This is a genomic window from Kitasatospora sp. SC0581 (assembly GCF_048159585.1).
Classification (GTDB): domain Bacteria; phylum Actinomycetota; class Actinomycetes; order Streptomycetales; family Streptomycetaceae; genus Kitasatospora.
Map to the genome: position 1 here is coordinate 625898 of NZ_JBLRWA010000001.1, position 115343 is coordinate 741240.

A 115343-nucleotide genomic window follows, 5' to 3' on the forward strand; every position below is an offset into this window, starting at 1 on the left:
TCCGGTCAGGGAGGAAGAGCCGAAAGATTGCGGACACCTGCCGAAGCACCCGTACTCCGAAGCGGAGGAGTTCCGTCATGCTTCGTACCCGCCGCGACCACTGCCTGCGGACACTGGTCCGAGCGCCCGCGGCCACGGCACGGCTGGTCTGCCTCCCGCACTCCGGCGGCAGCGCGGCCGGCTACGGCCCGTGGTCCACCGCCCTCCCCCCGACCGTCGAGCTACTGGCGGTGCAGTACCCGGGGCACGGCGACCGCTTCGGCGAACCGCCGTCCACCGACGTGCGCGCGCTGAGCGCGGAGCTGGCCTCCGAACTCCTGCGCCTGCCACCGCTGCCCACCGTGCTGTTCGGGCACAGCCTCGGGGCCCTCGTCGGCTACGAGACCGCCGTCACCCTCGGCACCCTGGGGCGCCCGCCGGCCGGCCTGCTGGCCTCCAGCTGCCCGCCGCCCGGCCGGGCCGGACGGATCCGGGCCGGCGGACTGTCCGACGAGGTCCTGTGGTCCCTGATCCGCTCCCTGGGCGGCATCGACCCGGACCTCCCCGAGGAGCCGGAGGTCGCGGAGGCCGTCCTGCCCGTCCTGCGCGCGGACCTCACCGCGCACGAGCAGTACCGGGTGGAGCCGCGGACCGCGCCGCTGGCCTGCCCGGTCCGCTGCCACCACGGCACCCTGGACCCGCTGGTCGACCGCGCCCTGGTCGCCGAGTGGGCGGCCGTCACCACCGGGCCGTTCAGCCTCCTCGAACGCGAGGGCCACCACTTCCACCTGTTCCAGCACCCCGAGGGCGTCCTCGCCGACCTCGCCGCCTTCCTCGACGCGGTGACCGTCGACGCGGTGACCGTCGACGCGGCGGCCACCGGCGCGACGGCCGCCCCGGCACCGCGCCTCCCCGCCCCGAGCACCGCCGTCCCGAGCACCGCCGTCCCGAGCACCGCCGACCCGGGCGACTCCACCCCGGGCGACTCCACCCCGCGCCCGGCGCGGGCCCTCTGATGCGGAGCTGACCATGACCGAAGCCGTCACCGAGACGATCACCGACCTGACCTACTCCACCTACCTCCAGATGGACACCCTGCTCTCGCTCCAGCAGACCCGCTTCCCCGAGTCCACCGACCGGAGCGTCGCCCTGGCCGAGCACTTCTTCATCGTCGCCCACCAGTCCTGCGAGCTGTGGCTCAAACAGATCGTGGCCGACCTCCGGCTGGCCCGGGACCTCCTGAACGCCCCCGGCGACCCGGCCGGCGGAGCCGAGGACGGGGTCGAACTCCTCCAGCGGGCCGCCGAGTTGCTCCGCGTCCTGCACGAGCAGGTGATCGTCCTGGAACGCCTCCCGCTGCGGCACTTCGTCCGGTTCCGGCCCTACCTCGGCACCGCCAGCGGCGCCCAGTCGCAGCAGTTCCGGGTGCTCGGCCGGCTGCTGGAGGACGGCACCGAGACGAGCGAGCTGTACCGGGCCTTCCTGGCCGACGCCCACCGGCAGGGCCTGAGCGCCGCCGACGTCTGCCGCCTCGGCGTCGCCTGCGGCGGCCCGCACCGGGTCGCCGAGGCGCTGCTCGACGTGGGCAACGGCTACTGGCGCTGGAAGGTGGCCCACCTGGGCCTGGTGACCAAGATGGTCGGCGGGCAGCAGGGCACCGGCGGCACCTCCGGGGAGGACTACCTGCTGCGCCGGATCACCCTCCCGTTCCGCGACCTGCGGCAGCTGCGCGGCAACCCGCACACCGAGGTGCTCGCCACCAGCCCGGTGTAGGGCCCCTGCCTCCCCATCGTCCGAAGCCCGAAGCCCGAAGTCCGTAGGAGCGACCGAGCCATGCTGCACGTCGACGTGGCATCCATGACCGCCCGCCAGCGCCAGCGCCTGCTGCTGTGGAGCGTGGTCCCCCGGCCGATCGCCATGGTGAGCACGGTCTCCCCCGGCGGGGCCGTCAACCTGGCGCCCTTCTCGTACTACACGGCCGTGGGCTACTCCCCGATGGCGCTGCTCTTCTGCGCCAGCCGGCGGGCCGACGGCACCGAGAAGGACTCCTGCCGCAACGCCCGCCTCCCCGCCGAGGGCGGCACCGGGGAGTTCACCGTCAACGTCCTGATCGAGAAGCACGCCGAGGCCGCCACCACCACGGCGAAGCCGCTCCCGTACGGCGAGTCGGAGTACGAGCTGGCCGGGCTGCGCGCCCTGCCCGGGCACGCCGTCCGCTCGCCGCGCATCGACGGCTCGCCGCTCGCCTTCGAGTGCCGCACCTCCTCGGTCGTGCCGGTCGGCGACCACTCCGTGGTCATCGGCGAGGTCGTCCACGTCGTCGCGGAGGAGGGACTGGTCGACGAGACCGGCTTCCACCTCGACCTGGACCGGCTGGGGTCGGTCGGCCGGATGGGCGCCGCCGAGTACGTCCGCACCCTGGACCGCTACGCCGTCGGCGGCTGACACCCGTCCGGCGGGACCTCGGCCCCCGGCCGTCACCTCCTCCGCGCCCGAACCGTTGCAGCAACGGGACGCCCGGCAGTGCCGGACGCGGCCCCGGAACGGTCGGGCGAGGTGTGAGGACACGGCTGGTGGACGTCTACGAGGCTGTCGAGACCCGTCGGGCGGTGCGGGGGTTCACCGACCAACCGGTGCCGAGGGAGGTGCTCGAACGGGTGCTCGCGGCCGCGTCCCGCGCCCCCTCCGGCGCCAACCTCCAGCCCTGGCACACCTACCTGGTCACCGGGGAGCGGCTGGAACGGCTCAAGCGGCTCGCCGTCGCCCGCGCCTCCTCCGGCGACCAGGGCGACGACCCCGAGTTCGAGATGTACCCGCCCGAACTCAAGTCCCCCTACCAGGAACGGCGCCGGGAGGCCGCCGAACAGCGCTACCGCGCCTTCGGCATCCCCCGCGAGGACCGGGACGCCCGGCAGCGGGCCGTCGTCCGGAACTGGGACTGCTTCGGCGCGCCCACCGCGCTGTTCAGCTACATCGACCGGTCGATGGGCCCGGCCCAGTGGGCCGACCTCGGGATGTACCTGCAGACCGTCATGCTGCTGCTGCGCGCCGAAGGGCTGCACAGCTGCCCGCAGATGGCCTGGTCCGTCTACCACCGCACCGTCGCGGACGTCCTGTCGCCGCCCGCCTCCCTCGTGCTCTTCTGCGGCCTCTCCGTGGGCCACCCCGACCCGGCCGCCCCCCGCTACCGGGTGGGCCGGGCTCCGCTCGACCAGACGGTCACCATCCTCGACTGACCGCTCCCGACACCGCCTTGCCCCTTCACCTCCTTGCCCCTTCACCGTCCGACGGCTCCACGTCCGACGGCTCCACCGACGTACCGCGGAGGCGACCTCCCGTGCCCGAGAGCCCGGCCCCGACGCTCATACCCGGCCGCGCCCCCGTCCCCGTCTACCGGGGCATGGACCGCGCGGCCCTCGACCGCCAGTACACCCCCAGCCACCGCGTCCCCGACCTCCGGGCCTACCTGGACCGCTACGCACGGGACAGCGCGAACGCCCGCCGCCGCCACCCCGTCCTCACCGGCCTCCCGTACGGCCCGCACCCGGCCGAGACCCTCGACTACTTCCCCGCCCCCGACGGCCCCGCCGGCCCTGACGGCCCGCCCCCGCTCCTGGTCTTCGTCCACGGCGGCAACTGGCAGGAACTGTCCAAGGACGACTCCGCCTTCCCCGCCCCGCCGCTGCTCCGGGCCGGCGCCGCCGTCGCGGTCGTCGGCTACGGCCTGGCCCCCGCCACCCGGCTGGACGACATGGTCGCCATGGTCCGGCGCGCCGTCCACTGGCTCCACCGCCACGCCGACGCCCTCGGCTTCGCCCCCGACCGCCTCCACCTGGCCGGCCACTCCGCCGGCGCCCACCTCGCCGCCATGGCCCTCCTCCCCCGCGTCCCCGGCACCCCCCACCACGGGCCCGACGTCTCCGCCGCGATCGCCGGCGCCACCCTGCTGAGCGGCATGTACGACCTGGAACCCGTCCGCCTCTGCTACGTCAACGACACGCTCGCCCTCGACCCGGCCGCCGCCCACCGCAACAGCCCACTGCACCACCTCCCGCCGCGCCTGCCCCCGGTCGTCCTCGCCCGCGGCGCCGACGAGACCGCCGAGTACGCCCGCCAACACGCCCTGATGGCCGCCGCCCTACGCCCCCGCACCGCCCTCACCGACCTCGTCGCCCCCGCCCACAACCACTTCTCCCTCCCCTACGCACTCGCCGCCCCCGGCTCCCCCCTCGGCACCGCCGTCCTGACCGCACTCGCCCGCGGCAGGCCCCGGAGCGTTCCGGCCGGCCGTTCCAGTCGGGAGTGAAACCGCAGGCCGGAGGGGGTGGAACCGGTGTCCTTCGCGGTGGACCTCGACGACGACCGGCCGTTCCGCACCGTGGGCGTGCACGACGCGCCGAACTACTTCCCCAACGGCACCTCCTGGGCCCCGGCCCACGCCGGGCAGTAGCCGGGGAGGGCCGGGCGGAGGGACCGGGGCGACTCCGGGTACGGGCGGCGGAGCGGACCGCCCGGCGCCGCCCGCCTCGTGCACCCCGGTGCCCGATGCCGCACCGTCAGGCCAGTCGGCCCGCCGAACGCAGGGCGGCCAGCGCGGTGTTGACCGCCTTCGCGGAGTGGTCCTCGCCGGTCAACCGCTGGTGGTAGCCCAGCCCGCCCGGGTTCTCCAGGTTGACCTCGATCACATACGGGTAGGCGAGGTCCAGCCCGGCCCAGAAGATGCCGTGGTCCATCAGCCGCTTGCCCAGCTTCCGGACGAACTCGTCCTCCTCCGGCGTCAGCCGCAGCGGTTCGTAGCGGGCGCCGACCGTGGCGTTGGCCCGGTTGTCGTTCTCCCGGGGGAAGCGCAGGAAGCCGGACACCGGGGTGTCGCCGGCCACGATGACCCGCTTCTCGTTGCTGCGCACGTTCGGGATGTAGGACTGGAGCACCGCGTGCCGCTTCGTCATTCCGATCACGTCACGGCCGTAACTGACCTGACGGGACTGGGCGTTGCCGGTGGCCGAGGAGAGCAGCGCGGTGCGGTTGCGGTCTCGTTCGTTGACCACGAAGACATCCGCCCCGCACCCCTGGTTGGTCGGCTTGACCACCCAGGAGCGCTCCGGGTCCGCCTCGACCAGCCCGTTGAACACCTCCAGGTCGTTGGAGACGTAGGTGACGGGCAGGTGCTCGCGCGGCACCAGCACGCCCAGGTTGCTCTTCGCGTTGAGGTAGAACAGCGCGGTGGCGTCGTTGACGAACGGCACCCGCTGGTTGAGCTGCCAGAGCAGTTGGACGCAGTCGGTGAGCGCCTCCGGGTGCGTTCCGGCCAGCACCCAGACCAGATCGTACTCCTCGGCCGAGGAGTACGACCGGCGGTGCGCCGGGAAGTCGCCGTCGGCGGCGAACTCCTCACTCAGCCGCACCTGGTCGCACACCACCACCGAATCGTGCACGCCGAGCGAGTCGATGTCCCCCACGTGGACCTCGTGGCCCTCCCGGTACAGCGCGGTCGGGATGATCGACTGGTTGTCGAACATCTTGAACCGGTGCACTTCGGAGATCAGGACCAGGATCTTGTACGGCATCAGCACTCCTCCAGGTTCGCCATCAGCCAGGCCTCGGCCCGCAACAACCGTTCCTCGACCTGCTCCGCGTCGGCACCGGCGACGATCACGAAGCACAGGTGCGAGGCGCTGTAGAGGGTGACCGCCCCGGGCTCCAGTTCCTCGTTCACCTGGTAGTGCCGCACCCACGGGAACGGCGGCCGCCCCGGCGCACGTACCGGCCGCCCCTGCGGCAGGACGGACACCGAGCCGTGAACCTCGGTCGGCGGCGCGGCCGGCGGCGGCTGGACGGGCAGCCCGGCGGACTGGCGCAGCACCGAGGTGTGCAGGTCCACCCCGTAGGTGGCCCGGGTGAGCCACGGAATGCGGTCGCCGCCGACCCGCGAGGCGATCTCGCACATCACCAGCTCGTCGTCCGGTGTGTGGAACACCTCCAGGTGGTAGGCGCTGACCGGCGGGACGTCGAAGGCGGACAGCGTCCGGTCGAGGAACTCCTCCAGCCGCCGGGCCATCCCGCTCTCCGGGTGCAGCTGGACCGAGCCGTTGTTCTGCCCGGTGAAGACCCCGAGGCAGCTGCGCAGGTAGCGGGAGGAGGCGACGAAGCGGTAGCCGTCGCCGAGCACCGCGTCGACGTGGTACATCGGGCCGTCGATGAACTCCTCGGCCATCAGGTCCTCGCGCCAGCGCCGCCGGGCGAAGGCGAGCAGTTCCTCGTCCCCGTGCAGCACCGCGATGTCCCGCGAGCCGCCCTGGCTGACCGGTTTGACGACCACGGGGTAGCCGACCGCCTCGATGAAGCCGGTGAGGTCGACGACCGTGTCGAGCCGGGCCCAGCGGGCGGTCGGCACGGCCCGGCCGGCGACCTCCTTCATCACCGCCTTGTCGCGGAACGACCGGGCGCTGTCCGGGGTCTGGCCGCCCAGGCCGAAGTCCGCGCGCATCCGGGCGGCCCGTTCCAGGTCGTACTCGTTGTCGGTGATGATGTGGGTGAACGGCCGTTGCCGGTGCAGCCGGCGGATCGCCAGCTCCGTGTAGGGGACGGCGTCGGAGTCCGGGACGTACTCGTAGCGGGCCAGCCGCTCGGTGTTCTTGAGCTCGTTCTGGCTGAACACCTGCAGCTTGTCGGCGAGTTCGGGGAACATCCCGGGGTAGTCGTGGCCCTGGCCGTAGTTGAGCACGGCGACGTTGGTCATGATGGGTCGGCCTCACAGTGGACGTGCGGTGCGGGAGGGGTGTCGGTCGGTGCGCCGGTGGGGGTCGGCGCGGGCGGTGCGCGGGGCCACCGGAGCGAACACCGGTGCGGCGACTGCGCCGACGACATCGAGGACCTGATCGCCGACCACCGGGAGACGGTCCAGCGGGCGGCGGCCGGGGCCTGAGGGAGGCGCGGGAGGGCCGGGTCGAGCGCCCGGCCCTCCCGCCATTCAGCGGTGGACACGGTTCGCCAGGAAGGTGCCGGCCGAGGCGAGGACCAGCCCGGCCAGGGTCAGCACGCCGAGCGGCTGGTCGAGCAGCACCGCGGCGAAGGCGGCGGTGCACATCGGGACCAGGTAGAACAGGCTGCTGACCTGGCTCGTGCCGTGCCGCTGCAGCAGGTGGTAGAGCAGGCCCACGCCGACGATCGAGTTGATCAGCGCCGTCCACAGCAGCACCGGCCAGTACGAGGCGGTGAACTCCACGGACCAGCCCTCGACCAGCAGCGCGGGAACCAGCGCCGCCGCCGCGGCGGCCAGCAGCTGCACCGCGTTGCCGCCCACCGGCTCCATCCGCGCGCAATGGCGCTTCTGGTGGACGGTGCCGTATGAGATGCCGAGCAGGCCCAGCAACAGGAAGCCGAGGCCCAGCAGGTAGCCGCCGGACAGGTCGATCCGGTCCGCGACGGCCAGCGCGACGCCGCCCAGCCCGAGCACCAGGCCCAGGCACTGGCCGCGGGTGACCCGCTCACCGAGCAGCGGCACCGCCAGCAGCGATGTGGTCAGCGGGTAGAGCGCGATGACCAGCGCGGCGAGCCCGGAGGACACCCCGAGCTTCATGCCCATGTAGATGCTGGAGAACTGCACGCCCTGGACGAGCACACCCGCCACCGCCAGGTGCAGCAGCAGGCGCCCGCGGGGCAGGCGCTCCCGGCGGATTCCGGCGATCGCCAGCAGTACCAGCCCGGCGATCGCGAACCGCAAGGTCGCGAAGGTGTACGGCGCGGCGTGCCGCAGGCCGAGCTTGCCGGAGATGAATCCGGAGCTCCAGACCACCACGAGCGCCACACGCAGGGCCGCGCCGGTCCCCCGGCCCCGCCGCTCGTCGGTCCCCACGGGCGGGCCTGCGTCCGGGACGGCTTCGCGCGCGGCGCCCTCGAGCGGCGGGGTCGGCATCGTCATCTCCGAGCTCCTCTGGATCTCCTCGATTGTTCGATATAGAGCACCGTAGAGCAGAATATCGCTCACGTCGAGACGGGCAGGCCCTGCGGCGACATCCCGGGACCGAAACGCCGACTGCCCCACGGACCGCTGTCCGTGGGGCAGTTGGCGAGCAGGCGGCGACGCCCGGAAGTCAGTAGAGGCTGGAGAAGAGGACCCCCACCAGCTGGGCCGGCTCGTCCGTCTCGTTGCGGAAGCTGTGCGGATGGCCGGCCGAGAACTGGATGCTGTCGCCGGCTCCCAGCACGTGGTCCACCCCGTTGTAACGGACCACCAGCTCACCCCGGGTGACAGTGATCAGATCGGACCCCTCGTGCTGGAGCTCCTCGCCGAGACCGCTGTGCGGCGCGAAGTCACCGGTGACCACCTGGTAGCCGAGCTCCGGGGAGCGCACCACCCGGTAGACCACCCCCGGGGCCCGCTGGAGCTCCTCCTGCCCCTCCCGGGGGAACAGCGCGGGGGTCGCCCGCCCCCGGGAGAAGCCCAGGAAGGAACCGACGTCGTGGCCGAACACCCGGGCGAGCCGGCCGAGCCGCTCCAGCGCGATGTCGGTCTCCCCGCGCTCCAGCGAAGCCAGGAAGGAGACCGACAGCCCGCACTCGGCGGCCACCTGCCGCAGCGACATGCCGCGCTGGGTGCGCAGCCGCTGCAGCACCTCGCCGGGGCGCGGGAAGCCCAGCTCCGGATCGCGGGGTCCGGGAGCGCCGGTGGAGGGTGCCGAATCAGCCATGATCGCATCCTAGGCGCCGCAGACCTGCCCACCAATGCCCGTGCACGCCCGCTCCCGGGCCTCGCCCGACGCGGCCCCGGAACCCGCCCCCCACGCCTCCCGCGCCTCCCCCGCCGTCCGCGGCTTCGGCGCCCGGGCGGCCGCGTGCCGCACCGTCTCCTGCTGAGGCCGGGCTTCCGCTCCCGACCCCTGGTTTGTGTCAGCATCCTTGACATAACCTCGGGCGCATGACCGACCGCGTAGTCCCCGAGCCGCAACGGCGGCGGCGGCGACCCACCAAGCAGGGTGTGGTGCTTTCCGCCGAGCTGATCGTCGACACCGCGATCCGGCTGATCGGCCGGCACGGCGCCGAGGCGCTCACGGTGCGGCGGCTGGGCGCCGCGCTCGGGGCCGATCCGAGCGCGGTCTACCGCTACTTCCACAGCACCGACGACCTGCTGCTCGCCGTCGCCGACGAGCTGATCGGCCGGGCCCAGCACGACTGGCGGCCCACCGGCGACTGGCGCGCCGACCTGCGCGCCATCGGCCTGCGCATCCACGCCAGTTACCTGGCCCACCCGCAGGCCGCCATCCTCGCCGCCCACCGCACCACCGGCCGCGCCCACGAGATCGCCGCCGTCGAGGCGATCCTCGGCGTCCTGCGCACGGCGGGCTTCCCGGACCCGGAGGCCGTCCGGATCTACCACGCCTTCGTCGACCAGAGCCTCGGCTTCGCCGCCCTGGACGCCGCCACCCTCGCCCTGCCGTCCGCCGCCCAGAACGCCGACCTCGAGGTCTGGCAGGCCTCCTACGCCCGGCTCGACGCCGCCGAGCACCCCCACATCGCGGCCACCGCCCACCTGCTCACCGCCGACATGCGCCGCAGCGGCTACCCGTACGCCCTGGACCTGCTGCTGGACGCCGCCGAGGCCCGGCTGCGGGCCGCCGGGGGCTGAACCCCCGTCCGCCGAACCCCTGCCGGGGAACGCGAGGGCCGCCGGTGGTGGGCCCCCGTGCGCCCACCACCGGCGGCCGGTCCGGCCCCTGCCGCGGTCAGTCCGCCGCGTGCACCAGCTCCCCGCCGACGTAGGTGCGCTCCACCCGCGCCTGCGCGATCTCCTCCGGCGGCCCGGTGAGGATGTCCCGGTCGAGCACCACCAGGTCCGCGAGCCGCCCGACGGCCAGCACCCCGGCGTCGTCGTGCCCGTTGAGGTACGCGCTGCCGGCCGTGTACGCGGCGATGGCCGAGCCCAGGTCGAGCCGCTGCTCGGGCAGGAAGACCCGCCCGTCGGTGGCCTCCGGCTCCATCCGGTTGACCGCCACGTGCAGCCCCGCCAGCGGGTCCGGGCTGCTCACCGGCCAGTCGCTGCCCGCCGCGAGGGTGGCGCCGGCCCGCTGGAGGGAGCCGAACGGGTACTGCCAGGCGGCCCGCTCCGGCCCGAGGAACGGGATGGTCAGCTCGTCCATCTGCGGCTCGTGCGCGGCCCAGAGCGGCTGGATGTTGGCGACGGCGCCGAGCCGGGCGAAGCGCGGGAGGTCGTCCGGGTGGACCACCTGGAGGTGGGCGAGGTGGTGCCGGGCGCCGCGCCGGCCGTTGGCGGTGCGGGCGGCTTCGATCGCGTCCAGCGCCTCGCGCACGGCCCGGTCGCCGAGCGCGTGGAAGTGCACCTGGAAGTCGAGCGCGTCCAGTGCGGTGACGTACCCGCGCAGTGCCTCCGGGTCGACGAAGCTGAGGCCGGAGTTGGCGGTGGCGCAGCCGCAGCCGTCCAGGTACGGGCTGGTCATCGCGGCGGTGAAGTTCTCCGCGATGCCGTCCTGCATGATCTTCACCGAGCCGGCCCGGAACCGTCCGTGGGCCAGGTCCCCGCGCCGCCGCACGAGGTCGGGGATCTGGTCGGCGCCGCGGTCCCGGTCCCACCAGAGCGCGCCGGTCACCCGGGCGGTCAGCGCGCCGGAGCGGGCGGCGGCCAGGTAGGCGTCGGACGGGTCCGGCTGGCCGTTGAACTCGCCGAGCAGCGCGTCCTGCCAGCCGGTGATGCCGAGCGAGTGCAGCAGCCGCTGGGCGCGGAGCAGTCCGGCCAGCCGGTCGGCGGCGGTGGCGGGCGGCAGCAGCCGGGCGACCAGGGCGGTGGCGCCCTCCTGGAGGGTGCCGCCGGGGGTGCCGTCGGCCTCGCGCTCGATCCGCCCGTCGGCCGGGTCGGGGGTGTCGGCGGTGAGCCCGGCGAGTTCCAGCGCCCGGGTGTTGGCCCAGGCGCCGTGGTGGTCCCGGTTGGTGAGGTACACCGGCCGGTCAGGGACGACGGAGTCGAGCAGCTGCCGGGTGGGCAGGCCGCCTTCGAAGCTCTCCATCGACCACCCGCTGCCGGTGATCCACTCCTGGTCCGGGTGGGCCTCGGCGTACGCCCGGATCCGCTCCAGGTAGTCGGCGACGCCGACCGTCCCGGTGAGGTCGCAGGAGGCCAGCTCGGCGCCGCCGAACACGGCGTGGATGTGCGCGTCCTGGAAGCCGGGCAGCAGCAGCTTGCCGGTGAGGTCGACGACCTCGGTCCGCGGCCCGATCAGCTCCCGGACCTCGTCGTGCCCGACGGCGGCGATCCGCTCGCCGACGACCGCCAGCCCGCTCGCCCGGGTGCGGGCCGCGTCGCCGGTGTGGACGGGGCCATGGGTGAAGACCAGATCGGCCTGGGTCATGGGTGGTGCTCCGTTCTCGCGTGGTCGTGCCTGGTCGTGCGTCGTACGGGCGGCTACCCGGCCGCCGCGTCCTCCCGCAGGAAGTACGGCGAGCGCCGCCGCCAGCGGGCCCAGGCCGCCGCCGGCAGCCCGCTGACGATCATCATGATCACCACGGACAGCTCGAACCAACCATTGTCGGCGGCGAGTTCGAAGTGGTCCGTGGAGTCGTAGAAGGTCCAGGCGAGGTAGCCGCCGACGGCGAGCAGCGCCGCCGCGCCCAGCAGCGGCCCGACCACCGCGCGCAGCCCCTCCAGCGGGGCGGTGCGCAGCAGGTGGCGGAACCGGACGGCGGCCGCGACGGCGGTCAGCGCGTAGTAGAGGGCGACGACGATGCCGATCGCGTTGACCGCGGCCGAGATCAGGTCGTTGACGGTCGGGATGGCGATGGAGGCCAGCGCCAGGGCGACGGCGACGCCGGTGATCAGCAGGGTGCCGACGGCGGGCGTGGCGTGCCGGGGGTGCAGGCGGGTCCAGACCGGGCCGAGCACCCGGTCGCGCCCCATCGCGTACATCCCGCGCGCGGTCGGGATCACCGAGGACTGCAGCGAGGCCACCGCGGAGAACATCAGCGCGATCAACGGCAGTGCGGCCAGCGGCTGTTCGGCCAGCTTCGTGCCGAAGTAGGTCAGCCCGTGGGCGCCGTTGTCGGCCAGCTCGTCGATCGGCAGGACCCGCTGGAAGGCGGTGCCGGCGAGCAGGAACAGCGCCAGCATCACCACCAGGGCCAGCAGGCCGCCCCGGGAGGCGTCCCGCGGGTCGCGCACCTCCTCGCCGACGCTGAACACCGACTCGAAGCCCCAGTAGCAGAACACCGCCAGCACCATGCCCTGGGCGACGGCGTCGAAGGAGGGAATGTCGAAGGGGTTGAACCACTGGAGCGAGAATGGCTGGTCGCCGGCGAACAGCCCGTAGCCGCAGAAGCCGAGCAGGACGGCGTACTCGAAGACCAGCAGCGCCTTCTGCAGCCGGGCCGCCAGGTCCAGTCCGCGCACCGCGACCAGCGCGGCGCCCACCAGCACCACCAGGCCGATCAGGGTGCACTGGACGGTGGAGTCGGCGTCGAGCCGCAGCCCGGCCACGCTGCGGACGTGGGCCTGGTCGAGCAGCTGGACGATCGAGGAGCCGGTGACGGTCGTGGTGTACGCCATGAAGACGACGGTCCCCACGGTGTTCACCCACCCGGTGAGGAAGCCCAACCAGGGGCTGAGGGTTCGCCCGACCCACCGGTAGCTGCTGCCCGCGTCCGGCTCGACGGCGTTCAGCCGCCCGTACCCGCCGGCGATGGCGAGCACCGGCAGGAAGGCCAGCAGCATGATCGCCGGAAGGTGCAGGCCGACCACCCCGGCCATCAGCCCCAGGCCGATCCCGATGCTGCTGGTGGCGGCCGTGCTGGAGGCGGCGATCGCCGCCCCGTCCAGCAGACCGAGCGACTTGTGCATCGCGACGTGCGTTCCTGCCGCGTCCGCTCTCGGACCGCCGCCCGTGTCCTTCACCGTCGATGCCAACGGATCACCGCCTTGGTCGTGGGGTGCGCGTGTGGGGGAAGCTCCCGTACCGGTCGTGGGGGGTGACGCGGGCCGGAAGTGCGAGCCATGAAACCGGCGGCGCCGCCACACGTCAATGCCGTTGTCATAAGGCCGCACGCACCGCCGAAAGCGCCACCGCCGGACCCGTGGCGGGTCCGGCGGTGGCGAAGCGGGTGAAGCAGGCGAAGCGGGCGAAGCGCGCGGCGCGCGGGCCGGTCAGAGTTCGTCGAGGGGTTCGTCCAGGACGCCCTGGCGGGCGATGATGTAGCCGAGGTGGCCGCGGCTGCGGCTGCCGAGGAGTTCGCTGGCCTTCTGGATGTGGCTGGACACGGTGCGGGTGCTCATGCCGAGGCGGGAGGCGATGGCCTCGTCGGTGTAGCCGTTGACCATCAGGCGCAGCACGTTCTGCCGGGTGCGGGCGGTCAGCAGCCGGGGGCGGTGGTGGCCCTGCTGGTAGGTGACGGGCTCGGCGCGCTCCCACATCAGCTCGAAGATCTTGAGCAGGTACTCGACCAGCGGCGGGAGTTCGATGAGCATCGCGGCGGCCTGGCGGTCGGCGCCGGCCGGAATGAAGGCGGTGGAGCGGTCGCAGATGATCACCCGGTCGAAGACCTCGTTCAGGGTGCGCACCTGGGCGCCCTGGGCGGTGACCTGCTCGATGTAGGCCAGCGTCGGGCCGTGCGAGCGCACGGTGTGCTGGTAGAGGGTGCGTTGGCGCACGCCGCGGCCGGCCAGGGCGAGGTCGCGCGGGAGCGCGTCGCCCAGTTGCTCGGGGCCGCGGCCGCCGCCCGGCTGGGCGGTGAGCAGTTCCTCGCTGCAGGCGGCGACGGCCTTCTCCAGCGCGGGGTTGATCTCCTCGCCCGCCAGCAGCCGGATCGGCAACTTGGCGCGCCGCATGACGTCGCGGTAGGTGTGCTCGGCGGCGTGGAAGGAGGTGTGCAGCGCGGCGAGCCGCTCCTGGTGGGCCAGTACGGCGAGTTCGAGCGGCCGCGCCAGTCCGGTGGCGGCGATGTCGGGCGGGACGGGGACGAGCCGGTCACCGGAGCCGGGCAGCGGGCGCAGCAGACCCATCGCGAGCAGGCATTCGGGGGCTTCGCCGACCGCCTCCCCCTCGGCCAGCGCCGTGCGGTAGAACTCGATGCCCCGGTCGCAGAGCTGGGGTGTTCCCCTTTCCGCGCAGTTGTCCTGACTTGGGCACATCTGGGCATCCTTCCGGCTTCGGCATTGCGGTTTCACGAATGCCCGTACCGGCTACCGCCAGGCATCCGAACCGGCAAGATGGAAGTGACTGCCGTTCGGAAGCCGCCCCCCGGGCTCCGACAGCCGTGAGTGTACGCCCAAAGGGCGCGGAAATCATCGGCTGACGGTAGTCGGGCGTGCACGCAAACGGGGAGCCGGGGTCACGGTCGTGACCGTACCCGGCAGCGGTGACCGGGGGATTGCCGGCGCATCGCACCTGGCGTTCCGACGGGACGTCCGGAGCGGGCGGTCGGTGCACGGAACGGCCTACAGACGGAAGGCACCCCCAGTTGCGAGCTGATTCCGACCCGGCGGCACCGCCCGCCGCCCTCGCCGGCCTGGTGGACCAGCGCCTGGTGCGGCAGTTGGCGGAGGCCGCCGCCGCGCAGGTCGGCTCCGGCGCGGTCCGGCTGCTGGGCGACGGCGGGATTCTCCAGGCCTTCGCCAAGCAGCTGATCGAGGGCGCCCTGGAGCTCGAACTCCAGGAGCACCTGCGCGGCTCCGGCAACGGCAACAGCAACGGCAGCGGCACCGGCAACGGCTCCGGTCCCGGCGGCAACGGCCGCAACGGCGCCCGGGCCAGACGGCTGCTCACCGAGATCGGCCCGGTCGAGGTGCGGGTGCCCCGGGACCGTGAGGGCAGCTTCACCCCCAAGGCCGTCCTCCCCCGCGCCCGGCGGCTGCCCGGGCTCGACCGGCTGGTGATCTCGCTGACCGCGCGCGGCCTCAGTTCGGGCGAGCTGGTGGCGCACCTGGCCGAGGTGTACGGCGTGGAGCTGAGCCGGGAGACCGTCTCGGCCATCACCGACCAGGTGCTGGACGAGCTCGCCGAGCGGCGCGGGCGGCGGCTCGATCCGGTCTACCCGGTGGTCTTCGTCGACTCGGTGCGCAGCGGCCGCTCGGGCGGGCCGCTGGTGCACCTGGCGCTCGGGGTCTCCACCGAGGGCCGGCGCGAGGTGCTGGGCCTGTGGCCGGCCACGGACGGTGAGCAGTGGCCGCAGGTGCTGGCGGGGCTCGCCGAGCGCGGGGTGCGGGAGGTCTGGGTGCTGGTGGGCGGCACCGGTGCGGTGCTGGCGGAGGCGGCGGCCGAGCAGTGGCCGCGCACGGTGGTGCACGGTTCGGTGGCGCACCTGCTGCACGCGGCGCTGCGGCACGCGCCCGGCGAGGACTGGGGCGCGCTCTCTCGGGCGCTGCGCGAGACCTGTACGGCGCCGACCGAGGCGGCGGCGCTGGAGCGGCTGGCCCAGGCCGAGCGGGAGTGGGGGCCGAGCCACCGCGAGGTGTTCCGGGTGTGGCGGTCGGCCTGGCCGCTGCTGGCCCCCGGTTTCCGCTTCGGCCCGGAGGCGCGGCGGCTGCTGACCGGCGGGGGCGCGCTGGAGCGGCTGCACGCCCGGCTGCGCCGGATCGAGCAGTCCGCGGGGCGGGTGCAGGACGAACGGGCGGCGCTCAAGCGCGCCTACCTGGCGACGCTCGCCCTGGAGTCGCCGACCGGGACGGGCCGGCCGTGGGTCGAGGACTGGCCCGCCGTCCGGGAGGAGTTGCGCCGGGGCTCGCTGCGGCGGGCCGGAGTGCCCGCTTCCGCCCCGCGATGTCCTCCGCGATGTCCCACGCGCCCACGGAGTTCCCACCACTGATCTGACAGACCCAGGTACGACTTGGATCATGTCTGTCTGTTTTTGGCACGATCTGACCGGGCTTCCGGTTCCCGCATTGCGTGTTCACGATCACAGTGAGAGCTTCCAAGCACGTTTGGGGCTTCGGCAGGATGCATTTCAGAGCGAAGAGGGCAGACCGCCCTCCTCAGGAAGAGGAATTCGCGATGCCAAGCCTTGCCGTCCGCGTCCACAAGATGCTCGGGATGCTCGCCGTCCTGCTGGCCGCCGTGGTCGGCCTCCAGCTCCACGCCCAGCCGCACCTGTCCACGGTCTCCGTCACCGCCCACGACGCCCCCAGCGAGGACTCCGGCTGGGGTCCGTGAGCCGCGGCTCCGTTTGATCACATCCGGTCACGTCCGACCACCCTGCTCCTCCCCTTCTCGCACTGCTCTGCACGGCTACGAACCAGATCTGCACAGCTACGAACAGAGAGGAACCGACGATGGCGAACCCGTTCGAGGATGCCGAGGCCAGCTACCTCGTCCTGACGAACGACGAGGGCCAGCACTCGCTGTGGCCGGCCTTCAGCCCGGTGCCCGCCGGTTGGCAGCAGGTGTTCGGTGCCGCCGGACGGCAGGACTGCCTCGACTACGTCGAGCAGAACTGGCAGGACCTGCGGCCGAAGAGCCTCATCGCGCACCTGTCCGAGCACTGACCCCGGCCACCGCCCACCGACCGTCGGACCGCTGAGCACCGCGCGGCCGCCGGACGGGGATCCGCGCCGAACGGCCGCTCACCCGGTCGCACCACCTCGGCGGCGCGGCACCCGGCACAGCACCATCCGGCAGGGCACCACCCGGCAGGGCACCACCTGACAGCGCACCACCTCGGCAACGCACCCGGGGCAGACCGCCGCTCACCCGGCACCGCCCCGCACCCGAGCCGCCCCTCACCAGGCCGCTCGCCCGGTCGTCGGCGCACCGCACCGCCGGAGCCCGCCGACACCGCCCCACCACACCACCGCAGCACCCCGTCACCGCCGCGCGGCCGCACCGTCACGCCGCCGGCGCGGTCCCGTGTCCGACGTCTACGCGCGTGCATCGAACAGCACCGGCGCGCCACCACCCTCCGCACCGCCGCACCGCACCCGTGTGCCGCACGGACGTCACACGAAGCACACCGCAGCACCGCAAGACGACCGCAACATCGCTCCGCCGACCCCCGGGCCGACCGCCCCGGGGTCAACCCAGCTCGCCGCTCCCGCCACCGCGGGAGCCAGCCGCACGAGGGAGAGAGTCACATGTCCGGGGTCCAGCAGACGCACAGATCCGAGCAGCGGCCGGAAGCGGCCGAGGTCCTGTGCCGACTGTTCGCGGAGGTGCTCGGCCGGGAGTCGGTCGACCCCGCGGCGGGCTTCTACGACCTGGGCGGCGACCGGCCCGCCGCCGAGCGGCTGCTGGCCCGCGTGCACGAGGAGTTCGGCGTCCGCCTGGAACCGTCCGTCCTGGCGGACGCCCCCACCCCCGCCGCGCTGGCCGCCCGGCTGGCCCGCCCCGACACCCGCCCGACCCTCACCGAGCTGGTCGACGCCCAGGTCGCCCGCACCCCGGACGCCCCCGCCCTGTACGCCGAGGGCACCACCCTCACGTACGCCGAGCTGGACGCCCGCGCCAACCGGCTGGCCCGGGTGCTGGCCGCCCGCGGCCTGGGCACCGAGGACGTCGTCGCGCTGGCCCTGCCGAAGTCCCCCGAGGCGATCGCCGCGATCCTCGCCGTCGCCAAGACCGGCGCCGCCTGGCTGCCCGCCGACCCGGCCTACCCGGCCGAGCGGCTGCGCCACATGCTGACCGACTCCCGCGCCGCCCTGGTGCTCACCACCGCCGGGGCCGCCGGCCAGCTGCCGGAGACCGGCGCCCCCCGGCTGCTGATCGACTCCGCCGAGCACCTCGCCGACCTGGCCGCGCGCTCCGGGGACCGGTTCACCGCCGCCGAGCGGGTACGGCCGGTGAGCGCGCCGAACACCGCGTACGTCATCTACACCTCCGGCTCCACCGGCGTGCCCAAGGGCGTGGCCGTCACCCACACCGGGCTGCCCAGCATGGTCGGCACCCAGGTCGCCGCCACCGGGGTCGGCCCCGGCAGCCGGGTGCTCCAGGCCTCCTCGCTCAGCTTCGACGTCTCGGTCTCGGACCTGTCCGTGGCGCTCACCACCGGCGCCGCCCTGGTGCTGCCGCGCGAGCAGAGCCAGCTGGTCGGCGAGCCGCTGGCCGCCCTGATCGACCGGTTCGGCGTCACCCACGCCGACGTCGCCACCGCGATGATCTCCACCCTGCCCGACCTGCCGATGCCCTCGCTGCGCACCCTGATCGGCGGCGGCGAGGCGGTCTCCCGCGAGCTGGCCGCCCGCTGCGGCCGCGGCCGGCTGATGCTCAACAGCTACGGGCCGACCGAGGCCACCGTCATCGTCAGCATGAGCGAGCCGCTCACCGGCGAGGAGCTGCCCCCGATCGGCCGGCCCTGCCAGGACGTGCGCATCCACGTGCTGGACGAGCAGCTGCGCCAGGTCGAGCCGGGCAGCGTCGGCGAGCTGTACCTGGCCGGCCCGCACCTGGCCCGCGGCTACCTGAACCGCCCGGGCCTGACCGCCGAGCGCTTCGTGGCCGACCCGTACGGCGAGCCCGGCGACCGGATGTACCGCACCGGGGACCTCGGCAGCTACCGCCCGGACGGCCAGCTGGACTTCCTCGGCCGGGCCGACGACCAGGTGAAGATCCGCGGCTTCCGGGTGGAGCTCGGCGAGATCGAGCAGACCCTCTCCGCCCACCCCGAGGTGCGCCAGGCCGTGGTGCTGGTCCGCGAGGACCGCCCGGGCGAGCGCCGCCTGGTCGGCTACACCGTCGGCGCCGCCGACCCGGCCGAGCTGCGGGCGTACTGCGCCGAGCGGCTGCCCGACCACATGGTGCCCGTCGTCGTGGTGCTCGACCGGCTGCCGCTCACGCCCAACGGCAAGGTGGACAAGCGCGCCCTGCCCGCGCCGGTGTTCGGCGCCGGCGAGGAGGACGGCCGCGCCCCCGCCGGCGAGCTGGAGCACACCCTGGTCCGGCTGTTCGGCGAGGTGCTGGGCCTGCCCCGGGTGGGCGTCACGGACTCCTTCTTCGAGCTCGGCGGCGACTCCATCGTGGCCATCCAGCTGGTCTCCCGGGCCCGGCACGCGGGCCTCCAGCTCACCCCGCGCGAGGTGTTCCTCGCCCCGACCGTCGAGAAGCTGGCGCTGATCGCCCGTCCGCTGGAGGGACCGGTCGTCGTCGAGCCCGCCGGGTCCGGCCTCGGCGAGGTGCCGCCGACGCCCATCGTGCACTGGCTGGCCGCCCAGCACGGCGCGGTGGAGAGCTTCTACCAGTCCACCCTGCTCACCCTGCCCGCCGGCACCACGCGGGAGCACCTGACCACCGCCGTCCAGGCCCTGCTCGACCACCACGACCTGTTCCGCGCCCGCACCTCCCCGCTCGCCGAGCGCCCCTGGACGCTGCACGTGCCCGAGCCCGGCGCCGTCCCCGCCGACGCCGTGCTGCGCCGGGTCGAGGGCCGGGCCGACGCGGACGCGCTGCGCGCCGAGACGGAGGCCGCCCGCGGGCGCCTGTCGCCCGAGGACGGCCGGATGGTCCAGGCCGTGCGCTTCGACGCCGGCCCGGAGCAGCCCTCGCAGCTGCTGCTGGTGATCCACCACCTGGTGGTGGACGGCGTCACCTGGCGCATCGTCGAGGAGGACCTGCTCGGCGCGCTCGCCGCGCTCCGCGAGGACCGCGCCGTCGAGCTCGCCCCGGTGCCCACCTCCTTCCGCCGCTGGGCCCAGCGCCTCACCACCGAGGCCAACACCGACCGCCGGGCCGCCGAACTCCCGCTCTGGCAGGCGGCGTTGGCCACCCCGGACCCGCTGCTCGGCGGCCGCCCGCTGGACCCGGCCCAGGACACCTACGCCACCGAGGGCCTGCTGCGGCTCGTGCTGCCCGCCGCGACCACCCGGGCGCTGCTCACCAAGGTCACCGCCGCCTACCACGCCCAGGTCAACGACGTGCTGCTGACCGGGCTGGCCCTGGCCCTCGGCCACTGGCGCGGCCAGGAGACCACCGGGCCCGACGGCGCCGTGCTGGTCACCGTGGAGGGCCACGGCCGCGAGGAGGTCGTCGACGGCGTCGACCTGCACCGCACCGCCGGCTGGTTCACCTCCGTCTACCCCGTCCGGCTCGCCCCCGGGGCGCTGCCCTGGTCCGAGGTCACCGCGGCCGGCCCCGCACTCGGCCGGGCCCTCGGCCGGGTGAAGGAGCAGCTGCGCGCCGTCCCCGACAACGGCATCGGCTTCGGCCTGCTGCGCCACCTCAACCCGGACACCGCCGCCGCGCTGGCCGGGCACGCCGACCCGCAGATCGAGTTCAACTACCTGGGCCGCTTCGCGCCCGAGGGCGTCACCGCCGAGGACGTGCTCGCCGGCACCGAGGCGATGTCCGAGGGCGCCGCGACCGGCCTCGCCCTCGGCCGGGTGCTCGGCCTGGACGCCACCACCGTGGACACCCCGCAGGGCCCGCTGCTGGTCGCCCAGTGGTCCTACGCCACCGGGCTGCTCTCCGAGGAGCGGGTGCAGGCCTTCGCCAAGGCCTGGTTCGCCGCGCTGGGCGCGCTCGCCGAGCACGCCGAGCGGCCGGACGCGGGCGGGCACACCCCCTCCGACTTCCCGCTGGTCGCCGTCACCCAGGACGAGCTGGACGGGCTCGCCGCCCACCACGCCCCCGCCCGCCTGGTCGACGTCTGGCCGACCTCGCCGCTCCAGCAGGGCATGGCCTTCCACTCGGCGTACGACGCCGACGGCGCGGACGTCTACACCTCGGTCGTCACCTTCGACCTCGACGGCCCGGTGGACGCCGACCGGCTGCGCGCCGCCGCCGAGGCGCTGCTGGTGCGCCAGCCCAACCTCCGGGCCGCCTTCCACCAGCGGCACGACGGCCCGCCGGTGCAGGTCGTCCCGGACGGCGTCGAACTGCCCTTCACCGTCGTGGACCTGAGCGGCCACGCCGAACCGGAGGCGGAGGCCGGGCGGATCGCCGCCGCCGAGTACGGCCGCCGCTTCGACCTCGACCGCCCGCCGCTGCTGCGCTACACCCTGCTCCGGCTCGCCCCCGGGCGCCACCAGCTGATCGCCTCCGCGCACCACATCCTGCTGGACGGCTGGTCGACCCCGCTGTTCGCCGAGGAGCTGTGGGCGCTGTACTTCGAGCAGCCGATGGCCCCGGCCGCCCCGTACCGCGAGTACCTGCGCTGGATCACCCGGCGCGACGGCGACACCGCCCGCGCCGCCTGGGCCCACGCCCTGGCCGGCGCCGACGAGCCCACCCTGCTCGCCCCCGGCCGCTCGGCGGCCGTCCCGCAGCTGCCGCTGCGCCTGCACACCGGGCTCTCCCCGGAGAGCACCGAGGCCCTCGCCCGCACCGCCCGCCGCTACGGCGTCACCCTCAACACCCTGGTCCAGGCGGCCTGGGGCGTGCTACTGGCCCGGCTCACCGGGCGCGAGGACGTGCTGTTCGGCACCACCGTCTCCGGCCGGCCGCACGACCTGCCGGGCGTGGAGCGGATGATGGGCCTGCTCATCAACACCGTGCCGGTGCGGGTGCGCCTGGACCAGGCGGAGAGCTGGGGCCAGCTGCTGCTGCGCCTCCAGCACGAGCAGTCCGCGCTGCTGGACCACCAGCACCTCAGCCTCACCGAGATCCAGCAACTCGCCGGCATGGGAAGCCTGTTCGACACCGTCACGGTGTACGGCAACTACCCGGACCCGTCCGCGCTGGACGACGCCGACCCGAGCGGCGCCACCCGCGTCACCCTGGTCGAGGACGTCGACAGCGCCCACTACCCGCTGGTGCTGGCCCTCACCCCCGGCGACGGCCTCCAGCTGCGGCTGGACCACCAGCCGGACGCCTTCACCACCGGGGAGGCCCGCGCCCTGCTGGACCGCTTCCTCGCCCTGCTCGACCGGATCGTCGCCGACCCGGCCGAACTCGTCGGCACCGTCGAGGTGTTGACCGCGACCGAGCGCGCCGAGCTGGTCACCGAGTGGAGCGGCACCAGCACCCCGCTGCCGGAGGGTTCGCTGCCCGAGCTGTTCGAGGCGCGGGCCGCCGCGACCCCGGACGCGCTCGCGCTCACCGCGGACGACGCCGAGCTGACCTACGCGCAGCTCAACGCCCGGGCCAACGGCCTGGCGCTGCGGCTGGTCGAGGCCGGGGTGGTCCGGGAGACGCCGGTCGCGCTGATGATCGACCGCTCGGCCGCCCAGGTGGTGGCGATCCTGGCCGTGCTCAAGGCCGGCGGCCTGTACGTCCCGCTGGACGACGCCCAGCCCGCCGACCGGCTGCGGACCGTCCTCGACGACGCCGGGGCCGCCCTGGTGCTGGCCGACGCCGCCCACCGCGAGCACCCCGCGCTGGCCGGACTGACGGTGCTCGACCCGCATGCCGAGGAGCACCCCGAGAACCTCGGACTGCCGCAGCGCGCCGACCAGTTGGTGTACGTGATGCACACCTCCGGCTCGACCGGCGTGCCCAAGGGCATCGCCATCACCCACCGCGGTGTGGTGGACCTCGCGCTCGGCGGCCAGTTCACCGGAGGCGGCCACGAGCGGCTGCCGGTGCACGCGCCCTCCGCCTTCGACGCCTCCACCTACGAGATCTGGACCCCGCTGCTCTCCGGCGGCCAGCTGGTGATCGCCCCGGCCGGCCGGCTCGGCATCGCCGAGCTGGCGGCGGTGATCGGCCACGAGCGGACCACCTCCGCCTGGATCAGCGTCGGCCTCTTCAACGTGCTGGCCGCCGAGGCCCCGGAGACCTTCACCGGGCTGCACGAGGTGTGGACGGGCGGCGACATCGCCTCGCCGGTCGCCATGCGGCGGGTGCTGGACAGCTGCCCCGGGCTGCGGCTGATCAACGTCTACGGGCCGACCGAGACGACCACCTTCGCCACGCACTTCCCGATGACCTCGGCCGCCGAGGTGCCGGCCGTCGTGCCGATCGGCCGGCCGCTGCCCAACAACCGGCTGTACGTGCTGGACGCCGGGCTGCGCCCGGTGCCGGTCGGCGTGCCCGGCGAGCTGTACATCGGCGGCTCCGGCCTGGCCCGCGGCTACGTCCGCCGCCCCGGCCTGACCTCCGAGCGCTTCGTGGCCTGCCCGTTCGGCGAGCCCGGCGGCCGGATGTACCGCACCGGAGACGTGGTGCGCTGGACGCCCGCGGGCGAACTGGAGTTCGTCGGTCGAGCGGACGACCAGGTCAAGCTGCGCGGCTTCCGGATCGAACTCGGCGAGGTGGAGGCGGCGTTCACCGCCCACCCGGAGGTCGGCCAGGTCTGCGTGGCGGTCCGCCAGGACCAGCCGGGCGACAAGCGCCTGGTCGCGTACGTCACCGGCGAGGTGCGGGCCGACGCGCTGCGCGACTTCGTCACCGAGCGGCTGCCCGGCTACATGCTGCCCGCCGCGATCGTCGTCCTCGACGAGCTGCCGGTGAACCCCAACGGCAAGGTGGACCGCAAGGCCCTGCCCGCGCCCGACTACAACGGCGCCGACGGCGGGCGCGAGCCGCGCAACGCCACCGAGCAGGCCCTGTGCGCGCTGTTCGCCGAGGTCCTCGGGCTGGCCCGGATCAGCATCGACGACAACTTCTTCGACCGCGGCGGCCACTCGCTGCTCGCCACCAAGCTGGTCAGCCGCATCCGCGCCGGCCTCGGCGCCGAGCTGCCGATCCGCACGCTCTTCGACAACCCGACGGTGGCGCTGCTGGCCGCCGCCCTGCCCGACTCCGCGGCGGCCCGCCCGGCCCTGCGGCCGGCCGAGCGGCCGGAGCGCGTGCCGCTCTCCTCCGCCCAGCAACGCCTGTGGTTCATCGAGCAGTTCGAGGGCCCCAGCGCGCTCTACAACACCCCCGTCGCGGTCCGGCTCACCGGCGCCGTCGACCTGCCCGCCCTGGAGCAGGCCGTCCGGGACGTGGTGGAGCGGCACGAGGTGCTGCGCACCGTCTTCCCGACCGTCGACGGCCAGCCGCACCAACAGGTCGTCGAGGCGGGCGGGTTGTCGCTGCGCCAGGTGCCGGTGGCCGACGAGGGGCAGCTGCGGGCGGCCCTGGTCGCGGCCGGCGAGGAGGTCTTCGACCTCGCCCACGACCTGCCGGTGCGCGCCACCCTGCTGTCGCTGCCGAACGACGAGCACGTCCTGCTGGTGCTGATGCACCACATCGCCAGCGACGGCTGGTCGGTCGGGCCGCTCTTCCGCGACCTCGCCGAGGCCTACCGGGCCCGGACCGCCGGCGCCGCGCCCACCCGCGCGCCGCTGCCGGTGCAGTACGCCGACTACACCCTCTGGCAGCGCGAGCTGCTCGGCACCGACGAGCGGCCCAGCGCCCTGCTGACCGACCAACTCGCCTACTGGCAGCAGGCCCTGGCCGAGGCCCCGGAGGAGCTGGCGCTCCCCTACGACCGTCCGCGCCCGGCCGTGCCGGGGCACCGGGGCGGCCTGGTGGAGGTCACCGTCGACGCCGAACTGCACGGCGCGCTCGGCGAGTTGGCCTCCGGCCGGCACGCCAGCCTGTTCATGGCGCTGCAGGCCGCGGTCGCCACCCTCTACACCCGCCTCGGCGCCGGCACCGACCTGCCGCTCGGCACCCCCGTGGCCGGCCGCACCGACGAGGCCCTGGACGACCTGGTCGGCTTCTTCGTCAACACCCTGCTGCTGCGCACCGACACCAGCGGCGACCCGACCTTCCGCGAGCTGCTCGACCGCGTCCGGCGCGCCGACCTGGACGCCTACGACCACCAGGACATCCCCTTCGAGCGCCTGGTCGAGCACCTCAACCCCACCCGCACCCCCGCCCGCCACCCGCTCTTCCAGACCCTGGTGGCGCTGGAGAGCCGGGTCACGGTGCCGGCCGAGTTCGGCGGCCTGGGCTGCGCGGAGCACCCCTTCGAGCTGGACGTCGCCAAGTTCGACCTGTCCTTCCGCTTCACCGAGCAGGGCCCGCAGGCGGGCCTGACGGTGGCGGTCGAGTACGCGGTCGACCTCTTCGACCACGCCACCGCCACCGCCCTCGGCGAGCGGCTGCTGCGCGTCCTGCGCGCCGCCGCGGCCGCCCCGGACGCGCCGATCGGCGGCATCGGGATCCTCGCCCCGGCCGAGCGCGAGCAGCTGCTCACCGGCTGGAACGACACCGCCGCTCCCGTCCCGGACGCGACCCTGCCGGAGCTGTTCGAGGCGCGGGCCGCCGCCACCCCCGACGCGCCGGCCGTGGTCTTCGGCACCGAGCGGCTGAGCTACGCCGAACTGGACTCCCGGGCCGAGCACCTGGCGGCGCACCTGGCCCGCGCCGGGGTCGGCGCCGAGACGCCGGTGGTCCTGCTGATGGACCGCTCCGCCGACCTGCTGACCGCGATCCTCGCGGTGGCCAAGGCCGGCGGCACCTACGTCCCGCTGGACGACCGGCACCCGGCCGAGCGGCTGCGGCGGATCACCGCCGAGACGGCCGCCGCGCTCGTCCTGGTCGACCCGGCGCACCGCGACCACCCGCTGGCCGCCGACGCCCCCTGCCCCGTCCTGCCGCTCACCGAGGGCTGGTTCGACGGTCCGCGCGAGCGGCGCGCCCACCGGGCCGCGCCCCACCCGGAGCAGCTCGCGTACGTGATGTTCACCTCCGGCTCCACCGGGGAGCCCAAGGGCATCGCGATCAGCCACCGGGACGTGGTGCAGCTCGCCACCGACCCGTGCTGGCGGCACGACGAGGGCCTGCGGGTGCTGTTCCACGCGCCGCACGCCTTCGACGCCTCGACCTACGAGATCTGGGTGCCGCTGCTCTCCGGCGGCCAGGTGGTCGTCGCGCCGCGGGGCGACCTGGACGCGGCCGCCATCCGCGGGCTGGTCCGCGAGCACGCGCTCACCCACGTCCACGTCACCGCCGGTCTGTTCCGGGTCATCGCGGAGGAGGACCCGGGCATCTTCGCCGGTGTGCGCGAGGTGCTGACCGGCGGCGACGTGGTCTCCGCCCCGGCCGTGCGCCGGGTGCTGGAGGCCGTCCCCGGCATCGCGGTGCGGGCCCTGTACGGGCCGACCGAGACCACCCTGTGCGCCACCCAGTACCCGATGCCTGACGCCGCGGCGGTGCCGAACGTGGTGCCGATCGGGCGCCCGCTGGCCAACACCCGGCTGTACGTGCTGGACGCCGCGCTCCAGCCCGTCCCGGCCGGGGTGGCGGGCGAGCTGTACATCGCCGGGGCCGGCCTGGCCCGCGGCTACGTCGGCCGCCCGGCGCTCAGTGCCGAGCGCTTCGTCGCCTGTCCCTTCGACGGGGATGGCGGCCGGATGTACCGCACCGGCGACCTCGCCCGCTGGACGGCGGACGGCGTCCTGGAGTTCCTCGGCCGGGCCGACGACCAGGTCAAGATCCGCGGCTTCCGGATCGAACTCGGCGAGGTGGAGGCGGCGTTCACCGCCCACGAGGGCGTCGGCCAGGCGCTCGCGGTGGTCCGCGAGGACCAGCCGGGCGACAAGCGCCTGGTGGTGTACGCCACCGGCAAGGCCACCGACGGCGAGCTGCGCGCCTTCGTCGCGGACCGCCTCGCCGCCTACATGCTCCCGGCCGCCGTGGTCGTCCTGGACAGCCTGCCGGTCACGGCCAACGGCAAGGTCGACCGCAGGGCCCTGCCCGCGCCCGAGTACGCCGGGGCGGCCGAGGGCCGCGCCCCGCGCACCGAGCGCGAGCGGGAGCTGTGCGCCCTGTTCGCCGAGGTGCTGGGCGTGGAGACGGTCAGCATCGACGACCGGTTCTTCGACCTCGGCGGCCACTCCCTGCTCGCCACCCGGCTGGTCAGCCGGATCCGCGCCACCCTCGGCGCGGAACTGCCGATCCGCACGCTGTTCGACGCGCCAACGGTCGCCGCCCTCGCCGCCGTCCTGCCCGGGGGCGAGGCGGCGCCCGCGCCGAAGAAGGCCCGCCCGGCCCTGCGGCCGATGCGCCGCCCGAGCGGCCAGGCCTGACCCGCGGCAGGACGCGGGCCGCGCCACCGGCACGGCCCGCCCCCGCCGCACGACCGCTCCGCACCACCGGGCACCGCAGCCCCACCAGCCACAGCAGCCGTACGTCGCCAGTCGGAGGCAGACCTTGATCCCGTTGTCGTTCGCCCAGCAGCGGCTCTGGTTCATCGAACAGTTCGAGGGACCGAGCGCCCTCTACAACACTCCGTTCGCCCTCCGGCTGACCGGCGGGCTCGACGCCGCCGCCCTCGAAGGCGCGCTCGGGGACGTGGTGGACCGGCACGAGGTGCTGCGCACCGTCTTCCCCACCACCGACGGCCAGCCCCACCAGCACATCCTCACCGAGGGGCGCCCGACGCTGCACCGGGTGCCGGTGGCCGACGAGGCCGAGCTGCCCGCGCTGCTGCACGAGGCCGCCGGGCAGGTCTTCGACCTCGCCGCCGACCTGCCCGTGCGGGCCTGGCTGTACGCGCTGCCCGCGCCGGACGAGCACGTCCTGCTGCTGCTCACCCACCACATCGCCAGCGACGGCTGGTCGGTCGCCCCGCTCTTCCGCGACCTCGCCGAGGCGTACCGGGCCCGGACCACCGGCACCGAGCCGCGGTGGGAGCCGCTGCCGGTGCAGTACGCCGACTACACCCTCTGGCAGCGCGAGCTGCTCGGCGAGGAGGACGACCCGGAGAGCGTCGTCTCCCTGCAACTCGCCCACTGGCGGCGGGAGTTGTCCGACCTTCCGGAGGAGCTGGCGCTCCCCTACGACCGGCCGCGCCCGGCCCGACCGAGCCGCCGCGGCGGCGCCGCCGACTTCGAGCTGGACGCCGAACTGCACGGCGCGCTCACCGAGTTGGCCTCCGGCCGGCACGCCAGCCTGTTCATGGCGCTGCAGGCCGCGGTCGCCACCCTCTACACCCGCCTCGGCGCCGGCACCGACCTGCCGCTCGGCACCCCCGTGGCCGGCCGCACCGACGAGGCCCTGGACGACCTGGTCGGCTTCTTCGTCAACACCCTGCTGCTGCGCACCGACACCTCCGGCGACCCGAGCTTCCGCGAGCTGCTCGACCGCGTCCGGCGCGCGAACCTGGACGCCTACGACCACCAGGACATCCCCTTCGAGCGCCTGGTCGAGCACCTCAACCCCACCCGCACCCCCGCCCGCCACCCGCTCTTCCAGACCGTCGTCACGCTCAACGCGGAGCAGGCCGGCGACCTCGCCTTCGGCACCGCGACGGGCACCCCGGTCGAGGTCGGCGAGGCGCAGGCCCAGTTCGACCTCAACTTCAACTTCGTCGAGCGGCTCGCGGCCGACGGCACCTGCCTGGGCGTGCGCGCCGCCGTCGACTACGCGGCCGACCTCTTCGACCACGCCACCGCCGTCTCCCTCGCCGAGCGGCTGGTGCGCGTCCTGCGCGCCGCCGTGGCCGCCCCGGACGCCCCGATCGGCGGCATCGAGATCCTCGCCCCGGCCGAGCGCGAGCAGCTGCTCACCGGCTGGAACGGGCCGGCCGCGCCGGTCGCCGAGCAGAGCCTGCCCCGGCTGTTCGAGGCCCAGGCCGCCTCCACCCCCGGGGCCCTCGCCCTGGTCTCCGGCACCGAGCGGCTCGACTACGCGGAGCTGAACGACCGCGCCAACCGGCTCGCCACCCTGCTGCTGGAGCGCGGCCTGACCACCGAGCAGCCGGTCGCGGTGCTGATGGAGCGCTCCGCCGGGCTGCTCACCGCCGTCCTCGCGATCGCCAAGGCGGGCGGCACCTACGTCCCGCTGGACGACCGCTACCCGCTGGACCGGCTCCAGCACATCCTCGCCGACACCCGCACCGCCCTGCTGCTCGTCGACCCGGCCCACCAGGGCCACCCGGTGCTCGCCACCGAGGGCTTCGCCACCGTCGAGGTCACCGACGCGCTGCTCGCCGGGGCCCCCGCGGCGGGCGACCCGGCCGTGCCCGTCCTGCCCGGCCAGCTGGTCTACGTGATGTACACCTCGGGCTCGACCGGGGTGCCCAAGGGCGTCGCCGTCACCCACCGCAACGTGGTGGACCTGCTGGGCAACCCGCACTTCCGGGCCGGCCACCACGAGCGGGTGCTGCTGCACTCGCCCACCGCCTTCGACGCCTCCACCACCGAGATCTGGGCGCCGCTGGTCACCGGCGGGGCGATCGTGCTCGCCGAGCCCGGCGAGCTGGACATCCGCCGCCTCGCCGAGACCATCACCACCCACGAGGTGACCCTGGTCCAGGCCCCGTCCGGCCTGCTGCGGCTGATGGCCGACGAGGACCCGGCCGCCTTCCGCAACGTCCGCCAGGTGTGGACCGGCGGCGACGTCGTCCCGCCGGAGTCCGTCCGCCGGCTCCACCGGGCCTGCCCGGACACCTCCGTGGTCGCGGTGTACGCCCCCACCGAGACCACCGCCATCAAGACCACCTTCACCATGGCCCCGGGCGAGCCCGTCCCCGCCGTGGTGCCGATCGGGCGCCCGCTGAACAACACCGGGCTGTACGTGCTGGACACCGCGCTCCAGCCCGTCCCGGCCGGTGTGGCCGGCGAGCTGTACATCGCCGGGGCCGGCCTGGCCCGCGGCTACGTCGGCCGCCCCGGCCTGACCTCCGAGCGCTTCGTCGCCTGCCCGTTCGGCGAGCCCGGCGCCCGGATGTACCGCACCGGCGACCTGGTCCGCTGGACCGCCGACGGCGTGCTGGAGTTCCTCGGCCGGGCCGACGACCAGGTCAAGATCCGCGGCTTCCGGATCGAACTCGGCGAGGTGGAGGGCGCGTTCACCGCCCTCCCGGGCGTCGGCCAGGCCTTCGCCGTGGTCCGCGAGGACCGGCCCGGCGACAAGCGCCTGGTGGTGTACGCCACCGGCGACGGCACTCCCGCCGAGCTGCGCGCCGCCGTCGCCGACAGCCTGCCCGGCTACATGCTCCCAGCCGCCGTGGTCGTCCTCGACGCCCTCCCGGTGACGGCCAACGGCAAGGTGGACCGCCGCGCCCTGCCCGCCCCGGACTGGACCGGCGGCGCCGAGGGCCGCGCCCCGCGCACCGACACCGAGCGCGCCCTGTGCGAACTCTTCGCCGACGTCCTCGGGTTGGAGCGGATCGGGATCGACGACAGCTTCTTCGACCTGGGCGGCCACTCGCTGCTCGCCACCAAGCTGGTCGGCCGCATCCGCACCGCGCTCGGCACCGAGCTGCCCGTCCGCACGCTGTTCGACGCCCCCAGCGTGGCCGCGCTCGCCGAGGCGCTGCCCGCCCCGGGCGCCGCCCGTCCGGCCCTGCGGCCGGTCGAGCGCCCCGACCGCGTCCCGCTCTCCCCCGCGCAGCAACGCCTCTGGTTCATCGACCAGTTCGAGGGGCCGAGCGCGCTCTACAACACCCCGTGCGCCCTCCGGCTGACCGGCCCGGTCGACGCCGCCGCCCTCCAGGCGGCCCTGGCGGACGTGCTGGAGCGCCACGAGGTGCTCCGCACCGTCTACCCGACCACCGACGGGCAGCCGCACCAGCTGCTCCTGGAGAACCCCGAACTCCCGCTGCACACCGCCTCGGTGGCCTCCGAGGAGGAGCTCGCGGCGGCCCTCGCCGAGGCCGGGTCGCAGGTCTTCGACCTCGCCCGCGACCTGCCGGTCCGCGCCACCCTGCTGTCGCTGCCGCACCAGGAGCACGTCCTGCTGGTGCTGATGCACCACATCGCCACCGACGGCTGGTCCGTGGTCCCGCTGGTGCGCGACCTCGCCGAGGCGTACCGGGCCCGCCGCACCGGCACCGCCCCCGGCTGGGAGCCGCTGCCGGTGCAGTACGCCGACTACACCCTCTGGCAGCACGAGCTGCTCGGCACCGACGAGCGGCCCAGCGCCCTGCTGACCGACCAACTCGCCTACTGGCAGCAGGCCCTGGCCGACCTCCCGGAGGAGCTGACGCTCCCCTTCGACCGGCACCGCACCGCCGCCCCGAGCCGCCTCGGCGCCGCCGTCGAGCTGCGGATGGACGCCGGACTCCACACCTCCCTGGTCGACTTGGCGCAGCAGAGCCGGGCCAGCGTCTTCATGGTGATGCAGGCCGCGCTCGCCACCACCCTGGGCCGGATCGGCGCGGGCACCGACCTGCCGATCGGCACCGTGGTGGCCGGCCGCACCGACGAGGCGCTGGAGGACCTGGTCGGCTTCTTCGTCAACACCCTGGTGCTGCGCACCGACCTCTCCGGCGACCCGAGCTTCCGGGAGCTGGTGGAGCGCGTGCGGGTCTCCACCCTGGACGCCTTCGAGCACCAGGACGTGCCCTTCGAGCGGCTGGTCGAGCTGCTCAACCCGGTGCGCTCGACCGCCCGCCACCCGCTCTGCCAGGTGATGCTGACCTCCGGCGGCGACGCCGGGGAGATCGGCCTCGACGGCCTGCCCGGCCGGGTCGAGCAACTGGACTCCGACCTCGCCAAGTTCGACCTGACCTTCGCCTTCAGCGAGAGCTTCGACGCGGCCGGCGCGCCCGCCGGGCTGGGCCTGACGGTGGAGTACGCCGTCGACCTGTTCGACCGGGCCACCGCCGAGGCGACGGCCGCCCGCTTCGAGCGCGCCCTGCGCGCGGTGCTGGCCGACCCGGACCTCGCGGTGGGCCGGGTCGAGGTGCTGGCGCCCGAGGAGCGCGAGCAGCTGCTCACCGGCTGGAACGACACCCGGGAGGACCTCCCGCTCGGCACCTTCCCGGCGCTCTTCGAGGCCCGGGCCGCCGCCCGCCCGGAGGCCGTCGCGCTCTCCTTCGGCGCCGAGCAGGTCACCTACGGCGAGCTGAACGAGCGCGCCAACCGCTTCGCCCGGCTGCTGATCGAGCACGGCGCGGGCCCCGAGCGGTTCGTCGCGATCGCCCTGGAGCGCTCGATCGAGCTGATCGTCGCCCAGCTCGCCGTGCTCAAGGCCGGCGCGGTCTTCCAGCCGCTGGACCCGCGCTACCCGGCCGACCGGATCGCCTACATGCTGGACGACGCCCGGCCCGCGCTGGTCCTCACCAGCCGGGCGCTGGCCGACGGCCTGCTCGCCGACAGCACCGTCCCGCGGCTGCTGATCGAGGACCTGGACGCCTCCGGCCACCCGGCGCACGACCTCACCGGCACCGCGATCACCCCGCACTCGGCCGCGTACGTCATCTACACCTCGGGCTCCACCGGCCGCCCCAAGGGCGTGGTGGTCACCCACACCGGCCTCGCCGCCATGGTGGAGAGCCAGCGCCGGGGCCTGGCCGTCACCCCGGACAGCCGGGTGCTGCTGTTCGCCTCGCCGTCCTTCGACGCGGCCGTCTGGGAGCTGGGCATGGCGCTGCTCACCGGCGCCCGGGCCGTCCTCGGCGACGCCGACCAGCTGCTGCCCGGCCCCTCGCTGACCGAGCTGATCGCCGAGCAGGGCGTCACCCACCTGACCCTGCCGCCGACCGCGCTGGCCGTCCTCGCCCCGGACGCGCTGCCGGAGGGCGGCACCCTGGTGGTGGCCGGCGAGGCCTGCCCGCCCGACCTGGTCGAGCACTGGTCGGCCCGGCTGCGGATGGTCAACGCCTACGGCCCGACCGAGTCCACCGTCTGCGCCAGCATGAGCGAACCGCTCGCCGGCCGGATCGCCCCGCCGATGGGCCGGCCCGTGCTGGACACCCGGCTCTACGTCCTGGACGCCGCGCTCCAGCCCGTCCCGGCCGGGGTCGAGGGCGAGCTGTACATCGCGGGCGCCGGCCTGGCCCGCGGCTACCTCAACCGGCCCGGCCAGAGCGCCGAGCGCTTCGTCGCCGACCCGTACGGCGCCCCCGGCAGCCGGATGTACCGCTCGGGCGACCTGGTCCGCCGCCAGGCCGACGGCACCCTGGAGTACCTGGGCCGCACCGACCACCAGGTGAAGATCCGCGGTTTCCGGATCGAGCCCGGCGAGATCGAGGCCGTGCTGGCCCGCCACCCCTCCCTGGCCCAGGCGTTCGTGCTGGTCCGGGAGGACCGGCCGGGCGACCGCCGACTGGTCGGCTACGCCGTCGCCCACCCCGGGCGGACGGTCGACCAGGCCGAACTGCGGGCCCACGTCGGCGCGTCCCTGCCGGACTACATGGTGCCCTCGGCGGTCGTCGCCCTGGACGCCCTGCCGCTGACCGCCAACGGCAAGGTCGACCGCAAGGCCCTGCCGGCCCCCGACACCACCTGGCTCGGCTCCGGGCGGGCGCCCGCGACGCCCCAGGAGGAGCTGCTCTGCGGCCTGTTCGCCGACCTGCTCGGACTGGAGAAGGTCGGCGTGGACGACAACTTCTTCGAGCTCGGCGGGCACTCGCTGCTGGCCAGCCGGCTGGTCGCGGGCCTGCGCGACCTGGTCGGCGAGGGCGACCGGGTCGGCGTCCGCACGCTGTTCGAGGCGCCGACCGTGGCCCGGCTGGCCGAGCGGCTCACCCGGGGCCCGGCCGCCGAGAGCTTCCCCGTCCTGCTGCCGATCCGCACCCGCGGCTCGCGCCCGCCGCTGTTCTGCGTCCACCCGGCCGCCGGCATCAGCTGGGTCTACACCGGCCTGCTGCGCCACCTCGACGCCGAGCAGCCGATCTACGGCCTCCAGGCCCCCGGCCTGGCCGACCCGGCCGCGCACCCGGCCTCGGTCGAGGAGCTGGCCCGGACCTACCTGGCCCGGATCCGCGCCGTCCGCCCCGAGGGCCCGTACGCCCTGCTCGGCTGGTCGTTCGGCGGGGCCGTCGCCCACGCGATCGCCGCGCTGCTGCGCCGCCAGGGCGAGGAGGTCCGGCTGCTCGCGCTGCTGGACGCCTACCCGGGCACCGGCGAGCCGGGGCCCGAGCAGTGGCGGGACGACCCGGCGCAGCTCGCGGTGATCCTCGACTCGCTCGGCCACCCGGCCGGGGAGGTCACCGCCTGGCCCGCCGACGAGGACGGCTACGCCGCGCTCGTCCGCGACGGCGAGGGCCCGCTGGCCGGCCTCAGCGGCGCCGGGGTGGCCCGGGTGGTCTCGGTCTTCCAGGCCAACGCCGAGCTGTCCCACGCGCTCCCGCTGCCCGGCTACGACGGCGACGCGGTGTTCTTCACCGCCGCCAAGGACCGGCCGGCCGACGCCCCCGACCCGGAGAGCTGGCGCCCGCACCTGGGCGGCCGGCTCGACGTCCACGAGGTGCCGAGCACCCACGGCGCGATGACGGGCACCGAGGCGCTCGCCGTCATCGGCCCGGTGCTCGCCGCCCGCCTGACCTCCTGACCTCCTGACGCACCGACTTCAGACCCCTACCGACCGCAGGCGACCGACCTGCGCACACCACGCGGACCGCACCCGGTCCGCCCACCGAGAAACGGACACCACCATGACCACTGCGGCCATCCCCGACACCTGGCGTGGCATCACCCCGTCGCCGATCACCTCGACCGACGCCTACAACGGCTTCATCGCCGCCAACGTGATCTTCGCGCTGGACCGGATCGGCCTGCTGGAGTCGATCGGGCGCGGCGAGCCGCTCTCGGCCGCCGAGGCCACCGCCCAGGCCGGCGACACCGCCCGGACCGAGGCCGTGCTGCGCGCCGCCGCCGACTACGGCTACCTCAAGGCCGACGGCGACGCCTACCTGCCCACCGAGGCGGGCCTGGAGATCGCCGCCGCGCGCGGCTACTTCACCTGGGCCGTCGGCGGCTACCACGACGTGTTCGGCCGCGCCGGCCACCTGAGCGCCGGCACCCACCGCTACGACACGGACGTCTTCCGCGACGAGGCGATGGTCGCCCTCGGCTCCGCCCAGTGCGACCAGTCGCTGTTCGCCGCCCAGCTCACCGACGTGCTGAGCGGCATCGACTTCCGGCACATCGCCGACCTGGGCTCGGGCACCTCCGCCCGGGTGCGCCGGGTGGTCTCGCAGCGCGAGGGCTCCCGGGGCCTGGGCATCGACATCAGCCGCCCGGCCACCGACATCGCCCGCCGCGACATCGTCGAGGCCGGCATGCAGGACCGGGTCACCGCCGTCCGCGCGGACGTGCTGGGCCTGCTCGGCACCCAGATCGACAACGACGCCGAGGCCGCCGAGGTGGCCGAGGTCGACACCGTGATGAGCTTCTTCCTGCTGCACGACCTGCTGGCCGACCCGGCCACCCGCTCCTCGATCTTCACCCGGATGCGGGAGTCCTTCCCGAAGGCCCGCACCTTCGTCCTCGGCGACACCATGCTGCGCGACCCGGGCACCTCCGACGGCGCCCAGCCGGTCTTCTCGGTCGGCTTCGAGCTGGCGCACGCGATGATGGGCGTCCCGCTGCACACCAAGGCCACCTACGAGGAGCTGTTCACCGAGGCCGGCCTGCGGATCGACCGCGTCGAGGCGCTCGCCACCCCGCACTCCTGGCTCTACGTCCTCCAGGCCGACTGATGGCCGGCCCGTCGGACGCCAGGTACCTGCTGGCACAGAACGAGCACCCGTACCCGCCGCTGCCGTCGGTGCTGGCGGCGCTGGCCGAGGCCAGTGCCGACCTGCACCGCTACCCGGACTTCCGTCCGGAGCGGATCGCCGGGATCGTCGCCGACTGGCAGGACGTCCCGGCCGGCCAGGTCGTGGTCGGCCACGGCTCGGCGGGCGTGGCGCTGGACCTCTTCCACGCGGTGGTCGAGCCCGGCGACAACGTGGTCCACTCGGCGCCCTGCTTCGACGCGTACCCGCTGTTCTGCGAGATCGCCCGGGCCGAGGCCCGGCCGGTCCCGCTCGGCCCCGACGCCCGGCACGACCTGGCGGCGATGGCCGAGCGGATGGACGGGCGCACCCGGATCGTCGTGCTGTGCAACCCGCACAACCCGACCGGCACGGTCTACTCCTGGGCCGAGCTGACGGAGTTCTTCCGCCGGGTGCCGGCCACCGCGCTGATCCTGCTCGACGAGGCGTACGTCGACTTCGCCCTGGGCTGGCAGGCCCCGGACGTGCCGGCCCGGATCGCCGAGTGGCCGAACCTCGTGGTGCTGCGCACCCTGTCCAAGTCGCACGGCATCGCCGCGCTGCGGATCGGCTACGCGCTGGCGGAGGAGTCCGTGGCCCAGCGGGTACGGGACCACCAGGTGCCGTACGCGGTGAACCGGCTCCAGGAGGCAGGCCTGCTCGCCGCCGTCGGCGCCGAGGACGAGATGGCGCGCCGGATCGCCGAGATCGCCGCGGAGCGGGAGCGCACCGAGGCCGAACTGCTGCGCCTCGGCTGGACGGTGGCGCCCAGCGTCACCAACTTCCTGTGGGTCGACGCCCCCGGCGACCAGCTCCCGCTGCGCGCGGAGCTGGAGCGCCTGGGCGTGGCCGTGCGCTACTACCCCGGCCAGGGCATCCGGGTCGCCATCGGCGAGAAGGACGCCAACGACGCGGTGATCGAGGGCTTCGCCGCCGTCGCCCCGCTCGCCCCGGCCCACCCGGCCCACCCGGCCACACCCTGAGCGCCCGGCGCCCGACCCGCCGACGCGCCGACCGCCCGGCGCCCTGAGCACCCCGCGTGCGTCAGGGCGCACCCCGGGCGCCCCTGCACCACCGCACCGCACCGCACCACCGCACAGCACCACCGCACCACCGAGCACCACGGCACCACCGCACACCCCTGCACACCCCGAAGCGCCGTCGGCGCAGCGAAGGAACCGCCATGCACCCGCTGTTGGTCCGCCCGGAGTTCCGGCGCTACCTGGCCGGGCAGACCCTGTCCGTCCTCGGTGACAGCGCCCTCTCCATCGCCCTCGGCATCTGGGCCAAGGTGCTGACCGGCAGCAACTCCGCCGCCGGTCTGGTGCTGTTCTGCTTCTCCGCGCCCCTGCTGCTGCTCCCGCTCGGCGGCCTGCTCGCCGACCGGGTCCGGCGCAAGCCGCTGCTGGTCGGGGTCAACCTGGCGGTGGCCCTCTCGCTGCTGCCGCTGCTGCTGGTCGACGGCCGGGACACGGTCTGGATCATCTACTGCACCGCCACGGTCTGCGGTCTGGCCGGGGCCGTCCTGGCCCCGGCGCAGAGCGCGCTGCTGCGCAGCATCCTGACGGAGCGTCAGGACTTCGGCACGGCGGCCGGGTTGACCCAGAGCGCCCGGGCCGGCACCACGCTGGTGGCGCCGCTGCTCGGCTCGGGCCTCTACGGCTGGTTCGGCGGGCACGTGGTGGCGGTGGCCGACCTCGTCGTGCTGCTGCTGGCCGCGCTCAGCTTCCTCACCCTGCGGGTGGAGGAGGTCAAGCCGGAGCCCTCGGGCCTGCGGTGGCGCACCGAGGTGCTGGCCGGCTTCGTCCACCTGCGCGGTTCGGTCGGGCTGCGGCCGCTGGTCGCGGCCACCGCCGCCTCCGGCTTCGTGCTGAGCCTGCTGCAGCCGGTGCTGTTCGCGCTGACCCAGCACGGGCTGCACCGCTCGCCGCAGTTCCTCGGCGTGCTGGAGACCACCGAGGCCGTCGGCGCGCTGGCCGGCTCGGTGGTCGGCGGCCTGCTGATCGGCAGGCTCGGGCCGCGCCGGACGGTCATGGCGGGCTCGGCGGTGTTCGGCCTCGGGACCGTCCTGCTGCTCGCCCCGTCGCTGTACGTGGTGTCGGCCGGCCTGGTGATCGCGGGCGCGGGCATCCCGGCCGCCATGGTCGGCCTCGCCACCGCCGCCCAGGCCTCCACCCCGCCGCAGCTGATGGGGCGCGCCCAGGCGGCCGTCAACCTCTCGCTCACCGCGCCGCAGGCGCTGGCCGTCGGCGTCGGCTCCGGCCTGGTGGCCGCCCTGGACTTCCGGGTGGTGCTCGGCGTGATGGTGGTCGGCGCGCTGCTCGCGTCCGCCCACCTGATCGGCAAGCCGGAGGCCCCGACCGAGCCGCCGGAGCCCAAGGGCCCGGACGCGGACGCGGACACCGACGAGGGCGACGGCGAGGGCGAGGGCGACGGCCCGGCCGAGCCCGAGGACGCCAAGGACCTCCAGCCCACCTGATCCGGCACCGCCGCCGCACACGTACCCGTACGCCCGCTCCACCCGATCGTCCCTCAGCACCTCCCGTCCTCCTCACGAGAGAGCTCCTCTGATGACCGACCGTTCCTCTCCCACCGTCACCCCGATCCCCGTCGAGCTGGACCACGTCGAGTTCTACGTGGCCGACCTGGGCGCCGAGACCACCCGGCTGACCACGGAGTACGGCTTCGAGCTGCTCGTCCCGCCGACCGAGCGCGGCGAGGCCGCCGAGCGCTGCCTGTCCGCGCTGGTCGGCCAGGCCTCCATCCGACTGCTGCTCACCCAGCCGCTGGCCGCCGGCCACCCGGCCACCGGCTACCTGGCCCGGCACGGCGACGGCGTCGGCGCCCTCGGCCTGCGGGTGCCGGACGCCACCGACGCGTACCGCACCCTGACCGCCCGCGGCGCCGCCGCGCTGGGCGAGCCGAAGGCCGCGGACGGCTGCGTCACCGCGGTCGTCGACGCCTTCGGCGAGGTGGTGCACACCCTGATCGAGCGCGGCCCCGAGGTCCCGGCCGGCCGCATCCCCGGCCTGCCCGACCCGGCCCCGCTGACCGGAGAGGGCCAGGTCGGCCTGCGGACCGTCGACCACTTCGCCGTCCTGGTGCCGTTCGGCGAGCTGCGCAAGACCGAGCACCGCTACCGCGAGGTCTTCGGCTTCCGGACGATCTTCGAGGAGCGGGTCGAGGTCGGCGCGCTCGGCATGGACTCGGCGGTCGTGCAGAGCGCCGACCACAGCGTCACCCTGACCCTGATCGAGCCGCTCACCGCGGACGCGGGCGGCCAGATCGCCTCCTTCCTGGCCGGCCACGGCGGCGCCGGGGTGCAGCACGTCGCCTTCGCCGCCGAGGACGCGGTGCACTCCGTCTCCACCATGGCCGAGCGCGGCGTGCCGTTCCTGCGCACCCCGCAGACCTACTACGACGCGCTGCCCGGCCGCCTGACGCCGCTGCGGCACTCCTTCGAGCAGCTGCGCGAGCTGAACCTGCTGGTCGACCAGGACCACGACGGCCAGCTGTTCCAGATCTTCACCCGCTCCCAGCACCCGCGGAACACCTTCTTCTTCGAGGTGATCGAGCGCATCCGGGCCCGCAACTTCGGCAGCAACAACATCCGCGCCCTCTACGAGGCCGTGGAGCTCCAGCGCAACGCCAGCGAAGTGGCCGGATGAGCGCGTCCGTCCGCAACGAACCACCGACCGGCCCGGCCGGCGGGCGCCCGGCGCTGTCCGTCGCGGAGTACGCCGACCGGGCCCGGGCCGTGCTCGCGCCCGAGGTCTGGGAGTGGCTGGAGGGCGGTGCCGAGCGCGAGTTGACGCTCGCCGCCAACCGGGCCGCCTTCGACCGGGTGGCCCTGGTGCCCCGGGTGCTGACCGACGTCAGCACCCGGGACACCGCCGCCACCCTGGTGCGCAGCCGGGCGGCCCTGCCGGTGGCGGTGGCACCCGTCGCCTACCACCGGCTGTTCCACCCCGAGGGCGAGCTGGCCTCGGCCCGCGCCGCGGCTGCCGCGGGCGTGCCGTTCACCGTCGGCACGCTCAGCAGCGTCGGCTTCGAGGAGCTCGCGAAGACCGGCGCCACGCTCTGGTTCCAGCTGTACTGGCTGCGCGACCGCGGCCGGCTGCTCGACCTGGTCAGGGCGGCCGAGGAGGCCGGCAGCGAGGCCCTGGTGGTCACCGCCGACGTGCCGTACATGGGCCGCCGGCTGCGCGACGCCAGGAACGCCTTCGCCCTGCCGTCGGACGTCCGCGCGGCGCTGCTGGAGGGCGGCGCCGCCGGGCGGGCGCACGAGTCGACCGCCGCCGTCTCGGCGGTGGCCGCGCACACCGCGGAGCTGCTCTCCCCCGGCGTCACCTGGGCTGACCTCGAGTGGCTGCGCGGCGAGACCGACCTGCCGCTGGTGGTCAAGGGCGTGCTCGACCCGGCCGACGCCCGGCGGGCCGCCGGGATCGGCGCCGCGGCCGTGGTGGTCTCCAACCACGGCGGCCGCCAGCTCGACCGGGCCGTGCCCGCCGTGACGATGCTGCCGGAGGTCGCCGAGGCGCTGGCCGGCGAGGACTGCCAGGTGCTGCTGGACAGCGGGGTGCGCGGCGGCTCGGACGTGCTCACCGCGCTGGCCCTCGGCGCCACCGGGGTCCTGCTCGGGCGCCCGCTGATCTGGGGCCTGGCGGCCGGCGGCGAGGCGGGCTGCACCGAGGTCCTCGACCTGCTCGCCACCGAGCTGCGGCACGCGCTCGGCCTCGCGGGCTGCGCCGACCCCCGGGCCGCCGCCGAACTGCGCACCACCACCCTGCCCTGCCCCGTCTGGAGCACCCCGTGACCACCATCGCCGCACCGCACGACCTGCTGCTCGCGGGCCTGCACACCTCCCTCGCCGACCCGGCGATGACCTCGATGAACCTGCTCAACGAGATCTCCATCCGCTACCCGGAGGCGGTCTCCTTCGCGGCCGGCCGCCCGGCCGAGCAGTTCTTCGAGCTGGACGCCGTCCACCGCCACCTGGACCGCTACCTCGACCACCTGCGCACCGAGCGCGGGCTGACCGAGGAGGCGGCCCGCCGGCAGGTGCTCCAGTACGGGCGGACCAAGGGGATCATCCACGAGCTGATCGCCACCCACCTCGCCACCGACGAGGGCATCGAGGTGCCCGCCGAGTCGATCGTGGTCACGGTGGGCTGCCAGGAGGCGATGTTCCTGGTGCTGCGGGCGCTGCGCCGCGGCCCCGAGGACGTGGTGCTGGCCGTCTCCCCCACCTACGTGGGGCTGACCGGCGCGGCGCTGCTGGCCGACCTGCCGGTGCGGGCGGTCGCCGACGGCCCGGACGGCGTGGACCTCGCCGACCTGCGCCGCCAACTGGCCGCCGCCCGGGCCGAGGGGCTGCGCCCGCGGGCGCTCTACCTGGTGCCGGACGTGGCCAACCCGAGCGGGGCCAGCCTGCCGCTGGAGCTGCGCCGGGAGCTGCTGGCGCTGGCCTCCGAGGAGGACTTCCTGCTACTGGAGGACAACCCGTACTGCGTGTTCGCCGGCGAGGAGCGGCTGCCCTCGCTCAAGGCGCTGGACACCGACCGTCGGGTGGTCCACCTCGGCTCCTTCGCCAAGACGGCCCTGCCGGGCGCCCGGGTCGGGTACGTGGTGGCGGACCAGCTGGTGGCGGACGGGCAGGGCGGCACCGGGCTGTTCGCCGACCTGCTCGGCATGATCAAGAGCATGACCACGGTGAACACCTCGCCGATCGCCCAGGCCGTGATCGGCGGCGCGCTGCTGGAGCACGGCCACAGCCTGCGGGCCGCCAACACCGAGGTGGCCGCGCTCTACCGGCGCAACCTCGCGCTGGTGCTGGAGGGCCTGGCCCGGCGCTTCCCGCCCGGCTGCGGGGTGACCTGGAACGAGCCGCGCGGCGGGTTCTTCCTGGTACTCACGGTGCCGTGCGTGGTGGACGACGCGCTGCTGGAGCGCTCCGCCTCGGAGTACGGGGTGATCTGGACACCGATGTCGCACTTCTACCCGGGGACGGGCGGGGAGCACCAACTGCGGCTCTCCGTCAGCCAGGTCGACCCGGCCACCGTCGACCGGGGGCTGGACGGGCTGGCCGCGCTGCTCGCCGCGCAGTCCTGACCGGCCCCGGAAGGGGGGCGTCCCGTCCGGGGCGCCCCCCTTCCGGCCCGCTCCGACCCCCACGAGGGTAGGTTTCAGGCATGCTTGACTACCTCTCACGCACCATCGCCGCCTACGAGCACAGCGCCGACAAGTACGAGTCCGCCACCAAGGGCATGGTCCCGGACGAGGAGCTCGACCTCTTCACCGGGATGCTCCCCGATCCGGCCGGGCCGGTCCTGGACGCCGGGTGCGCCTTCGGCCGCGACACGGCCCTGCTGGCGGCCAGGGGCGTGGCGGTGACCGGCGTCGACCTGAGCGAGCCCTTCGTCGCCCGGGCCCGGGAGCTCCACCCCGGGCTGGACTTCCGGCGCATGGACGTGTGCGCGCTGGACCTCCCCGACGCCTCCTTCGCGGGCGTCTGGTCCCAGGCGACGCTGCTGCACCTCAGGGACGAGCACGTGGCGGCCGCGCTGGCCGAGTTCCACCGGGTGCTGCGGCCCGGCGGGGCGCTGTTCGTCAGCTTCAAGGAGGGGGAGGGCGAGGAGGAGTTCGTCGAGTCCTTCAGCGCCGACGCCGCCCGCTTCTTCCGCTACCAGACCGCCGACCGGGTCCGCGGCCTGCTGGAGGCGGCCGGCTTCACCGGGGCCGACGTCCGCGTCGTCAACGAGCGGCAGCGCTACGGCGCCGGGCACCGCGACCTCAACTGGCTGACCGCGTACGCCCGTACCGCGGCCTGAGCCGGCGGGGCCCAGTCCCTGAGCGAGCGTCACGTTCGGGTCGAAACAGGCCGTTTGCAGCCATCCCAATCGTCGGACCTTGGAGCACCACCACGGATTTCGGCTGACGACCGGTCAATCTCGGCCGGAAATCATTGCGTTGACCACATCGTTATTGAACGCCCCCTCGACACGTTGTTATGGTCACGAACTGTCGTGATCAAGTCAGCCACAAGGGGGCGATCATGGACGAGCCGAAGCCGCGTCCGGACGGCGCGCGACCTCCGACGGGAGGCGACCGCACCCCGGCCACCGGGGCGGACGGCGGCCCGGGGTGGTCCCTCGCCCCGGTCGCGATGCTGCGCCACGCGGGCTACCCGCTCTCGCTGCTGGACCGCGTCGTCGCCCCCTCGACCGCCCGGGTCGCCGACGCCGTCCTCGACCTGCGGGACGAAGCCGTCGAGCTGGGGCGGCGGTTGAAGGCCGACCTGCGCGCCGAGCGGGCCGGCACCCGGGGCGACCTCGCCTCCGGCGTCGGCATGCTCCGCCCCTTCCCGCCCGCCGACCTCGCCCGGCTCGAAGCCGAACTCGGCCCGGCCGCCCTGGACTCGGCCAAGCGCTACCAGGACGCGGTGCAGGCCCTGGACGGCCACTGGGAGGCCTTCGAGCGGGAGCACGGCGCCGCCCTCGCCGACGCCCGCCGGACCGTCGTGGACCTGTTCCGCGAACCCTCCCTCCAGCAGGTCCTGCTGCTGTCCAACGACGCCCGCTTCGAGGAGTTCACCGCCTGGCTCGCCTCCGGCGGCGCCGGGTCGGACGGCCACGTCAAGCGGATGACCGACCTGCTCGCCATGTACCTCCAGCGGGTCACCACCAAGAACGAGACCCACTCGCACTTCGGCCCCCTCGCCGTCGCCCGGACCGCACCGGAGGGCGCCGCCCCCGGCGTCGGCTGGTCCACCGGCCCGCTGCGCCGGATCGCCCTGCTCAGCCACTGGGCGGGCGAGGCGATGGCCGAGGTCTTCAGCGCCCGGCCGGAGGCCTTCGAGGCGGTGCGCCCCCGCCGGCGGCCCCTCGCCTTCGCCGAGGGCCCCGTCGTCCGGCTGTACGCGTTCGAGAGCACCACCGGCATGCCGGACGGCTGGCGCTTCGTCGCGGTGAAGGCCGACACCTTCGACGCCGACCGGTCCTGGCTCTGGGAGCACTGCGACGGCGAGCGCACGGTCGCCTGGCTGCGCGCCGCCTGGGCCGACCGCCCGGACCGCCCGGCCGACCGCGACTTCGACCGGGTGCTCGCCGAACTCGTCGACCAGGACTGGCTGATCGGCCGCCGGGAGATCCCGATCGGGGCCACCGACGTCCTGCGCGAACTCGCCGGACAGCTCGCCGACGACTCCCCCGACCTCGCCGTGGTGCGGCGCTTCCAGGACGGGCTGCGCCGCTTCGCCGAGGGCCCGACGGAGCGGCGCGCGGCCCTGCTCGGCGAGCTCAAGCAGGCCTTCGAGGAGGTCACCGGCTCCGCCGCCAACCGCTCCGAGGGCCGGCACTACGCGGACCGGAGCATCCTCTACGAGGAGGCGTACAGCCCGGTCAGGGACGTCGTCCTCGGCCCCGACGTCGCCGCCCTGATCGGCCGCGAGCTGTCCGTGGTCTACGACCTGACGCTGCTCGTCCCCCGGCTGCGCGTCCGCCGCGAGCTGGACATCCTGCACCGCTGGACGGCACGGCGCTTCGGCACCGGCACGCCCGTACCGCTGCCGGACTTCTACGCCGCCTTCTTCGCCGACAAGCCGCTGCTCGCCGCCGAGTGCGCGGAGGTGGACCGGGAGATCGCGGCGCTCGACCGGGAGGTCGTCGACCTGCTGCTGGACGGCGCCGAGGACGGCCGCTCGGAGAGCGTCGTCGACCGGGCCCGGCTGGAGGAGTTGCTCGCCCGCCACCCCGACACCCCGCCCGCGCTGTGCAACCCGGACGTCATGCTCGCCGCGCCGGACGCCGCCGCGATCGGCCGCGGCGACTTCCTCGCCGTCGTCGGGGACTGCCACGCCGTCCGCGAGGCGCTCACCCACTCCAGCTTCGCCTCGATGCTCCAGGCCGAGGCGCCCGAACTCCTCGACGCGGTCCACGACCGCTACCGGGGGCTGCTCGACGAGGACGAGGTGCTGGTCGACCTCTCCCGCTCGCACCCCGACAAGACCGGCGCCCAACTCACCTACCCCTGCCCGGACCTGGAGGTGTACGGGCTCTCCCCGAAGGCCCGCGGCGACGTCCTCCAGCCCGGCGCGCTGTACCTGCTGGCCACCGCCGACCGGCTGGAGCTGCGCGCCCACGGACTGGCCGGCCGGCTCAAGCTGCTCGCCCCGCTGGCGGGCGGCCCCAGCATCCGCCAGGACCCGCTCTCCCCGTTCGCCTTCCCCCGCCACTTCGGCGGTGTCGGCGTCCGCGACCGGGACCGCGACCACGTGCCCCGCATCCGCTGCGGCCGGATCGTGCTGCACCGGGAGCGCTGGCGCGTCCCCGCCGAGGCCCTGCGCGGCTGGAGCCCCGGCGTCCACCGCTCCAAGGGCGACGCCCCGGAGTTCGCCGCCGCCCGCCGGCTGCGCCGCGAACTCGGCCTGCCGCGCCGCGGCTTCCTGAAGATCCCCGGCGAGCCGAAACCGGTCTACGTCGACTGGGAATCCCCCCTCATCGTCCGGCAGGTCTTCCGGCTCGCCCGGAAGACGGCCGCCGCTCTGGAGTTCAGCGAAATGCTCCCCGCCCCGGAGCACCTCTGGCTCGACATCGACGGAGAACGTCACACCAGCGAGCTGCGCTGTGCGGTCTTCTCGCGCCGTCCCCACTGAGTGCTCCACGTCGAGGACCCCACGCCCTCACCGACCGAAGGCACCGCCATGACCAAGAGCTGCATCGTCCAGTTGCCCTTCCCCTCCAGCCACGACCCCGACCCGAACCTCGCCCGCTACTACGACGACTACGACCGGCGCTTCCGGGCCATGCTGCCCGAGTACTTCATCCCGACCGACGGCCTGTGGGAGATGCCGCTCTGGGTCGCCCACCTGACCGCCCTGCTGAACACCGCGGGCCTGGACTCCGTCTTCCGTGACCTGTCCAGGACCCCGGCCGAGCCGGAGCACTGCGCCGAGCCGCTGCTGGAGGCGACCGCCCCCGGCGACCTGGTCCTGATGTCCCCGCTCGCCCAGAACCTCCGGCTCGCGCTGGAGGTGGCCAAGCGGCTGGAGCACGCCGGCCGGCGCGTCGTCCTCGGCGGCAACATGGCCCCGCTCGCCCCCGACGGCGCCGTGCACGCCGTGCACCGCGGCCAGCTCGACGCCACCTTCGTGCGCCGGCTCGTCGAACTCGCCTCCGGGTCCGGCGGCAGCCTGGAGAAGCCGCTGCTGCCCGGGCTGGTGTCCGACCGGATCACCTGGGCGCCGGACTACCGCCACCTCGGCGGCTACCAGGGCCGGGTCCCGCTGCTGCGGCTCAACGCCAGCCACGGCTGCCTGTACCAGTGCTCGTTCTGCGGCGACGCCTGGAGCAAGCAGCTCACCCTGGTCGCCAAGGACGCGCTCGCCCAGGAGGTCGACGAGCTGACCAGCCGGTTCCCCGACACCCGGCTCTTCTACATCGGCGACAAGACCTTCGGCCAGTCCCGCGAGGCCGTCGGCAACCTGCTGGACGTCTTCCGCGACCGCCCCGGCTACCGCTTCATCGTGCAGACCCACGTGATGCAGGTGAAGGAGTGGATCGTCGAGGCCATGCTCGAACTCGGCGTCGTCGCCGTGGAGCTCGGCTTCGAATCGGCCGACTCGCAGATGCTCAAGCGCCTCAACAAGCTCTCCCGCGGCCTGGACGACTACACTTCGAAGATCCGTCAACTCAGCGACGCCGGGCTGAAGATCGTCCTCAACATGATGGGCGGCCTGGACGAGGAGACGGAGGCCGCGCACGGCCAGACCGTCAGCTGGATGCGGGAGAACGAATCGGCGCTGTGGCTCTTCAACCTCTACAACTTCGTCCCGTACCCGCTCACCCCGGACTTCCCCAGGCTGCGCGAGCGCATCTTCAACTGGGACTTCGCGGACTGGCGGGAGGACGCGCCGGTCGTCTACCGGCCCCGGCACCTGTCCCCCGAGGACAGCTGGGACCTGTTCCAGGAGAAGATCGCCGCGGCGCACGCCATCATCCGCGACCCGCTGCCCGCCGCCCCGGCCTCCGCCGTCCCCGGCCTGTCCGTCACCCCCGCCGCGCAGGAGAACTGACATGACCGAGCTCCCCGACTTCGAGGCCCTCCGCACCAGCGTCAAGCCGGAGGACTTCGAGCAGGACCCGCTGCCCGGCTGGGCCGGCGTCGGCACCCTCTTCGGCGCCCCCACCACCACCGCCGACCAGGTGGACGTGGGCGAGACGGGCTGGGTGGTGTCCGGCGTGCCCTACGACGCCACCGCCAGCTCCCGGCCCGGCGCCGCCGAGGGGCCGCGGGCGGTCCGCCAGGCCAGCCTGGTCTTCTCCAGCTACCTCACCAGCCTCGGCCAGTGGCGGATGCTGGACACCCGCACCGGGCAGACCTTCCGCTACCACGCGCCCCGCGTCGCGGACGCCGGAGACCTGCACATCTACCCGACGGACACCGTCAAGACCTTCCAGGCCGTCGCCGCCGAGAGCCGCCGGCTCAGCCAGAACGCCCCGCGGCTGATCTTCCTCAACGGCGACCACTCCTGCACCTTCCCCACCTTCGCCGGCTTCCGCGCCGGCCGGCTGGACCGCGGCGCCGGCCGGGTGGGGTTCATCAACATCGACCACCACTTCGACTTCGGCAACTGGAGCACCCTGCACGGGCCGCTCTACCACGGCTCCAACTCCCGCCGGATCAGCGAGATCCCGCAGATGCGCCCGGAGGACATCGCCTTCGTCGGGGTCGGGGACGTGACCAAGTACGACCAGTTCCGCGGCCTGCTGGACAGCGGCTTCCACGTCGTCCCCGGCTCCCTGATCACCCGGGACGGCGCCGCCGCGGCCCTGCGCCCCGTCATCGAGGAACTCGGCTCGCGGTGCGACACCGTCTACGTCTCCCTCGACATCGACGTGCTCGACAGCGCCGCCGCGACCGGCACCGGGCACGTCACCATGGGCGGCATCGGCATCGGCGACCTCCTCGACGTCTACGAGGAGCTGCGGGCGCTGCCCGTCGGTGCCGTCGACATCGCCGAGATCGCGCCCCGCTACGACCCGTCCGGCGGCACCGCGCAGATCGCCGCCCGGCTGCTCTTCGAGTTCCTGTTCCGCACCGAGGTCGCCCCGGCCGAACTCGCGCCCTGGGCCCCCGGCACCCCCTCCGCACCCCTGGAGCACCGGTGAGATTCACGCCCCACGAAGCGCAGTTCGACTGTACCCCGCTGGTCTCCGGGGCCCCCGCCGAGCGCGAGCGGGCGCTAGACGACCTCGCCGCCGGAGCCGTCGAGGTCATCCACCGGACCGGCTACGCCGTCTTCCGGATCGGCCGGCTGCGGCTCGGGGTCGAGGAGAGCCGCCGGCTGTCCACCGGCATCGTCGAGCGCGTCCGCACCGCGCTGATCGCCCGCGGCGCCCCCGCCCGGATGCGGCTGGAGGTCGACAAGGCGCAGCAGACCTACGTCCCCGAGGGCTACACCACCCGGACCCTGCTGCCCCACCACGACGGCCAGCACTGCTCGTACCTGACGCCCAGCCTCCAGGACGCCCCCGACTGGGACCCGGCCCAGCGCACCTACGGCGACTCCGGGTACACCACCACCGCCGCGCACAAGATGTACCAGGGCATCTTCCTGCCCGAGGTCGGCGAGGGGCTGAGCGTCACCACGTACTACGACTGGCTCGGCGTGATCGACGAGGTGCTGGACCGGCGCGGCATCGACCGGGGCGACGACCCGGTGGCCGGCGCGGCCCGCTGGCTCGGCGGCAACCTGCGCCGCGGCCTGGAGCGCCAGCCCGAACACGGCTGCGCCTACCCGTCGGTGGGCGCCATGCTCGGGCTGGAGGAGACGTTCTGGCACGGCCTGTCCTTCCACCACAGCGAGGCGGACCTGTCCAAGGAGGAGCGGCGGCGCTACCCCGCCGCCGTGCCGCTGGCCCGCGAGTGCGCCTGCGGCGAGTGCCGGGGCGAGGCGGCCCGGCTCTTCTGCCACCAGCTGCTCATGGCCACCGGCCTGACCTGGGCGCGGTTCCGCCGCCGCTGGGAGGTGCTCGCCCCGGGCGAGCACTGCGACCTGCTGCTCGGCCACAACCTGACCATGCTGCACGGCGGCCTGGCCGGCGGCGCGGGGCGGATCATCGAGCCGCTCTGCCTGGTCGTGGACGAGCCGTCCGGCCCCGAGTACGAGCGCTGGCTGGCCGCCTCCTGGCGGCGCACCCTGCCCGGGGCCCGCTGATGCGGAGGAGCCTGCCGGTGCGGGGGGCCCTGCCGGCGCGGGGATTCCGGTCGGCGTGGAGGTCCCGCTGATGCGGGGGGCGCCCGCGACCCTGGCCACCCCGGTCGACCTGCACCTGCACACCCGGCACTCGGACGGGGACGAGGCGCCGGCCGACCTGGCGAGGCGGTGCGTCGAGGCCGGGCTGCGGGTCGCCGCCGTGACGGACCACAACACCCTCGCGGGCGTCGCCGCCTTCGAACGGGCCGCCGCCGGGCGTCTCACCGTCGTCCCGGCCTGCGAGATCACCACCACCTGGCGCGACGAGGAGACCCACTGCCTCGCCTACTTCGTCGACCCCGGCGACGAGGCGTTCCGGCAGCGGATCGGACGCCTCCACGACGCCGAACTCGCCTGGTGGCGCACCTGGACCGACCGGGCGCACGCCCTCGGCGTGCCGATCGCCCGGGCCGACGTCGAACGGCGCCTCGGCGGCGACCGGGTGGCCTACGTCAACGACTACCTGGCCCTGCTGCTGGAGGCCGCCGGGGACGACCCCCGGTTCGCCCCGTACGCCGACGGCGACGACCGGTTCGCCCGCCTCATCGCCGACTGGTGCCGCCCGGGCCGGCCGCTGCACGTCGAACACCCCGTCAACCCCGACCTGGTGGACGTGCTGTCCTGGATCGAGCGGGCGGGCGGCGTCGCCGTCCTCGCCCACCCCGGCCCGCACACCGCCGGCCTGGACGCCCCGCGGTGCGCCGAACTGCTGGCGCCGCTGCGGGAGGCCGGCCTGGCCGGACTGGAGGTGTGGACCAGCTGGCACACCCCGGCCGACAGCGCCCGGCTCGCCGAGGCCGCCGGGCGGCTCGGCCTGGTCGCCACCGCCGGGTCCGACTACCACGGGGTGCGGGTCAAACCCTGGGCGCCGAGCCCCGGCCTGCTGCCCGCGCTCCCCGCCGACCCGCTCGCCGTCCTGGACGCCCTGCACGACCGCCGTCCGCCCGTCCACTCGATCCCCCAGGTGAGGCCGTGACCACCGTCAACGATCCCCGGACCGCCGCCGAGCCCGGGGTGCGCGTCCCCTGGCAGCTCGCGCCGGTCGTCGTGCTCCGCCAGGCCGGCTTCCCGATGGAGCTGCTCGCGCCGCTGGCCGACCCGGCCGCCGCCGAGGAGGCCCGGGAGCTCGTCGCCCACGGGCAGCGGCTGAAGGAGCTGGCCGACGCGTTCAAGGCCGCCCTGCGCCGCCACCCGGTGCCCGGCGCCGCCCGGCTGTCCTCCCCCGCCGGGTTCCTGCTGCCCGTCCCCGAGCCCGAGCTGGCCGCCGCGGCCGCCGCCGTGCCCGCCGAGGAGGCCGCCGTCCTGCGCGCCTACCAGGACGCCGCCCGGCACTTCGCCGAGGAGCAGACCCGGTTCGCCGCCCGGCACCAGGACCGCCTCGACCGGGCCGGGGCCGCCGTCGTCGAGGCCTTCGGCGACGAGCGGCTGCGGCAGGTCCTGCTGCTCTCCAACGACTCCGCCTACCCCACCTTCGCCGCCTGGCTCGACGCCCACGACGGCGCGACCGGGCGGCGCACCCGCAAGATGACCGACCTGCTCACCATGTACCTCCAGCGGGTCACCACCAAGAACGAGACCCACTCGCACTTCGGCCCCTTCACCCCCGGCCGGGTCGGTTCCGCCCCCGGCATCACCTGGTCCGGCGAGCGGGAGCTGGAACGGCGCGCGCTGTTCAGCCACTGGGCCGCGGAGAAGCTCGCCCAGAGCGCCGCCGCCGTCCCCGGCCTGCTCGACCACGCCCGCCCCCGGCGCCGCCCGCTGTCCTTCCTGCGCGACGGCCGGATCGACCTCTACGCCTTCACCACCCGCGACGGCCTGGACACCGACTGGGACTTCCAGCACCTCGGCGGGCGCCCGGTCGAACCGTACGAGGCCTGGCTGTGGCAGCACTGCGACGGCGAACGCACCCTGAGCGAACTGCGGCAGGCCTGGCAGGACGAGCAGCGCTGCCCCGTCCCCTTCGACGAGGTGCTCGCCGGACTCGCCGAGCGCGAATGGGTGGTCGTCGAGTTCGAGATCCCGATCGGCGACCACCGGCCGCTGGCCGCCCTGCGCGAGCAACTGCTCGCCGCCCCCGCCCCGCTGGCCGACCCGCTGCTCACCGCGATCGACGGCTTCGAGGCCGACCTGACCCGCTTCGCCGCCCTGCCGCTGCCCGAACGCGCGGCCGCGCTCGCCGAGAGCAAGGCCCGGTTCGAGCAGCTGACCGGCGGCCCCGCCAACCGCAACAGCGGCCTGCACTACGCCGACCGCAGCATCCTGTTCGAGGAGGCCCGCGGCCGCCCCGCCGACCTGACCGTCGGCCCGGACCTCGCCCGCTTCATCACCGACGAACTGTCCATCGTGTACGAGACCGTGCTGGCCGGCCCGCGCCTGCGGATGCGGCGCGAACTGGTCATCCTCACCCGGTGGGTGGCCGACCGGTTCGGCCCCGGCGTGGAGATCCCGCTGGACGTCCTCTACGCCGAGTTCTTCCGCGACCGCGACGCCATCGCCCGCGAGTGCCTCGCCGTCGAGGCCGAACTCGCCGAACTGGACCGGGAGATCGGCGCCGCCCTGCTCGGCGAGGCCGCCACCGACCCGGACCGCTCCGAGGTCGTGGTCGACCGGGAGCGGATGGCCGCCGTCCTCGCCGCCCAGCCGAGCAGCCCGCCGGCCGTCTGCGACCCGGACATCCTGTTCGCCGCGCGGAGCCGGGAGGACCTGGCCGAGGGCCGGTTCACCGCCGTCATCGGCGACTGCCACGCGGTGCGGGAGGTCATCACCCACACCAGCTTCGGCCCGCTGATCCAGGAGCACACCCCCGAACTGCTCTCCGAGGTGTACCGCGGCTACCGGTCCCTGCTCGCCGACGACGAGGTGCTCGCCAACCTGTCCCGCGGCCACCCCGACAAGTCCTCCACCCAACTCGTCTACCCCTGCCACGACCTGGAGGTCTACGGCCGCTCCGCGCAGTCCCGCGACCGGGTGCTGCAGCCCTCCCAGCTCTACCTGGTGCTGCGCGACGGCCGGCTGGAGCTGCGCGCCCACGGCGTCGAGGGCCGGCTGCGCCTGATGGCGCCCCCGGCCGGCGGCCCGAGCATCCGGCAGGACCCGCTCTCCCCGTTCGCCTTCCCCCGCCACTTCGGCGGCGCCGGACTGAACGCCCCCGATCTGGCCCACATCCCGCGCATCCGCTGCGGCCGCGTCGTGCTGCAGCGCGAGACCTGGCGCATCCCCGCCGCCCGGCTGCGCGACACCGCCGCCTTCGGCCGCCAGACCGGCCGGGACGACGCCGCGCTGTTCGTCGCCGCCTGCCGGCTGCGCGCCGAGCACCGGCTGCCCCGGCACGTCTTCGTCAAGGTCCCCGGCGAGCCCAAGCCGGTCTACGTCGACTGGGAGTCCCCGCTGCTGGTCCGGCAGCTGGGCCGGCTGGCCGCCCGAGCCGAGGGCACCCTGGAGGTGTCCGAGATGCTGCCCGCCCCCGACCAGCGCTGGCTGGACGTGGACGGCCGGCGGTACACCAGCGAACTGCGCTGCGCCGTCTTCTCGGCCGGGAACCCCGCCGCGGAGCCGCGCGGGTGAGCACCGACACCGCCGTCCGCCCCTCCTCCGGCTACCACCGGGTCCTCGGCGCCGCCGCCTCCTCCGCGGTCGGCGACGGCATGCGCTTCGCCGCGCTGCCGCTGCTCTCCACCGCGGTGCTGGACGACGCCTTCCAGGTGTCCGCCGTCACCGCCGCGACCACGGTGCCCTGGCTGCTGTTCGCCCTGCCCGCCGGCGCGTACGCCGACCGCTTCGAGCGGCGGCTACTGATGGTCCTCGCCGACCTGCTGCGCGCCGCGGTGCTGGCGCTCACCGTCCTGCTGCTCGCCGCCGACCGGCTGACCTTCTGGCCGCTGCTCACCTCCGCGTTCCTGCTGGGCGTCGGCGAGGTGCTGTTCGACTGCGCGTCCTTCGCACTGCTGCCGAGCGTCGTGCCCAAGGACCGGCTGGAGTCGGCGAACGGCCGGCTCTTCGCCGTCCAGACCGTCGGCCGCGACCTGCTCGGGCAGGTCGTCGGCGGCGTGCTGTTCACGGTCGGCCGGGCCGTCCCGCTGGTGATCGACGCGGTCTCCTTCCTGGCCTCCGCGCTGCTGCTGCGCGGCGTGCGCGGGCCGGTGCCCGAGTCCGGGCCCGAGTCCGGGCCTGAATCCGGGCCTGAATCCGGGCCTGCCGCCGAACCCGGGCCGGGCGCCGGGAAACCCCGCCTGCTGGCCGACATCCGCGAGGGAGTCGCCTTCGTCCTCCGCGATCCGCTGCTGCGTGCCCTGACCGTCTCCGCCGGGGTCATCAACGCCGTCTACCTGGGCCAGATCGCCGTCTTCGTGATCCTGGTCCGCGAGGTGCTGGAACTCCCGGACGCCGCGTACGGGGCGCTGCTGGCCGCCGGGGCGGTCGGCGGCGTGATCGGCGGCGCGGTCGCCGGCCGGCTCAGCAAGGCCGTCGGCCGGGTCCCCGCGCTGGTCGGCAACCTGGCCCTGATGGGCGCCGCCGGCCTGGCGGTGGCCGCCACCGACCGGGTCCCCGTGGTCGCCGTCGCCTACGGCGTCACCGGCTTCGCCCTGATGGTCTGGAACGTCGTCGCCGTCTCCCTGCGCCAGACGATCATCCCGGACCGGATGCTCGGCCGGGCCACCGGCGTCTACCGGCTCTTCGCCTGGGGCACCATGCCCCTCGGCGCGCTGGTCTTCGGCCGGGTGAGCGCCTCGGCCGGGCCGCGCGCCGCCTTCGCCCTCGGCGGCGTGGTCACCCTGCTGACCTGCCTGCCGATCGCCTACGCCCTGCTGAGGGACAGCAGGGTGACCGACCGTCGCAAGACCACCGAGGATGCACCATGAGTGAGCGTTTCGCCGTACTGGACCGACTGGCCGGACAGTGGGGCCTGAGCGGCCTGGAACTCGTCGGCAAGGGCCTGGAGTTCACCGTCTTCCGGGCCCGGGCCCGGGACGGCGAACCGGTCGCCGTACGGCTCGCGCACCACCGCTTCGACTCCAACGCCAACGACCCGCACGTGGACACCCGCGCCCTGCTCGTCCAGGAGCACGCCATCGCCCGGCACCTGGCCGAACACGGCCTGCCCGTCGCCCGCGCCCGGGAACTCGTCCTCGCCGACGACCCCGACTCCCCCGACGTGCTGCTCTCCGACTACGTCCCCGACGACGGCACCCCGCTCGACTCCCACGCCCTCGGCCGGCTCCTCGCCCGGCTCCACCAGGCACCCCCGCCGCCACTGCACCCCGTCGCCGCCGAGGGCGGCACCACCGCCGGGGTCCTCACCACCCGGATAGCCCGCCGCTGGGCCGAACTCGCCCGCCTCGTCGCCGACTGGCCCGAGCCCCCCACCCCCGGCCTGCTCGCCCGGCACCTCTCCCCCCTCACCGGGAGCAGCCTCCTCCACCTCGACGTCCGCAGCTCCAACATCCGCCGCCACCAGGGCCGCACCACCGCCCTCCTGGACTGGTCCAACGCCCTCCTCGGCACCCCCGCCCTCGAGTTCGGCCGCCTCGCCGAATACGCCCGCTACCCCGAGAACGACCTCGACCTGCCCGCCCTCCGCGCCGGCTACGCCACCCTCGCCCCCGTCCCCGCCGAGGACGACCCCACCCTCCTCGCCTGCCGCCTCGACGCCGCCCTGATGCTCGCCCTGGTCTTCCTCTCCGAAGCCCCCGACCCCACCCGCGGCCCCACCGCCGCCACCCACGCCCGCGCCCTGGCCGAGCGCCTCACCCGCCTGTAACCGCCGACAACGGCGACCCATTGCCTGCGACTGGTGCCGCCTGATATCGCCGCTTGCCCACCAAGACACCGCGAGGCCCCACTGACCTAAGATCAGTGGGGCCTCGCAGTCACCTCAGGAGATTTCCCTCAGCCACGCCCAGTCGCCCTGACGGGTTCGCAGTCGCTCGACAGCCTGCTCAATGCATTCGTCAAGGCTGGAGGATTCAGCCCGGATGAACCCTTGATCTCCAAGAACCCTTCCGGACATGACCACCGTCCACGGGTCCCCGCCGTCCGCCATCCTCTCGTCATCCACCTTAAGGATTACGGTGACGCCGGCGCGGCCTAGGCCCTCCATCAGCTTTTCGATGTTCATGTCAGGCCATCCCTAGTATCCCCTCAAGGCCGCCACGATATCGGCAATATCGTGAAGCTGGCCCTTTCCGACCGCGTCGATGACACTGCGCAGGTCCTGGGCCGTGCCCGGGCCACTGGTGATGCTGTTGCGCTCCATCAGCTTCTCGACGACCGCCTGCGCCGTCCGCTTGTTCCCGTTGTTGAACATGTGACTTCCCGCGATATCCCGGATAACGACCGCGGCCTTCTCCCAGAAGCTGTTGTAGCGACTCGCATTGACCAGCATGTTTTCAGGAGAGCCACTCAGGAGCGTCTCTCCACCGAATTCACGGTTGAGCTGAGCAATCTCGTCGGGAGTAACGCCCGACTTGAAGCCACCGAGATCACAGGCCGGAGCGGCGTTATGCACAAGCACCGGCGTATCGCCTGCCACCACATAGTACGTGTGGAGGTCGTCGACGGTGAGGTTGTAGGCGGGCTGGAGGGTGTTCCAGTGCCGGACGTCCTCGATGCGTTGGGGCCGGCCGGCCGGGTCACGCAGGTCGTCGCCGGGCTTGAGGTCGACGGCGTCGGTCCACTGCTTCTGGCTCTCGGACCAGAAGGGGTGGTGGTCGGTGCTGGTCAGGGACTTCCCGGCACCCAGCGAGATATCCGTGAAGTCACGGTCGTTGGGGCCGTAAATGGTCGCCGAGACCCGACGGGAGCCGGTCAGTCCGATCGTCGGATCGGTGGCGAGGACCTCGTCGCCGATCCGAACCGTCTCAATGGCGCGGGTGGATCCGTCGGCCATCAGGACTCGGGTGCCGGCCGCAAAACTATTCGGCAGCGGGCAGACAGGAGGGAGACGGGTGACGAGCTTCTGGATGAACTCGACGGCCTTCTCGCCCCAGGACCCGAACTTCTTGGCCCACTGCGCGAGCTTGGCGACGGCGGCGCCGTCGCCGATGAAGGGAATCGCGCCGATGCAGGAGGTGAGCGCCTCGGTGGTGCGGCCCTCGACGGCGTAGTAGGCGCAGTTGACGAGGTCGGCGATGTCGGCGAGACCGGGGGCGATGACGCCGCCCGCGCCGCCGATGACGTCCAGGGTGAGGTGGACGCTCTCGGAGAAGAGGTGGTAGAGGTAGCTGACGTTGTCGCTGTCCTCCTTCGCCTTCTTGATCTCCTCCTCGATCCCGGCGATCGCGTCCTGCTTCTCCTTCTCGGCCTGGGCCTGCTTCTCGGCCTCCTTGCGCTCGGCCTCCAGCTTCGCGAGCCGGGCCTTCTCCTCGGCGTCCCGCTTCACCTCGTAGCTGGCGTGGGCGTCGTCGGCGGCGGTCTGGGCGGCCTGGGCGTCCTGGCCGGCCGCCTCGGCGGAGGCCCGGGCGGCGGACGCGGACTCGTTCGCCTGAATCGCGGACCATCGGGCCTGTCGGGCCGACTGGTCGGCCTGGTTGGCGGAGTAGACGGCCTTGGCGGCGTCGCGGTTGGCGGAGGCCTTGGCGGCGTTGGCGGTCTTCGCGGCCGCGGCGGCCCTGGTGGCGTCGGCCTGGGCGGCGTCGGCGGCGGCCTGGGCCTTGGCGACGTGCTGGGCGGCGGTGTCGGCCGACGCCTTGGCGGTGGCCTCGTAGCCCCTGGCCTCGTCGGCGACGCCGCGGGCGTAGGCGGCGGCGGCCTGGGCCGTGGCCGCGTTCTTCTGGGCGGTCGCGGCGACGGCGGTGGCCTCGGCGATCAGGCCCTTGATGTCGGCGACGTGGACGGCGGTGAGCCGGTCCTTCTGCTGAGCTGTGTACTGGCCCTTGGCGATGAAGGCGCGCAGGTCCTGCACGGGGCCTTCGAGGGCGACCTTCGCCGCGGCCTTGAGCTCGGGCTCGGTGGCCGGGGCGTCCTCGAGCCGGGTGGCGGTCAGGCGGTCGTCGGCGGCCTGCGCGTCGGCCAGACCCTTGCCGAGGAAGGCCCGCAGCGCGGCGGGGGTGTTGACCCGCAGCGCGGCGTCGGCGGCCGCCTTGACGGCGGGACCGGCGTTGTCGCTGAGCCGGGTGATCGTCAGCCGGTTCTCCGGCGCCGCGGCCTCGTACTGGCCGCTGTTCAGGAACGCGCCGACCTGGGTCCGGTCGCCCTGGAGCACGGTGTAGGCGGCGTCGCGGACCGCGTTGTTCCCCGAGTCGGTGTAGACCTCGACGGCACGGTCGTGTGCGTCGCGGTCGTCAGCTTGCTTACGTCCGGTCTTGAGGTACGAGAGCACTGCGGTGTCCGGGCCGGTGAGGGCGGCTTCGGCAGCCTCGGATCCCCAGGAGCCTGAGATCTTGCGGGAGATCAGGGCGAGCTTGCGGCCATCGGTGGCGACCTGCGCCGGCGTGGCTCCGGGCTGGTTGGCCAGCTGGGCGAGGCGGTCGGCCTCGGCCTTCGCCTGCTGGACCTGCTGGGCGGCCTGGTCGGTCTGCGCCTGCTTCGCCGTCTCGTCGGCCTTGGCCTTACGGGCCGTCTCCACCGCGGCCGCGGTCCGGTTCGCCAGGTCCTCGGCCTCGGTGCGACGGGCGAGGTCCTGGACCGCGTTGGCCTGGTCGACCGCGCGCTGCGCGTCCACGGCGGCCGCGGAGGCGGCGTTCGCGTGGTTGGTCGACTCCTGTGCGGCGTTCGCGCTCTGGCCGGCGTGCTCGGCGGCGTACCGGGCGGCCTGGGCCGCCGCGGCGGCGTGCTCGCCCGCGGACTTCAGGAGCGTCGCGGCGGCCGCGGCCTGCGTCGAGGCCTCCCCGGCCAGCTGCTGGGAGGCGGCCGCGGCGCGGCCGGCCTCGGCAGCCGAACGGCGCGTGGCCGCCGCGGCCTGCTTGGCCTTCGCCGACTGCCCGCCGGCGCTGTCCGCGTAGGCACCGGCCTGCTCGGCGGAGCCCGCCGCGGAGTCGGCGTTGCCCTTGGCACTCAGCGCGGCACCCGCCGCTTCCTTGCTGCTCTTGGCGGCGTCGTTCGCGTGACCGAGCGTCGTGTTCGCGTCCGCCGCCAGCTTCGCCGCGGCGTCGGCGACATCGGCCGCCACCCGCGCGTCGTGCGCCTTCGTCTGGTCACCGGCGGCCGCGGCCGCGGCCGTCTCGGCGTTGGCCGCGGCCCGCTGGGCCCCGGCCGCCGCGGCGGCCGCGTTCGACGCCGCATAGGCGGCGGCCCGCGCACCCGCGTTGGCCGCACGAGCTGCCGCCATCGCCGTCCGCGCCGCCGCACCCGCACGCTCGGCCGCCGTCGCGGCCTTGTTCGCCGCCTCCGTCGCCTTGGCCGCGTCATTGCCGGCCTTCTGCGTCTCCGACGCGGCCAGCGCGGCGGCCTCCATGGCCTTCTGCGCCTCGTAGACCGCCTTGTCCTTGGCCTCGATCGCCGCGGCCGTCTCCTGCGCCGCCTGCGCGCCCGCGTCCTTCGCCTGCTGCACCAGCTGCGCGATGCTCGCACGCTCCTGGTCACGGCTCTGCGCGATGTACTGGCCGACCGCCAGGAAGTCGCGCACGTCCTCGATCGACCCGTTCAGCGCCGCACGCGCCGCCGCCTGGGTGTTCGTGCCGCCCGCGCTGAGGATCTGCACCAGCTTGAGCCGGTCGTCGGAATCCTTTGCCGGGAACTGTCCCTCGGTCAGGAACCGCTGCAGATCATCACTGTTGTTGCTGCGCAGCGCCGCGTCACCGGCGGCCTGCAGGTTGCTGCCCGCGCCCATCGCGGGGTCGGTGAGCCGGGTGATCATCAGCCGCCGGTCGGCGTCGAGCGCCGCCTGCCAACCACTCTGCAGGAAGGCGCGCAACCCGTCGGGAGTTCCATCGATCGCCTTGTCCGCGGCCTCGCGAACCTTCGGCCCACCCACGCTGGAGATCTGCGTGGCCGCGAGCAGATCGTCAAGGCGCTGCGCCCCGGCGATGTCACTGTCCAGGAATCGTTTCACGTCCTGGTCGGAGCCGGCCAACGCAACCTCAGCCAGCTCGTGCATGCGAGGGCCGCCGTGGAGCCAGGCCTGGACCGTGCGCTCGCGGTTGCTCAGCTGAACCTGGTCGTCAGTCGGTTCGGCGGCCGAAGCCGTCGAGATGCCCGACCCCACCAGCCCCGCCGTCAGAGCCAGCGGCAGCAGGCCCAGGGAGAGCCTACCCAGCAGCGGCGGCCTTCCCCTCCCCCGCCCCCGTGACCGGGATATCGAATGGTGCATCAGAAAACCTCCACTGTCGGCATCGGCCGGATTCACGGCCGCAGCGGAGCCTACGTCAGATGACGGTACGACAGAACGTTCACGAAGTCAGAAAGTTGCTCGAAGAGCAGCCAATGAAACACCTGCCAAAGGGCAAAGCCAAGCAAATACAACCGCATCACCGATAGGCACTCAACCACTGGGAAAGTGTGACATTCCGCCTGGCCAGAGCCTAGAAAGCGCTTGTCGAGCCGCCGGCCCATCTGGTTCGATGGCCCGGATTCCGGCTGCGGCACCGAAGGCGTCGATGCGGCAACTTCGGCTACTTCCACCGGCAATGACGTCTCGTCATTGCCGGTTGGTTCGCCCACCATTCAGGCCGGTCACCCGATTCCGCAGATCCGCCCGTCAGGGCAACACCAGATGAACGAAAAGGATTAGGCATGGCAAAGCGCTTGTCCCGCTTGCTCGTTGGCGGTGCGGTCGCCGTGGCCGCCACGCTCGGCGCCGCCGCACTCGCCTCCGCCGACGGCACTCCGGCGGACAACTCGGCCGCGCCGGTGGCGGTCGAGGACTTCAACTACCCCGGCCCGGCGCCGTACCCCAACGTCAAGCTGCTGCGCGGCGACGGCCACATCGTGCTGTCCGACTGCGCCGTCGACAGCCAGATCAGCGTGTTCAGCTTCGACCTGCCCAACGCCGGCGGCAACCAGATCTGCTTCCGCGCCACCAGCACCACCGGCTACCTCGCCCTGGAGGTGCCCAACGTGTTCCGCATCCGCACCGACGCCTACTCGCTCAACGCCAAGCTCACCAGCGTCGACGGCGCGCAGAGCGTCGACATCGCCAAGGGCACCGCCCTGCCCGTCGGGATCGGCAGCGGCTCCGGCAACGGCAAGCCGGCCGCCCTGCTCGAACTGCGCGTCACCGGCTGACCAGCACCGGCCCGTACCGCTCCCCGCTCACCTTCCCGATGGAGCCCCAGGTGACCCACACCCCCCTCCGCACGGCCGGAAGGACCGGCCGCGCCACCGCAGGCCGGTGGCTGGCCGCCGCCGCCGTGACCGCCACGGCCCTCGCCGGCGCCACCACACTCGCCGCAGCCGACACCACCCCCGCCGACAACTCCGCCGCACCGCCCGCGGTCGAGGACTTCGCCTACCCGGGCGCCGCCGCCATCACCAAGGTGAAGCTGCTGCGCGGCGACGGCCACATCCTGCTCGGCGAATGCTCCAAGCCCAACCAGATCCAGGTCTGGACCATGGCCCCGGGCAACCCGGACAACCAGATCTGCTTCACCGTCTCCGGCACCACCGGGTCGCTCACCCTCGAGCTGCCCCAGGTCTTCGCCATCCAGACCTCCGGCGGCCGCGCCGTCCGGGCCGACCTCACCGACGGCACCACCCAGCAGACCCTCGAGGTCCCCAAGGACGGCTTCCAGCCGGTCGGCAAGGGCAGCAACGGCAACGCGACCAGCCTCCTCGAACTGACCGTCACCGGCTGACAGCCACCCGCGCATCCACCTCCCACCTCTCACCTCCGGGAATCCCCCTATGCCTCGCAACTCCTCGACCCGCAACCTGCGGGCCGGCGCTCTGGCCACCGTCCTCGCCGCCGGCGCCCTGACCACCCTCGCCACGCCCCCGGCCGGCGCCGTGGTCGGCGACGCGGCCGCCAACGACACCTACGCCTACACCGCGCACCTGGCGATCGGCGACAACCTGCGGGCCTGCACCGGCACGCTGGTCGACCGCAGCTGGGTGCTCACCGCCGCCTCCTGCTTCTCCGACGACCCGGCGCAGCCGCAGGCCCTGGCGGCCGGCAAGCCGAAGTGGAAGACCACCGCGACCATCGGCCGCACCGATCTGACCACCGGCGCCGGCAAGACCGCCGAGATCGCCGAGCTGGTGCCGCGCGCCGACCGTGACCTGGTGATGGCCCGTCTGGCCACGCCCGTCGACGGCATAGCCCCGCTGCGGGTCGCCACCGCCGCGCCCGCCACCGGGCAGTCGCTGCGCGTGCCCGGGTACGGGCGCACCAAGGACGAGTGGGCGCCGCTGAAGCTCCACACCGGCGGGTTCTCGCTGGACACCGTGAGCGCGACCGGCATCGGCACCACCGGTACCGGCGGTGCGGCGATCTGCAAGGGCGACACCGGCGCCCCCGTGGTCCGTACGACCAACGGCAAGGCCGAGCTGCTCGCGGTCGCCTCCCGCTCCTGGCAGGGCGGCTGCCTGGGCGTGCCCGCCACCGAGACCCGCACCGGCGCCTTCAGCTCCCGGGTCGACGACATCGCCGGCTGGGTGCAGCAGACCCGCGCCAAGGCCATCGGGTGGAAGACCCAGGCCCTGGTGCGCAGCGACACCAACCTCTACGCCGCGACCCGCCTGTACGACGGTTCGTGGACCCCGTACCAGGACGTCCAGGCCGCGGCCGGGAACATCGGCGGCGTCCGCGCCGTCACCTCGGCCGGCATCGACACCAACACCCACGTCCTGGCCCTGGGCGGCGACGGGCACCTGCACCACGCCATCCGCAGCCTCGACGGCAGCTGGGGCCAGAAGTTCATCGACGTCAACGCCAACGTCGCCGACCTCGGCAACATCACCCAGATCGCCGCCACCCCGGTCGGCGCCGATCTGCACATCGTGGTCGTCGCGAACGGCACCCTGTTCCACACCGCCCGCTACGGCAACGGCCAGTGGAGCGGGTTCAAGGTGGTCACCGACAACACCGGGCCGCTCAACGGCATCACCGCCATCTCCGCCGGCGGAACCGCCTCCGGGGACCTGCACATCGCCGCCGTGTCGGGCGGGAAGGTCTACCACACCCGGCGCAACGTCAGCGGCGCCTGGTCCCTCTGGGGATCGGTCTCCGACGTCGCCGGCGCCACCGGGCCGGTGACCTCCGTCGCCGTCACCCGCCAGAACAACGACCTCGACCTCGCCACCGTCGCGAGCGACGGCCAGTACCACACCCTGCGTTACGCCTCCGGCGACTGGTCGCGGATGAACTCCCTCGTCGACGTCATCGGGAAGGTCACGGGCACCGGCATCAGCGCCGCCACCGTCGACACCGACGCCCAGTTCGCCGTCACCACCAACGACAACAAGGTCATCCTGACCGCCCGCCACCTCGATGGCACCTGGGCCGACCCCGAGTACCTCGACCTCGCCGCGATCCCCGGCAACCACATCGGCACCGTGATCACCAGCTCCATCTGATCCACGGCCCGCCGGCGGGCGTCCTGGTGCGGGAGCGGACCGCCGTCCCGCACCGGGGCGCCCGCGTGCCGGCGTCCGACGGACCGTCATATCTCGGTCCGCTGAGGGTGGTCGGGCAGTCCGATTTCCGGACAATCCTCCTCGGCCCGTTCATGTGCGGACTTCTTCGAGTACGGTGGCATCCCGGCAGCTCGGCGGCCGAATGCTCCGGCGGCGCCGGCGCGCGGGCGGCGCCGTGACCGCTTCCGGGCGCCACCCCGCCGTCGGTGTGCGGCAGTTCGCGTCCGGGGCCGGCCGTCTCCGCCGGAGTCCGACAGGGCAGCGCCGCCAGGACGTCGTCCCGGGGCCCGGTGAACCTGCCCAAGGACGGAGCGCGATGACCGACGGACCGGACCTGCCCACGGGTACCCGCCGGGTCCCGTACACCGACCCCGGAACGCCCGACCACCGGAGCCCGCTGCGGTACCTCTGGTGGCTCGTGTCGATGCAGCGCAGGCGGGTGCTGCTCGGCGCGACCTGGGGGAGCCTGTGGATGTGCGCGCTGATGCTGCCGCCGTACCTGATGTCGCGGACGATCGACGACGGGCTGCGCGCGCGGGACACCGGGGCGCTGGTCGGCTGGGTGGCGGTGGTCCTCGCGGTCGGGGCGCTGATCGCGGTCCTCGGCATGCTGCGGCACCGCACGATGACGTTCATCCGGGCCGACGCCGCCTTCCGGACGGTCCAGGCCGTCACCCGCCATGTGAACCGGCTGGGGACGACGCTGCCGCGCCAGGTGTCGGCCGGCGAGCTGACGCACCTCCAGGCCGGTGACACCGGCCGGATCGCCCAGACGCTGACCATCACCGGGCCCGGCGTCGGAGCGGTGCTCGCGTACCTCGCCGCCGCCGTCCTGCTGGTCCGGATCTCCCCCGTCCTGGCCGCGGTGGTCCTGCTCGGCGTCCCGCTGCTGGCCGTGGTCATCGGCCCGCTGATGGGGAGGCTGCACGGCGCCGAGGGCCGCTACCGCGAGGAGCAGGGGGCGCTGACCGCCCTGGCCGGCGACCTGGTGGCCGGGCTCGGGGTGCTGAACGGCATCGGCGGCAAGCCGATGTTCGCCGGGCGCTACCGGCAGCGCTCCCGGGCACTGGTGCCGCTCGGCTACCGGGTGGCCTCGCTCACCAGCTGGGTGCAGGCGGTGGGCGCCTGCCTGCCCGTCGTCTTCCTGGCCGTGGTGACCTGGCTCGGCGCGCGGATGGCGGCGGCCGGAGACATCACGGTCGGCGAACTGGTCGCCGTCTACGGGTACGTGGCGGCCCTCCTGGCACCGGTCTCGTTCTTCGTCGAGGGCGCCGACGACCTCCCGCGCGGCCTCGTCGCCGCCCGCCGCGTCATCGACATCCTGGCGCTGCGGCCCGAGTCCTCCGGCGAGCGCACCCGCACGGCGCCGCCCGACGGTCCGGCGGAGCTGCACGACCCGGAGTCGGGCCTGGTGCTGCGCCCCGGGCAGGTCACGGCCCTGGTCTCCGCACGGGCCGACGAGGCCCGCGCGGTGGTGGACCGGCTGGCCGGCTACACCCCGTCCGGCGCCGCCTGGGGTGGTGTCGAGGTCTCCGCGTGGGAGACGGCCGCGCTGCGCCGGCACGTCCTGGTGTCCGACAACGAGTCCTACGTGTTCGGCGGCACCCTGGGCTCCGCGGTGGCGGTCCACGGCGGGCGCACGGCGGCGGAGATCGGGCGCGCGCTGCACGCGGCGGCGGCCGAGGACGTCGTCGGCCTCCTGCCCGGCGGCCTGGACGCACCGCTCCAGGACCGCGGCCGCAACGTCTCGGGCGGCCAGCTCCAGCGGCTGCGGCTGGCCCGGGCCCTGCTCGCCGACCCCGAGGTGCTGCTGCTCGTCGAGCCCACCTCGGCCCTGGACGCGCTCACCGAGGCCGCCGTCGCCGCCCGGCTCGGCACCTTCCGCGCCGGCCGCACCACCCTGGTCGTCGGCACCTCCCCGCTGGTCCTCGGCCGGGCCGACCGGGTCTGCCACCTCGTGGACGGCAGGGTCCGCGCCACGGGCACCCACGGCGAACTGCTCGCCACCGAGCCCGCCTACGCGGCGCTGGTCCTCCGCGGCGACCCCGACGCCCGCCCGGACCCCGACGCCCGCCCCGAAGCCGACGCCCGCCCCGGCACCGAAGCCCGCCCCGAGGCCGACGCCACCGCAGAGCCCCGGGAAGGAGCATCCCGATGAGCCACGACCACGACGACCCCCACCGGCTCCCCGTCGCCGACCGGGCGACCGTACGGCGGGCCGTCCGGCGCCTGCTCGTCGACGACGGCCGGGCGATGTGCGGGGTCCTCCTCCTCACCTGCCTCGCCGCCCTGGCCGGGGTCGCCGCGCCGTGGTACCTCGGCCGCATCGTCACCCGGGTCGAGAACGGCGAGCTGACGGTCGGCCAGGTCGACGGGCTGGCGGCGGCGGTGCTCGGCTTCGCCCTCGCCCAGCTGCTGCTGACCCGCTTCGCGCGCTGCTTCTCGCACCGGTTCGGGGAGCGCGCCCTGGCCCGGCTGCGGGAGGAGGTCGTCGACCGGACGCTGGCGCTGCCCGGCCGGTACGCGGAGCGGGTGGGCACCGGCGACCTGGTGACCCGCTCCTCCCTCGACGTGGGCACGGTGGCCGCCACCCTGCGCAACGCGGCCCCGGACGTCTTCATCGCCGCGGTCCAGGTGCTGTTCGTCCTCGGCGCCGCGTTCCTGCTCGACCCGCTGATCGGGCTGTGCGCGCTGGTGAGCCTGCCGGTCGTCTGGGCGGTGGGCCGCTGGTACCTGCGCCGGGCCCGGGACGCCTACCTCGCCGAGGGCGCCGCCTACGGCGGTGTCGCCGAGGCGCTCAACGCGACCGCCCACGGCGCCCGCACCGTCGAGGCGTTCGGGCTCGGCCCCCGCCAGGACCTCGCCGTGGACCGGGCGATCGACACCGCCTACCGGGCCGGCGTGCGCACCCTGTTCCTGCGCACCGTGCTGTTCCCCGTCACCGAGTTCGCCCACGCGCTGCCCACGGCGCTCGTCCTGCTGATCGGCGGTCTCGGCTACCTCGACGGCGCGGTGGGCCTGGGCACGGTGGTGGCCGGCAGCCTGTACATGTGGCAGCTGGTTGACCCGCTCGACCGCGCCCTCAACTGGATGGAGCAACTGCAGCGCAGCGGCGCCTCGTTCGCCCGTATCAAGGGCGTCGGCCTGGTGTCGGAGGATCCGCCGGTGCTCGACCGGCGGCCGTCCGACGACCGGATCGAGGTCCGCGGCGTCCGGTACGCCTACCCGGGCTCGCCGGACGTGCTCAAGGGCATCGACCTGGTGGTCCGCCCGGGCGAGCGGCTCGCGGTCGTCGGCCCGTCCGGCGCCGGGAAGTCCACCCTCGGCCGGCTGCTGTCCGGGGTCGACGCCCCGGACGCGGGACACGTCCGGGTCGGCGGCGTGCCGGTCGCCGACCTGGCGGCGGCGGGCGGCCTGGGCGACCGCATCGTCCTCATCACCCAGCAGCACCACGTGTTCATGGGCACCCTCCGGGACAACATGACCATGGCGGCCCCGGACGCCGGTGACGAGGAGATCCTCGCCGCGCTCGCCCTGGTCGAGGCCGGCTGGGTGCACGACCTGCCGGGCCGGCTGGACTGCGCGCTCGGGGCCGGCGGCGTCGAACTCGACGCGGCGCAGGCCCAGCAGCTCACCCTCGCCCGGGTCCACCTGGCCGACCCCCACACCCTGATCCTCGACGAGGCGACCTCCCTGCTGGACCCGACCACGGCGCGGCAGGCCGAGCGGGCGATGGCCGCCGTGCGCTCGGACCGGACGGTCGTCTCCATCGCCCACCGGCTGCAGACCGCCCACGACGCGGACCGCGTCGCCGTCATGGAGTCCGGCCGCATCGTCGAGCTGGGCACCCATGACGAACTGGTCGCCGCCGGCGGGTCCTACGCGGCGCTGTGGCGGTCGTGGAACGGCGAGGGCTGAACTCCCTCCGGCGGTAACAGGAGGACGGTTCACGGGGGTTCCGCCGGACCGGCCCGCGTGGCACCCTGGAGGATCCGGCGCCCGGGCCCGCTGAGCAGCAGCGGGCCCCGCCGCAGGCCCCGCCGAGCAGCCATCAACCGATCGGTTGATGCCGGGCATCCACCGCCGCCCGCCCCAGGTCTGGCCGTCCAGTCGATCCGGCGGACCGGGGCCGACTGCCAGGCTGATGCCATGGCAATCATCGAGGTGGACAGCCTCGTCAAGCGCTACGGCGACAACTCCGTGCTGAACGGGGTCAGCTTCGCCGTCGAGCAGGGCGAGATCTTCGGCATCCTGGGGCCCAACGGGGCCGGCAAGACCACGACCGTCGAGTGCATCGAGGGGCTGCGCACCCCGGACGGCGGCACCATCAGCGTCTGCGGCATCGACCCGCAGCGCGACACCGGCGAGCTGCGGCAGCTGCTCGGCGCGCAGCTGCAGGAGAGCGAGCTGCCCGACAAGCTCAAGGTCGGCGAGGCGCTGGAGCTGTACAGCTCCTTCTACCGCCAGCCGGCCGACTGGCGCGAGCTGGCCGAGATCCTGAACCTCACCGGCAAGCTCGGCACCCAGTTCCGGCGGCTGTCCGGCGGGCAGAAGCAGCGGCTGTCGATCGCGCTCGCGCTGCTCGGCACCCCGAAGGTGGCGGTGCTCGACGAGCTCACCACCGGCCTCGACCCGCAGGCGCGCCGCGACGTGTGGGGCCTGATCGAGCGCATCCGCGACCGGGGCGTGACGATCCTGCTGGTCACGCACTTCATGGAGGAGGCGGAGCGGCTCTGCGACCGGCTCGCCGTGATCGACACCGGGCGGGTCATCGCGATCGACACCCCGGGCGGCCTGGTGTCGCGGGTCGACAAGGGGCAGCGGATCCGGTTCCGGCCGTCCGGGCCGCTGGACGAGACCCGGCTGGCGGCGCTGGACGAGGTCACCTCCGTCGAGTGGGCCGGCCCGCAGATCGTCGTGACCGGCCGGGGGGACCTGCTGCTCGCGGTGACCACCCTGCTCGCCGGCCAGCGGATCACCGCACTCGACCTGCGGGTCGAGCAGAACTCGCTGGAGGACGCGTTCGTCGCGCTCACCGGCCGCCCCGTCGAATCCTGAGGAGTCCCACCGTGTCCCCCCTGCTCCGGCTCACCGCCACCGAGACCAAGCTGTTCCTCCGCGAGCCGATCGTCGTGTTCTTCGCGCTCGCGTTCGCCCCGATCCTGCTCGTCGTGCTCGGCCTGATCCCCTCGATGCGGGCGAACAGCCCCGAGCTCGGCAACGTGCGGCCGATCACCCTGTACCTGCCGATCGTCGTGTCGATGGGCATCGCCCTGTTCGCGCTCAGCGGCCTGTCCCAACTGTTCGCCTCGTACCGGGAGAAGGGTGTGCTGCGGCGCATGCGGACCACCCCGGTCAAGCCGGGCGTGATGCTCGGCGCGCAGCTGCTGATGGCCACCGTGCTGTCCGTGGTGACGATGCTGGTCATGCTGACCATCGGCAAGCTGGCGTTCGACGTCGACCTGCCCCGCAAGCTGCCCGCCTACCTGCTCAGCTACCTGCTGGTGGCGCTGGCGATGTTCGCGGTCGGCCTGCTCGTCGCCGCGCTCGCGCCGACCGGCCGGAGCGCCAGCGCGATGGGTTCGCTGGTCTTCTTCCCGCTGGTGTTCTTCGCCGGCCTGTGGCTGCCGCGCGCCAAGATGAACGATGTCCTGCTGACCATCAGCGACTTGACTCCGCTCGGCGCCGGCGTGCAATCATTGCAGGACACCACCGCCGGGCACTGGCCGCAGCTGATCCACCTCGCCGCCATGCTGGGGTGGACGATCGTGGCCGGCGGACTGGCCGCGCGATACTTCCGCTGGGAGTAGAGGGTTGAGCATCGAGGCCGAGCTGCGCGCCGAGTTCGATCACTGGGAGCGTACGGAGACTGCGGCCTTCAAGGCGCTCCCGTACGTCCTCCTGGCGATCAGCACCGTGATCACGCTGCTGCAGCTGGTCTGGCGGGTGCCGATGCACTTCACGCTGGTGCTCGGGCTCTCCGCCGCCGCCGCGCTCTGGATGCTCTGCTTCCGCACGCTGCGCCCGGAACGGCGGCAGAACCGCCGACTGATGGGCGTGTACTACACCGGGCTGATGCTGCTGGCCGCCGCCCTGGTGGGCGTCGCGCCCTGGTACGGGCTCTTCACCTTCGTCGGCTACCCCCAGGCCTTCAAGTACCTGCGGGGTCGCCGGCGGTACGTCGGCGCCGCCGTCACCGCGATGATCTCGGCGGCGGCGTTCATGGGGGGCGTGGCCGGCATCAACGACGCCCACATGTGGTGGGCGTGGCTGGCCGTCGGCCTGATCTCCGCGGTGCTGGCCGGGGCGCTGTTCTACTTCGTCGAGATGGCCGACCACCGCAACGACAAGCAGAAGCAGGCCCTCGTCGAACTGCACGAGGCCAACGCCAAGCTGGAGGCCGCGCTGGCGGAGAACGCCGCCCTCCACGCCCGGCTGATGGTCCAGGCCCGCGAGGCGGGCGTCCTGGACGAACGCCAGCGGATGGCGCGGGAGATCCACGACACCCTGGCCCAGGGGCTGGCCGGCATACTGACCCAGCTCCAGGCCGCCGAGCAGACCCTGGACGAGCCCCCGACGCTGCGCCAGCACCTGGCGAACGCGACGAACCTGGCCCGCGAGAGCCTCGTCGAGGCCCGCCGGACGGTCCACGCGGTGGAGCCGGCGGTGCTCGCCGAGGCCCGGCTCCCGGACGCGATCGGCGACGTGGCCCGGCGCTGGTCGGAGATCAACCACATCGACGCGGTGCTGACCACCACCGGCGACGCCCGGCCGATGCACACCGAGGTCGAGGTGACGCTGCTGCGCACCGCGCAGGAGGCGCTGGCCAACGTGGCCAAGCACGCGCGGGCCGGCCGGGTCGGCCTGACCCTGTCGTACATGGAGGACCTGGTCACCCTCGACGTGCGGGACGACGGCGTGGGCTTCGATCCGAGCGCCAAGCGGGTCAACGGGTCCGCCAGCGGCGGGTTCGGGCTCCTCGGCATGCGCCAGCGGGTGCAGCGCCTCGCCGGGCGGCTGGCCATCGAGTCGGAACCGGGGGGCGGGACGGCGATCTCGGCGGCCGTCCCCGCCATCCCCGCGGGAGGTGCGGAATGATCACCCTGCTGATCGTCGACGATCATCCGGTGGTGCGGGACGGGCTGCGGGGCATGTTCCGGGCCGACCCCCGCTTCGAGGTGCTCGGCGAGGCCGGTGACGGCGCGGAGGCCATCGCCGCCGCGGAGGAGCTGCGGCCCGACGTGGTCCTGATGGACCTGCGGATGCCGAGGACCGACGGGGTCACCGCCATCAAGGAGCTGACCAAGCGCGGTGTGCCCTCGCGGGTGCTGGTGCTCACCACGTACGACACGGACAGCGACGTGGTGCCCGCCATCGAGGCCGGCGCCACCGGCTACCTGCTGAAGGACGCGCCGCGGGAGGAGCTGTTCCGCGCGGTGGAGGCGGCCGCGCAGGGGCAGGCGGTGCTCTCCCCCTCGATCGCGACCCGGCTCATGGGCCAGGTCCGACGGCCGGCGCCCGCGCCGCTGTCGGCGCGCGAGCTGGAGATCCTCGAACTGGTCGCCCAGGGGACGACGAACCGCGAGGCCGCGCGGAAGCTCTTCATCAGCGAGGCGACGGTCAAGACCCACCTCCTGCACATGTACGCCAAGCTCGGGGTCAGCGACCGGGCGGCGGCGGTGGCCGCCGGGTTCTCGCACGGCTACCTGACGCCCTGACCTGCGCCCCTGCCGGAGTGCTCCGCGGGTGCCGCCCGGACGGTTCGACCCGTCCGGGCGGCACCCGCGGCCGTGTCACCGTCCGCCGGAGGACGCGCGCGGGGCGTCGACGGCCTCGGCCAGGTGGCCGTCCAGCAGGCCGATGACCCGCGGCATCTCCTCGGTGAGGAAGAAGTGCCCGCCGGGGAAGACCTGGAGGTCGAACCCGCCGGTGGTGTGGGCCCGCCAGTCCTCCGCCTCGGCGACCGAGGTCTTGGGGTCGCGGTCGCCCGTCAGGGAGGTGATCGGGCAGCTGACGACGGCGTCCGCGCCGGCCCGGTAGGTCTCGATCGCGCGGTAGTCGGCGCGCAGCGCCGGCATCGCGGCCGCCATCAGGTCCGGGTCGTCGAGGACGACGGACGAGGACCCGTCCAGGCGGCGGATCTCGTCGGTGATCGCGTCGTCGCCGAGCAGGTGCACCCCCTCGGTCGGGCCCAGCCCGATCGCCGGGCCGCGCCGGCCGGAGACGACCAGGCGGGCGGCGGGCCGGCCGGCGGCCTCGCAGCGGCGGGCCACCTCGAAGGCGACGACGGCGCCCATGCTGTGGCCGAACAGCACCAGGGGCAGCTCAGGCTGCCGGGCCAGCACCTCGTGGATCCGGTCGGCCAGGACGTTCAGGTCGGCGATCGGCTCCTCCCGGCGGCGGTCCTGACGGCCCGGGTACTGGACGGCCAGGACCTCGACGCGGTCGGCGGCGGCCAGCGCGTACGGCACCGGGCGGTAGAACGGGGCGGTGCCCCCCGCGTGCGGGAAGCACACCAGGCGGGCGGCGGGCGCCTCCGTCCTCCGGTAGCAGCGCAGCCAGAGGTCGTCGTCGGCGGTGGGGTCGGGTCGGGCGGACATGGTTCTCCGTTCAGTGATCACGGTCGGGGCCGAGCTCGGCCTCGATGAGGGCGAGGAGTTCGTCGTCGGTGGTGACGGACAGCGCGTCCGCGCCGGTCCCCCGGCCGGGCCCGGCAGCGGACCCGCCGCCGGTCCGGCCGACCAGCGACTCCAGCCGGGCCAGCGCCCGCGCCCGGGCCGCCGGATCCTCGGCGGCGGCGAGCAGCGCTTCGAGGGCGTCGAGCGCGGCGGGCAGCGGATCGGGGTTCAGGGCGGCGTGCAGGTGGGACGCCAGGACGGCGGGTGACGGGTGGTCGTACACCAGGCCCGGCGGGAGCGCGAGGCCGGTGGCGGACGCGAGGCGGTTGCGCAGCTCGACGGCCAGGACGGAACCGAGGCCCTGGGACTTGAAGGTGCGGGTCGGGTGCACGCCCCCGGCGCCGTCGTGGCCGAGGACGGCAGCGGCGTGGGCGCGGACCAGGTCCAGTACGGCGCGTTGGGTGCCCAGGGCCGCGGGGGTCATGGCGGCCGGGGCCGGAGCGCCGGTGTCCGGGTCGGGACGTGCCGGGGCCTGCTGCCCGGCGGCCAGCCAGTGGCGGGTGCGCTGGAAGGCGTACGTCGGCAGGTCCACGGTGCGGCCGGCCGCCGGCAGCACCGTGCCCCAGTCGACGGGCACCCCCCGGACGTGGGCCTCGGCCAGCGAGGCCAGCAGGCGGTCCGGGCCGCCGTCCTCGCGCCGCAGGGTGCCGACGGCCGCCTCGGCGGCGATGCCGCCGACCAGCAGCGGGTGCGGGGACACCTCGACGAAGGCGCCGTGGCCGGCGGCGGTGAGCACCCCGACGGCCCGGTCGAACTCGACGGTCTCGCGCAGGCTCGCGTACCAGTACTCCGGGCCCGCCTCGGGGCCGGCCAGCCACTCCCCGGTCAGCGCGGAGACCATCGGGACCAGGGCCGGGCCCGGCTCGATCCCCTTCAGGACGGCGAGCACCTCCTCGCGCAGCTCGTCCACGTGGGCGCTGTGCGAGGCGTAGTCGACGGGGATCAGCCGGGTGCGCACCGCCTCACCGTACGCGCCCGCCAACTCCCGCAGGGCGTCGGGCTCACCGGAGACCACCGTCGCCGAGGGGTCGTTGACGGCCGCGACCGAAAGCCGCTCCCCGAACGGCGCGATCCGCTCCCGGACGGCGTCCACCGCGTCGGCGACGGAGAGCATCCCGCCGCGCCCGGCCAGCGCCGTCAGCGCCCGGCTGCGCAGCGCCACCACCTGGGCGGCGTCGTCGAGGGAGAGGATTCCCGCGACGGCGGCCGCCGCGATCTCGCCCTGGGAGTGGCCCACCACCGCGTCGGGAGCGACACCGGCCGCCTGCCACACGGCGGCCAGCGAGACCATCACCGCCCAGAGCGCCGGCTGCACCACGTCGGCGGCCTCGAAACCGTGAAGGCCCGCCAGCACATCGTCCAACTGCCAGTCCACGTACGGCGCGAGAGCCTCGGCGCACTCCGCCAGCCGCGCCGCGAACACCGGGGACGACGCGGCCAGTTCACGGCCCATCCCCACCCACTGGCCGCCCTGGCCGGGGAAGACGAACACCGTCCGCCCGGGGCCCTCGGGGGCGACCGCTCCGGTGACGACGGCGGCGGAGGGGCGGCCGGCCGCGAGGTCCGCCAGGGCGTCCAGCGGCCGCGGGCCGAGCAGGACGGCGCGGTGGTCGAGCGCCGCCCGCGTCGTGGCGAGGGACCGGGCGACCTCCCCGGCCGACGCCTCCGGCCGGGCCGCCAGGTGCTCCCGCAGCCGCTCGGCCTGGGCGGCCAGCGCGGCGGGCGTCCGGGCGGAGAGCAGCCAGACGGGGCCGGCGCCGTCCACCACGGACGCGGCGGGCGGGGGCGCGGCGGGCGCGGCGGGAGCCGGTTCGGCGGGGGCCGCCTCCAGGACGACATGGGCGTTGGTGCCGCCGATGCCGAAGCCCGACACGCCCGCGCGGGGCGGGTGCGCGGTCTCCGGCCACGGGGTCGGCTCCGTCAGCAGCCGCACCGCGCCGTCCCCCCAGTCGACGGCCGGGGTGGGCTCGGTGATGTGCAGCGACTCGGGGAGCGTGCGGTGCCGCAGGGCGAGGACCGTCTTGATGACACCCGCGACGCCCGCCGCCGCGAGGGTGTGGCCGAGGTTGGACTTCACCGAGCCGACCAGCAGCGGGCGCCCGTGCGCCCGGTCCGCGCCATAGGCGGCGAGCAGGGCCCCCGCCTCGACCCGGTCGCCCAGCCGGGTGCCGGTGCCGTGCGCCTCGACGGCGTCGATCTCCGCGGGGGCCAGCTCCGCGTCGGCGAGCGCGGCGTGGATGACCGCGCGCTGGGCCTCGCCGTTCGGGGCCGTCAGGCTGTGGCTGGCGCCGTCGGAGTTGACGGCCGAGCCGCGGACCACCGCCAGCACCCGGTGGCCCAGGCGCCGCGCCCGCTCCAGCCGTTCCAGCACGAGCATGCCGGCCCCCTCGGACCAGGCCACGCCGTCCGCGTCCGCGGAGAAGGGCTTGCAGCGGGCGTCCGGGGCCAGACCGCCCAGCGCGCTGAACGCGACGTGGTAGCCGGGCGTCGTCATCACCGTCACCCCGCCGGCCAGCGCGAGTTCGCACTCACCGCCGCGCAGCCCCTCGACGGCGAGGTGCAGCGCCACCAGCGAGCTGGAGGCCGAGGTGTCGACGGTGAGGACGGGGCCGTTGAGGCCGAGGGTGTGGGCCAGCCGCCCGCTGATGACGCTCGGGGCGGTGCCGGTGAACAGCACGCCGGCGAGGTCGGCGGGCGCCTCGTGCAGCGCGGGCCCGTACGGCCGGGCCTCGGCGCCGAGGAACACCCCGGTGCGGGAGCCCCGCAGGGTGGTCGGGTCGATGCGGGCGTGCTCCAGGGCCTCCCAGCCCACCTCCAGGGCGAGCCGCTGCTGCGGGTCCATGGCGTCGGCCTCGCGCGGGGAGAGGTCGAAGAACGCGGCGTCGAAGCGGGTCGCGCTGTCGAGGAACCCGCCGCGGTCGGTGGCGCAGCGCCCGTCGCGGCGCAGCGCGTCGAGGTCCCAGCCGCGGTCGGTGGGGAAGGGGCCCGCGACGGTGCGGCGGTCGACGAGGGCCTGCCACAGGTCCTCGGGCGAGTCGATGCCGCCGGGGTAGCGGCAGGCCATGCCGATGACGGCCAGGGGCTCGGCGGTCATGCGCCGGCTCCGCCCGTGGAACCCGCGGAACCCGCGGAGGCCACGGGGCCGAGGGCGGGGGCGTCGACGCGCACGGTGGTGGGGGCCGGGCGGCGGTCCGCCACCAGGTGCCGGAACTCGATGCCCGCACGCCCGGAGCCGGCCGCCCCGGCGTCGGCATCGGCGTCGGCATCGGCGTCGGCGTCGGCGTCGGCAGAGCGCAGTTCGGCGAGGCAGTCGCACGCCGCGTCGGTGAAGCCGGCGAACCGGTAGGCGATCTCCATCATCCGGTTGCGGTCGGTGCGGCGGAAGTCGGCGGCCAGGTGGACCCCGGCCGCCGCCGCCTCGCCGATCAGCCAGTCCAGCAGGACGGCGCCCGCGCCGAAGGACACCACCCGGCAGGAGGTGGCCAGCAGCTTCAGGTGCCAGACCCGCTCGTGGTAGCCGACGAGCAGCACGCCGACGGCGCCGTGCGGGCCGAAGCGGTCGGTGAGGGAGACGGTGAGGACCTCGTGCTCCGGATCGGCGATCAGGGCCCGCAGGTCGGCGTCGGAGTAGTAGACGCCGGTGGCGTTCATCTGGCTGGTGCGGAGGGTGAGTTCCTCAACCCGGGAGAGGTCGGCGTCGTCGGCCCGCTTGATCTCCATGACCAGGTCCAGCGAGCGGAGGAAGGCCTCGTCGGGGCCGGTGAACTCCTCGCGCTCGGCGGTCCGGCGGAAGCCCGCCTGGTACATGCTGCGGCGGCGGGCGGCGTCGACGGTGACGACGGCCGGGCTGAACTCGGGGAGGCCGGTCAGCTCCGCGGCCAGCGCCGCGTCGAAGCAGCGGACCTCGGGGTGGTGGTGGGCGACCTCGGCGCGCTCGGCCGGCTGGTCGTCGATGAAGGCGACCGTCTTCAGGGCGAAGTTCAGCCCGTCCGCGATCTCCTTGACCGACCGGGACTTGGGGTGCCAGCCGATCCGCGGCAGGACGAAGTACTCGGCGACGCCGAGGGCCTCCAGCTGCTGCCAGGCGTGGTCGTGGTCGTTCTTGCTGGCCACGGCCTGGAGGATGCCCCGGGCGTCGAGTTCGACGATGGTGCGGCGGATCTCCTCGGGCAGCACCACCTCGTGGTCCTCCAGGAGGGTGCCCCGCCACAGGGTGTTGTCCAGGTCCCAGACCAGGCACTTGACGAGGGTGGGTGCGTCGGACACGGGGCGCTCCTTCGATTTCCGTTCGTTGCCGTGTTCGTGGTGCGTGTGGTGCGTTCAGTGCTCGTGGTACGTCGTGCCCGTGCGGGGCGGCGGGCGGCTCAGAGCCGGTCGAGGGCGTGCCGGGCGAGGATCAACTGCGAGATCTCGGTGCTGCCTTCGATCAGTTCCATCGCCTTGGCGTCCCGGTAGGCCCGGGCCACCACGTGGCCGTCGGTGAAGCCCCGCGAGGCGAGCACCTGGACGGCCGTCGCGGCGCCGCGGGTCGCGTGGGTGGCGGCGACCTGCTTGGCCAGCACCGCCGTCACCGCCGCGTCCGGGGCGGTGCGGTCCCACTGCTCGGCGGCGTGCCGGCAGACCTGGGTGGCGATCCGCTCCGAGGTGTAGAGCTCGGCGATGTGCCGGGCCACCAGCTGGTGCTCGCCGATCGGGCCGCCGCCCTGCTCGCGGGTGCGGGCCTCCCCGACGGCGGCCGTGAGGCAGGCGCGCAGGATGCCGACGCAGCCCCAGGCCACCGACATCCGGCCGTAGGACAGGCCGACCGTGAACAGCAGCGCGAGCGGCTGGCGCCCGCCGCCGAGCACGGCGTCGGCCGGGATCCGGACGTCGTCGAGCACGATGCGGCAGTGCGTGGCGGCGCGGCAGCCGAGCGGGGCCGCGACGGGCTCGATGCGGACGCCGGGCGCGTCCGTCGGCACCATCGCGGCGGCGCCGTCCGGACCGTCGCCGTAGCGGCCGACGACCATGACGAGGTCGGCGTAGGCGGCCCCGGTGATCCACATCTTCTCGCCGGAGACGATCAGGTCGCCGCTGCCGTCCTCGGCCGGACGGATGCGGGTGGTCATGCCGCCGAGGTCGGAGCCCGCGCCCGGCTCGCTGAAACCGACGCAGGCGAGCCGGCCGCTCGTCAGCTGCCCGAGGTAGCGCCGGCGCTGCTCGCGGTCGCCGAAGCGGCGGACGACCGCCGCGGCGATCCCCTGGACCGTCATCACGCTGCGCAGCGAGCTGCACAGGGCGCCGACGTGGGCGGTGAGTTCGCCGTTCTCCTGGCCGGTGCGGCCGGGCCCGCCGAAGCGGGCCGGCACCTCGGCGCACAGCACGCCCATCGCGCCGAGCTCGCGCAGCAGCTCGACGGGGATCCGGCCGGCCGCGTCCCAGGCGGCCGGCCCGTCGCCGACCAGGGCGTCGATCGCGGCGGTGTCGAAGCCCGTCACGCCCGTACCCGTGGCGCCCGTACCCGTGGCGCCCGCACCGGCCGTACCCGTGGCCCCGCCGCTCATGCGTCCCCGGTCTCGCGCAGGCGCAGCACCATGGCCGCCATGGCGCGGATGCTGCGGAAGTTGTCCCGGTTCAGCTCGGCGCCGACGATCTCGATGTCGTACTCGTCCTCCAGGAACACCACCAGTTCCATGGCGAACATCGAGGAGATCGCGCCGGTGGCGAAGAGGTCCTGCTCGACCTCGGGTTCGGCGCCGGTGTGTCCGACGAGGAAGGCGCTCAGCGCCTGCTCGACGGCGGTCGTCCCGGCAGCGGCGTTCGCGGTGGTCATGTGTCCGTACCTTTCGTAGTTCCGTGCTGGCCGTTCGGGGGGAGCCCGGTGCTCAGCCGTACGTGTAGAAGCCCCGGCCGGACTTGCGGCCGTGGTGCCCGTCGCGGACCTTCCGGAGCATCAGCTCGCAGGGGTCGCACTCGGGGTCGCCGGTGCGCTCGTGCAGGACCCGCAGGGAGTCGACGAGGTTGTCGATGCCGATCAGGTCGGCGGTGCGCAGCGGTCCGGTGGTGTGGCCGAGGCAGCCTTCCAGCAGCCCGTCCACCGTCTCGGCGGAGGCGACGCCCTCCTGGACGAGCATCGCCGCCCGGTTGATCAGCGGGTGCAGCAGCCGGTTGACGACGAAGCCCGGTGCGTCGTTGACCACCAGCGCCGTGCGGCCGAGCGCGGTCAGCAGCGAGGTGACGGCGGTCATCGTGGCGTCGCCGGTGGCCCGGCCGCGGATCACCTCGACCATGGTGATCAGGTAGGCGGGGTTCATGAAGTGCACGCCGACGAGTTCGTCGCCGCGCGCCACCCAGCCCGCCATCTCGTCGATGGGGATGCACGAGGTGTTGGAGATCAGCAGGGTGCCGGGGGCGACCAGCCCGGAGACCTCGGTCAGCACCTCGCGCTTGACCTCGGCGACCTCCACGACGGCCTCGACGACGGCGGTCGCGTCGGCGATGTCGGCCGGCGCGGTGGTGGTGGCCAGCGTGCCGTGGGCGCGGCCCGCGGGGAGGGCCTCCAGCAGCTGGGCGTGCTTCAGCTTGCGGCGGATCGCCGTCCGGGCCGTGGCCAGGGTCGGCTCGTCGACGTCGACGAGGGTGACGTCCACGCCGTGGCCGAGGGCGAGGGCGGCGATGTTGGTGCCCATGACGCCGCCGCCGATGACGGCGAGGCGGTGCTGTTCGTGACGGTCAGTCATCGTGTCCCTCCCGGGTGGTGGTGAAGTGCTCGTCGAGCCAGGAGTCGACGGCCCGCGCGGTGGTCCCGGCGTGGGTGCCGATCATGGTGAAGTGGTCGCCCGGAACGGTCACCGGGGTGAGGTCGCCGGAGAGGTCCCACGGGAGGCGGACGGCGCCGTCCCCGCCCTCGGGGCCGCCCGGCTCGCCGCCGTGGCGGAGCAGCAGGGTCGGCAGGTCCGCGGTGTACGGGACGTGGCCGCGCCAGTCCTGGACGTAGTAGTGGGCGAGCGCGGTCAGCCAGTCGTCCCCGCCGATGCCGCCCGCGTCGACGCCCCCGGGGTTGCCCAGGAGCACGGCGGCCGGCAGGGTGCCGATGATCTCGTCGGGGGCACCGGCCGACTGCGGGGCGAAGCTGTCCAGCAGCACCAGCGCGGCGGGGCCCCGGCCCAGTTCGGCGAGGCGGGCGGCGAGGGCCTGCGCGACCAGCCCGCCGGAGGAGTAGCCGACGAGGACGAACGGGCCGGCCTCCGGGGCGGTCTCCGGGGCGGCGAGCACCGTCCGGACGCACAGGTCGAGCAGCGCGTCCGGGTCGGCGGCCAGCGGCTCCCCCGCCGTGTAGCCGGGGATCACCGCGGAGAGGACGTGCCGGGGGCGGCACAGGCCCTGCACCACCCGGACGAACTCCTGGGCGTCGCCCGCGCCGAACGACGGCAGGCAGACGAGCGTCGGCCCGACCGTGTCCGCGGACCGGCGGGTGAGCGGGACCAGGGGCGGGACGCCCGCCAGCTCGTCCGCACCGGCGAAGCGGGGCCGGAACCGGGCCAGCCCGGCGATCATCCGTACGGCGTCGGCCCCCTGGCCGAGGCTGTTCGCCCGCAGGTACAGGGCGGCCAGCGTCTCGGCGGCCGGTGTCCCGGCGGCTCCGGCCCGCTCCGTGCCGTCCGTGGATTCCGGCGCGGCGGCCAGCGCGAAGCGGGGCGCGGCCCGCTTCGGTCCGCCGTCCTGGCGCACCGGTCCGTCGGCGAGCCGCTCCCGCAGGTACGCGGCCGTCAGGGCGGGGGTGGGGTGGTCGAAGACCAGCGGACCGCTCAGCCGCAGACCGGTGGCCCCGGCGAGCCGCTTGCGCAGCTCCAGGGCGCTCAGCGAGGTGAACCCCTGCTCCAGGAACGTGGCGTCCGGGTCGACGGCCTCCGCGTCCGGGTGGCCGAGCGCGGCGGCGGCGTGCTCCCGGACCAGCTCCAGCAGGACCGCCTCCCGCTCCCGCGCCGACCGCGCCCCGCCGAGCCGGGCGGACAGCCGGACGGCGGCGGACGACCGCCGCGCACCGGCGCCGTCGTCGCCCGCGAACCCGTCCCCTTCCTCGTCCCCCTGCTCCAGGACCCGGAGGGCGTCGGGAAGCGCGGACAGCAGCGGGCTCGGCCGGTGCAGCGTGTACAGCGGCACGAACCGCGCCCAGTCGACGTCGGCGACGACGAGCAGTGTCTCGTCGTCGTCCAGCGCCTGGGCGAGGCCCTCGATGCCGCGCTCGGGAGCCATCGTCCGCAGCCCGTAGGCGCTCAGCTGCTCGCCCGCCTCCCCCGCGCCCATGCCGCCGCCGCCCCACAGGCCCCAGGCCACCGAGGTGGCCGCCAGTCCGGCCGCGCGCCGCCGCTCGGCCAGGGCGTCCAGCGCCGCGTTGGCGGCGCCGTACCCGGCCAGCAGCCCGCTGCCCCAGGTAGCGGCACCGGAGGAGAACAGCACGAAGGCGTCCAGCTCCAGTCCTCGCTCGGCCGACAGCTCGTGCAGGTGCAGGGCGCCACCGACCTTCACCTCGGAGACCTCCTGCAGCCCGGCGTCGGTCAGCGCGGCGACCGGCGCCCCGTGGCCGGTGCCCGCCGAGTGCACCACCGCCGACAGCGCGGGGCCGGTGGCGGCGACGCGGTCCAGCAGCGCGCCGACCGCGGGCCGCTCGGCGACGTCACAGGCGACCACTTCGACGGCGCTGCCGAGGGCCGCCAGTCCGGCCGCCAGCTCGGGCACCCCGGGCGCGGCCGGGCCGGAGCGGCCGGCCAGCACCACGCGCGGGGTGCCGCGCTCGGCCAGCAGCCGCGCCGTCCGGCCGCCGATCAGGCCCGTACCGCCGGTGACCAGCGCCGTCCCGGCGGTCCGCCACGGCTCAGCGGGTCCAGCTTCCGGGCGCGGGGCGCGCACCAGGCGGCGCGCGAACGCCCCCGTGCCGCGCAACGCGACCTGGTCCTCGCCCTCCGGTCCCGCGGCGAGCAGCTCGGCCAGGCGGTCCCCGACCGAGGCGTCGGACCCGGCCGACGCGTCCGACCCGGCCGGGAGGTCGACCAGGCCGCCCCACTGCTTGGCCTGCTCCAGACCCGCCGTCTGCCCCCACGCCCACACCTGGGCCTGCGCCAGACCGGGCACCTCGCCCGGCAGCGCCGCCACCGCGCCGCGGGTCAGCACCCACAGCGGCACCACCGACCCCGCGTCGAGCAGCGCCTGCAGCAGCGCGTTGGAGGCCGCCAGACCGGCGGGCACCCGGGGCCGACCGGGCAGCGGCGTCTCGTCCAGCGCCAGCAGGGACACCACACCGGCGAACTCGCCGACGCCGCGCAGGACATCACCGAGGGTCGCGCGATCGGCGGCGCCGGTCTCCAGCACCCGGACCTCGACGCCGCCGGCCCGCAGCGCACCGGCCACCTCGGCGGCCGTCCCGGCCCCGGCCGGGCCGGCGACCACGAGCCACGTGCCTGACGGCACCGAGGCCGCCGGTGCCGAGCCCGACAGCGCCGAGCCCGCCGGTGCCGAGCCCGCCGGTGCCGAGCCCGACGGCCCGTCGAGGGGCTGCCACTCGACGCGGTACCGCCAGCCGGCCACCGCGTCCCGGGCCACCGGCTCCGGGAACACCGGCCAGTAGCGGCGGTACTGGAAGGCGTAGGTCGGCAGGTCGACGGTGCCGCTCCCGGTCCCGGCGGGCAGCAGGGCGGTCCAGTCCACGGGCAGGCCGCGGATGTACGCCTGGGCCAGCGAGAGCAGGAGGCGCCCGGCGCCGCCGTCGTCGCGGCGCAGGGTGTCGGCCACGACCGGGCCGTACGACTCCAGGCTGTCCGCGATGGCCGGGGCCAGCACCGGGTGCGGGGACACCTCGACGAAGGCGCCGTGGCCGGTTCCGGCGAGGGTGTGCACGGCCCGGTCGAACTCGACGGTCTCGCGCAAGCTGGCGTACCAGTAGTCCGGCACCAGTTCCGGCCCGGAGACCGTGGCGCCGGTGCTGGAGGAGACCATCGGAATCCGCGCCTCGCGGGGGGCGATGCCCTGGAGGGCGGCGAGGATCTCCTCGCGCAGCTCGTCCACGTGGGCGCTGTGCGAGGCGTAGTCGACCGGGATCATCCGGGCACGCGGCGAATCCCCGCAGGCGTCCGCGAGTTCGCGCAGCGCATCGGCGTCACCGGAAACCACCGTCGCCGACGGGCCGTTCACCGCCGCGATGGAAAGGCGGGAACCGTACGGGGCGATCCGCGCCCGGACGCCCGCCACCGGCTCGGCGATCGACAGCATCCCGCCACGACCGGCAAGGGCCTTCAGGGTCCGGCTGCGCAGAGCGACCACCTTCGCCGCGTCCTCCAGCGAGAGGATCCCGGCCACGGCCGCCGCCGCGATCTCACCCTGGGAGTGGCCCACCACGGCGTCGGGAGCGACACCGGCCGCCTCCCACACCGCCGCGAGCGAGACCATCACCGCCCACAGCGCCGGCTGCACCACATCGGCGGCCTCGAAACCGTGCCGACCGGCCAGCACCTCGTCCAACTGCCAGTCCACGTACGGCGTGAGAGCATCGGCACACTCGGCCAGCCGCGTCGCGAACACCGGCGAGACCTCCGCCAGCTCGCGACCCATGCCGACCCACTGGCTGCCCTGCCCCGGGAAGACGAACACCGTCCGCCCCACCCCGGCCGACGGCACCTCGCCCGTCAGCACCCCGGCCCCGGGCCGGTCCGCGGCCACGGCCTCCAGCTTCGCCGCCAGCTCGGCACGGTCGGTACCCAGCACCACCGCGCGCCGCTTGAACGCCGTCCGCGTGGTGGCGAGCGACCGGGCCACCTCCGGCAGCGGCAGCTCGGGTCGGGCCAGGAGGTGGTCCCGCAGCCGCCGCGCCTGGTCCGCCAGGGCCTCCTCGGACCGTCCGGAGACGGTGACGGGGAGCACGGCGGGCTCCGCGACCAGCACCGGCGGCGCGGCGGGCGCCGACACCGCGGCCGGCTCCGGCGTCCCGTCCGGCTCCGGCGCGGCCGGCCCTCCGGCGGGCGCCTCCTCCAGGATCACGTGCGCGTTGGTGCCGCTGATCCCGAACGCCGAGACGCCCGCCCGACGCGGCTGTTCGCCCGCCGGCCACGCCACGCGCTCCTGGAGCAGGCTCACGTGCCCCGCCGACCAGTCGACGTGCGGGGTCGGCTCCGCCGCGTGCAGCGTCGCCGGCAGCTCCTCGTGCCGCAGCGCCAGCACCATCTTGATCACACCGGCGATGCCGGCCGCCTGCTGGGCGTGCCCGATGTTCGACTTCACCGACCCCAGCCAGAGCGGCCGTTCGGCCGGATGCCCCTGCCCGTACGTCGCCAGCAGCGCCTGCGCCTCGATCGGGTCGCCCAGCGTGGTGCCGGTGCCGTGCGCCTCGACGACGTCCACGTCCCCCGTCGCCAGCCGGGCGTTGGCCAGCGCCGCGCGGATCACCCGCTGCTGAGCGGGGCCGTTGGGCGCGGACAGGCCGTTGGAGGCGCCGTCCTGGTTGACGGCACTCCCCCGGACCACGGCCAGCACCCGGTGCCCGTTGCGCCGGGCGTCCGACAGCCGCTCCAGCACCACCACACCCGCGCCCTCGGCGAGGCCCATGCCGTCCGCACCCGCCCCGAAGGCCTTGCAACGGCCGTCCCGGGCAAGGGCGTTCTGCTGCGAGAAGCCCACGAACTCGCCCGGGCTGACGATCACGGTCACCCCGCCGGCCAGCGCCAGCGTGCACTCCCCCGCCCGCAGCGACTGCACGGCGAGGTGCAGCGCGACCAGCGAGGAGGAGCAGGCGGTGTCCACCGACACCGCCGGCCCGGTCAGGCCCAGCGTGTACGACACCCGGCCGGACAGCACGCTCATCGCCGTACCGGTGATCAGGTGCGCCTCCGAGCCCGAGAGGTCGCCGCCGGCGGTCGCGTACCCGGAGGGCGCGGCGCCCGCGAACACGCCGGTGGCCGACTCGCGCAGGCTCGCCGGGTCGATCCCGGCCCGCTCGACCGCCTCCCAGGCCGTCTCCAGCAGCAGCCGCTGCTGCGGGTCCATCGCCAGCGCCTCGCGCGGACTGATCCCGAAGAACCCGCCGTCGAAGTCCGCGGCCCCGGAGACGAACCCGGCCTGGACGGTGCTGCTCGTGCCGTCCGCGCCCGGGGCGGCGTCGAAGAGCGCGCCGAGGTCCCAGCCGCGGTCGGTGGGGAACCCGCCGACCGCGTCCCCGCCCGCCACCAGGAGGTCCCACAGGTCCTCGGGGGTGCGCACGCCGCCCGGGTAGCGGCAGGCCATCCCGACGATCGCGATCGGCTCCCGCTCCCGCTCGGTCACCTCGCGCAGCCGGGCCCGCGTGGTGCGGAGCTTGGCGGTGGTCTGCTTGAGGAAATCGAGCAGTTTCTCTTCGTTCTGCATGGTGCTGTCGCTCACATTCGACCTCGTTCGGGAGGAGTTGGCGCCGACGGTCCCGGCATGGTCAGTCGAAGTCCGGGTCGTCGAGCTCGTCCTCCAGGAGGGCGAACAGCTCGTCGGCGGTGGCCTCCTGGAGAGCGCGCTCGTCGGCCTCGCCCGTCCCGTCCGCCCCGGTCTCGCGGACGGCGCGGAAGCGCTGGGTCAGCGCCTCGAGGCGGGCGACGATCTCCGCGCGGGTCTCGTCGTCCGACGGGGTGAGCCCGGCGGCCAGCCGCTCGAACTCGTCCAGCACGGCCGTGTGGCCGACCAGTTCCCTCCCGGTCAGCTCGGTGATCAGGAAGTCCGCCACCGCCTCCGGGGTCGGGTGGTCGAAGACCAGCGTGGACGGCACCCGCACCCCGCACGCGCTGTTCAGGCGGTTGCGGAGCTCGACGGCGGTCAGCGAGTCGAAGCCCAGCTCGCGGAACGCCCGGCTCGCCATGATCTCGTCCGCCGAGTCGTGGCCGAGGACCGCGGCGGCGTGCGTCCGCACCAGCTCCACGACGGTCCGGCGCCGCTCGGCGGCCGACAGGCCCGCCAGCCGGGCGGCGAACTCATTGCGCTGGTCGTCCTCCGGACGGCCGGAGGAGGTGTCCTCCTGCGCCTCCGGAATGGTGTCCAGCAGCGGGCGCGGGCGGGCGGCCGTGAAGACCGGCGCGAACTTCTCCCACTCGACGTCCGCCAGGGCGATGAACGTCTCGTCGTCGGCCAGGATCTCGCCGAGCGCCGTCAGGGCCCGGTCGGTGTCCAGGAAGTTCATGCCCTGCCGCAGCAGCCGGTGCGGGGTGACGCGACCGGGAGCCTGGTCCATCGCCGCGTCGACCGCGTTCCAGTCGCGGGTGTTCCAGACACCCCAGGCGATCGATGTCCCGGGCAGGCCCCGGCCGCGACGGTCCTCGGCGAGGCCGTCCAGGAAGGAGTTGCCCGCCGCGTAGGCGCCGTGGTCGTTGCTGCCCCAGGTCGCCGAGATCGAGGAGAACATCACGAACTCGTCGATGCCCAGGTGCGCCGTCGCCTCGTCCAGGTGGACGGCGCCGGCCGCCTTCGCGCCCAGTGCCGCCGCCAGGCCTTCGCGGCTGGTGTCCTCGAGTCGGGCCAGGTACGGCGTGTTCGCCGAGTGCAGGACGGTGGACAGGCCGGGGCCGGAGTCCTCGATCCACGCGACCATGGCCGTGACCTGCGCACGCTCCGTCAGGTCGCACGACACGACCTCGACGGCGGTGCCCGCAGCCGCGACGGTGGCGGCCAGCGCCGCCACCCCGGGCGCCGCCGGACCCGAACGGGAGGTCAGAACGACCCTCGGCGTGCCGTGCTCGGCCAGCCACGGGCCGACACAGACACCGATCGAGCCCGTACCGCCGGTCAGCAGGACCGTCCCCTTCGGGCTCCAGGCCCCGGCCTTGGGCCGGTGCTCCTCAGCCCGCACCAGGCGGCGCAGGAACACACCCGACGGACGCAGCGCGACCTGGTCCTCCCGGCCGTGCGCGAGCACGCCGGCCAGCCGGGCCGCCGCCTCGACGTCCACCAGCGGCGGCAGGTCGACCAGACCGCCCCAGCGGTCCGCGTGCTCCAGGCCCACGGCCCGGCCCAGACCCCAGACCTGGGTCTGGATCGGGCTGGTCGTCACCTCGCCAGCGGCGACCTGCACCGCGCCACGGGTCAGCACCCAGAGGGGAGCGGCGATCCCGGCCCGGCCCAGCCTCTGCACCAGGTCGAGGGTGTCGGCGCTGCCGCGCGGAACCCACCCGAACTCGGCGTCCGGCGTCTCGTCCAGCGCCAGGAGGGACACCACGCCCTGGACATCCGCACCGGCACCGGCGATGGCCTCGTCGAGGCCCGCCAGCGTCGTCCGCACGACCTCGGCACCACGACCCGCCAGCCCGTCGGCCACCGCACCGGCGTCCGGCGCGTCCCCGACCAGCAGCCAGGGCCCGGACAGGACCGCCGAACCGCTGATGGCGGACGGCTGCCAGGTGATGCGGTAGCGCCAGTCGTCCACCGACAGCTTCGTACGCTCCAGCACCGGGGCCTCGGGCCAGTAGCGGCGCCGCTGGAACGCGTAGGTCGGCAGCGCGACGGTCGTGCCGCCGCCGAGCACCGCCGCCCAGTCGACGGGGGCGCCCTGGACATAGGCCTCGGCGAGCGAGGTCAGCAGGCGCTGGGCGCCGCCCTCGTCGCGTCGCAGGGTGCCTGCGACGACCGGGGAGCGGTCCTCCAGGCTGTCACCGATCGCCGGGGTCAGCACCGGGTGCGGGGAGACCTCCAGGAACACGCCGTGTCCCGCGTCGCCGAGGATCCGCACGGCGCGGTCGAACTCGACGGTCTCCCGGAGGGACGCGTACCAGTACGCCGGGTCCAGCTCCGGGCCGGACAGCCACTCGCCGGTCAGCGCGGAGACCATGGGGATGCGGGCCTCGGTCGGCGTGATCCCCTGGAGAACCGAGAGGATCTCCGCGCGCAGCTCGTCCACATGGGCGCTATGCGAGGCGTAGTCCACCGGAATCATCCGGGCACGCGGCGAATCCCCACAGGCGTCCGCCAGTTCACGCAGCGCGTCCGCGTCACCGGACACGACCGTCGCCGACGGACCGTTCACCGCCGCGACCGACACCCGGGAACCGTACGGGGCGATACGGGCGCGGACACCGTCCACCGGCTCCGCGATCGACAGCATCCCGCCACGACCGGCCAGGGCCTTCAGAGTCTTGCTCCGCAGAGCCACGACCTTCGCGGCATCGTCCAGGGAGAGAATCCCCGCGACGGCGGCCGCCGCGATCTCGCCCTGCGAGTGACCCACCACCGCGTCCGGAGCGACACCCGCCGCCTCCCACACCGCCGCGAGCGAGACCATCACCGCCCACAGCGCCGGCTGCACCACATCGGCGGCCTCAAAGCCGTGCCGGCCCGCCAGAACGTCGTCCAACTGCCAGTCCACATAAGGCGCCAGGGCCTTAGCACACTCCGCCAACTTCGCGGCGAAGACCGGCGAGGCCTCCGCCAGCTCGCGGCCCATACCGACCCACTGGCTCCCCTGACCGGGAAAGACGAACACCGTCCGCCCCACCCCGCCAGGAGCCACCGAACCGGTCACCACACCGGACGCCGGCTGCTTCGTCGCCACCGCCGCCAGACGCTCAGCGAGCTCGCCCCGCTCACCGCCGAGCACGACGGCCCGGTGCTCCAGCGCCGCACGCGTCGTCGCGAGCGACCACGCGACGTCGCCGACCGACAACTCCGGCCGCGCCAGCACGTGTTCACGCAGTCGACCCGCCTGCCCCGCGAGCGCCGCAGTGCTCTGGCCGGAGACCGGCCAGGCCGACGTCCCACCGGCGAGCACCGGAAGCACCTCGGCTTCCAGCTCCTCGGCTTCGACGTCGGGCGCCTCCTCCAGGATGAGGTGGACGTTGGTGCCGCTCACACCGAAGGCCGACACCCCCGCACGGCGCGGCCGCTCGCCCGCCGGCCACCGCACCGCGTCCTGGAGCAGACGGACGTTGCCCGTCTCCCAGTCCACGTGGGTCGACGGCTGGTCCGCGTGCAGGGTCTTCGGCAGCATGCCGTTTCGCAGCGCCATCACCATCTTGATCACGCCGGTGACGCCGGCGGCGCACTGGGTGTGGCCGATGTTGGACTTCACCGAGCCCAGCCACAACGGCCGGTCCTCGTACCGCTCCTGGCCGTACGTCGCCAGCAGCGCGCCCGCCTCGATCGGGTCACCGAGCGAGGTGCCGGTGCCGTGGGCCTCGACCGCGTCGACGTCGGAGGGCGACAGCTGCGCGTTGGCCAGTGCCGCGCGGATCACCCGCCGCTGCGAGGGGCCGTTGGGCGCCGCCAGACCGTTGGACGCACCGTCCTGGTTGGCCGCGCTCCCGCGGATCACCGCCAGCACCTGGTGCCCGTTACGGCGCGCGTCCGAGAGACGCTCCAGCAGCACCATGCCCGCGCCCTCGCCCCAGCCGATGCCGTCGGCCTCGTCCGAGAACGCCTTCGACCGGCCGCTGGAGGCCATGCCGCCCTGGCTGCCGAACTCCATGAACGCGCCGGGCGAGACCATCACCGCGACACCGCCGGCCAGCGCCATCGAGCACTCGCCCGACCGCAGGGCGAGCATCGCCTGGTGCATCGCCACCAGGGAGGACGAGCAGGCCGTGTCCACCGTGATGGCGGGGCCGGTCAGGCCCAGGCAGTACGAGATCCGGCCCGAGGCGACGGCGGACACCGTGCCGATCAGCCGGTAGCCGTCCAGGCTCCGGTCGTCGGCCGGCAGGCTCGCGTCGTAGCCGGCGTGGCTCGCACCGACGAAGACGCCGGTCGCCGAGCCGTGCAGCGACTTCGGGTCGATCCCCGCGCGCTCGATCGCCTCCCAGGACGTCTCCAGCAGCAGCCGCTGCTGCGGGTCCATCGCCAGCGCCTCACGCGGGCTGATCCCGAAGAACCCCGCGTCGAACTCGGCCACGTCGTAGACGAATCCGCCCTGTCGGCGGTACGCCTGCCGCTGGCCGAAGCCCTCCTCGACGGCTTCCCAGCCTCGGTCGGTCGGGAATTCGCTGATCGTGTCGGTCCCCGCGACGAGCAGGTCCCAGAACTGGTCGGGCCCCGTCACACCGCCCGGGTACCGGCAGCCCATGCCGACGATCGCGATCGGCTCGCCGATCGCCGCGGCCACGACCTGGACCGCGCCGTCGGCCTGGGCCGTCTGGCCGCCGGTGCCGACGAGTTCGCCCCGCAGGTAGTCCGCGAGGGCGGTGGCGTTCGGGTGGTCGAAGACCATCGTGGAGGCCAGCTTGACACCGACCTCCTTGGAGAGGCGGTTCCGCAGCTCGACGGCTCCGACGGAGTCGAAGCCCAGCTCCTTGAACGCGCGTTGCGGCAGCACGTCCTCCGCCGACTCGTGACCGAGGACCGCGGCCGCGTGACCGCGCACCAGGTCGGTCAGGACCTGGCGCTGCTCAGCGACCGGCATCCCGGCCAACCGGCTTGCCCACGCGCCGACTTCCTCGGTGGTGGACTCGACGGCGGCCTCGGCGGCCAGGACCGCACGGACCTCGGGCAGGTCCGCCAGCAGACGGCTCGGTCGGTGCAGGGTGTAGGTCGGCACGAACTGCGGCCAGTCGAAACCGGCCACCACCATCGCACCCTCACCGGCGTCCAGGACCTGGCCCAACGCCAGCATGCCCCGACGTCCGTCGATGCCCTCCATGCCGAACTCGCGCAACCGCTCGCCACCCGAGCCGGCCGCCATGCCGACGCCCGCCCACAGGCCCCACGCGATCGAGGAGGCCACCAGACCACGGGAACGGCGGTCCTCCACCAACGCGTCCAGGTGCGCGTTCGCCGCCGCATAGCCAGCCAGAGCGCCGCTGCCCCAGACACCCGCGCCCGACGAGAACAGCACGAACGCGTCGAGATCACGGCCGGTCGTCAACTCGTCCAGCACCGTGGCGCCGCCGACCTTCGCCGACAGCAGCCGCGACAGCTCGGCCACCGACAGCTGCTCCACCGGCGTCCGCCCGCCCGTCCCGGCCGAGTGGACCACCGACGACAGCGCCGGACCCGTCGCGTCGATACGGTCCAGGATCTCCGCCACGGAGGCGCGGTCGGCGATGTCACACGCCACCACCTCGACTGCCGCACCGCGAGCTGCGATCGACGCCGCCAACTCCGCCACACCGGCGGCACCCGGACCCGAACGGGACGTCAGCACGACCCGCGAGGCACCACGATCCGCCACCCACTGGGCCGTGATCGCACCAACGCCGCTCGTGCCACCCGTCACCAGGACCGACCCACGCGGCGACCACGCCTCACGCACGACCGGACGACCAGCACGCACCAACCGCCGCGCCACCACCCCGCCCGCACGCACCGCGACCTGGTCCTCATCCCCGACCAGGACGGACGCCAGCCGCGCACCGACGCGGGCGTCCATGGCAGCCGGAAGGTCGATCAGGCCGCCCCAGCGGCCCGCCAACTCCAGCGCCGCGACAGCGCCCAGACCCCACAGCTGCGCCTGCACCGGCCGCACCGCATCACCCGCGACCGCACCCACCGCACCCCGCGTGACCACCCACAGCGGGGCGGACACACCGAGCCGGCCAAGCTCCTGAACCAGCGCGAGCGTGTCAGCGCCACCACGCGACACCCACGGACCCGCCTCCTCCGGCGACTCGTCCAGCGCCAGCAGCGACACCACACCCCTCAGATCGGAGCACGCGGCCACCGCAGCGGCGACACCGTCCGGAGCCGAGCGGACCACAGTTGCCCCGTGGTGCTCCAGCGACTCCGCGACGGCAGCGGCATCCGGGGACTCCCCCACCAGCAGCCACGTCCCGGCCAGGACCCCGTTGGACTCGCTCACCGGCGCCCACGACACCCGGTACCGCCAATCGGCAACCGCCGAGCCGGCTCGCTCACGGCGCCGCCAGTCGGTCAGCGCGCCCAGCGCGGCATCCGCCGGGTCCACCCCGAGCAGATCGGCGAGCGCGGTGACATCACCACTCTCCACCGCGGTCCAGAAACCCGCCTCCGCACCGGTGGCCTCGCCCGCTTCGGAACGGCGACCGTCCAAGGCGGGCCAGTAGTGGCGGTGCTGGAACGCGTAGGTCGGCAGCGCGACGGTCGTACCGCCGGCCGTCACCGACGCCCAGTCGACGGGGGCGCCCTGGACATACGCCTCGGCGAGCGAAGTCAACAGGCGCTGCGCGCCGCCCTCGTCGCGTCGCAGGGTGCCCACGACGACCGGGGACAGCGCCTCCAGGGCGTCGCCGATCGCCGGGGTCAGCACCGGGTGCGGCGAGACCTCCAGGAACACACCGTGGCCCGCGTCGCCGAGGATCCGCACAGCGCGGTCGAACTCGACGGTCTCGCGGAGCGACGCGTACCAGTACGCCGGGTCCAGCTCGGGGCCCGACAACCAGGCGCCGGTCAGCGCCGACACCATCGGGATCCGGGCCGCGGTCGGAGCGATGCCCTGGAGAACCGAGAGGATCTCCTCTCGCAGATCGTCCACGTGGGCACTGTGCGACGCGTAGTCGACCGGGATCATCCGGGCACGCGGCGAATCCCCACAGGAGTCCGCCAGTTCACGCAGCGCGTCCGCGTCACCGGAAACCACCGTCGCCGACGGGCCGTTCACCGCCGCGATGGAAAGGCGGGAACCGTACGGGGCGATCCGCGTCCGGACACCCGCCACCGGCTCGGCGATCGACAGCATCCCGCCACGACCCGCCAGCGCCTTCAGGGTCTTGCTCCGCAGAGCCACGACCTTCGCCGCGTCCTCCAGCGACAGGATCCCGGCCACAGCGGCGGCAGCGATCTCACCCTGCGAGTGACCCACCACCGCATCGGGAGCGACACCAGCCGCCTCCCAGACCGCAGCCAGCGACACCATCACGGCCCACAGCGCCGGCTGCACCACGTCGGCGGCCTCGAAACCGTGCCGGCCCGCCAGAACGTCATCCAACTGCCAGTCCACGTAAGGAGCGAGAGCCGCAGCACACTCGGCCAGCCGCGCCGCGAACACCGGCGAGACCTCCGCCAGCTCACGCCCCATCCCGACCCACTGGCTCCCCTGCCCCGGGAAGACGAACACCGTCCGCCCCACCCCGGCGGCCGCCACCGACCCGGTCACCACACCCGCCGCCGGCTGCCCCGTGGCCACCGCCGCGAGACCCGCCGCCAGCTCGCCCCGCTCACCGCCCAGCACCACCGCACGCTGCTCGAACACCGATCGCGTCGTGGCCAGCGACCACGCGACGTCGCCCACCGGCAGTTCCGGCCGCGCCAGCACGTACTCGCGCAGCCGACCCGCCTGGCCGGCCAGCGCGGTCGCGCCACGACCGGAGACCGGCCAGGCCACACCCGCCGCCCCGGTGAGTACCGGGTTCTCCTGGCCCGCCAGCTCAACCGCCGCCTCGACGGCCGCCGGGGCCTCCTCCACGATCAGGTGGACGTTGGTGCCGCTGATCCCGAAGGCGGACACACCCGCCCGACGCGGCCGCTCGCCCGCCGGCCACTCCACCGCGTCCTGCAACAGACGAACGTTGCCCGTCTCCCAGTCGACGTGCGAGGACGGCTCGTCCGCGTGCAGGGTCTTCGGCAGCACACCAGCCCGCAGGGCCAGCACCATCTTGATCACACCGGCCACACCCGCGGCCTGCTGGGCATGACCGATGTTGGACTTCACCGACCCCAGCCACAACGGCCGGTCCTCGAACCGCTCCTGGCCGTACGTCGCCAGCAGCGCACCCGCCTCGATCGGGTCACCCAGCTCCGTACCCGTCCCGTGCGCCTCGACCACGTCCACGTCCGCCGCCGACAGCTGCGCACTCGCCAACGCCGCCCGGATGACCCGCCGTTGGGCCGGGCCGTTGGGCGCGGACAGGCCGTTGGAGGCGCCGTCCTGGTTGACGGCGCTCCCCCGGAGCACGCCGAGCACCTGGTGCCCGTTGCGGCGGGCGTCCGAGAGGCGCTCCAGCACGAGCATGCCCGCGCCCTCGCCGATGCCCATGCCGTCGGCGCCCTCGCCGAAGGGCTTGCAGCGGCCGTCGGAGGCGAGCGCCCGCAGGCGTGAGAAGCCGACGAACTCGGCCGGGTCGGCGATCACCGTCACGCCGCCCGCCAGCGCCATCGAGCACTCGCCCGACCGCAGGGCCTGGCCCGCCTGGTGCAGCGCGACCAGGGACGACGAGCATGCCGTGTCGACGGTCACCGCGGGCCCGTTCAGGCCCAGCGTGTACGACACCCGGCCGGAGAGCACGCTCAGCGCGTTCCCGGTGATCAGGTGCGCCTCGGCGCCCGGGACGGTGGCGCCCGTCGCGATGTAGCCCGACGACGCCGCGCCGATGAACACGCCGGTCGCGGAGCCGTGCAGCGACTTCGGGTCGATGCCGGCCCGCTCGACCGCCTCCCAGGAGGTCTCCAGCAGCAGGCGCTGCTGCGGGTCCATCGCCATCGCCTCGCGCGGGCTGATCCCGAAGAACCCCGCGTCGAACTCCGCGGCCCCGCTGAGGAATCCGCCCTCGACCACGTAGGTCGAGCCCTCGGCGTCCGGGTCCGGGTCGAACAGCGCCTCGATGTCCCAGCCGCGGTCGGCCGGGAACGCGCCGATCGCGTCCCCGCCCGCGACCAGGAGGTCCCACAGCTCCTCCGGAGTCCGGACGCCGCCCGGGTAGCGGCAGGCCATACCGACGATCGCAATCGGGTCGGTCGACACCGCCGCCGCCGTCACGGTCTGGCCCTCGTCCGCGTCCGTGCCGAACAGCGCGGCCAGGATCTCGTCGGCCAGCGCCGACGCGCTCGGGTGGTCGAAGATCACCGTGGACGGCAGCCGCAGGCCGCACGCGGTGTTCAGGCGGTTGCGGAGCTCGACGGCGGTCAGCGAGTCGAAGCCCAGCTCCCGGAACGCCCGGCTGGCCACGATCTCGTCCACCGACTCGTGGCCCAGCACCGCGGCCGCGTGCGTCCGCACCAGTTCGGTGACCGTCCGGCGCCGCTCGGCCGCCGACAGGCCGGCCAGCTGGAGCTCGAAGTCACCGCGCCCGTCCTCGTCACGACGGACCGTCGTGTCCTCCTGGGCCTCCGGAATGGTGTCCAGCAGCGGGCGAGGCCGTGCAGCCGTGAAGACCGGCGCGAACTTCTCCCACTCGACGTCCGCGAGGGCGATGAAGGTCTCGTCGTCGGCCAGGATCTCGCCGAGCGCGGTCAGCGCTCGCTGGGTGTCGAGGAAGTTCATGCCCTGCCGCAGCAGCCGGTGCGGGGTGACACGACCGGGCGCCTGGTCCATCGCCGCGTCGACGGCGTCCCAGTCGCGGGTGTTCCACACACCCCACGCGATCGAGGTCCCCGGCAGGCCCCGGCCGCGCCGGTCCTCCGCGAGCCCGTCCAGGAAGGAGTTCCCGGCCGCGTAGGCGGCGTGATCGTTGCTGCCCCAGGTCGCCGAGATCGACGAGAAGAGGACGAACTCGTCGATGCCAAGGTCGGCCGTCGCCTCGTCCAGGTGGACGGCGCCGGCCGCCTTCGCGCCGACCGCGACGGCCAGCTCCTCCCGGCTGGTGTCCTCCACCCGGGCCAGGATCGGCGCGTTGGCGGAGTGCAGGACGGTGGACAGGCCGGGGCCGGTGTCCTCGATCCACGACACCATCGCCGTGACCTGCGCACGCTCCGTCAGGTCGCAGCTGACGACCTCGACGGCCGAGCCGCCGTTCGCCACGGCGGCGGCGAGCGCCGCCACGCCGTGCGCCGACGGGCCGGACCGGGAGGTCAGAACCACCCTCGGCGCGCCGTGCTCGGCAAGCCAGGGGCCGATGCAGACGCCGATCGAGCCGGTGCCACCGGTCAGCAGGACGGTGCCGCGCGGCGACCAGTCCTCCGACTCGACGCGCCGGGCCTCGGCCCGCACCAGGCGGCGCAGGAACACACCCGACGGCCGTACGGCGACCTGGTCCTCACTGCCGTCCGCGAGGACGCCGACCAGACGAGCGGCGGCCTCGGCGTCCAGCACCGGCGGCAGGTCGAGCAGGCCGCCCCAACGGTCCGCGTGCTCCAGGCCGACCGTACGGCCGAGACCCCAGACCTGGGTCTGCACCGGGCTGGTCGTCACCTCGTCGGCGGCGACCTGCACCGCGCCACGGGTCAGCACCCAGAGCGGAGCGGTGATCCCGGCCCGGCCCAACCTCTGGACCAGGTCGAGGGTGTCGGCGCTGCCCCGGGACAGCCACGCGAACTCGGCGTCCGGCGACTCGTCGAGCGCCAGGAGCGACACCACACCGCGCACGTCCCCGCCCGCTCCTGCGATGGCCTCGTCGAGGCCCGCGAGCGTCGTCCGCACCGCCTCGGCGCCACGCGCCGTCAGCGCCTCGGCGATCGTGGCCGCGTCGGGGGCGTCGCCGACGACCAGCCAGGTGCCGGACAGGTCCGCCGGGCCGCTCGCGGCAGAGGGCCGCCAGGTGATGCGGTAGCGCCAGTCGTCCACCGACAGCTTCGCGCGCTCCACTGCCGGGGCCTCGGGCCAGTAGCGGCGCCGCTGGAACGCGTAGGTCGGCAGCGCGACGGTCGTCCCGGCGCCGAGCACCGACGCCCAGTCGACGGGGGCGCCCTGGACGTACGCCTCGGCGAGCGAGGTCAGCAGGCGCTGAGCACCGCCCTCGTCGCGCCGCAGGGTGCCTGCGACCACCGGGGAACGGTCCTCCAGGCTGTCACCGATCGCCGGAGTCAGCACCGGGTGCGGCGAGACCTCCAGGAACACACCGTGGCCCGCGTCGCCGAGGATCCGCACGGCGCGGTCGAACTCCACGGTCTCCCGGAGCGACGCGTACCAGTAGGCGGGGTCCAGCTCCGGGCCCGCGAGCCATGCACCGGTCAGCGCGGAGACCATCGGGACCTGCGCCTCACGAGGCCGGATCCCGTCGAGGACGGTCAGGATCTCCTCGCGCAGCTCGTCCACGTGAGCGCTGTGGGACGCGTAGTCCACCGGGATCATCCGGGCACGCGGCGAATCCCCGCATGCCTCGGCGAGTTCACGCAGCGCGTCGGCGTCACCGGAGACGACCGTCGCCGACGGGCCGTTCACCGCCGCGACGGAAAGGCGGGTGCCGTACGGGGCGATCCGGGCGCGGACACCGTCCACCGACTCCGCGATCGACAGCATCCCACCACGACCGGCCAGCACCTTCAGGGTCTTGCTCCGCAGAGCCACCACCTTGGCGGCGTCATCGAGGGACAGGATCCCCGCGACGGCCGCAGCGGCGATCTCACCCTGCGAGTGACCCAGCACCGCGTCCGGAGCGACACCAGCCGCCTGCCAGACGGCGGCGAGCGAGACCATCACGGCCCACAGTGCCGGCTGCACGACATCAGCGGCTTCGAAACCGTGCCGGCCCGCCAGAACGTCGTCCAACTGCCAGTCCACATAAGGCGCCAGAGCCTCGGCACACTCCGCCAGCCGCGCCGCGAACACCGGCGAGGCCTCCGCCAGCTCACGCCCCATCCCGACCCACTGGCTGCCCTGACCGGGGAAGACGAACACCGTCCGCCCCACCCCGGCGGCCGCCACCGACCCCGTGACCACACCCGCCGCCGGCTGCCCGGCGGCGACGGCCGTCAGCCCCGCCGCCAGCTCGTTCCGCTCGCCACCGAGCACGACGGCCCGGTGCTCCAGTGCCGCACGCGTCGTCGCGAGCGACCACGCCACATCGCGGACCGACAACTCCGGCCGCTCCGCCACGTGTTCACGCAGCCGACCCGCCTGACCGGCCAGCGCCGCCACGCTGCGACCGGAGACCGGCCAGGCCACACCCGCCGCTCCGGTGAGTACCGGGTTTTCCTGGCCCGCCGGCTCAGCCGCCGCCTCGACGGCCGCCGGGGCCTCCTCCACGATCAGGTGGACGTTCGTCCCGCTCACACCGAACGCCGACACACCCGCACGACGCGGCCGCTCACCCGCCGGCCACGCCACCGACTCGCTCAGCAGCCGCACGTTCCCGGACGTCCAGTCCACGTGCGAGGACGGCTCCTCGGCGAACAGCGTCTTCGGCAGCACCTCGTGCCGCAGCGCCATCACCATCTTGATCACACCCGCCACACCGGCCGCGCACTGCGAATGCCCGATGTTGGACTTCACCGATCCCAGCCACAACGGCCGGTCCTCGAACCGCTCCTGGCCGTACGTGGCCAGCAGCGCGCCCGCCTCGATCGGGTCACCGAGCGTCGTACCCGTGCCGTGGGCCTCCACCGCGTCGACGTCGGAGGGCGACAGCTGGGCGTTGGCCAGCGCCGCGCGGATCACCCGCCGCTGCGAGGGACCGTTCGGCGCGGACAGGCCGTTCGACGCACCGTCCTGGTTGGCCGCACTGCCACGGATCACCGCCAGTACCTGGTGCCCGTTGCGCCGGGCGTCGGACAGGCGCTCCAACAGCACCATGCCCGCGCCCTCGCCCCAGCCGATCCCGTCGGCCTCCTCCGAGAACGCCTTCGACCGGCCGCTGGACGCCATACCGCCCTGACGCCCGAACTCCATGAACGCACCCGGCGACACCATCACCGCGACACCGCCGGCCAGCGCCATCGAGCACTCACCGGCCCGCAGCGCCAGGATCGCCTGGTGCATCGCCACCAGCGACGACGAGCAGGCCGTGTCCACCGTCACCGCCGGACCGGTCAGACCCAGGCAGTACGAGATCCGGCCCGACGCCACGGACGACACCGTACCGATCAGCCGGTAGCCGTCCAGGCTGGCGTCCTCGACGGGCAGGCTGGCCTCGTAACCGGCGTGGCTCGCACCGACGAAGACGCCGGTCGCCGAGCCGTGCAGCGACCGCGGGTCGATCCCCGCGCGCTCGATCGCCTCCCACGAGGTCTCCAGCAGCAGCCGCTGCTGCGGGTCCATCGCCAGCGCCTCACGCGGACTGATCCCGAAGAACCCCGCGTCGAAGTCGGCCACGTCGTAGACGAATCCGCCCTGCCGGCGGTATCCGCCCTGGTTGTCGAACGCCTCCCAGCCGCGGTCGGACGGGAACCCGCCCACCGCGTCGACGCCGTCGGCCACCAGGTTCCAGAACTCCTCGGGACCGACCGCCCCGCCCGGGTACCGGCACCCCATGCCCACGATCGCGATCGGCTCGCGGGCGCCGGACTCCAGCTCCTTGACCCGCTCACGGGTTTCGAAGTGCTCGGCGGCCAGCTTCCTCAAAGCGTCGAGCAGCTGCTTCTCATCGGCCATCGTGGGTCCTCCTCGACGTCGTCTTGATCTGAGCACCGGAGATCATCACGACGCCCCCAGTTCCTTGTTGATGAAGTCCAGAACCTCGTCGGCCGAGGCTTCGTTGAGCTGTCCGGCCACGGTCTGCCGGGTGACGGCGGCGCCACCGTCCTCCGCGCCGGCACCGGGGGCGCCGCGCCGCATCCACCGGGACAGCAGGGTCTGCATGCGCTCGGTGATGTCCTGGCGCGCGTCGGCTCCCCCGTCGACGGAGTCCAGTTCGGCGGCCAGCCGCTCCAGGGTCTCCAGCACCGGATCGCCGTCGTCCGCTCCGCCGGTGCCGACCAGCTCACCTCGTACGTAGTCCGCGAGGGCGGTGGCGTTCGGGTGGTCGAAGACCATCGTGGAGGCCAGCTTGACACCGACCTCCTTGGAGAGGCGGTTCCGCAGCTCGACGGCTCCGACGGAGTCGAAGCCCAGCTCCTTGAACGCGCGTTGCGGCAGCACGTCCTCCGCCGAGTCATGGCCGAGGACCGCGGCCGCGTGACCGCGCACCAGGTCGGTCAGGACCTGGCGCTGCTCAGCGACCGGCATCCCGGCCAACCGGACTGCCCACGCGCCGACTTCCTCGGTCGTCGTGGTGACGGCGGCCTCGGCGGCCAGGACCGCACGGACCTCGGGCAGGTCCGCCAGCAGACGGCTGGCCCGGTAGAGGGTGTAGGTCGGCACGAACTGCGGCCAGTCGAAGCCGGCCACCACCATCGCGCCCTCACCGGCGTCCAGGACCTGGCCCAGCGCCAGCATGCCCCGACGCCCGTCGATGCCCTCCATGCCGAACTCGCGCAACCGGTCGCCACCCGAGCCGGCCGCCATGCCGACGCCGGCCCACAGGCCCCAGGCGACCGACGAGGCCACCAGACCACGGGAACGGCGGTCCTCCACCAACGCGTCCAGGTGCGCGTTCGCCGCAGCGTAACCGCCCAGGCCACCGCTGCCCCAGACACCCGCGCCCGACGAGAACAGCACGAACGCGTCGAGATCCCGACCTGCCGTCAACTCGTCCAGCACCATGGCGCCGCCGACCTTCGCCGACAGCAGCCGCGACAGCTCGGCCACCGACAGCTGCTCCACCGGCGTCCGCCCGCCCGTTCCGGCCGAGTGGACCACCGACGACAGCGCCGGACCCGTCGCGTCGATCGAGTCGAGCAGGCTCGCCACGGAGGCGCGGTCGGCGACGTCACACGTCACCACGTCAACTGCCGATCCACGAGCTGCGATCGAGGCCGCCAACTCCGCCACACCGGCGGCGCCCGGACCCGAACGGGACGTCAGCACCACTCGCGACGCGCCACGATCCGCCACCCACTGGGCGGTGATCGCACCCACGCCGCTCGTGCCACCCGTCACCAGCACCGAGCCACGCGGCGACCACGCCTCACGCACGACCGGACGGCCAGCGCGCACCAACCGCCGCGCCACCACACCGCCCGCACGCACCGCCACCTGGTCCTCATCCCCGACCAGGACCGACGCCAGCCGCGCACCCGTACGCGCATCCACCGTTGTCGGCAGGTCAATCAGGCCGCCCCAGCGGCCCGCCAACTCCAGCGCCGCCACGGCACCCAGACCCCACAGCTGCGCCTGCACCGGCCGCACCACATCACCCGCGACCGCCCGCACCGCACCCCGCGTGACCACCCACAGCGGAGCGGACACACCGAGCCGGCCAAGCTCCTGAACCAGCGCGAGCGTGTCAGCACCACCACGCGACACCCACGGACCCGCCTCCTCCGGCGACTCGTCCAGCGCCAGCAGCGACACCACACCCCGCAGATCGGAGCACGCGGCCACGGTCTGACCGATCCGGTCAGGACGGTCCGCAGTGACGACATCGGCACCGTGATCCGCCAACGCCTTCGCCACGACGCCTGCGTCGGTGCCGTCCCCGACCAGCAGCCACGTCCCGGCCAGGACCCCATTGGACTCGCTCACCGGCGCCCACGACACCCGGTACCGCCAGTCCGCGACCGCCGAGCCGGCCCGCTCACGGCGCCGGTAGTCGGCCAGCGCCGGCAGCACCTCACCCAGCCGGTCACCGTCGATGTTCAACGCCGCCGCCAGGCCGTCGGCGTCCCCGCCCTCGACCGCCGCCCAGAACTCGGCGTCGACGACGGAACCCTCGGCAACCTCGGCCACCGCCTCGGGCCAGTAGTGACGGTGCTGGAACGCGTACGTCGGCAGATCCACCGTCGAACCACCGCCCAGGAGCCCGGCCCAGTCGACGGGGAGCCCCCGCACATAGGCCTCGGCGAGCGAGGTCAGCAGCCGCTGGGCGCCGCCCTCGTCGCGTCGCAGGGTGCCCACGACGACCGGGGACAGCGCCTCCAGGGCGTCGCCGATCGCCGGGGTCAGCACCGGGTGCGGGGAGACCTCCAGGAACACGCCGTGTCCCGCGTCGCCGAGGATCCGCACAGCGCGGTCGAACTCGACGGTCTCGCGGAGCGACGCGTACCAGTACGCCGGGTCCAGCTCGGGGCCCGACAACCAGGCGCCGGTCAGCGCCGACACCATCGGGATACGAGCCTCGGTCGGAGCGATGCCCTGGAGAACCGAGAGGATCTCCTCCCGTAGCTCGTCCACGTGGGCGCTGTGCGACGCGTAGTCCACCGGAATCATCCGGGCACGCGGCGAATCCCCACAGGAGTCCGCCAGTTCACCCAGCGCGTCCGCATCACCGGAAACCACCGTCGCCGACGGGCCGTTCACCGCCGCGATGGAAAGGCGGGTGCCGTACGACGCGATCCTCGCCCGAACACCCGCCACCGGCTCCGCGATCGACAGCATCCCACCGCGACCAGCCAGCGCCTTCAGGGTCTTGCTCCGCAGAGCGACAACCTTGGCGGCATCGTCGAGGGAGAGAATCCCCGCGACGGCTGCCGCCGCGATCTCGCCCTGCGAGTGACCCACCACAGCGTCCGGAGCGACACCCGCCGCCTCCCACACCGCAGCCAGCGACACCATCACCGCCCACAGCGCCGGCTGCACCACATCAGCGGCCTCGAAACCGTGAAGGCCCGCCAGCACATCGTCCAACTGCCAATCCACGTAGGGCGCGAGAGCCTCGGCACACTCCGCCAACCTCGCGGCGAAGACAGGGGACGACTCGGCCAGCTCGCGACCCATGCCGACCCACTGGCTCCCCTGGCCGGGGAAGACGAACACCGTCCGGTCCACCCCCGTGGCAGCCACCGACCCGGTCACCACACCCGCCGCCGGCTGCTCGGTGGCCACCGCCGCGAGACCCGCCGCGAGCTCACTCCGCTCGCCGCCGAGCACGACGGCCCGGTGTTCCAGCGCCGCACGCGTCGTCGCCAACGACCACGCGACGTCGCCGACCGACAACTCCGGCCGCGCCAGCACGTGTTCACGCAGTCGGCCCGCCTGACCGGCCAGCGCCACCGCGCTACGACCGGACACCACCCACGCCTGGACCCCGCTCTCCAGCGCCGGGGCGGGAGCCGGGTCGCTCGGGTCGATCGCGGCCGGGGCCTCTTCGATGATCACGTGCGCGTTGGTGCCGCTGATGCCGAAGGCCGACACACCCGCTCGGCGCGGCCGCTCGCCCGCCGGCCACGCCACCTCGTCCTGCAGCAGACGGACGTTGCCCGTCTCCCAATCCACGTGCGAGGACGGCTCATCGGCGTGCAGCGTCTTCGGCAGCACCCCGGCCCGCAGTGCCAGCACCATCTTGATCACACCGGCCACACCCGCGGCCTGCTGGGCGTGCCCGATGTTGGACTTCACCGACCCCAGCCACAACGGCCGGTCCTCGAACCGCTCCTGGCCATAGGTCGCCAGCAGCGCACCGGCCTCGATCGGGTCGCCCAGCTCCGTACCCGTCCCGTGCGCCTCGACCACGTCCACGTCCGCGGCCGACAGCTGCGCACTCGCCAACGCCGCCCGGATGACCCGCCGTTGGGCAGGACCGTTCGGCGCCGTGAGACCGTTCGACGCGCCGTCCTGGTTGATCGCGCAGCCGCGCACCAGGCCCAGGACCCGACGGCCCTTGCGCTGCGCCTCGGAGAGCCGCTCCAGCACGAGCATGCCGGCGCCTTCGCCGATGCCCATGCCGTCCGCGCCCTCGCCGAAGGCCTTGCAGCGGCCGTCGGAGGCGAGCGCCCGCAGGCGCGAGAAGCCGACGAACTCGCCGGGGTCGGCCATCACCGTCACACCGCCGGCGAGGGCGACCTCGCACTCGCCCGACCGCAGCGCCTGCACCGCCTGGTGCAGCGCGACCAGGGACGAGGAGCACGCGGTGTCCACCGTCACCGCCGGGCCCACCAGGCCCAGGGAGTACGAGATCCGGCCGGAGAGCACGCTCAGCGCGTTCCCGGTGATCAGGTGGGCCTGGGCTCCCGCCTCGCCGCTCGCGGCGCCGATGTAGCCGGAGGAAGCCGCGCCGACGAAGACGCCGGTCGCGGAGCCGTGCAGCGACTTCGGGTCGATGCCGGCCCGCTCGACGGCCTCCCAGGAGGTCTCCAGCAGGAGCCGCTGCTGCGGGTCCATGGCGAGGGCCTCGCGCGGGCTGATGCCGAAGAACCCGGCGTCGAACTCCGCGGCCCCGCTGAGGAATCCGCCCTCGACCACGTAGGTCGAGCCCTCGGCGTCCGGGTCCGGGTCGAAGAGCGCGTCGACGTCCCAGCCGCGGTCGGCCGGGAAGGCGCCGATCGCGTCCCCGCCCGCCGCCAGGAGGTCCCACAGCTCCTCGGGCGTCCGGACACCACCCGGGTAACGGCAGGCCATGCCGACGATCGCGATCGGATCGGTCGACACCGCCGCCGCCGTCACGGTCTGGCCCTCGTCCGCGTCCGTGCCGAACAGCGCGGCCAGGATCTCGTCGGCCAGCGCCGAGGCGCTCGGGTGGTCGAAGATCACCGTGGACGGCAGCCGGACGCCCACGGCCGCGTTGAGACGGTTGCGGAGCTCGACGGCGGTCAGCGAGTCGAAGCCCAGCTCCCGGAACGCCCGGCTGGCCACGATCTCGTCCACGGAGTCGTGCCCCAGCACCGCGGCGGCCTGGGCCCGGACCAGTTCCACGACGGTCCGGCGCCGCTCGGCCACCGACAGGCCCGCCAGGCGCGCGGCGAACTCGCCGCGCTGCTCGTCGACCGTACGAGGGGCGGTGTCCTCCTGGGCCTCCGGAATGGTGTCCAGCAGCGGGCGCGGGCGGGCGGCCGTGAACACCGGCGCGAACTTCTCCCACTCCACGTCCGCGACCGCGATGAAGGTCTCATCGTCCGCGAGGACCTCACCCAGCGCGGTCAGCGCCCGCTGGGTGTCGAGGAAGTTCATGCCCTGCCGCAGCAGCCGGTGCGGGGTCACCCGGCCCGGCGCCTGGTCCATCGCCGCGTCCACGGCGTCCCAGTCGCGGGTGTTCCAGACACCCCAGGCGATCGATGTCCCGGGCAGGCCACGGGCCCGACGGTCCTCGGCAAGCCCGTCCAGGAAGGAGTTCCCGGCGGCGTACGCGGCGTGGTCGTTGCTGCCCCACGTGGCGGAGATCGAGGAGAACATCACGAACTCGTCGATGCCCAGGTCCGCCGTCGCCTCGTCCAGGTGGACGGCGCCGGCCGCCTTCGCGCCGACCGCCAGGGCGAGCCCGTCGCGGTCGGTGTCCTCCAGCCGTGCGAGGAACGGGGTGTTCGCCGAGTGCAGGACGGTGGACAGGCCGGGACCGGAGGCCTCGATCCACGTCACCATGCCGGTCACCTGCTCGCGCACCGACAGGTCGCACGACACGACCTCGACGGCCGAACCAGCCTGCGCCAGCGTGGCCGCGAGCGCCGCCACCCCGGGCGCCGACGGGCCGGACCGGGAGGTCAGAACCACCCTCGGCGCACCGTGCTCGGCAAGCCACGGACCGAGGACCACGCCGATCGCACCCGAGCCGCCGGTCAACAGGACGGTGCCGCGCGGCGACCAGTCCTCCGACTCGACGCGCCGGGCCTCCGCCCGTACCAGCCGGCGCAGGAACACCCCGGACGGCCGCACCGCGACCTGGTCCTCACTGCCGTCGGCGAAGACGCCGACCAGACGAGCGGCGGCATCGGCGTCCACCACCGGCGGCAGGTCGACCAGACCGCCCCAGCGGTCCGCGTGCTCCAGACCGACCGTACGGCCGAGACCCCAGACCTGGGTCTGCACCGGGCTCGTCGTCACCTCGTCCGGGCCGACGGCCACCGCGCCGCGGGTCAGCACCCACAGCGGAGCCGTGACCCCGGCCCGGCCCAACGCCTGCACCAGCTCGACGGTCTCCGCCAGCCCGCGCTGAACCAACGGGTGGTCGGCGAGCGGCGTCTCGTCCAGGGCCAGCAGCGACACCACACCGGCCACGCCCTCGGCCGGCACCGCGCCAAGCTGCTCCGGGCCAACGGCCGTCACGACCTCGGCACCCTGACCAGCCAACGCCTCGGCGACCGTCGCCGCCTCGGGGCCGTCGCCGACGACCAGCCAGGTGCCGGACAGGTCCGCCGGGCCACGAGCGGTGGAGGGCTGCCAGGTGATGCGGTAGCGCCAGTCGTCCACCGACGGCTTCGTACGGGCCTCGGGCCAGTAGCGGCGCCGCTGGAACGCGTAGGTCGGCAGCGCGACGGTCGTGCCGTCGCCGAGCACCGACGCCCAGTCGACGGGGGCGCCCTGGACGTACGCCTCGGCGAGCGAGGTCAGCAACCGCTGCGCGCCGCCCTCGTCGCGTCGCAGGGTGCCCACGACGACCGGGGAGCGGTCCTCCAGGCTGTCGGCGATCGCCGGGGTCAGCACCGGGTGCGGGGAGACCTCCAGGAACACACCGTGGCCCGCGTCGCCGAGGATCCGCACGGCGCGGTCGAACTCGACGGTCTCCCGGAGGGACGCGTACCAGTACGTCGGGTCCAGCTCGGGGCCGGACAGCCACGCGCCGGTCAGTGCGGAGACCATGGGGATGCGGGCCTCACTCGGAGTGATGCCCTGGAGAACCGAGAGGATCTCCTCGCGCAGCTCGTCCACATGGGCGCTGTGGGACGCGTAGTCCACCGGAATCATCCGGGCACGCGGCGAATCCCCACAGGCGTCCGCCAGTTCACGCAGCGCATCGGCGTCACCGGAAACCACCGTCGCCGACGGGCCGTTCACTGCCGCGATGGAAAGGCGGGTGCCGTACGACGCGATCCGGGTACGGACGCCCTCCACCGGCTCGGCGATTGACAGCATCCCGCCGCGACCAGCCAGCACCTTCAGGGTCTTGCTCCGCAGAGCGACCACCTTCGCGGCATCGTCGAGGGAGAGAATCCCGGCCACCGCGGCGGCAGCGATCTCGCCCTGCGAGTGACCCACCACAGCGTCCGGAGCGACACCGGCCGCCTCCCAGACGGCGGCGAGCGAGACCATCACCGCCCACAGCGCCGGCTGCACCACATCAGCGGCTTCAAAACCATGAAGGCCCGCCAGCACATCTTCCAACTGCCAGTCCACATAAGGCGCCAGGGCCTTAGCACACTCCGCCAACTTCGCGGCGAAGACCGGCGAGGCCTCTGCCAACTCGCGCCCCATCCCGACCCACTGGCTCCCCTGCCCCGGGAAGACGAACACCGTCCGCCCCACACCGGCGGCCGCCACCGACCCCGTGACCACACCCGCCGCCGGCTGCCCGGTGGCGACGGCCGTCAGCCCCGCCGCCAGTTCATCCCGGTCCGCGCCGAGCACGACGGCCCGGCGCTCCAGCGCCGCACGCGTCATCGCGAGCGACCACGCGACATCGCCAACCGACAACTCCGGCCGCTCCGCGACGTGTTCACGCAGTCGGCCCGCCTGACCGGCGAGCGCCGCAGCGCTCTGACCGGAGACCGGCCAGGCCGACGCCCCACCGGCAAACACCGGAAGCACCCGGGCCTCCCGCGCCTCGGGTTCGACGGCCGCCGGAGCCTCCTCCACGATCAGGTGGACGTTCGTCCCGCTCACGCCGAACGCCGACACACCCGCACGCCGCGGCCGCTCGCCCGCCGGCCACTCCACCGGTTCGCTCAGCAGCCGCACGTTCCCGGACGTCCAGTCCACGTGCGAGGACGGCTCCTCGGCGAACAGCGTCCTCGGCAGCACCTCGTGCCGCAGCGCCATCACCATCTTGATCACACCCGCCACACCGGCCGCACACTGCGAGTGCCCGATGTTGGACTTCACCGACCCCAGCCAGAGCGGCCGGTCGGCGGCACGGTCCTCAGCCTGCCCGTAGGTGGCCAGCAACGCCTGCGCCTCGATCGGGTCGCCCAGCGTCGTGCCCGTCCCGTGCGCCTCGACCACGTCCACGTCCGCCGCCGACAGCTGCGCGTTCGCCAGCGCCGCGCGGATCACCCGCCGCTGCGACGGACCGTTCGGCGCCGCCAGACCGTTCGACGCACCGTCCTGGTTCGCCGCACTCCCCCGGATCACCGCCAGCACCTGGTGGCCATTGCGGCGGGCATCGGACAGGCGCTCCAACAGCACCATGCCCGCGCCCTCGCCCCAACCGATCCCGTCGGCCTCCTCCGAGAACGCCTTCGACCGACCGCTCGACGCCATACCGCCCTGACGCCCGAACTCCATGAACGCACCCGGCGACACCATCACCGCCACGCCGCCGGCCAGCGCCATCGAGCACTCACCGGCCCGCAGCGCCAGGATCGCCTGGTGCATCGCCACCAGCGACGACGAGCACGCCGTGTCCACCGTCACCGCCGGACCGGTCAGGCCCAGGCAGTACGAGATCCGGCCCGAGGCGACCGCCGACACCGCGCCGATCAGCCGGTAGCCGTCCAGGCTCTCGTCCTCGACGGGCAGCACCGAGCTGTACCCCGACGTGTTCGCTCCGATGAACACGCCGGTCGCGGACCCGTGCAGCGACTTCGGGTCGATCCCGCCGTGCTCGATCGCCTCCCAGGAGGTCTCCAGCAGCAGCCGCTGCTGCGGGTCCATCGCCAGCGCCTCGCGCGGACTGATCCCGAAGAACCCCGCGTCGAACTCGGTCGCGTCGTAGACGAATCCGCCCTGTCGCCGGTACGTCTGCCCTCGGCCGAACGCCTCCTCGAAGGCCTCCCAGCCGCGATCGGCGGGGAAGGCGCCCACCGCGTCGACACCGCCGGCCACCAGGTCCCAGAACTCCTCGGGACCCGTCACACCGCCCGGGAACCGGCAGCCCGCACCCACGATCGCGATCGGCTCGCTCGACGCCGCAAGGAGCGCGCTGTTCTGCTGCCGGAGCCGCTCGGCTTCCTTGAGGGAGGTGCGAAGTGCTTCGACGAGCCTGTCGTTGGTCGTTTCCATGATCATGTGCTCCGAATCAACGAGGGCGTCAGGAGTCTTTGCCATCGAGGGCTATGCGAATGAGGTCTTCGGCGTCCATGCCGTCGATGGACTCCGTGTCCGTTCGACTGTCCGCGCCGTTGTCCTGGGCCGGGTCGGCGAGTTGCAGCAGCAGGTCCAGCAGGCCGGCCTGCCGGATGCGGGCCAGCGGGATCGCCGAGATGGCCTCCCTGAGGGCCAGCTCGTCCGCGTCACCCTCCGGAGCGGCCTGCTCCGGCATGAACTCGCGCAGGATCTGCTCCGCGAGGGCGGTGGCGTTCGGGTGGTCGAAGACCATCGTGGAGGGCAGTCGGATACCGAGCGCCTTCGAGAGGCGGTTCCGCAGCTCGACCGCTCCGACGGAGTCGAAGCCCAGCTCCTTGAAGGCGCGTTGCGGCAGCACGTCGTCCGCCGAGTCGTAGCCGAGGACCGCGGCCGCGTGGCCCCGGACCAGGTCGGTCAGGACCTGGCGCTGCTCAGCGACCGGCATCCCGGCCAACCGGCCCGCCCACGCGCCGACTTCCTCGGTCGTGGTGGTGCCGGCCTCGGCGGCCAGCACCTCCCGAACCTCGGGGAGGTCCGTCAGCAGACGGCTGGCCCGGTGCAGGGTGTAGGTCGGCACGAACTGCGGCCAGTCGAAGCCGGCCACCACCATCGCACCCTCACCGGCGTCCAGGACCTGGCCCAGCGCCAGCATGCCCCGGCGCCCGTCGATGCCCTCCATACCGAACTCGCGCAACCGCTCACCACCAGAGCTCGCGGCCATCCCGACGCCCGCCCACAGGCCCCAGGCCACCGAAGAAGCCACCAGGCCCCGGGAGCGGCGGTCCTCGACCAACGCGTCCAGGTGCGCGTTCGCCGCCGCGTAACCGCCCAGGCCACCGCTGCCCCAGACACCCGCGCCCGACGAGAACAGCACAAACGCGTCGAGATCCCGACCCGCCGTCAACTCGTCCAACATCACAGCGCCGCCGACCTTCGCCGACAACAGCCAGGACAGGTCCGAAGGCTCGATCTCCTCGACCGGCCTACGGTCACCGACACCCGCCGAGTGGACCACCGACGACAACACCGGGCCCGCCACGTCGATACGGTCCAGGACCTCCGCCACAGAAGCGCGGTCGGCGATGTCACACGCCACCACGTCGACTGCCGATCCACGAGCCGCGATCGAGGCCGCCAGCTCCGCCACACCGGCGGCACCCGGGCCAGAACGGGACGTCAGCACCACTCGCGAGGCACCACGATCCGCCACCCACTGGGCGGTGATCGCACCGACGCCGCTCGTGCCACCCGTCACCAGCACCGACCCACGCGGCGACCACGCCTCGCGGACGACCGGACGGCCGGCGCGCACCAATCGCCGCGCCAGCACACCGCCCGCACGCACCGCGACCTGGTCCTCATCGCCGACCAGGACGGACGCCAGCCGCGCACCGACGCGGGCGTCCACGGCAGCCGGAAGGTCGATCAGCCCGCCCCAGCGGCCCGCCAACTCCAGCGCCGCGACGGCACCCAGACCCCACAGCTGCGCCTGGACCGGCCGCACCGCATCACCCGCGACCGCACCCACCGCACCCCGCGTGACCACCCACAGCGGGGCGGACACACCGAGCCGGCCAAGCTCCTGAACCAGCGCGACCGTTGCGGCCAGACCGCCGGGAACCAGCGGGAACGCTTCCTCCGGCGACTCGTCCAGCGCCAGCAGCGAGACCACACCCCGCAGGTCGGAGTGCGCGGCCACCGCAGCGGCGACACCGTCCGGAGTCGAGCGGACGACCCGCGCACCCGGAAGGTCCAGCGCCTCCGCGACCGCAGCCGCGTCGGCGCCGTCCCCGACCAGCAGCCAGGTCCCGGTCAGCACCGCGCCGGACTCGCCCACCGGCGCCCACGACACCCGGTACCGCCAGTCCGCGACCGCCGAGCCGGCCCGCTCACGGCGCCGCCAGTCGGTCAGCGCACCCAGCGCGGCATCCGCCGGGTCCACCCCGAGCAGATCGGCGAGCGCGGTGACATCACCACTCTCCACGGCGGTCCAGAAGCCCGCCTCCGCACCGGTGGCCACCGTGACGTCCGCGCGCTTGCGGTCCGCCTCCGGCCAGTAGTGGCGGTGCCGGAAGGCGTAGGTGGGCAGGTCCACCGTCGAACCGCGGCCGAGTACGGCGGCCCAGTCGACCGGGAGACCCTGCGCGTACACCTCGGCGAACGAGGTCAGCAGACGCTGGGCGCCGCCTTCCTCCCGTCGCAGCGTGCCCGCGACGACCGGGGACAGCGCCTCGAGGGCGTCACCGATCGCCGGCGTCAGCACCGGATGCGGCGACACCTCCAGGAACACCCCGTGCCCGGACTCACCCAGCAGACGAACCGCCCGCTCGAACTCGACGGTCTCCCGCAGCGACGCGTACCAGTACGCCGGGTCCAGCTCGGAGCCCGACAGCCACTCGCCCGTCAGTGCGGAGACCATGGGGATCCGGGCCTCACTCGGAGCGATGCCCTGGAGAACAGCGAGGATCTCCTCCCGCAGCTCGTTCACGTGCGCGCTGTGGGACGCGTAGTCCACCGGAATCATCCGCGCGCGCGGCGAATCCCCACAGGAGTCCGCCAGTTCACGCAGCGCGTCCGCATCACCGGAAACCACCGTCGCCGAAGGACCGTTCACGGCCGCCACCGACAGGCGGGAACCGTACGGGGCGATCCGCGCCCGGACGCCGTCCACCGGCTCCGCGATCGACAGCATCCCGCCACGACCCGCCAGCGCCTTTAGAGTCTTGCTCCGCAGAGCAACGACCTTCGCGGCATCGTCGAGGGAGAGAATCCCGGCCACCGCGGCGGCAGCGATCTCACCCTGCGAGTGACCCACCACCGCGTCCGGAGCAACACCCGCCGCCTCCCACACAGCGGCGAGCGACACCATCACAGCCCACAGCGCCGGCTGCACGACATCGGCAGCCTCGAAACCGTGCCGCCCAGCCAGGACATCGTCCAACTGCCAGTCCACATAAGGCGCCAGGGCCGCAGCACACTCCGCCAGCCGCGCCGCGAACACCGGCGACAACTCCGCCAGCTCACGCCCCATGCCGACCCACTGGCTCCCCTGACCGGGGAAGACGAACACCGTCCGCCCCACACCAGCAGCAGCCACCGAACCGGTCACCACGCCCGCCGCCGGCTGCGCCGTGGCCACCGCCGCCAGACGCTCAGCGAACTCGCCCCGCTCGCCGCCGAGCACAACGGCCCGGTGCTCCAGCGCCGCACGCGCCGTCGCCAGCGACCACGCCACATCGCCGACCGACAACTCCGGCCGCGCCAGCATGTGTTCACGCAGTCGGCCCGCCTGACCGGCGAGCGCCTCGGCGTCCCGTCCGGACAGCACCCACGCCGGGACACCGCCCGACAGCACCGGCACCACGTTCCCGCCGTCACTGTCGACGGGCGCCTCCGCCTCGGCCGGCGCCTCTTCGATGATCACGTGCGCGTTGGTGCCGCTGATGCCGAAGGCCGAAACACCCGCCCGACGCGGCCGCTCGCCCGCCGGCCACGCCACCTCGTCCTGGAGCAGACGGACGTTGCCCGTCTCCCAATCCACGTGCGAGGACGGCTCATCGGCGTGCAGCGTCTTCGGCAGCACCCCGGCCCGCAGTGCCAGCACCATCTTGATCACACCGGCCACACCCGCGGCCTGCTGGGCGTGCCCGATGTTGGACTTCACCGACCCCAGCCACAACGGCCGGCCCTCGAACCGCTCCTGGCCGTACGTCGCCAGCAGCGCGCCCGCCTCGATCGGGTCACCCAGCTCCGTACCCGTCCCGTGCGCCTCGACCACGTCCACGTCCGCGGCCGACAGCTGCGCACTCGCCAACGCCGCCCGGATGACCCGCCGTTGGGCAGGACCGTTCGGCGCCGTGAGACCGTTCGACGCACCGTCCTGGTTGATCGCGCTGCCGCGCACCACACCGAGCACCCGGTGCCCGTTGCGGCGGGCGTCCGACAGCCGCTCCAGCACCAGCATTCCGACGCCCTCGCCCATGCCCATGCCGTCCGCGCCCTCGCCGAAGGCCTTGCAGCGGCCGTCGGCCGACAGCGCGCGCAGCCGCGAGAAGCTCACGAACTCGCCGGGGTCGGCCATCACCGTCACACCGCCGGCCAGCGCCACCGTGCACTCGCCCGACCGCAGCGCCTGCACCGCCTGGTGCATCGCCACCAGCGAGGAGGAGCACGCCGTGTCGACGGTCACCGCGGGCCCGTTCAGGCCCAGCGTGTACGACACCCGGCCGGACAGGACGCTGAGCGCGTTCCCGGTGATCAGATGCGCCTGGGCCTCCGCTTCGTCGCCCAGCACCCCGATGTAGCCGGAGGCGGCCGCACCGATGAACACGCCGGTCGCGGAGCCGTGCAGCGACTTCGGGTCGATACCGGCCCGCTCGACGGCCTCCCAGGAGGTCTCCAGCAGCAGGCGCTGCTGCGGGTCCATCGCCAGCGCCTCACGCGGGCTGATCCCGAAGAAGCCGGCGTCGAACTCCCCGGCGCCGCCGAGGAACCCGCCCTCGATCACATAGGTCGAGCCCTCGGCGTCCGGGTCCGGGTCGAACAGGCCCTCGACGTCCCAGCCGCGGTCGGCCGGGAAGCCGCTGATCGCGTCGCCGCCCGCCGCCAGGAGGTCCCACAGCTCCTCGGGTGTCCGGACGCCACCGGGGTAGCGGCAGGCCATGCCGACGATCGCGATCGGATCGGTCGAGGCCGGTTGCACCACCACCGGGGCGGTCTCCTCCGAGACGCTCCCGAACAGCGCGGCCAGGATCTCGTCCGCCAGCGCGGACGCGCTCGGGTGGTCGAAGATCACCGTGGACGGCAGCCGGACGCCCACGGCCGCGTTCAGGCGGTTGCGCAGGTCCACGGCGGTCAGCGAGTCGAAGCCCAGCTCGCGGAACGCCCGGCTGGCGACGATCTCGTCCGCCGACTCGTGGCCCAGCACTGCGGCCGCCTGTGTCCGCACCAGCTCCACGACGGTCCGGCGCCGCTCGGCGGCCGACAGGCCCGCCAGGCGCGCGGCGAACTCGCTGCGCTGGTCGTCGACCGGACGGCCGGGGGCGGTGTCCTCCTGCGCCTCCGGAATGGTGTCCAGCAGCGGACGGGGACGCGCGGCCGTGAAGACCGGCGCGAACTTCTCCCACTCGACGTCCGCGACCGCGATGAACGTCTCGTCGTCGGCGAGGACCTCACCCAGCGCGGTCAACGCCCGCTGGGTGTCCAGGAAGTTCATGCCCTGCCGCAGCAGCCGGTGCGGGGTCACCCGCCCCGGCGCCTGGTCCATCACCGCGTCCACGGCGTCCCAGTCACGGGTGTTCCACACACCCCACGCGATCGAGGTACCCGGCAGGCCCCGGCCGCGCCGGTCCTCCGCGAGCCCGTCCAGGAAGGAGTTCCCGGCGGCGTACGCGGCGTGGTCGTTGCTGCCCCAGGTCGCCGAGATCGACGAGAACATCACGAACTCGTCGATGCCCAGGTCCGCCGTCGCCTCGTCCAGGTAGGTGGCGCCGGCCGCCTTCGCGCCGAGTGCCGCCGCCAGGCCTTCGTGATCCGTGTGCTCGACCCGCGAGAGGTACGGGGTGTTCGCCGAGTGCAGGACGGTCGACAGGCCGGGACCGGTGTTCTCGATCCACGACACCATCGCCGTGACCTGCGCACGCTCCGTCAGGTCGCAGCTGACGACCTCGACGGCCGAACCGCCGGTCGCCACGGCGGCGGCCAGCGCCGCCACACCGTGCGCCGACGGGCCGGACCGGGAGGTCAGAACCACCCTCGGCGCGCGGTGCTCGGCAAGCCACGGACCGATGCAGACGCCGATCGAGCCGGTGCCACCGGTCAGCAGGACGGTGCCGCGCGGAGACCAGTCAGCCGACTCGACGCGACGGGCCTCGGCCCGCACCAGACGGCGCAGGAACACACCCGACGGCCGCACCGCGACCTGGTCCTCACCGCCATCGGCGAACACGCCGACCAGCCGGGCCGCGGCATCGGCGTCCACCACCGGCGGCAGGTCGACCAGACCGCCCCAGCGGTCCGCGTGCTCCAGGCCCACGGCCCGGCCCAGACCCCAGACCTGCGTCTGGATCGGGCTGGTCGTCACCTCGCCGGCGGCGACCTGCACCGCGCCACGGGTCAGCACCCAGAGGGGAGCGGCGATCCCGGCCCGGCCCAGCCTCTGCACCAGGTCGAGGGTGTCGGCGCTGCCGCGCGGGACCCACCCGAACTCGGCGTCCAGCGACTCGTCCAGGGCCAGGAGGGACACCACGCCCTGGACATCCGCACCGGCACCGGCGATGGCCTCATCGAGGCCCGCCAGCGTCGTCCGCACGACCTCGGCGCCACAACTCGCCAGCGCCTCGGCCACCACACCGGCGTCCGCCGCGTCCCCGACCAGCAGCCAGGTACCGGACAGGACCGCCGGGCCGCTCCCGGTCGCCGGCTGCCAGGTGATCCGGTAACGCCAGTCGTCCACCGACGCCCTGGCCCGCTGCGGGGTGCGCGGCTCCGGCCAGAACCGCTGGCGCTGGAAGGCGTACGTCGGCAGGCCGACGCTCTCACCACCACCGAGCACCGTCGCCCAGTCCACCGGAGCGCCCTGGACGTAGGCCTCGGCGAAGGACGACAGCAGGCGCTCGGCCCCGCCGTCCTCGCGGCGCAGGGTGCCGACCACCACCGAACCGTCGACGTCCTCGACCACGTCGCCCACCGCGCCGGTCAGCACCGCGTGCGGGGACACCTCCACGAACACCCCGTGCCCGGAGGCGCCCAGGATCCGGACCGCCCGCTCGAACTCGACGGTCTCGCGGAGCGACGCGTACCAGTAGTCGGGGTCCATCTCCGGGCCCGACAGCCATGCGCCCGTCAGCGCGGACACCATGGGGATCCGGGCCTCGGTCGGCACGATGCCCTGGAGAACGGCGAGGATCTCCTCGCGCAGCTCGTCCACGTGGGCGCTGTGGGACGCGTAGTCCACCGGGATCATCCGGGCACGCGGCGAATCCCCACAGGAGTCCGCGAGTTCACGCAGCGCATCGGCGTCACCGGAGACGACCGTCGCCGACGGGCCGTTCACCGCCGCCACCGACAGGCGAGAGCCGTACGGAGCGATCCTCGCCCGAACACCCTCCACCGGCTCGGCAATCGACAGCATCCCACCACGACCAGCAAGGGCCTTCAGGGTCTTGCTCCGCAGAGCGACGACCTTGGCGGCGTCGTCCAAGGAGAGAATCCCCGCGACGGCCGCAGCGGCAATCTCACCCTGCGAGTGGCCGACCACGGCGTCAGGAGCGACACCCGCCGCCTCCCAGACGGCGGCGAGCGAGACCATCACCGCCCACAGCGCCGGCTGCACCACATCAGCAGCCTCGAAACCGTGAAGGCCCGCCAGCACATCGTCCAACTGCCACTCCACGTACGGAGCGAGAGCCGCAGCGCACTCCGCCAACTTCGCGGCGAAGACCGGCGAGGCCTCCGCCAGCTCGCGCCCCATGCCGACCCACTGGCTGCCCTGACCGGGGAAGACGAACACCGTCCGCCCCACACCGCCAGGAGCCACCGAACCGGTCACCACACCCGCCGCCGGCTGCCCCGTGGCCACCGCCACGAGACCCGCCGCGAGCTCACTCCGCTCGCCACCGAGCACGACCGCCCGGTGCTCCAGCGCCGCACGCGCCGTCGCCAGCGACCACGCCACATCGCCGACCGACAACTCCGGCCGCGCCAGCACGTGTTCACGCAGCCGACCGGCCTGACCGGCCAGTGCCGCGACGCTCTGGCCCGACACCGTCCACACCGAAGGCGCGGTCCCGAGGACCTCCGGCGCCGGCTGCTCCGCCGGGCGCTCGGCCTCGACCGCCGCGACCGGTGCTTCCTCGACGATCAGGTGGACGTTGGTGCCGCTCACGCCGAACGCCGACACACCCGCCCGACGCGGGCGCCCACCCGCCGGCCACTCCACCGCCTCCTGGAGCAGACGGACGTTGCCCGTCTCCCAGTCCACGTGCGAGGACGGCTCGTCCGCGTGCAGCGTCTTCGGCAGCACCTCGTGCCGCAGCGCCATCACCATCTTGATCACACCCGCCACACCGGCCGCGCACTGCGAGTGCCCGATGTTGGACTTCACCGACCCCAGCCAGAGCGGCCGGTCGGCGGCGCGGTCCTCGGCCTGCCCGTAGGTGGCCAGCAGCGCCTGCGCCTCGATCGGGTCACCGAGCGTCGTGCCGGTGCCGTGCGCCTCGACCACGTCCACGTCCGCCGCCGACAGCTGCGCGTTGGCCAGCGCCGCACGGATCACCCGCCGCTGCGAGGGACCGTTCGGCGCCGCCAGACCGTTCGACGCGCCGTCCTGGTTCGCCGCGCTCCCCCGGATCACCGCCAGCACCTGGTGCCCGTTGCGGCGGGCATCGGACAGGCGCTCCAGCAGCACCATGCCCGCGCCCTCGCCCCAGCCGATGCCGTCGGCCTCGTCCGAGAACGCCTTCGACCGGCCGCTGGAGGCCATGCCGCCCTGCTGGGCGAACTCCATGAAGGCGGCCGGGGAGACCATCACCGCCACGCCGCCGGCCAGCGCCATCGAGCACTCGCCGGCCCGCAGCGCCTGCACCGCCTGGTGCATCGCCACCAGCGAGGACGAGCACGCCGTGTCCACCGTCAGAGCAGGACCGGTCAGGCCCAGGCAGTACGAGATCCGGCCGGAGTGGACAGCGGTCACGTTCCCGATCAGCCGGTAGCCGTCCAGGCTGGTGTCCTCGACGGGCAGGACCGAGCTGTACCCCGAGAAGTTGGCGCCGACGAAGACGCCGGTCGCCGAGCCGTGCAGCGACTTCGGGTCGATCCCGCCGTGCTCGATGGCCTCCCAGGAGGTCTCCAGCAGCAGCCGCTGCTGCGGGTCCATCGCCAGGGCCTCGCGCGGGCTGATCCCGAAGAACCCGGCGTCGAACTCGGCCGCGTCATGGACGAATCCGCCCTGTCGCCGGTACTCCTGGCCCTTGCCGAACTCCTCCTCGTAGGCGTCCCACCCGCGGTCGGTCGGGAAGCCGCCGATGGTGTCGGTGCCGGAGGCCACCATGCTCCAGAACTGCTCGGGACCGACCGCCCCGCCCGGGTACCGGCATCCCATGCCGACGATCGCGATCGGCTCGCCGATCGCCGCGGCCACGACCTGGACCGCGCCGTCCCGCTGGACCATCTGCTCGTCCGCGCCGACGAGTTCGCCGCGGAC

54 protein-coding genes and 3 pseudogenes (1 of these 57 cut by a window edge) are annotated in these 115343 nt (G+C 74.2%); 37 read left to right on the forward strand and 20 right to left on the reverse strand.

The genetic code is table 11. The annotated features are described in order from the left end of the window. Positions 1 to 77 precede the first annotated feature (77 nt). From ACLWS4_RS02665 to ACLWS4_RS02685, 5 genes are all read left to right on the forward strand, one after another. Positions 78 to 995, forward strand: a complete 918-nt coding sequence (locus ACLWS4_RS02665; protein ID WP_416873236.1) for a thioesterase II family protein — start codon at positions 78 to 80, stop codon at positions 993 to 995. 13 nt (positions 996 to 1008) lie between these two features. Then, positions 1009 to 1752, forward strand: coding sequence for a tryptophan 2,3-dioxygenase family protein (locus ACLWS4_RS02670; protein WP_117490537.1), 744 nt, complete (start codon positions 1009 to 1011; stop codon positions 1750 to 1752). Between the two features lie 60 nt (positions 1753 to 1812). Next, positions 1813 to 2424: a flavin reductase family protein gene (locus tag ACLWS4_RS02675; RefSeq protein WP_380739610.1), complete on the forward strand. Its 612-nt coding sequence runs from the start codon at positions 1813 to 1815 to the stop codon at positions 2422 to 2424. 128 nt (positions 2425 to 2552) lie between these two features. Next, positions 2553 to 3215, forward strand: coding sequence for a nitroreductase (locus tag ACLWS4_RS02680; RefSeq protein WP_049649215.1), 663 nt, complete (start codon positions 2553 to 2555; stop codon positions 3213 to 3215). Positions 3216 to 3316: 101 nt separating this feature from the next. Then, complete coding sequence (locus ACLWS4_RS02685) at positions 3317 to 4285, forward strand: alpha/beta hydrolase (protein ID WP_416873237.1); 969 nt, start codon at positions 3317 to 3319, stop codon at positions 4283 to 4285. Positions 4286 to 4535: 250 nt separating this feature from the next. Here the strand turns inward: ACLWS4_RS02685 and ACLWS4_RS02690 are convergent, their stop codons facing one another. Next, entirely contained in the window at positions 4536 to 5546 is a 1011-nt protein-coding gene (locus ACLWS4_RS02690; protein ID WP_387966958.1) for an ATP-grasp domain-containing protein, read from the reverse strand. Beyond that, positions 5546 to 6718, reverse strand: coding sequence for an ATP-grasp domain-containing protein (locus ACLWS4_RS02695; RefSeq protein WP_416873238.1), 1173 nt, complete (start codon positions 6716 to 6718; stop codon positions 5546 to 5548). Before ACLWS4_RS02695 ends, ACLWS4_RS02690 begins: the two co-directional genes overlap by 1 nt. A gap of 39 nt (positions 6719 to 6757) precedes the next feature. On the opposite strand from ACLWS4_RS02695, the gene ACLWS4_RS02700 reads away from it, so the two are divergent. Then, positions 6758 to 6904, forward strand: coding sequence for a hypothetical protein (locus tag ACLWS4_RS02700; RefSeq protein WP_416873239.1), 147 nt, complete (start codon positions 6758 to 6760; stop codon positions 6902 to 6904). 45 nt (positions 6905 to 6949) lie between these two features. Here ACLWS4_RS02700 and ACLWS4_RS02705 read toward each other — a convergent pair whose 3' ends face one another. Together ACLWS4_RS02705 and ACLWS4_RS02710 are read right to left on the reverse strand one after the other, a co-directional pair. Beyond that, positions 6950 to 7900: a DMT family transporter gene (locus ACLWS4_RS02705; RefSeq protein ID WP_416873240.1), complete on the reverse strand. Its 951-nt coding sequence runs from the start codon at positions 7898 to 7900 to the stop codon at positions 6950 to 6952. A gap of 172 nt (positions 7901 to 8072) precedes the next feature. Then, positions 8073 to 8669 carry a cupin domain-containing protein gene (locus ACLWS4_RS02710; protein ID WP_049649217.1) on the reverse strand — a complete coding sequence of 199 codons (597 nt, stop codon included), beginning with the start codon at positions 8667 to 8669 and terminating at the stop codon, positions 8073 to 8075. A gap of 34 nt (positions 8670 to 8703) precedes the next feature. Between ACLWS4_RS02710 and ACLWS4_RS02715 the strand changes: the two genes are divergently transcribed. Beyond that, positions 8704 to 8835, forward strand: coding sequence for a hypothetical protein (locus tag ACLWS4_RS02715; protein ID WP_416873241.1), 132 nt, complete (start codon positions 8704 to 8706; stop codon positions 8833 to 8835). 61 nt (positions 8836 to 8896) lie between these two features. Then, on the forward strand, positions 8897 to 9604 hold the full coding sequence (locus ACLWS4_RS02720) for a TetR/AcrR family transcriptional regulator (RefSeq protein WP_117490533.1): 708 nt from the start codon (positions 8897 to 8899) through the stop codon (positions 9602 to 9604). Positions 9605 to 9701: 97 nt separating this feature from the next. Here ACLWS4_RS02720 and ACLWS4_RS02725 read toward each other — a convergent pair whose 3' ends face one another. The 3 genes from ACLWS4_RS02725 to ACLWS4_RS02735 form a co-directional block, all read right to left on the reverse strand. Next, positions 9702 to 11339 (reverse strand): amidohydrolase, encoded by a 1638-nt coding sequence (locus ACLWS4_RS02725; RefSeq protein ID WP_416873242.1) that lies wholly within the window; start codon positions 11337 to 11339, stop codon positions 9702 to 9704. Positions 11340 to 11392: 53 nt separating this feature from the next. Next, a complete protein-coding gene (locus tag ACLWS4_RS02730) occupies positions 11393 to 12820 on the reverse strand; it encodes an APC family permease (RefSeq protein ID WP_049649220.1) in 1428 nt (475 codons plus the stop codon). Between the two features lie 303 nt (positions 12821 to 13123). Further along, on the reverse strand, positions 13124 to 14107 hold the full coding sequence (locus ACLWS4_RS02735; protein ID WP_049649231.1) for a helix-turn-helix transcriptional regulator: 984 nt from the start codon (positions 14105 to 14107) through the stop codon (positions 13124 to 13126). A 329-nt stretch (positions 14108 to 14436) separates the two neighbouring features. On the opposite strand from ACLWS4_RS02735, the pseudogene ACLWS4_RS02740 reads away from it, so the two are divergent. The 20 genes and pseudogenes from ACLWS4_RS02740 to ACLWS4_RS02835 all read left to right on the forward strand — a co-directional run. Next, positions 14437 to 15699, forward strand: a pseudogene (locus ACLWS4_RS02740) (IS256 family transposase); the annotation flags it as partial. Positions 15700 to 15965: 266 nt separating this feature from the next. Then, positions 15966 to 16124: a hypothetical protein gene (locus tag ACLWS4_RS02745; RefSeq protein WP_158077742.1), complete on the forward strand. Its 159-nt coding sequence runs from the start codon at positions 15966 to 15968 to the stop codon at positions 16122 to 16124. Positions 16125 to 16243: 119 nt separating this feature from the next. Then, positions 16244 to 16456 carry an MbtH family protein gene (locus ACLWS4_RS02750; RefSeq protein WP_049649760.1) on the forward strand — a complete coding sequence of 71 codons (213 nt, stop codon included), beginning with the start codon at positions 16244 to 16246 and terminating at the stop codon, positions 16454 to 16456. Positions 16457 to 17041: 585 nt separating this feature from the next. Further along, on the forward strand, positions 17042 to 26800 hold the full coding sequence (locus tag ACLWS4_RS02755) for an amino acid adenylation domain-containing protein (RefSeq protein ID WP_416873243.1): 9759 nt from the start codon (positions 17042 to 17044) through the stop codon (positions 26798 to 26800). 127 nt (positions 26801 to 26927) lie between these two features. Further along, positions 26928 to 33995 (forward strand): annotated as a pseudogene (locus ACLWS4_RS02760) (amino acid adenylation domain-containing protein); the annotation flags it as partial. Between the two features lie 103 nt (positions 33996 to 34098). Further along, the gene (locus ACLWS4_RS02765) at positions 34099 to 35145 is read left to right on the forward strand and encodes a class I SAM-dependent methyltransferase (RefSeq protein WP_049649758.1); all 1047 of its coding nucleotides are present in this window, start codon (positions 34099 to 34101) and stop codon (positions 35143 to 35145) included. Continuing rightward, positions 35145 to 36185: a pyridoxal phosphate-dependent aminotransferase gene (locus ACLWS4_RS02770; RefSeq protein ID WP_416873244.1), complete on the forward strand. Its 1041-nt coding sequence runs from the start codon at positions 35145 to 35147 to the stop codon at positions 36183 to 36185. Before ACLWS4_RS02765 ends, ACLWS4_RS02770 begins: the two co-directional genes overlap by 1 nt. A 200-nt stretch (positions 36186 to 36385) precedes the next feature. Further along, positions 36386 to 37681, forward strand: coding sequence for an MFS transporter (locus tag ACLWS4_RS02775; RefSeq protein ID WP_416873245.1), 1296 nt, complete (start codon positions 36386 to 36388; stop codon positions 37679 to 37681). Between the two features lie 91 nt (positions 37682 to 37772). Beyond that, a complete protein-coding gene (gene hppD, locus ACLWS4_RS02780) occupies positions 37773 to 38870 on the forward strand; it encodes a 4-hydroxyphenylpyruvate dioxygenase (protein WP_049649755.1) in 1098 nt (365 codons plus the stop codon). Beyond that, on the forward strand, positions 38867 to 40018 hold the full coding sequence (locus tag ACLWS4_RS02785) for an alpha-hydroxy acid oxidase (RefSeq protein WP_375876915.1): 1152 nt from the start codon (positions 38867 to 38869) through the stop codon (positions 40016 to 40018). The genes hppD and ACLWS4_RS02785 overlap by 4 nt, the downstream gene beginning before the upstream one ends. 65 nt (positions 40019 to 40083) lie before the next feature. Continuing rightward, a complete protein-coding gene (locus ACLWS4_RS02790) occupies positions 40084 to 41313 on the forward strand; it encodes a PLP-dependent aminotransferase family protein (protein WP_416873300.1) in 1230 nt (409 codons plus the stop codon). A gap of 80 nt (positions 41314 to 41393) precedes the next feature. After that, positions 41394 to 42032: a class I SAM-dependent methyltransferase gene (locus tag ACLWS4_RS02795; protein WP_049649753.1), complete on the forward strand. Its 639-nt coding sequence runs from the start codon at positions 41394 to 41396 to the stop codon at positions 42030 to 42032. Positions 42033 to 42256: 224 nt separating this feature from the next. After that, positions 42257 to 44854 (forward strand): lantibiotic dehydratase, encoded by a 2598-nt coding sequence (locus tag ACLWS4_RS02800; RefSeq protein WP_416873246.1) that lies wholly within the window; start codon positions 42257 to 42259, stop codon positions 44852 to 44854. Between the two features lie 48 nt (positions 44855 to 44902). Beyond that, on the forward strand, positions 44903 to 46273 hold the full coding sequence (locus ACLWS4_RS02805) for a B12-binding domain-containing radical SAM protein (protein WP_074004065.1): 1371 nt from the start codon (positions 44903 to 44905) through the stop codon (positions 46271 to 46273). Between the two features lies 1 nt (position 46274). Further along, positions 46275 to 47369 carry an arginase family protein gene (locus tag ACLWS4_RS02810; RefSeq protein WP_074004064.1) on the forward strand — a complete coding sequence of 365 codons (1095 nt, stop codon included), beginning with the start codon at positions 46275 to 46277 and terminating at the stop codon, positions 47367 to 47369. Beyond that, entirely contained in the window at positions 47366 to 48418 is a 1053-nt protein-coding gene (locus ACLWS4_RS02815; RefSeq protein WP_416873247.1) for a hypothetical protein, read from the forward strand. Before ACLWS4_RS02810 ends, ACLWS4_RS02815 begins: the two co-directional genes overlap by 4 nt. A 70-nt stretch (positions 48419 to 48488) precedes the next feature. Beyond that, complete coding sequence (locus ACLWS4_RS02820; protein ID WP_416873248.1) at positions 48489 to 49433, forward strand: PHP domain-containing protein; 945 nt, start codon at positions 48489 to 48491, stop codon at positions 49431 to 49433. After that, on the forward strand, positions 49430 to 52021 hold the full coding sequence (locus ACLWS4_RS02825; protein ID WP_416873249.1) for a lantibiotic dehydratase: 2592 nt from the start codon (positions 49430 to 49432) through the stop codon (positions 52019 to 52021). The genes ACLWS4_RS02820 and ACLWS4_RS02825 overlap by 4 nt, the downstream gene beginning before the upstream one ends. Next, positions 52018 to 53316, forward strand: a complete 1299-nt coding sequence (locus tag ACLWS4_RS02830; protein WP_416873250.1) for an MFS transporter — start codon at positions 52018 to 52020, stop codon at positions 53314 to 53316. The genes ACLWS4_RS02825 and ACLWS4_RS02830 overlap by 4 nt, the downstream gene beginning before the upstream one ends. After that, positions 53313 to 54215: a phosphotransferase family protein gene (locus tag ACLWS4_RS02835; RefSeq protein WP_416873251.1), complete on the forward strand. Its 903-nt coding sequence runs from the start codon at positions 53313 to 53315 to the stop codon at positions 54213 to 54215. Before ACLWS4_RS02830 ends, ACLWS4_RS02835 begins: the two co-directional genes overlap by 4 nt. A 114-nt stretch (positions 54216 to 54329) precedes the next feature. Here the strand turns inward: ACLWS4_RS02835 and ACLWS4_RS02840 are convergent, their stop codons facing one another. The 3 genes from ACLWS4_RS02840 to ACLWS4_RS02850 are packed head-to-tail and all read right to left on the reverse strand — an operon-like array spanning position 54330 to position 59056. Continuing rightward, complete coding sequence (locus ACLWS4_RS02840; RefSeq protein WP_380778170.1) at positions 54330 to 54572, reverse strand: hypothetical protein; 243 nt, start codon at positions 54570 to 54572, stop codon at positions 54330 to 54332. A 12-nt stretch (positions 54573 to 54584) separates the two neighbouring features. After that, a complete protein-coding gene (locus tag ACLWS4_RS02845) occupies positions 54585 to 58703 on the reverse strand; it encodes a polymorphic toxin-type HINT domain-containing protein (RefSeq protein ID WP_416873252.1) in 4119 nt (1372 codons plus the stop codon). Between the two features lie 50 nt (positions 58704 to 58753). After that, the gene (locus ACLWS4_RS02850) at positions 58754 to 59056 is read right to left on the reverse strand and encodes a hypothetical protein (protein WP_416873253.1); all 303 of its coding nucleotides are present in this window, start codon (positions 59054 to 59056) and stop codon (positions 58754 to 58756) included. 69 nt (positions 59057 to 59125) lie between these two features. Here ACLWS4_RS02850 and ACLWS4_RS02855 point away from each other — a divergent pair, with 69 nt between their 5' ends. From ACLWS4_RS02855 to ACLWS4_RS02895, 9 genes are all read left to right on the forward strand, one after another. Further along, on the forward strand, positions 59126 to 59617 hold the full coding sequence (locus ACLWS4_RS02855) for a hypothetical protein (protein WP_416873254.1): 492 nt from the start codon (positions 59126 to 59128) through the stop codon (positions 59615 to 59617). Between the two features lie 50 nt (positions 59618 to 59667). After that, positions 59668 to 60186: a hypothetical protein gene (locus tag ACLWS4_RS02860; protein WP_416873255.1), complete on the forward strand. Its 519-nt coding sequence runs from the start codon at positions 59668 to 59670 to the stop codon at positions 60184 to 60186. A gap of 49 nt (positions 60187 to 60235) precedes the next feature. After that, positions 60236 to 61906 (forward strand): trypsin-like serine protease, encoded by a 1671-nt coding sequence (locus ACLWS4_RS02865; RefSeq protein WP_416873256.1) that lies wholly within the window; start codon positions 60236 to 60238, stop codon positions 61904 to 61906. Between the two features lie 376 nt (positions 61907 to 62282). Beyond that, positions 62283 to 64124 (forward strand): ABC transporter transmembrane domain-containing protein, encoded by a 1842-nt coding sequence (locus tag ACLWS4_RS02870; RefSeq protein ID WP_416873257.1) that lies wholly within the window; start codon positions 62283 to 62285, stop codon positions 64122 to 64124. Next, the gene (locus ACLWS4_RS02875; RefSeq protein ID WP_416873258.1) at positions 64121 to 65884 is read left to right on the forward strand and encodes an ABC transporter ATP-binding protein; all 1764 of its coding nucleotides are present in this window, start codon (positions 64121 to 64123) and stop codon (positions 65882 to 65884) included. The genes ACLWS4_RS02870 and ACLWS4_RS02875 overlap by 4 nt, the downstream gene beginning before the upstream one ends. A gap of 231 nt (positions 65885 to 66115) precedes the next feature. Then, positions 66116 to 67024, forward strand: a complete 909-nt coding sequence (locus ACLWS4_RS02880; protein ID WP_416873259.1) for an ABC transporter ATP-binding protein — start codon at positions 66116 to 66118, stop codon at positions 67022 to 67024. 11 nt (positions 67025 to 67035) lie between these two features. Further along, positions 67036 to 67776 (forward strand): ABC transporter permease, encoded by a 741-nt coding sequence (locus ACLWS4_RS02885; protein ID WP_049652927.1) that lies wholly within the window; start codon positions 67036 to 67038, stop codon positions 67774 to 67776. A 4-nt stretch (positions 67777 to 67780) separates the two neighbouring features. Further along, the gene (locus ACLWS4_RS02890; RefSeq protein ID WP_117490458.1) at positions 67781 to 69064 is read left to right on the forward strand and encodes a sensor histidine kinase; all 1284 of its coding nucleotides are present in this window, start codon (positions 67781 to 67783) and stop codon (positions 69062 to 69064) included. Next, a complete protein-coding gene (locus tag ACLWS4_RS02895; protein WP_049652923.1) occupies positions 69061 to 69684 on the forward strand; it encodes a response regulator in 624 nt (207 codons plus the stop codon). Before ACLWS4_RS02890 ends, ACLWS4_RS02895 begins: the two co-directional genes overlap by 4 nt. Before the next feature lie 75 nt (positions 69685 to 69759). Here ACLWS4_RS02895 and ACLWS4_RS02900 read toward each other — a convergent pair whose 3' ends face one another. The 10 genes and pseudogenes from ACLWS4_RS02900 to ACLWS4_RS02945 all read right to left on the reverse strand — a co-directional run. Further along, the gene (locus ACLWS4_RS02900) at positions 69760 to 70566 is read right to left on the reverse strand and encodes a thioesterase II family protein (RefSeq protein ID WP_049652921.1); all 807 of its coding nucleotides are present in this window, start codon (positions 70564 to 70566) and stop codon (positions 69760 to 69762) included. Between the two features lie 10 nt (positions 70567 to 70576). After that, positions 70577 to 73732, reverse strand: a pseudogene (locus ACLWS4_RS02905) (type I polyketide synthase); the annotation flags it as partial. Between the two features lie 2 nt (positions 73733 to 73734). Further along, positions 73735 to 74910, reverse strand: coding sequence for an HAD-IIIC family phosphatase (locus tag ACLWS4_RS02910; RefSeq protein WP_416873260.1), 1176 nt, complete (start codon positions 74908 to 74910; stop codon positions 73735 to 73737). A gap of 98 nt (positions 74911 to 75008) precedes the next feature. Next, positions 75009 to 76187: an acyl-CoA dehydrogenase family protein gene (locus ACLWS4_RS02915; protein ID WP_416873261.1), complete on the reverse strand. Its 1179-nt coding sequence runs from the start codon at positions 76185 to 76187 to the stop codon at positions 75009 to 75011. Continuing rightward, positions 76184 to 76456, reverse strand: a complete 273-nt coding sequence (locus ACLWS4_RS02920) for a methoxymalonate biosynthesis protein (RefSeq protein ID WP_049658118.1) — start codon at positions 76454 to 76456, stop codon at positions 76184 to 76186. Before ACLWS4_RS02920 ends, ACLWS4_RS02915 begins: the two co-directional genes overlap by 4 nt. 52 nt (positions 76457 to 76508) lie before the next feature. Beyond that, positions 76509 to 77363 (reverse strand): 3-hydroxyacyl-CoA dehydrogenase family protein, encoded by an 855-nt coding sequence (locus tag ACLWS4_RS02925; RefSeq protein WP_049658117.1) that lies wholly within the window; start codon positions 77361 to 77363, stop codon positions 76509 to 76511. Further along, a complete protein-coding gene (locus ACLWS4_RS02930) occupies positions 77356 to 83013 on the reverse strand; it encodes an SDR family NAD(P)-dependent oxidoreductase (protein WP_416873301.1) in 5658 nt (1885 codons plus the stop codon). The genes ACLWS4_RS02925 and ACLWS4_RS02930 overlap by 8 nt, the downstream gene beginning before the upstream one ends. A 61-nt stretch (positions 83014 to 83074) precedes the next feature. After that, entirely contained in the window at positions 83075 to 96766 is a 13692-nt protein-coding gene (locus tag ACLWS4_RS02935; protein ID WP_416873262.1) for a type I polyketide synthase, read from the reverse strand. A gap of 45 nt (positions 96767 to 96811) precedes the next feature. Beyond that, positions 96812 to 106078 carry a type I polyketide synthase gene (locus ACLWS4_RS02940; protein ID WP_416873263.1) on the reverse strand — a complete coding sequence of 3089 codons (9267 nt, stop codon included), beginning with the start codon at positions 106076 to 106078 and terminating at the stop codon, positions 96812 to 96814. A gap of 28 nt (positions 106079 to 106106) precedes the next feature. Next, positions 106107 to 115343 carry the 3' portion of a type I polyketide synthase gene (locus ACLWS4_RS02945; RefSeq protein ID WP_416873302.1) on the reverse strand. It continues 9072 nt past the right edge of the window, so the window shows 9237 of its 18309 coding nt (coding positions 9073–18309); its start codon lies off the right edge, out of view; it ends in the stop codon at positions 106107 to 106109.

What these genes read in the sequence shown, in the direction of transcription:
- ACLWS4_RS02810 (WP_074004064.1), top strand. Translation starts at nt 46,275, where the DNA reads ATGACCGAGCTCCCCGACTTCGAGGCCCTCCGCACCAGCGTCAAGCCG.
- ACLWS4_RS02725 (WP_416873242.1), bottom strand. Translation starts at nt 11,339, where the DNA reads ATGACCCAGGCCGATCTGGTCTTCACCCATGGCCCCGTCCACACCGGC.
- ACLWS4_RS02875 (WP_416873258.1), top strand. Translation starts at nt 64,121, where the DNA reads ATGAGCCACGACCACGACGACCCCCACCGGCTCCCCGTCGCCGACCGG.
- ACLWS4_RS02850 (WP_416873253.1), bottom strand. Translation starts at nt 59,056, where the DNA reads ATGGTGGGCGAACCAACCGGCAATGACGAGACGTCATTGCCGGTGGAA.
- ACLWS4_RS02930 (WP_416873301.1), bottom strand. Translation starts at nt 83,013, where the DNA reads ATGCAGAACGAAGAGAAACTGCTCGATTTCCTCAAGCAGACCACCGCC.
- ACLWS4_RS02915 (WP_416873261.1), bottom strand. Translation starts at nt 76,187, where the DNA reads ATGAGCGGCGGGGCCACGGGTACGGCCGGTGCGGGCGCCACGGGTACG.
- ACLWS4_RS02900 (WP_049652921.1), bottom strand. Translation starts at nt 70,566, where the DNA reads ATGTCCGCCCGACCCGACCCCACCGCCGACGACGACCTCTGGCTGCGC.
- ACLWS4_RS02670 (WP_117490537.1), top strand. Translation starts at nt 1,009, where the DNA reads ATGACCGAAGCCGTCACCGAGACGATCACCGACCTGACCTACTCCACC.
- ACLWS4_RS02715 (WP_416873241.1), top strand. Translation starts at nt 8,704, where the DNA reads ATGCCCGTGCACGCCCGCTCCCGGGCCTCGCCCGACGCGGCCCCGGAA.
- ACLWS4_RS02790 (WP_416873300.1), top strand. Translation starts at nt 40,084, where the DNA reads ATGACCTCGATGAACCTGCTCAACGAGATCTCCATCCGCTACCCGGAG.
- ACLWS4_RS02770 (WP_416873244.1), top strand. Translation starts at nt 35,145, where the DNA reads ATGGCCGGCCCGTCGGACGCCAGGTACCTGCTGGCACAGAACGAGCAC.
- ACLWS4_RS02935 (WP_416873262.1), bottom strand. Translation starts at nt 96,766, where the DNA reads ATGGCCGATGAGAAGCAGCTGCTCGACGCTTTGAGGAAGCTGGCCGCC.
- ACLWS4_RS02785 (WP_375876915.1), top strand. Translation starts at nt 38,867, where the DNA reads ATGAGCGCGTCCGTCCGCAACGAACCACCGACCGGCCCGGCCGGCGGG.
- ACLWS4_RS02870 (WP_416873257.1), top strand. Translation starts at nt 62,283, where the DNA reads ATGACCGACGGACCGGACCTGCCCACGGGTACCCGCCGGGTCCCGTAC.
- ACLWS4_RS02735 (WP_049649231.1), bottom strand. Translation starts at nt 14,107, where the DNA reads ATGTGCCCAAGTCAGGACAACTGCGCGGAAAGGGGAACACCCCAGCTC.
- ACLWS4_RS02865 (WP_416873256.1), top strand. Translation starts at nt 60,236, where the DNA reads ATGCCTCGCAACTCCTCGACCCGCAACCTGCGGGCCGGCGCTCTGGCC.
- ACLWS4_RS02730 (WP_049649220.1), bottom strand. Translation starts at nt 12,820, where the DNA reads ATGCACAAGTCGCTCGGTCTGCTGGACGGGGCGGCGATCGCCGCCTCC.
- ACLWS4_RS02720 (WP_117490533.1), top strand. Translation starts at nt 8,897, where the DNA reads ATGACCGACCGCGTAGTCCCCGAGCCGCAACGGCGGCGGCGGCGACCC.
- ACLWS4_RS02925 (WP_049658117.1), bottom strand. Translation starts at nt 77,363, where the DNA reads ATGACTGACCGTCACGAACAGCACCGCCTCGCCGTCATCGGCGGCGGC.
- ACLWS4_RS02840 (WP_380778170.1), bottom strand. Translation starts at nt 54,572, where the DNA reads ATGAACATCGAAAAGCTGATGGAGGGCCTAGGCCGCGCCGGCGTCACC.
- ACLWS4_RS02880 (WP_416873259.1), top strand. Translation starts at nt 66,116, where the DNA reads ATGGCAATCATCGAGGTGGACAGCCTCGTCAAGCGCTACGGCGACAAC.
- ACLWS4_RS02855 (WP_416873254.1), top strand. Translation starts at nt 59,126, where the DNA reads ATGGCAAAGCGCTTGTCCCGCTTGCTCGTTGGCGGTGCGGTCGCCGTG.
- ACLWS4_RS02765 (WP_049649758.1), top strand. Translation starts at nt 34,099, where the DNA reads ATGACCACTGCGGCCATCCCCGACACCTGGCGTGGCATCACCCCGTCG.
- ACLWS4_RS02805 (WP_074004065.1), top strand. Translation starts at nt 44,903, where the DNA reads ATGACCAAGAGCTGCATCGTCCAGTTGCCCTTCCCCTCCAGCCACGAC.
- ACLWS4_RS02845 (WP_416873252.1), bottom strand. Translation starts at nt 58,703, where the DNA reads ATGCACCATTCGATATCCCGGTCACGGGGGCGGGGGAGGGGAAGGCCG.
- ACLWS4_RS02775 (WP_416873245.1), top strand. Translation starts at nt 36,386, where the DNA reads ATGCACCCGCTGTTGGTCCGCCCGGAGTTCCGGCGCTACCTGGCCGGG.
- ACLWS4_RS02755 (WP_416873243.1), top strand. Translation starts at nt 17,042, where the DNA reads ATGTCCGGGGTCCAGCAGACGCACAGATCCGAGCAGCGGCCGGAAGCG.
- ACLWS4_RS02820 (WP_416873248.1), top strand. Translation starts at nt 48,489, where the DNA reads ATGCGGGGGGCGCCCGCGACCCTGGCCACCCCGGTCGACCTGCACCTG.
- ACLWS4_RS02920 (WP_049658118.1), bottom strand. Translation starts at nt 76,456, where the DNA reads ATGACCACCGCGAACGCCGCTGCCGGGACGACCGCCGTCGAGCAGGCG.
- hppD (WP_049649755.1), top strand. Translation starts at nt 37,773, where the DNA reads ATGACCGACCGTTCCTCTCCCACCGTCACCCCGATCCCCGTCGAGCTG.
- ACLWS4_RS02705 (WP_416873240.1), bottom strand. Translation starts at nt 7,900, where the DNA reads ATGACGATGCCGACCCCGCCGCTCGAGGGCGCCGCGCGCGAAGCCGTC.
- ACLWS4_RS02800 (WP_416873246.1), top strand. Translation starts at nt 42,257, where the DNA reads ATGGACGAGCCGAAGCCGCGTCCGGACGGCGCGCGACCTCCGACGGGA.
- ACLWS4_RS02795 (WP_049649753.1), top strand. Translation starts at nt 41,394, where the DNA reads ATGCTTGACTACCTCTCACGCACCATCGCCGCCTACGAGCACAGCGCC.
- ACLWS4_RS02835 (WP_416873251.1), top strand. Translation starts at nt 53,313, where the DNA reads ATGAGTGAGCGTTTCGCCGTACTGGACCGACTGGCCGGACAGTGGGGC.
- ACLWS4_RS02745 (WP_158077742.1), top strand. Translation starts at nt 15,966, where the DNA reads ATGCCAAGCCTTGCCGTCCGCGTCCACAAGATGCTCGGGATGCTCGCC.
- ACLWS4_RS02895 (WP_049652923.1), top strand. Translation starts at nt 69,061, where the DNA reads ATGATCACCCTGCTGATCGTCGACGATCATCCGGTGGTGCGGGACGGG.
- ACLWS4_RS02665 (WP_416873236.1), top strand. Translation starts at nt 78, where the DNA reads ATGCTTCGTACCCGCCGCGACCACTGCCTGCGGACACTGGTCCGAGCG.
- ACLWS4_RS02675 (WP_380739610.1), top strand. Translation starts at nt 1,813, where the DNA reads ATGCTGCACGTCGACGTGGCATCCATGACCGCCCGCCAGCGCCAGCGC.
- ACLWS4_RS02940 (WP_416873263.1), bottom strand. Translation starts at nt 106,078, where the DNA reads ATGGAAACGACCAACGACAGGCTCGTCGAAGCACTTCGCACCTCCCTC.
- ACLWS4_RS02710 (WP_049649217.1), bottom strand. Translation starts at nt 8,669, where the DNA reads ATGGCTGATTCGGCACCCTCCACCGGCGCTCCCGGACCCCGCGATCCG.
- ACLWS4_RS02695 (WP_416873238.1), bottom strand. Translation starts at nt 6,718, where the DNA reads ATGACCAACGTCGCCGTGCTCAACTACGGCCAGGGCCACGACTACCCC.
- ACLWS4_RS02750 (WP_049649760.1), top strand. Translation starts at nt 16,244, where the DNA reads ATGGCGAACCCGTTCGAGGATGCCGAGGCCAGCTACCTCGTCCTGACG.
- ACLWS4_RS02690 (WP_387966958.1), bottom strand. Translation starts at nt 5,546, where the DNA reads ATGCCGTACAAGATCCTGGTCCTGATCTCCGAAGTGCACCGGTTCAAG.